Origin of the sequence: Massilia sp. TWP1-3-3, assembly GCF_049897805.1 — a bacterium.
In the GTDB taxonomy this organism is placed as follows: Bacteria; Pseudomonadota; Gammaproteobacteria; order Burkholderiales; family Burkholderiaceae_D; genus Telluria_A.
This window is the reverse complement of record NZ_JAFCWX010000011.1, coordinates 1-114,487: the sequence shown is the minus strand read 5'-3', so window position 1 is coordinate 114,487 and position 114,487 is coordinate 1. Positions and strand designations below refer to the sequence as shown.

The window sequence follows — 114,487 nt, the reverse complement described above, 5'->3', positions numbered from 1 at the left end:
CTTCAGCGCTTGCTGCAAGCGTTCGCTGAAACTCTCACGTTCGTTAAATGAATTCATGGGTGGCACTATTTCACGCAACGTCATGAAAGTCAGTCTCTTGAAGGTTAGCGCCAATTGTGAAAAAACGCGGAACGAATGTCACAATGTGGCGAAAAAAAGTGGACGCGGAACACCTTATGGAGTTCGGTACTCGTTGCTCAGCAAATATATATGCCTGGTTTTCAGGCGCTGGCTCGCCCGTGGAAAGCCAAGGGCTCAGTGTAGAGAGAATCTGAAAACGGAGCGCCACGCACAAATCCACAGTTTGTCTTAGGTCAGATGGAATCGGATGATCCCATCGTCCCCGATTACGCGGCGCAACAAACCATCGAACCAGAGCTTGTGCAGGTGCGCCAGCGCCTCGCCCAGCGCAAAGGTCAGCGTGTGTGCGTCCAGCGGGCGGCGGAACATCAGCGGCACGATGTCGACGGCGCTCTGCGGCGTGCGGCAAGCCTGCATGACTTCAGCCAGGCGCGCACCATGGTGCTCGCGCAATTGCGCAATGCGTGTATGCAAGCCCTGGAACGGTCGCCCATGCGACGGCAATACCAGCGTGTCGGCCGGCAAATTCTTGAATTTGCCCAGCGAATCGAGATATTGCTGCAAGGGATTGCCTTCAGGCTCGATGGCGAATACCGAGACGTTGGTGGAAATACGCGGCAGTACCATGTCCCCTGAAATGAGCACGTTCAAGGCAGCGCAATACAGCGCCGCGTGCTCGGGCGAGTGGCCAAAGCCGGTGATCACGCGCCAGGAATGATCGCCAATGGCGAGCTGGTCGCCATCTTGCAAGCGCGTGTAGGCCAGCGGAACGGCAGGCACCAGGGACGGATAGTAATTGCGCCGCTCGGCCATCTGGTCGCGCAGCACCGTGTCCACCAGGCCGTGGCGCTCGAAGTGGGGGATGGCGGCGGTTCCGTCCACGCCGGGCAAGGCGGCTGACATCATGCGGGCAAAGGCATACTCGGCGGCAGTGGCCAGGAATGGGACGTTGAATTTTTTGCACAGCCAGTCCGACAGTCCCACGTGATCCGGATGGCAATGGGTGGCGATCACGCGCGACAAGCCTGCGCCACCGACTTTGATAGTAAGCACTTGCTCCCACGCATCGCGCGTGGCGTCAGTCGCCACCCCGCAATCCACAGCGCACCAGGGCGCTGCAGCGCTGTGGCCGTCGGCGATCAGCCACAGGTTGATATGGTCGAGCGCAAACGGCAGCGGCATGCGCAGCCAGTGCAACCCTGGTGCGATGGGGAGGACGGCGCCGATATCCGGCACGGTGTCGCCAAAGGGATAGGCGAGCTGGGATTCAAGATGGTTCATGGTCGATCTTTCGGTCGGACTGGCGGCGGGCGCGCTACAATGTGCTTGACGTTGACGTTAACGGAACCTAAACAAGAACCCCGACGGGAAGCGAAGCGCCAATTCTAAGCGATTTGCTTTCCAGCCCCCAACCGCTCCTATCCCGCTGCCCATGCGTACTTACACCATTGCCGAACTGTCACGCGAATTCGACATCACCGCGCGCGCCATCCGTTTTTACGAAGACCAGGGCTTGCTCTGCCCCAAGCGCGAAGGCGTGGGCGGGCGCAACCGGGTCTACACCCCGCGCGACCGCACCCATCTGAAGCTGACGCTGCGCGGCAAGCGCCTCGGGCTGACTTTGTCGGAGATCAAGAGTATCGTCGACATGTATGAGTCTCCCAAAGATACGGTTGCGCAGATGAACCGTTTTCTCGGTGTGCTCGCGGCTCAGCGCGCCACGCTCGAGCAGCAGCGGATCGATATCGAGATGGCGTTGGCCGAGATCGTCGCCCATGAGGATGAATGCAAGCGCATGCTGGCCGAGTCGGCCAAGAACGGCGAAACGGCGTAGGCCTGCTTTACGTTTACGTAAACGTCAAACATCGGTATGATTAACTTTTCCTTTTCCGAACCCCATCGAGGACGACAATGCTGCATCTTCCAGGCCTGACCTTTGACCACGGCGAAGACATCGCCGCACTGCGCGAAACCGTGCAACAGTTCGCCGCCGCCGAAATCGCGCCGCGCGCAGCCGAAATCGACCGCAGCGACCAGTTCCCGATGGACTTGTGGCGCAAGATGGGCGACCTGGGCGTGCTCGGCATCACGGTCGACGAACAGTACGGCGGCGCCCAGATGGGCTACTTGGCGCACATCATTGCCATGGAAGAAATTTCGCGCGCGTCCGCGTCGGTCGGCCTGTCGTACGGCGCCCACTCGAACCTGTGCGTGAACCAGATCAAGCGCAACGGCACCGAAGAACAGAAGCAGAAGTACTTGCCCAAGCTCATTTCCGGCGAGTACATTGGCGCGCTCGCCATGTCCGAGCCGAACGCCGGTTCCGATGTCGTGAGCATGAAATTGCGCGCCGACTTCAAGGGTGACCGCTGGGTGCTAAACGGCACCAAGATGTGGATCACCAACGGCCCGGACGCGGACGTGCTGGTGGTGTACGCCAAGAGCGACCTCGAAGCCGGCCCCAAGGGCATGACGGCATTCCTCATCGAAAAGGGTTTCAAGGGCTTTTCGATCGCGCAAAAGCTCGACAAGCTGGGCATGCGCGGCTCGCACACGGGCGAACTGGTATTCCAGGATTGCGAAGTGCCCGCCGAAAACGTACTCGGCGGACTGGGCAAGGGTGTCAATGTGCTGATGTCGGGCCTGGATTTCGAGCGCACCGTGCTGTCGGGCGGTCCGCTGGGCATCATGTCCGCGTGCATGGATGCCGTGGTCCCGTATATTCACGACCGCAAGCAGTTCGGCCAGCCGATCGGCGAATTCCAGCTGATGCAGGGAAAGCTGGCGGACATGTATTCCACCATGATGGCGTGCAAGGCGTATGTCTACGCGGTCGGCCAGGCGTGCGACCGGGCCAAGACGCCGGAAGCGATCCGCAACCTGCGCAAGGATGCCGCCGGCGCCATTTTGTACAGCGCCGAAAAGGCAACCTGGATGGCGGGCGAAGCGATTCAGGCGCTGGGCGGCAATGGCTATATCAATGAGTATCCTGTGGGACGCCTGTGGCGTGACGCGAAGCTCTACGAAATCGGCGCGGGCACGAGTGAGATTCGGCGCATGTTGATTGGCCGCGAGTTGTTTTCAGAGACCAAGTAAGGTGACGCATTGGCCGATTGCATCCGCCCCACGGAAGACTTTCGTAGGGCGGATGCAATCCGCCATAGCGCCGACGACGACCTCAACCACCCGTTGCATCAGCCCATCTTATAGAATAGCCGTTCCCTAGCCGTCCCTATCGAGAAGCCCGATGACACAAGTTGCGTTCCCCAAACTGCTGTCTTCCCAGATAGCGTTCGATATTGCCCGCACCATCCTCGACGGTTTCGACAAGCACTACCGCCTGTTCCGCCAGACCAGCCAGACCGCAAAGCGCCACTTTGAAACCGGTTCCTGGGTGGTCGCGCAACAGGCCGCGCGCGAGCGCATCGGCTTTTACGACCAGCGCGTACAGGAATGCGTGCAAGTGCTCGAAGACGAATACGACAATGGCGAGCTGACCGACGAAGTCTGGCGCGAACTCAAGCTGCACTATATCGGCATGCTCTCCGACCACAAGCAGCCCGAACTAGCCGAAACCTTCTTCAATTCAGTCTGCTGCAACATCTTGCACCGCACTTATTTCCACAACGATTTCATCTTCGTGCGTCCGGTCGTCTCCACCGAATACATTGAAACCGAGGAGTTGCTGCCGACCTACCGCGTGTATTACCCGTCCAAGGATGGCCTGCGCTTCGCGTTGAAACGGATCGTCACCAATTTCCAGCTGAACTGCCCGTTTGCCAACCTCGACCGCGACATCGGCCAGGTGGAAGCACGCCTGAAAGCGCTCTTCGGCAACGAAACCATCGAGCCCAACCACCAGATCCAGGTACTGTCCAGCCTGTTTTTCCGCAACAAGGGCGCTTACATCGTCGGCAAGGGCATCAACGGCAACCGGGAATACCCGTTCGTGGTGCCGATCCTGCACAACCGCCACGGCCAGTTGGTGCTCGATACGGTGCTGTTCGACCACGAACAAATCACCATCCTGTTTTCGTTTACGCGCGCTTACTTCCTGGTGGACATGGAAGTGCCCTCGGCCTATGTGCAATTTTTGCGCACGCTACTGCCGCGCAAGCCGCGCAGCGAAATCTACACCGTGCTCGGCCTGCAAAAGCAGGGCAAGACGCTGTTTTACCGCGATTACCTGCAGCACCTCAAGCACACTTCCGACCGCTTTGAAATCGCACCCGGCATTCGCGGCCTGGTGATGCTGGTGTTCGCGCTGCCATCGTTCCCGTACGTGTTCAAGGTCATCAAGGATTTTTTCCCGGCGCCCAAGGAAACCACGCGCGCCCAGATCAAGGAAAAATACTTGCTGGTCAAGAACCACGACCGCGTGGGCCGCATGGCCGACACGCTCGAGTATTCCAACGTCGCCTTTCCGCTCGAGCGCTTTTCCGAGGAATTGATTGCCGAACTGATGCACCACGCGCCATCGCTGGTCGAGTACGAGGAAGACCGCATCATCATCCGCCACCTGTACATCGAACGGCGCATGGTACCGCTGAACATGTTCCTGGCAAACGCGGAAAAAGATGGCAAGGAAGCGTTGATCGAACACGGCATCCTCGAGTACGGCAATGCCATCAAGGAATTGGTCGCCGCGAACATTTTCCCCGGCGATATGTTGTACAAAAACTTCGGCGTCACCCGCCATGGCCGCGTGGTCTTCTACGACTACGACGAGATCGAATACATCACCGACTGCATTTTCCGCGACATTCCCGAAGCGCGCACCGAGGAAGAAGAAATGTCGGCCGAGCCGTGGTACACGATCGGCAAGCACGATGTTTTCCCCGAACAGTTCGGCCGCTTTTTGCTGGGCAACGCCAAGATCCGCAAGTACTTCATGCTGCACCATGCCGACTTGCTGACGCGCGACTTCTGGCAGGCGCGCAAGCAGCGCATCGTGGACGGCCACGTCGACGACGTGTTCCCGTATCCGCAGCACATCCGCTTTAGTCACACGACAAGTCACACGACAAGTCACACGACAACCACCGTCACCCCGGCAGTCAATCTGCCAACCTATTTGGAGAACCTGAACAATGAATGATCCAGTCGTTATCGTCGGCGCAGCCCGCACGCCAATGGGCGCCTTTCAAGGCGATTTTTCATCCAAGTCCGCCAATGAGCTGGGCGCGGTCGCGATTGCCGCCGCGGTCGAGCGCGCCAAGCTCGACCCCAAGCTGGTCGAACACGTCTACATGGGCAACTGCCTGATGGCAGGCCAGGGCCAGGCGCCCGCGCGCCAGGCCGCGATCAAGGCCGGCCTGCCACTGTCGGCCGGCGCTGTGACGCTGTCCAAAATGTGCGGCGCCGCGATGCAAGCCACCATCTTCGCCCATGATGCCATCGTCGCCGGCAGCGCCGACATCATCGTCGCCGGCGGCATGGAGTCGATGACCAACGCGCCCTACCTGCTGCCCAAGGCCCGCGGTGGCCAGCGCATCGGGCACGGCATGATGTTCGACCACATGATGTACGACGGCCTGGAAGACGCCTATTCGCGCAACGAAAAGACCGGCGAAGGCCGCTCGATGGGCACCTTTGGCGAAGAGTGCGCGGCCAAGTATGCGTTCACGCGCGAAGCGCAAGATGCGTTCGCGATCGCGTCGGTGCAGCGCGCCCAGGCCGCCGCCAAGGACGGCAGCTTCAAGTGGGAAATGGCGCCGGTGACGGTGAGCAGCCGCGGCGGCGACACCGTCGTGGAAGCCGACGAAGGCCCGCTCAAGGCCAAGCTGGACAAGATCCCGACGCTGCGCGCGGCGTTCGCCAAGGATGGCACCATTACCGCTGCCTCGTCGTCGTCGATCAACGACGGCGCCGCGGCGCTGGTGCTGATGCGTGAATCGAAGGCCAAGGAATTGGGCCTGGAAGTAATCGCCAAGATCGTCGGCCACGCCACGTTTGCGCAGGCGCCCAATCTGTTCACGACCGCGCCGGTCGATGCGATGAAAAAGCTGTTTGCCAAGACCGGCTGGAAAGCGTCGGACGTTGACCTGTTCGAGATCAACGAAGCCTTTGCCGTGGTGCCGATGGCGGCCATGCATGACCTGGATATCCCGCACAGCAAGGTCAATATTCATGGCGGCGCGTGCGCGCTGGGCCATCCGATCGGCGCTTCCGGCGCGCGCATCATCGTCACCTTGCTGGGTGCCTTGAAAAAAACCGGCGGCAAGAAGGGCGTGGCGTCGCTGTGCATCGGGGGTGGTGAAGCAACCGCCATGGCCATCGAGATGGCGTAAGCCGCAGGCGGCTCATGGCGCAATGCGCTGGCGCTTTTCCGCCCTACGGGAATCTATTTTCGTAGGGCGAAAAAGCAAAGCGCATTGCGCCACGAGCCGTCGAAACGCTTTTTTTAACCGGGACACCCTATGCCAACAGCCCTCATCATCGGCGCCTCGCGCGGCATCGGCCTCGAACTGGCGCGCCAGTACAAGGCCGACGGCTGGCGCGTCATCGCCACCGCCCGCACTGAAAAAGACTGCAAGAAGCTCGTCGCCATGGAATGCCACGCCTACCAGCTCGACGTCACCAGCGCCGAATCGATCGCCGCCCTGGGCTGGAACCTGGACGGCGAAAAACTCGACGTCGCCTTCTTCAACGCCGGCGCCTTCGGCCCGCGCGCGAGCTTTCCGACGCAGGAAGAATTCGACCTCGTCATGCACACCAACGTGTTTGCCGCAATGCGCGTGCTGCCGGTCATCGCGCCGCTGGTGTGCAGCGCCAACGGCAAGCTGGCGGTCCTGTCATCCCACATGGGATCGATTGGCGATCGCAGCGCCTCGAATGCCACGCTGTACCGCGCCAGCAAGGCGGCGCTGAATTCGGTGCTGGCCGACACCGCCGTCGCCTTCGGCCCCCAGGGCGCGACCTGCATCGCCTTTCACCCCGGCTGGGTCAAGACCGACATGGGCGGCGCCGGCGCCGAACTCGAGGTCGACGTCAGCGTAACGGGCATGCGCAGCACGCTGGCCGGCGCGCTCCCTGCCGCCAACGGCACATTTTTGAACTACGACGGCACCCCAATACCCTGGTAAGCCACTGCCACAGCCACAGAAAACGAGACCCATGATACTGACCGACGAACACCAGATGATCCGCGACGCATTGCGTACCTTTTCGCAGGAGCGCCTGGCGCCCAACGCGGCCCGCTGGGACAAGGAACACTACTTCCCCAAGGACGAGCTCAAGGAACTGGCTGCCCTGGGCGCCTTTGGCGTGGCCGTGCCCGAGGAACTGGGCGGCGCGGGCCTGGACTATGTGTCGCTGGCGCTGGTGCTCGAGGAAATTGCGGCCGGCGACGGCGGCACCTCGACCATCATCTCGGTCAACAACTGCCCGGTGTGCTCGATCGCGATGATGTACGCGAACGACGCGCAGAAGGAAAAGTGGCTGCGTCCGCTGGCCCAGGGCCAGATGCTGGGGGCCTTTGCGCTCACCGAGCCGCACACCGGCAGCGATGCGTCGGCGCTGCGCACCACTGCCGTGCGCGACGGCGACGAGTACGTCATCAACGGCACCAAGCAGTTCATCACCAGCGGCAAATACGCCGATGTGGCGATTGTGTTGGCAGTGACCGACAAGGCGGCCGGCAAGAAAGGCATCAGCGCGTTCTGGGTGCCGACCTCCAACCCCGGCTATATCGTGGCAGGCCTGGAACAGAAGATGGGCCAGCACTCGTCGGACACCGCGCAGATCCTGTTCGAGAACTGCCGCATCCCGCTTGAAAATCTGATCGGCCTTGAAGGCCAGGGCTACAAGATCGCGCTGTCGGGCCTGGAAGGTGGACGCATCGGCATCGCCTCGCAGGCGGTCGGCATGGCGCGCGCGGCCTACGAGGCGGCGCTCACCTATGCCCGCGAGCGCGAGAGCTTTGGCAAGGCGATCTTCGAGCACCAGGCGGTGCAGTTCCGGCTGGCCGACATGGCCACCCAAATCGAAGCGGCGCGCCAGTTGATCGCCCATGCGGCATCAATGAAGGATGCCGGTCTGCCATGCCTGAAAGAGGCGGCGATGGCCAAGCTGTTCGCCTCCGAAATGGCCGAACGGGTCTGCTCGGACGCGATCCAGGTTCACGGCGGCTACGGGTATGTGAGCGACTTCCCGGTCGAGCGCATCTATCGCGATGTGCGCGTGTGCCAGATTTATGAAGGCACCAGCGACATCCAGAAAATCCTGATTGCGCGCGCGCTGTGACGTGCGAACGAGCCCGATGACGTACCCGATTCGCGCCGCCACCGGCGCCGATCTGCCGGCCTTTTTCGCGTACCTGAACGACCATTTGTCGGACAACGGCAGGGACGGCACCGCACTGTTCATGCCGATGCCGCGCAGCGCATCAGGCTTGCCGCCAGAGACGCAAGCGGGTATGCGCAATGGCATCGGCATCCCGGTGGGCCAGCCTGGCTGGCGCCGGCCGTGGCTGGCGTTTGCCACTGATGGCAGCATTGCCGGCCACGTGGACTTGCGCGCCCGTCCTGAGGCCGTATCCGCGCACCGCGCCCTGCTGGGCATGGGCGTGCACCGCGACCACCGCCAGCAAGGTCTGGGCGCGCAGCTGGTCGGCGTGGCCGCAGCATGGGCCCGGGACCAGAAGATCGCATGGATCGATCTGGACGTGCTGTCGGCGAACGCACCGGCCATCGCCCTTTATGCGCGCTGCGGTTTCACCCGCACCGGCGAGATGGCGGACCTGTTCCGCATCGACGGCACATCGCTCGCCCACACCTTCATGACGCGCAAGATCTGACTTAGCGCTTGCGCTCAAGGGCCACCGAGTAGGGATGCAAGGTGGCCGTCATCACGCCGGCCATGACCGCCGGGTCGCCTTCCATGAATGCCTTGGCGGCAGCTTCGCTGTCCGCTTCAAAGATCACCAGACCGAATGTCTTGTCGAGCGCTTCTGTGGTGCGCCCGGCGAGAATCACCTTGCCCTCGGCAGTAGCTTTTTTCAGCCGTTCGAAGTGCCTGGCCGCCGCGGCCTTTTCCTTGTCGCTCCATTTCGACTGGTCCTGCAGATGGGCGGCCACGCGCAGCATGTACAGGTATTGCTGCGGCTTGGCCGTCGCGTGCGGGGACGGGGGCTGGGCCTGGGCCAGCGGGGTAGTCAACAGCGCGGCGAACGCTGCCTGCAGCAGGAAACCTTTGATACTTGCCATGGGTGGTCCTTTTTTATTGGTCGGTAGTCCGATTGTGCCACATCAGTTTGGCGAAACGGGTACCCCAGAAACGAAAATAGCCCCGGCCAAGGCCGGAGCTATCTGAAACAAGGGCAGTGAAACAGGGGCCAGGATCGGCCCCTTCCCAACAAGAACTTAGTTCGTCAGCACGCTGACCTTGTCGACCACGAACGAGGTTTGCTGCGACGAGTCTTCCGTCATTGCAAACGACAGCGTGACGGTCTGACCTTTGTAGGCCAGCAGGCTGAACGAACGGGTCTGGTAGCCGGCAGCCTTGTTCAGGTTGCTATAGGTGCCCAGGGTGCCGAGCGTGGTGCCAGCCGAGTTTTTCACCGTCACTACCAGCTTGTCGTAAGCCGTGCTGGTGGTCGTTTCTGCCGTATCGATGTGCAACGAGAACGTCAGGTTGGCCGAAGCTGCGGTCGACGGAATCGAGAACGACTGGGTCAGCGTTTCGGTCGCGGTTGCACCGTTACCGCCAAGCCAGGCGAAGCGGGTGCCGTCGGCTGCGCTTTGGCCGGCGTACGCGCCGATCACACCGGTGGTGCCGGCCCAAGGAGCGGTACCGACTTCAAAGCCGCCGTTGACGATGCGTTCGCCGCCTGGAGGAGGCGTGGTGCCGACCGTCAGGGTGGCGTTCGAGCTCGTTGCCGTCGTTGGCGAGGTGGCCGAATCGGTCACCTTGACAGCGAACACGGCGCCGTTGTCGCTCGCTTGCGCGGTCAGGCTGTACGTGGCCGACGTTGCGCCGGCAATTGCTACGCCGCCGCGCGTCCACTGGTACTTGTACGGCGCGGTGCCGCCGGTCGCGGTGACCGAGAACGACGCGGCCGAACCGGCGGTGACGGTTTTGCTGGCTGGCTGCGACGAAATCGTCAATGCGCCGCCAATTGGGGTTTCAGGGACGTCGGCGCCGACGTTAATCGCAGCGTAGGCACGCTGGACGGCGATCGATTCCTTGCTGCCTGCGCCATACAGCGAGTTCGCAGCTGCCAGCACCTTGGTGCGTGCATCGGCGTAGTTGGTCGAGGCGGTAAACAGCGTGGTGTTGGCCTTGAACCAGATACGGAACGCCTTGTCGTTGCCGATACCGGTCATCGCCAGCGGCTGCTTGGTCAGGTACTGCGAGTAGTAGTTCGACGACGACGTCGCGTTCGAGCCTTGCGACAGGAAGTAGAACATGCGGTTGTTAGGACCGCTGCTCAGGTGGACGTCGATGCCGCTGATCGAGCTGCTCCAGGCGTTCGGGCTGCTGCCGTCAAGGCTTGGCTTGTACAGCCAGCGCAATGGCTGACCATCCTTGGCGATCTCTTTACCCATCATCCAGTCGTTGCCGGTGGCAGGAATGCTGGTGCCGGTGCCGCCTGCGCGTGCATAGGCTTCCACCATTTCGCCGGTGATGTCCGAGTTCGACTCGTTCAGGCCGCCCGATTCGCCATCGTAGATCAGGCCGGAAGTGGCATCGGTCACGCCGTGGCCCATTTCGTGGCCGATCACGTCGATCGAACCGAGGCTGTTGAAGCCGGTGCCGCCGTCGCCGATGAACATGCACTTGCAGGTGTCGCTGTAGTAGGCATTGTCGTAGGCGGTGTTGACGTGCGCGGCGATGTAGGTCGCGGTGTTGTTACCGTCAAGCGAAGACCAGCCGAGCACGTTTTTCAGCGTGTCGTAGGTGTTCATCAGGCCCCACATGGCGTTCACGGCCGCGGTCTGGCCGTTGGCATTGGTGGTGCTGCCGCCGGCAACGTACTGCAGGCCGTCACCCCAGGTGTTGGTGGTGTTGGTGTAGATCGAACCGGCGCTGGTGGTGTGGTTGGCGTTGGTGATGGCCATGCCGCCGTAGGTGCCGCCCGTGCCGCGCGATGCGTCTTTCATGCTGTAAGTCGTGCCCGACAGCGTGGTGTTGATTGGCACGGAACCGTTGTACTGGCTCTTGCCGGTGCCGACCACGGTTTGCAGCGAAGTCCACTGCTTGAGGATCTTGCCGGACTTGGCGCTGACGATGCTGTCATGGTAGATCGCCTTGTCGCCCTTGGTCATGCGCGTCTTGACGACGTAGGCCAGCTCGTAGCCGGTGACTTTTTCAACGACATCGACTGCATTGAGTTCGGCTTCGGTTTTGCCTTCGGCGCCGGCAACGCGCACTTGCGAGATGATCGGGAAGATGATCAGTTCAGCGCTCGGCGGCGCGTGGTGCGACGCGCCCGGTGCGACTTTGCGCACGACGGTGTCGATCGCGGCGGTGCCGGCGATGGCAGGCTTGACATCGAAGTCGCCGGTGCCAGCGCCCAGCGTGTTGGCCGAACCGTTACCCAGGCCTGCGCGGCGGTCCGACGAGGACTCGCTGACGATGTTGCCCGATGCGTCGGTGACGACTACCGACTCCGACTTCCATACGCGCACGCCCTTGTAGGTGTGTGCTGCGCGGGTGATCTTCTCGCCGGCCGCACCTGGGTGCTGGGCTGCCACGGCAAAGCCATGGTTCTGGTCGAGGCCGTGCGCGCCGCGGGTGGCGGCCAGTTTCGCAACCAGCGTAGCGTTTTCTTGTGGAGACGCTTGAGCTGCTGGTGCTGCCATCATCGGGCCGGCAGCGATCGCTGCATTGGCCATCAACAGTGGGACGACTGCGATCGATGCGGCAAGAATTGTTTTCCGAAAGTTCATTATTGCTCCAAGAATAATCATTGTTGTATGTGATTTTTATAGTGCCACTTGAGCGTGGCGGCTACCCGAGTGCGCCAGCTTTGTGATCCGGAGAACGCGAGGGATTTGATATTGTTCCCAACAATGGCGCAAGTCAACAAAACTAATCAATTGAGTCAGGTCAATACAATGTGTTCAGTTATAGACATTTTTACATTGCAACTAGATAGTAAAATTGGCAATTGCATTGCGAATGTTTTGTTGATCTAGATCAATATGACAATGTTTCATGACAATTAGTCTTTTCCGTAATGACAGCCAGCCGTGCGGAAATGAAACAATTCGATAGATTTGCACCATCAATTCGATTGCGTTTTTCCTAAGAAGCGGACTACACTCAAATCAAGTTGCCGCAATACATATGCAGGCGACATTGATAAAAAGCGCACGGGGCACACTCCGTAGACAGCGCACTTTAGTTAACGGGAAAAACATGACGTCTTCATCAACTCGGTACGACTATTTATCACCACCTTCACCGATCGGCTTGCGACAGTATCCCTCGAACGTTTCCAGGTCCAGCTAGGGCGTAGCCGCCGGTACGCCGGCCTGCGCTTCCATCAATGCACCCACGGTAACCAGGCGCCACTCTCTGGCGGCATGCCACGTCCCAGTGACTTTGCACGCTGCGCGGACCAGCGGAGCCGTCTCCATTTGAGGACTGAAAAGACATGCTTTCGATCGCCACCAAAGTCGAGCAAATAGTGTCGGAATCTGCGTTTCTGACCGAGGGAATGTCGCTCGGACTGATTAACCTCTCGGAGCTGGCGCGCCAGCTGCGCCCCCAGCTGGAATCGGACTTGTGGAAGCCCGTCGGCCAGGCGGCCGTCGTGATGGCGCTGCGGCGCCTGTCCGAACGCATGCCGCAGCCGGGCGAAGTCAAGCCGATCATGCTCGCGCCGCGCATGGGCGAACTGACCACGCGCACCGAACTGACCCTGGTCACCTACCGCCTCTCGGACAACAGCAACGAGTGCCAGCGCAAGCTGCTGGCGCTCGCCGAACGCCATCCGGACCGGTTTGTCTCCGTCACCCGCGGCGTGCACGAAATGTTGGTAGTGTGCAGCCGTCCCTTGATGAACGTGGTGGAGTCGGCCTTTGTCACCGAGCGCCATATCGCGCGGGTCGACAACTTGACGGCGCTGACCTTGCGCCTGAATCCCGAAACGCTCAAGACACCGGGGATTTACCACGCGGTACTCAAGAAGCTGGCGTGGAATAAAATCAGCGTGGTGACGATGATGTGCACGTTCTCGGAGCTGACGGTATTGCTGGAACAGCCGCAGACCGGGCCGGCGTATTCCGTCCTGTCGCAGATCGTTTCGCATTGAAACCGTAGGGCGCAACGGCGCAATGCGCTGCGCTTTTGCGCCCTACGGTATGAGAATCTATATGGGTCAGGTCACGGCTGGTTCAAGCAGCGTCACCGTTTGTCTGAGCGTGTCCAGGCGCGCCATGATCCCCATCGGCAGCGTGAACTGGTGCCGGATATGCCCGAACGAATAACCGCTCACCGCCGGCACCACCAGCGCCTTGAGATGAATGTCGAGCGTCTCGGCGAGCGTGAGCGAGGTCTCGCCGTCATTAGGCACGCAGTTTTCGCAGATACCCACCATCACCGCCGCAGCACGGCGCAACCCGACTGCCAAATCGAGCTGCGTCATCCAGCGGTCGATCCGGTACGGCGCTTCGTTCACTTCCTCGAGAAACAGCAGCGCGCCCCTGAAGTCGGCCGCATACGGCGTTCCGGCCAGCGCGCGCACCGCGTTCTCAAGCGCCATCGGAATGGTATATGTTGGCTGCGGCTCCATCAGCACGGCCAGCATGTGCGTGTTGGTGTAGTCGGACGGCCCGGACCCGGCCACCGGGCCATGAAACGTCACCAGCGCCGCGTGCCGGTGGATCGCCAGGTGCAAGGCAGTGATGTCCGAGTAACCAATCAGGATCTTCGGGTGGGCCCGGATCAGCCGGTAGTTGAGCGAGGACAGCAGAGAGATGCAACCCGAGCCGCCCCGGATGCACCAGATGGCCTTGACGTCGGGGTCGCGAAACATGGCGTGCAGGTCGTCGCAGCGCTGCTGCACCGAGCCGGCATAATTGCCATGCACGGCGCGCAGGTGGGCGCCTTCGCGCACCCGAAAGCCAAGCTGCCCGATCTTGTGCACTGCACGCCGAATCGCCTCGTCATCGGTATGCCCGCCGGGGGCCACCAGCGCGATGGTGTCGCCAAAACGCAGGCGCGGCGGCTTGATGAGGCGTCTGTGCACGGCGCGCGAAGACGCATGCGCTGCGGCCGGCAGCGCCGAAGCCCCAGCCGCCGCTGCCGCCAGTGCGGCGAACGCGCGCCGTGTGATCTTCTCGCTGCTGGACATGGCTGCCTGCCGTAAAACGTCTGAAAAAAGACAAAAAAAAGCCCGGTGGCAGGCGCGTGCCTGCCACCGGGCCGACTATAGCACTCAAAGGAATTTATAGTTCGCCATCAGGGTGAAAGAACGTCCGCGCGGGTCGGCCACGCGCGGCTCCCACGAGCTGCCCGCGCCCGTATTGCTGTCGTAAGTGATCGCGAACGGCGGATCCTTGTCGAACAGGTTCTTGACGCCGACCGTGAGCGTCAGGTTCTTGATGGCGCTCCAGGTGGCGCTGGCGTGGAAGATCGAGTACGCATCCACCTTGGGATCGTAGTTTGCCGGGGTGACGCGCCCGCTGGCGACGCCGGGCAGCACCTGGTCCTGGTAGCCGCGCCGGTAGATGTTCTGGAACAGGCCGCTCCAGTTGCCCCGCTTGTAGCTGACGTAGGCGGTGTGCTTCCACTTCAACCCCAGGTCGCCGGTAAAGGTGAACACGCCCACCTCGCTGCCGCCGAAAGGCGCGTCGGGCACGGGCCGGTTCTTTTTGCGCAGCAGGTAGGAGCCGTCGATGCCCGCTCCCCACGCGCCTTCCCACAGCTTGCCGTTGGTGCGCGCGCCCGCTTCGATGCCGCGCGTGATGCTCGAACCGGTGTTGGCGAAACGCTGGTCGATGGAGACCAGCGTCCCGGCCGCGTCGCGCTCAAAACGCTCGGGGATCAAGGCGTAGTTGGCCAGCATGGTCGACAGCGGCAGCGCGCGAATGGTGTCGCTCTTGCGGATCTCCCACAGGTCCAGGCTGGCCGAGAAGGCCGGCATCGGCTCGAACACCACGCCGATCGATCCCTGCTTGGCCGTTTCCGGCGCCAGCGTGGCACGCCCGCCCGTGAGGATGACGGGGTTGACCGCTGCGCAGCCGGCCACGGTGCTGTCTACCTTGCCGCTGGCGCAGGTGGCCGGGTCGGCCAGGTCGCGCCCCACATACGCCGATTCGGTGCGGCCGCCGAACAGCTGGCTGAAGGATGGCGCGCGAAAGCCTTCGTTGTACGAGCCGCGAAACAGCAGCTGCTCGATCGGCTGGTAGCGAAACGAGACCTTGGGGTTGACGGTCACGCCAAAGTCCGAATAGTCGTCGCGCCGCACGGCGGCAGTCAGTTCCAGCGCGCGCGTAACGGGAATGAGGACTTCTGCATACAGGGCGCGGATGGTGCGGCTGACCTTGTCGAGGGCGTTGACGTCGTCGAAGGGCGCATTCAGAATCACCGGGCGCGTGGCCGCCGCGCGCAGGTCGCCATTGAATTTGTACGCTTCCTTGCGGATGTCCATGCCCACCGCCGCCATGACAGCGCCCGCCGGCAGCTTGTAAATGTCGCCCGACAGCGACGCGTCGAAGGTGGTGGTGGTGGTGCGCCCGCCATACAGCACCACGCCCGCCGCCGAGGTACTGTTGATCAAATCCAGTGCGGCTTGCGACTGCCGCTCGCCGGGCGCAAGAAAGGGGTTGATGGCGCCGGTGCCCAGCGCCGCGGCCAGCGCCGCCGTGTAGTTGTAGCCCTGGTCCAGGGTCGACTCTGACTCGCTGAAGGCGCGCCCCAGCCCCGCCTTGTAGTCGAAACGGCCGAGCTGGCCGTCGGCGCCCAGCTGCACGCGTCCCGCTCGGCTCTCGGTGACGATTTCGCGGTTGCCGCAATCCATGCAGCGCCAGCGGTAGGCAATCGGCAAGCCGCGGTTGGCGGCAATGGACGGGAACACGGCCACGAGCTGATTGAACACCCCGTTATAGGCAGCGCCAGTGGACGGGTAAAACGAGCTCGCCGGGAAGGTAAGCGCGCCCGGCGACACCTGGTTGGACGAAAAGCGCTTGGCCACATCGGTCTGCGAACCCACTACTTCGGCAAACAAGTTGTGGCCTTTGAGGTCAAAAGTGGCGCGCGCGACAAAATTGTCGTTCTTGACGGGTTGCTGCAGCACCGCCGCGCGGCCCGTGTCGTAGGCGCAGCCATAGGCGGCCGAGGCTGTGTCCCACAGCTTTTCATCGTACGGCCCCATGCCGTCAACCGAGGCGCAGCCGGCGCCGCCGGGCAAGTCGAGCAGGCTCACGCCCGAGTAGCCCTGGGTGCCGCCGGCCAGCGTGGGGCCGGTGTTGCTGCGGCGGCTGAAAATCGTGTCACCAAGCGTGGTGGCAAACACATTGGCAAACGGCGCGCCGCGGGTGTCGGGCGAGAGGCCGCGCTCGGGCTGGAAGGTGTTGACGAAGTCGCGCTGGTCGCCCCGCAAGGCCTTGTTTTTGCTGGTGGAAGCGGCCAGCAGAAAATTGTAGCCCTGCTCTTGCAGGTCGCCAAAACCGCCCGTGACCTGGTAGCGGGTGATGTTGCCGCCGCCCGCTTCGGTGACGTCGGTAAAGGCTTGCGCTTCGAGCCCCTTGTAGTTTTTCTTGAGAATGAAGTTGATGACGCCGCCAATCGCGTCGGTGCCGTAAATGGCCGAGGCACCATCCTTGAGCACCTCGACCCGCTCGACGGCCGCAAAGGGAATGGCATTGAGGTCGACCGCGGACGCTTTCATGCCGTGAGTCGCCACGCGCCGGCCATTGAGCAAAATCAAGGTATTGTCCGATCCCTGGCCGCGCAGATTGGCCGACGAGGCGCCGTTGTTGCCGCGCTGGGCGCCCGACGTCACGTCGGCATTGCTGGCCAGGTTGTCGGACCCGTTGCCATTCACGTTGAGGGTGGCGATCAATTGTTCGGCGTTGACAATGCCTTGCTCCTCAAGCTGGCGGCGCGAAATGATTTCCAGCGGCAGCGCACCCTCGCGGGCAATGCGCTTGATGCTGCTGCCGGTGATTTCAACGCGCTGCATGGGCGCCGCCTCCTGGGCGACGGCCGATCCGGCAATGCCGATCAGGGCGATCACGTGCGCGAGCTTGGTCAACTTCACGGCAGTCCTCCTTCAGTTTTGACAATACCGACAAATATGACATGCCGATTTCAGCAATGGCGCACGCCACAGGACGCTTTACTGGCGCTGGAGCGCGCGCTGGCGTTGGTCAACATCTATATCGAGATAGCGCCAGGTGGTCAATTCCACCGGGTGGCGAACGTAGTTTTTAAGCCACGGATGGCGGATATCGGCCGAGATAGGATGGGTTAGCGGCACCCATGGGTTGTAGGCATGGATCAGCTGATTCATCTCGCCATACAGGGCCTGGCGCGCCGGCGAATCGGGCAGCGCGCGTGCCTGCTCGTAGCGCTGGTTGTAGGCGGGAAGGTTGAAGCGCGCATAGTTGGCGCGTCCGCTGTTGGGTCCGTACAACAACTGGTAGAAATTGTCGCCATCGGGAAAATCCGCAATCCAGTTACTTTCGAACATTTGCACCTTGCCCAGCCGCGACGCCTTGATGATCTCCGGCTTCTTGTCGGTCTTGAACGCCACGCGCAAGCCGATGGCATTCAGGTTTTTGCGCCACAGTTCGTCGCGCAATCGCCCGCCGACCGTCGCTTCGCTGTGCATGTTCAAAGTGAGCGCTTCGCCTTGCGGGCCGCGCCGAAAGCCGTCCGCATCGCGCTGGCGGTAGCCGAAGCGCTCCAGCAAGGCCTGCGCCATTGCCTTGTGGTACGACACGGGGCTGCGGTAGGCCGGATCGTAGCCCAGCACATTGGGCGGCAGCGGCGACTCGGCGCGCAGCGCAAAGCCTTTTTTGAGCAGGCTGATATCTTCTTCGCTGTTGTAGCTGAGCGCAATGGCGCGCCGCAGCGCCACTTTTTCCTTGGTGTAGCCGCCGATGACGCTGTCTTCCATGTTCATCCACATGTAATAGGTCTGCAGCACGGGAAAGCGGGTCAGTTGCATGCCGCGCGCGGCCAGATCGCTCTTGAGCTTGCCGTTGCTGATCACCATGTCGGTCATCGATTCGGGCACCTGCTCGAGGTAGTCGTAATCGCCCTTGAGAAAGCCGAGCACGCGGCCCTGGAATTCTTCGGCAATCTTGATCTCCACCCGGTCCAGCAAAGGCTTCGGCGACGCCTGCGGGTTAGCCAGCAGCACGATCTTGTCGCTACGTTTCCACTCGCCCACCATGAAAGGGCCGGTGCCCACCGGATGGTTGCCGGCCTGGCCGGGATAGGCGTCAATCACTTCGCGCGCCACCACGCCGGCGGCGGGCGTGGCCAGGTAAAACAGGAAATTATTGTCCGGCTTGGACAGACGGATGCGCAGCGTGTAGCGGTCGATTGCCTGCAGGCCAGCGATCCGGGTGGCGTAGCTGAAGTTTTGTTTGAGTGCTTCATCGCCGGCGATCTTGCCCTCGAACAGCGACAGCCAGGGCGACTTGAGCGCCGGGTCGTACAGCCGCTGCAAGCTGTAAACATAGTCGGCTGCGGTCAACTCGCGCTGCTGGCCCTTGAAGGCGGGGTCGGCGGTGAAATAAATTCCCGGACGGAGCTTGAAGGTATACGTCAGGCCGTGCTCGCCGATCACAGGCAAGCCAGCGGCCGTATTGCCGCGCAGTGCGACAGGGCGCTGCAGATAGTCATAGCGCAGCAGCGGATCGAACAGGTTTTCAAGCACGCTCAGGCTGGCGAGGTCGGACGCCACGGCCGGGTCCAGTCCCGTTTCGCTGGTGGTCAGGTAGGTGTGCAAGACCTTGTCCGCGGCCTGCGACGGGGGCGCTGCGGCAAAGGCGGCGGCAGCGGTGGTGGCAGCTATGAGGAGGGCGGCAAAACGGCGGCTGATCGGCATGGTCGGTCCCTGAGGTAGTCGCCACATGATATGCGAGCCCGTGCCCCGTCTCAATTTTTTACATACCGAAACTGCATACATTCATCAATTACTGGCAAGCTACGCCTATACTCACGCTGCACCATTGGCACACTTACTTTATAGATAGTAGCGACATGGCACTTAATTACATCTGGTCTGGCTTTTTCCTGGTCGGCTTCGTGGCCGCGCTGCTGCAGTGGCTGTTTTTGGGCGACACCGAGATTTTCAAAAAAATTATCGACGGCACCTTCGAGTCCGCCAAGATGGGCGTCATGGACATTGCGCTGCCGCTGGCCGGCGTGATGACCTTGTGGCTGGGCATCATGAACATTGGCGAAAAGGCGGGCGCCGTGGGCTGGCTGGCGCGCGTGATCTCCCCGTTTTTCTCGCGCATCTTCCCCGACGTGCCGAAAGACCATCCGGCCACCGGCCACATGGTGATGAACTTTTCGGCCAACCTGCTCGGCCTGGACAACGCTGCCACGCCCTTCGGTTTGAAGGCGATGGAAAGCTTGCAGACGCTCAACCCCATCAAGGAAGAAGCGAGCAATGCCCAGATCATGTTTCTGGTGCTGCATACCTCGGGCCTGACCCTGATTCCACTGGCCATCATGGCGCAGCGCGCGATCCTGCACGCGGCCGATCCGTCCGACATTTTTATCCCGTGCATGATCGCCACCTATGTCGCCACCGTAACCGGCATCGTGGTGGTATCGATCAAGCAGCGCATCAACCTGCTCAATCGCGTCGTGCTGGGCTGGCTGGGCGGCATGACGGCTGCTATCTGCGCCCTTATTTTTTACTTTACGCAATACCTGACCAAGCCGCAGATCGAGTTGGTGTCCAAGGTATCGAGCAACCTGATCCTGTTCTCGATCATCATCATTTTCATCGTCGGCTGCATGCGCAAGGGCGAGAACGTGTATGACGCCTTTATCGAAGGGGCCAAGGGCGGCATCCAGACCTCGCTGACCATCATTCCCTACCTGGTCGGCATGCTGGTGGCGATCAGCGTCATCCGCAATTCGGGCGTGCTGGGCTTTATTGTCGGCTTCCTGGACACCTTGTTTGTGAACCTGGGTTTGCGCACCGAATTCATCCCGGCCCTGCCGACCGCGCTGATGAAACCGCTGTCGGGCAGTGGCTCGAAAGCGATGATGATCGACGCCATGAAAACCTACGGCGTCGACTCCTTTGTCGGCCGCCTGGCCTGCATTTTCCAGGGCTCGGCCGACACCACGTTTTATATCGTCGCGCTGTATTTCGGCTCGGTCGGCATCAAGCGCACGCGCTACGCGATCACGGCGGGCCTGATTGCCGACTTTGCCGGCATCTGCGCTGCAATTGGCGTCGCTTACCTGTTTTTTGGATGAACCGCATGCTGCGACCCCTGGTCCTTGCCGTCCTGCTTGCCTGCGCCGCTGCCGTCCGGGCGCAGTTGCCGCCACCCGTTGTCCAGCAACTGGCGGCGAGCAAGATCCCGGAAGACGCCATTGCCGTGCTGGTGCTGCGCGGCGATACGGCGCTGGTGTCGCACTTTGCCGAGCGCGCCATGCAGCCGGCCTCCACCATCAAGCTGCTCACCACGCTGGTGGGGCTGGAGCAGCTCGGCCCGGCATTTCGCGGCCGCACCGAGCTGCGTAGCGCGGCCCCCGTGGTGCAAGACACCCTGATGGGCGACCTGATTTTGCGAGGCGGGGCCGACGCCGACCTGACCGGCGAAGCGCTGACCGGCATGCTGCAAGCGCTGCGCAACCAGGGCGTGCGCAAGATCGATGGCCGCCTGGTGCAGGACCGCCAGCTGTTCAACCCGGCGCGCAGCGACCTTGGCGTGCCGCCGTTTGACGCGTCGCCCGACGCCTATTACAACGTGATTCCGGACGCGCTGCTGGTCAACAAGAACATGCTGCTGATCGACATGCGCTCGAGCGCCGCCGCGGTGCAAGTTGCGATGCAGCCACAGCTGGACCGGGTGACCATCGAATCGGGCTTCACGCTGATCGACGCCGACTGCGCCAAATGGGAAGACGGCTGGAAGCAGCCGCAGGTGGTGCGCGAGGCGGACGGCAAGATTCGCATCCGGCTTGTGGGCACCTTTCCAAAAAACTGCGCGCGCGGCAACAGCATTAACGTGCTGGACCGGCAGGATTATGTCGACCGCCTGGTACGCCAGGTGTGGAAGCAGCTGGGCGGCGAAGTCACCGGCCCGGGGCTGGACGCGGCCATGCCGGCCGACGCGCGCTTGCTGGCCGAGCACGTCTCGCGCAGCCTGCCCGAAGTAGTCCGCGACATCAACAAGCCGTCCGACAATACCTTGGCGCGCACCGTGTTCTTGAGCCTGGGGAGCCTGGAAGCCGATCTTGTGGCCGGCAGCCATCCGGCACCGGCGAGTCCGGCGCAACCCACTGTCAGCCGCACCGACCTGGCAATCCGCAACTGGATGCGCAAGCAGGGCATCAACGATGGCGGCCTGGTGCTGGAGAACGGCTCCGGGCTGTCGCGCACCGAAAAAATCAGCGCCTTGCAAATGGCTGGCGTGCTGCAAGCCGGGCTGCGCAGCAAATGGGCGCCGGAATTCCAGTCCAGCCTGCCCATTGCCGGTATCGACGGCACCATGCGGCGGCGTCTGAAAGACAGCCCCGCCTACGAGCGCGCGCGCATCAAGACGGGCGGCCTGAGCAACGTGATGGCGATTGCCGGCTACGTGCCGGACGCCAACGGCCAGCTGTGCATAGTGGTGGCGATGATCAACAGCGAGCGCGCCGGCAGCGGCCGCGCCGCCCTCGACGCCCTGATCGACTGGGTCTCCCGTTCCACCCAGTAAAACCCTCACCCGGGGGAGATTGCGCGCCATGTTGGCTGGGGCAGTGCCATAGTGGCGACTCCAAGTGCGCGGGAGTTCGCCATGCAGCTGTATGTCAACATCGATGTCGACGACGTCGACAAAGCGGTCGCTTTCTATACCAAGGGACTCGGGCTGCGTCTTTCCAGGCGCCGGTTCAACGGCGCGATAGCTGAACTGGCCGGCGCGTCATCGCCCATCCACCTGCTGCCCAAGGCGGCAGCGAGCGCGACGGCACAAGGCGCGGCCACGCGCACCTATGCGCGCCACTGGACACCGGTACACCTGGATTTTTGCGTGGAGGATCTGGACGCGGCACTGCAGCGCGCGCTGGACGCAGGCGCCAGGCTCGAAGGCGAGGTGCGCCAACATGCCTGGGGACGGATCGCCACCCTGGGCGACCCGTTCGGGCACGGACTGTGTCTGATACAGCTCGCGCCCGGCGGCTACGCGAACGTCGCCGGCTAACTACTGGCCGATGGTATAGGTCACCGACACCGGCGACGGCGTGAAGATCGACGGGCTATGTCCGCCCACGTCGTCATACGAAAAGCCATATGCCAGTCCATTGAAGCTGTGCCCATGCCAGAACTTCGTGAAAAAGTTCGCTGGCCTGCCCGCCGGGTAAAAATAATCGGCGTTGTACCAGCGATCGGACGGCTGTTCGGCCACATGCCGGTTGAGCGCCGCGCACAACTGCGCCTGCAGTTGCAGCTGCTTGTCGTGCTTGGGCGTGTTGGGCGTGGTGCCGGTGGCGTCGTCAAGCACGCCGTTACCCAGCATGACTTCGGTGGTGCTCGGCTTGCCGTAGATTTTGTACGTGTCCACCCCGTCGCTGAAGGTGAACACATCGTCCAGACCCACGCGGCCGGTAAAGGTTGGCCAGGCGCCTACCTTGAGCACCAGGTTTTCGTTGCGATACTTGTTCCAGATGTCGCTGATGTACGCGTCCAGGTAGGCTGCGTTGTCGCCGCGCGGCTTGTCCTGGGCGCCGGTGGTGACGTTCAGGCCATCGTTGAAGGTGCCGTGCGCCGGCGCCATGATGCGGTATGGCGCATAGGGCGCTTTTGCCAGGCCCGCAAATTCGGCCGGCGTCTCAAGGATGAAGCGGGCGAAGATCTGCTCGCGCGTCTCGAGCAAGGTCTCGCCGACGGTGGCGTCATAGCCGTCAAGACCGGTCACGCGCAGCTTGAGCGGAAAGCCGAAAATGTCGACCCGGCTGGTGTTGACAAAAATGCCGGGATAGTCGCTGGCCGGGCGCGCGCGGTTGATGTTGAATTCGCCGAAATCAAAGGTGGTGTTCAGATTCGGGTCGCTGCTGTTTTCCAGGTCCGGACCCGCGTAGCCGGTCTTGCCGTTGATGTCGCGGTTGATCTGCACCAGCACCGGTTTGCCAACGCTCATATAAATGCGCGCCGACTCGATCGCCGGGATCGTGACCGATTTCGCCTGCGCCAGGCTGACGCCGTAATTGGCGTAGCCCTTCTCGCGCCCGGGAATGGCAATCGTGTTGTCCGCTTCGCTGACCGGCACCAGTTTGCCGCCCTGGTCCGCGCGCACGTATTGGCCTGTCACCCAGTCCTTGCCGATGATGACCCAAAAGACTTTGTCGTCCGTGTACTTGCCGCCGGTGCCGTTGACAACGGTAAAAGTGGTCATGCCGTTCCATGCCGATTGCGCGTTGTTGGTAATGGTGTAGGTGCGCGACACCACGGCCGAATCCTTGCCGTCCCTGGTCGCGAGCGCCTTGAGCGTGAAGGTGTCGCCGAACTCGGGCGACTTGGCCAGCCACACGGCGCCGTTGAACTGCGGCGAGGTGCGCGTCGGCGTGGTGCCATCCCGGGTGAAGTGGATCGTCGCGCCCGGCGTTGCGGTGAGCATGTTGACGCCGATCTGGGTCGCGTAACTGCCCGACGCATGCGACAGCGTTGGCGCGGCCACCGTGCAGCCGGCCGGGGTCTGGCTGCAGGCCGGCGCGATGTCGTAGGTGGCGCTGGCGCGGCGCGACTGCTGCAAGTCGGGCCGCACGGCGATGGCGTTGATCGTCATGGCGCTGGCAACGAGGATGGGTGAACCTGCCACGAATAGGGACGAGGCGAGCGTTGGCGCGCTGCCGTCGCGGGTGTAGTAGATTTTCGTGTCTGCCACCGAGCCGGCCGGCAGCGCCAGGTTCACGCTCTGCTGCGTGGCATACACGCCGCCCGCCGGTGACAATACGGGCTTGGCCACCGGGCTCGGGCAAGTCGGCGAATCAGGCGCATCGTCGCCGCAAATGTTATAGCTGTACCAGGCGCTATCCTTGTTGCCGCCGGCCGGCGCGGAATAGGTGAACATATACGATATTTTTGCGCCGGTGGACAGCGGACTCAGGGCGCTTGCCTGCCAGCGCTTTTGGGCCGCGTCGTAGCTCATGTTTTCGTCGCGCTGGGCGCTCTGCACGCCGTCGCGCCCGGTGACGTAACTGTGCGCGATGAGCGTGGTCGGCCTCCAGGCGGGCGCGAACCAGACGCGCGCAGTGGCGCCATCTTCGGCCACGCCCTGCGTAAAGGTGTCGCCGCCGCCGGCAGTGATGGTGAAAACGGCGGCTGCGATTGCCGAATTGTTCATGCCGCTTTTGAGCGCAATCGCCCTGACCGTGGCGCCCGGCGCGGCCACGCTGAAGGCGCCGCCATACAGGGTGGACGCGGCGCTCGGCGTGCTGCCGTCGCGCGTGTAGCGGATCACCGCGCCGGCTGTGCTGGTGCTAAGGGTGACGCTTTGGGCCGCGCTGAACGTGCCGCCGCCCGGCGTAATGGCAGGCGTGGCGACGGTGCCGCCCGCAGCGCCGCGCGTCCAGCTAAAGCCGGTGGCGTCGCGCGCTCCGGTCGATGTCATGTAGGTAAAGCTGTAGGCCAGCGAAACCGCCGCGCCCGAGGCGACCGGCAGCGTTACTTCGTGGCGCGCGCCGCTGTAGGCCATGCTGACGTTCTGCTGGGCGCCGCCATTCAAGCTGGTGTGAATATCGACCCAGTCCGGCTTTGGCGAGCGCGCAAACCAGACGGTGAGCGTAGTGCCGCTGTCAACCACGCCCTGCGAAAAGCCGCTGTCGCTGCTGCCGATGGTGTAGGTGGCGCTGGCGCTGTCGGAATTGGCCATCCCGGCTTTGCTGGCAATGGCGGTGATGGTGGCCGTGGCCACGACCGTGATCGGGTTGGCGCACGCCGTCGGCGCTGCGCCGTTGACAGCGCACTGCAGCGTGGCCCCGCTGGTGGTGCTGCTGACGCTGACCTGTTGTGGGCCGCTATAGGAGCCGGACGGCAGCGAGAAAACCGGCGTGGCGACCTTGCTGGCCGCGCCGGGGACGGGCGACGAGGCCCACGGTGAATCGTAGGCCAGGCCCGCCTTGAAGTAGGTGAACTGGTAGTTGACGCTCTGGCCCACGCTGGCGCTCACGCCCAGCTCATAGCGCGCGCGGGTGGTGTTGTAGCCCATGCCGACGTTTTGCTGCGCGCCGCCGGCGACGTTGTAGTGGGCGATGGCCTGGGTCACCGAGGCGCCCTGCAGCCAGAGCGTGGCGGCGCCGTTGATGTTGTCGACGCCGGCGGTGTAGTCCGCAGCCTTGGCGGGCCGCCCGAGCCCGAGTCCGAGCCCGAGCAGCAGCATGGCAAGCAAGGCGAAGAAAAGCCTCCGGTAGTGGTCTGTATGATTGGTGAACATGCGATGTGTCTCCATTTTTAACTGTTTTTTTGGGTTGTGCTCCTGACTGACGGTGTTCGACGGCGCGTGAGGTCCTCCTTCGTCTGGATGGAACAAGGCGGCAAGCCAAGGCGCGGCCATGCCTGCCGTCATGGCATGCGAAAAAATGGGTATGGAAGGATGCGTGAGTGAAGTGGCGGGCAGTGACGATTGCCAGCAATGTCAATATACGTGCCTCGGGAAAGCGCTGTCAACAAAAAATTGGAAGCGTTTCCGTTTTTGTTTGAAAGCCTGCAAAGCGCAACGGCTGGATGTTAGTCGTCGCGCCAAGCCCGTAAGCCACATCGTCTTCAGGTCACCCGCTGAAACGTCCGACGCACCAGGTCGCGGTCGCCAAAATCGTAATGCCACCACTCGCTGGCAATCCCGGCGAATCCCGCATGCGCCATCGCATCGCGCAGCACCTGGCGGTTCGCGACCTGCGCCGGCGTGAGTTCGCCGCGCGCCAGCAGCAACGCTTCCAGGCCAGGCTGCGAGCGTTCTGTCAGGTCGTCAAAGCCGGTGCCCATGTCCACTTCGTCCCCCGCCGCGTCAAGCAGCGTGATGTCGAGCGCCATGCCGAACGAGTGGATCGAGCCGCGCGCGGGGTCGGCCAGGTACAGCTGCAGGCCGGTGCCGGCGAGCGCATCCCACAGCTGTTGTTGCACGCGCTGTGGGCGCACCGCGTCCAGGATCAGGGCAGTGTAGCCGGGATGGTTGGCAGCCAGCCAGGTCACGGCTGCTTCGAGGCCGGCGGCTGCCTCGCAATGCAGCCAGGCGCAGTCGAACGGGCCATACAGGTCGCGCCCGACGAAGTTGTACGGTGTTGCGTAGCGCAAGTCAATCGCGATGCCGGCCACGCTCGACAAGTGCCGAAACTGCGGACTGTTGGCGAGCGCGGAGATGAGCGGCATGTCAGGGTCGGGTGGGCGCCAGCATGGCCGGTTCGACAGGCACCGGCACCGGCTCGGCGGGCACTGGCGGCGCCGGATTGGCAGGGGCCGGGGCCGGAACCACCGGCGCAGGGATGGCCGGAACGACTGGGGCCGGAACAACTGGCGCCGGAACAACCGGGGCCGGCACGACTGGCGCGGGAACGACTGGCGCAGGAACGAACGGGGCCGGAACAACGGGTGCCGGAACGACTGGCGCTGGAACAACCGGGGCCGGAACAATCGGCGTTGGAACGACCGGCGGTCGCACCACTGGCGCCGGCAACAGCAGCACCGGCGGCGGCGCTGCCGGAACCGCAGACAGCGGCGTAGGATTCATCGCCTCGAGCAGCGCTGCCGTCTCGGCGTCGGGAAACCCGCCGAAATCGGCGGGCCGGTACTTCATCTGGAACGCGCTGAGCACTACGCGCGTCTGCTCGTCGATCGCGCCGGTGCGCAGCACCGCATAGCCGTGCGCGGCCAGCTTTTGCTGGAACCAGCGGATATCCGGCAGCTGCTGCGCGTACAGCGCGCGGCCCGCCGCCACCCTAACCGCATCGGGCCACTGCACCAGGCCGGCCCTGGCCAGCTGTGCCCAGGGGAACATGGGACCGGGATCCTGCTTGCGTTGCGGTGCTATGTCGCTGTGGCCCAGGATGTTCTCGGGCGGGATCTGATGGCGCGCGGCGATGTCCCGTATCAGCAAGATCAGCTTGTCGATCTGGGCCTGCGGGAACGGGTAGTACACCCGCCCGTTCGGCCCTTCGGTAAAGCCCGGGTTGACGATCTCGATGCCGATCGAGCTGCCATTGAGCAGCGTGTAGTTCTTCCAGGACGACACGCCCGCATGGTTGGCCTGGCGCGCTTCGTCCACCAAGCCATACACCACCGGCTCGCGCTCGTCGGTGACCAGGTAATGGCTGCTCACCTCGTCGCGGGTCAGGGTCTTGAGCGAGCGTGGCGCGTCGCTCACCGTGTAGTGCACGATGATGAACTTGACACGGCTGCTCTGCCCCCTGGACGAGTAGCTGCGGTCTATTTCGAGTATGACGGGTGCCGGCGCCTTGGGCGGCGCCTTGCGGGGAACTGGCCGCGGACGGGAAACCGCTGCCGGTAGCGGCGGCGGCGGTGCGCTGGCGCAGCCGGCGAGCAGGGCGATCAGCAGGGGGACGAGCAGTTTTTTCATCGGTGGCATGGGTCGGTATGCGGTATGCGGTATGCGGTTCAGGGAGCTGCGGCGACGGCCATGCGGGCCGCTGCATGGTGCGCCTGGGCGCCGGATTGCATCAAGCTTATCGCATCGGGCAAAGCCGTGCGCATGGAAGCGAAAATCGATGCGTGCAGGCCGGCGGCGCGCCCGGCCAAAGCCACCGGTCGCGGTCCCAAGCGGGCGCACAGGGCGCTTGCCAGGCGCGCCAGTTCGCGCCCCGCCTGCGTCAAAATGGCCGCCGCCACCGGGTCGCAGGCGGCGCTGGCGGCAACGGCCAGCGCCAGCTTGCCGACGGCGCCGCGTTCCTGGCCGTAGATGAACTGGCGCGACAGCGCCCAGTCGTCGCCGCCGATGTGCGCGAATACTGCCTGCGCCATGGGCGAGGCGCGCCAGCGGCCGGGCTGCTCGTCTTCGCCGCGCCAGATGTGGCGCAGCGCTTCGCGCGCGATCCAGTAGCCGCCGCCGCCGTCGTCCAGGCACACGCCGCGCCCGCCGGCCCGATGGAACTGGCCCGCGTGGTCGATAAAGGCGCCAATCGACCCGGTGCCTGCGTACACCAGGTAGCCCTGGCCGGGAGCAAAGCTGGCCAGGTAGGCGCTTTCGATGTCGCTGCAGACCGTGACGGCCGCCGGCGCCAGGCCAAACAGGCCGGCCAGCATGCGCTGCAACGCGCCGCCGTCGCCGCCAAAACCGGTCACGCCCGCGCGCACGGCGCGCGGGAGCGCGTGCACGTTCACCTGCCGCGCCAGCAGCGCCAGCGTGGCTTGCACGCTGTCGCGCCCCTCCGCGCTGCCCATCTGCAATGCCGACCAGCCGGCCGCTTCGCCTTCGGCCACGATGGCGCCGTCAACGCTCGCCAACGCCCAGCAAGTGCGCGTGCCGCCGGCGTCAATGCCCAGACCATACGGTGAAATGGTGTTGTCCATGAAGCTTGCCCTGCTATTTGGCTTTGGCGGCCGGCGCCTCGGCCACAGCGGCCAACGAAACGCGCGCGCTCTCGTTGCCAAGCCGGTCGACCGCGCTGACGACAAAGGCGTCGGCGTCGGCCGGCGCATTCCACTCGGTCTGGGATGCGGGGGCCGCGGCAAAACGCCACGTGCCGCCCTGGCGCGACCAGATCGCGTAGTGCGCCGTCCCCTTGCCCGCGGCCAGCCTGAGGCTGACCGCGGCGCCGGCGCGCCTGACGAGCACCCCCGGTACTGTGGCCGGCTCGGTGCGCAGCCATGGCGTGGCCGGCACCAGCGCCTGGCCGGCGTACTGGCCGGCCTTGAGCTGGTCGCCGATGCCCTGGCGGTTGTCCATCAGCGCGGCCATGCTGAAGTGAACGTGGCCGGTCGCGTTCGGACGGCTGCGCGTGACGCCGATCTGCCTGACGATTTCGTCGGCCGTAAAGGCTTTGCTCGAGGCGCCAATGCGGCTGGTGAACAGGCCCGGCCAGACATGGCGGGCGTGCCGGTTTTGCGCCAGCCAGTAGTCGAGCAGCGTGCCGTAGGCCTGCGCCGTCTGGCTGACGGGCCAGTACAGCTGCGGCGAAAAATAATCGAGCCAGCCGTTTTCAAGCCACAGCTCGGCGTCCGCATACAGCCGGTCGTACTGGCTAAAGCCGACGATCCCGCTCGGACGGCGCTCCGGCTTGCCGATGCCGAACGGGCTGATGCCAAAGCGCACCCAGCTTTTTTCGGCGTGGATGCCCTTGTACAGCGCTTCGATCAGCTGGTTGACGTTCTGGCGCCGCCAATCGGCGCGTGCCAGCGTGCCGCCGCCGCCGATGTAGCGCTGCCACGCCGGCTGGTCCGGAAAATCGAGTTCGCCCTTGCCGCCGCCGCCTTCCAGCGCGCCTTCGGAGCCCTGCTCGATCGGGTAGGGGTAAAAATAATCGTCGATGTGCACGCCGTCGATGTCGTAGCGCTTGACGACGTCGAGAATCACGGCCAGCGTCTGCTTCGACGCCGCTTCTTCGGCCGGATCCATCCATAAAAAGCGTCCGTACGACTTGACCGCCTGCGGGCTGGTTCTGGAAATGTGGTTGGGCGCCACCGGCGACTTGGCCGTGGCGTGGCGCGCCCGGTAGGGATTGAACCAGGCGTGCAGTTCCAGCCCGCGCGCGTGTGCCTGGGCGACCCAGAACTTGAGCGGGTCGTACCAGGGCTGCGGCGCCTTGCCTTGCGCGCCGCTCAGGTATTCGCTCCACGGCTCGATGTCGGACGCATAGATGGCGTCGGCGCCGGGGCGCACCTGCAGCACGATGGCGTTCAGGTTCAATGCCTTGGCACGGTCGAGAATGGCGATGGCTTCGGCCTGCTGCTGCAAGGCCGACAAATTCGACTTGCTGGGCCAGTCGATATTGGCCACGGTGGACACCCAGGCGGCGCGAAACTCGCGCGGCGCCGGCGGAGCGTTCAGGTCGGCCGATGGCGGCACGGGGGTGGGCGCGCCCGGACTCTTGAGCGGCTTGGCCGGTGCGGGCGGCGTCGGCTTGACGGCCGGGGTGGTCGTGGTACAGCTGGTAACCAGGCCGCCGAGCGTCAGCGCGCCCGCCATGCCTGCCAGCGCGAAAGCGCGTTTCTTCAAATTAGGCTGCAAAACCGGTCCTCAATATGGTTGTCGCCGGCGCGCGCATTGGCTGCATCGTGGGCAAGATGGCGAAGCATAAAGCAAACTGGCTTTCGCTGGAGTTCGGTCCGGCGCATGCGCCGCCATCGACGACATGTAAAACTAGGCCGACGAGGCCGGCGCCTTTTTCCCGAACTCCGGATCGATCTTGACCAGCGCGGCCATCAGGAACGCCGGCAGCGTCATCGCGCAAATGTAGATGAAGAACTGGTGATAGCCCAGGTACTCCTGGACGCGGCCGCTGTACATACCCGGAATCATCATCCCCATCGCCATCAGGCCGGTGCAGATCGCATAATGGGCCGTCTTGTGCACGCCGTCGGCCACCATGATCATGTACAGCAGCAGCGCAGCGAAGCCGAAGCCGTAGCCGAATTGCTCGAGCGCGATGCCGGCCGAGATGACAACGATATCTTGCGACATGTAGGCAGACAGGGCGACAAACATCAGGTCCGGCACGTGGACCGCGAACACCATCGGCCAGAGCGCGCGCTTGAGCCCCACTCGGGATATGAAGTAGCCTCCCAGCAAGCCTCCCAGCGTCAGGAACAGCACGCCGACGGTGCCATACACCAAGCCTACCTGCGCGGTCGACAATCCCAGGCCGCCCTTGGCCAGGGGATCCCGCAAAAACGGCACCACCATCTTGATCAGCTGCGATTCCCCTAGCCGGAATGTCAAGATGAAACCGAGCACCAGCAAAATGTCCTTGCGTGCGAAAAAGGCGCCGAAGGTGGCAAAATATTCCTTGATGTAATGGTCACCCTGGATCACCTTGCGGTCGCTCTCCGGGCGCGGCAGGATAAAACTGTGATACACCCACAGCGACAAAAAGATGAGTGCGAGGATGGACAGCGAGATGGTCCAGGCAAAGGCTTTGTCGCCCGTGCGCTCGGTGATTTTCCCGGCCAGATACACCAGTCCACCCTGGCCGGCAATATTTGCCAGCCGGTAAAAGGTGCTGCGCACCCCCACGAATGAGGCTTGCTGGTCTTGCGGCAGGGCCAGCATGTAAAAGCCGTCGGCCGCGATGTCATGGGTTGCCGAGCTAAATGCCATCAGCCACAAAATGGCCAGGCTGATTTGGAAAAAACCCGGCAAAGGCGTGGTCAGCGCCACCGAAGCCAGCGCCGCGCCAATGATGAACTGCATGCTCACCGTCCACCAGCGCTTGGTGCGGAACATGTCGATGAAGGGAGACCACAGCGGCTTGATGACCCAAGGCAAATACAGCCAGCTGGTGTAGAAGGCGATGTCGTCGTTGCTGACCCCGAAGTCCTTGTAAATGATGACCGACAGTGCCATCACGACGACGTAGGGAATTGCTTGGCCAAAATAGAGCGAAGGAATCCAGCTCCAGGGATTGTTCACGGACGCTTTTTGCATGGTTCTTTCGTGATCGGCCGGTCCCAAGCTGCTAGCGCTTAGCTGCTAGGCAGCAAGCGCCTGGCGCACGCTGCCTCGCGCCGCCTCAAGCAGCACCCGGGCCTGGTCGATACTGGTTTTTTTGCTCAGGGCCACAATGGCCACCTTGACATGGAAATCGCATTCTTCCAGCACCTCGCGGGCGGCGCGTTCATCGGCGCCCGTGGCGTACATCGTCAGGGCAACCGCGCGCAGCACCAGCTTGGCGTTGGTCGGCTTCAAGTCTACCATCAGGTTGCCATAAACCTTGTTCAAACGCACCATTAAAGCGCTCGAAAAAGTATTCAGGGCGATTTTCTGCGAGGTACCGGCCTTCAGGCGCGTGCTGCCGGAAATGACTTCGGAACCGGTGTCGAGCGTGATGCCGATCTGCGCTTCGGTGGCGACGGGGGCGTTTAGGTTGTTGGCAAAGCCGATCGTCAGCGCGCCCAATTCGCGCGCCACGCGCAAGGCACCCAGTACGTACGGCGTGGCGCCGGAAGCGGCCAGCAAGAGCACCACGTCGTTGACGCCGGGATTGGCGTCGCGCAGGTCCGCCGCGCCCTGGGCGCTGTCGTCTTCAGCGCCTTCGACGGCGACGAACATGGCGTCGAGGCCGCCGGCGATCAGCGCCAGCGCGCGCTCATGCGGCCAGGAAAAAGTGGGGTAGAGCTCGACGCTGTCGAGCACGCCCAGGCGGCCGGAGGTGCCGGCGCCCACGTAGATCAGGCGCCCGCCCGCTGCGATGCGCGGTACGGCGGCGGCCACCGCGCGCGCAATCGCTGGCGCTGCCGCGCGCGCCGCATTGACGGCATTGGCCTGGTCGTCAATCAATACGGCGACCAGTTCATCGGTCGGGTACAGGTCGAGATCGGCATGACGCGAATCGGGGGTTTCGGTCTTTAACATGCGCAGTGGGCTTGGTGGCGATGATTCAAGTGTAATCCCAAAACGGCAGAGCTTCCCCGGGATGTGTAACAAAGTAGCGCGGCATTTCCACAGTTAGCGTGCATACTCGGCCATCAAGGCAACGGAAGGATTGCAGATTCTTATGCAGCAAGTAATTGTCATTGGCGGCGGCGTGATCGGCTTGACTTCGGCCTGGTGGCTGCTCGAGGCCGGGTTTGGCGTCACGCTGCTTGAGCAAGAACCGGTGGTGGCGGCGGGAGCAAGCCACAGCAATGGCGGGCAACTGAGCTACCGCTATGTGGCGCCGTTTGCCGGCCAAGGCGTGCCGCTCAAGGCCATGCAGTGGCTGTTCCAGCAAGACGGCCCGCTGCGCTTTCGGCCCGAAGCTGACCGGCGCCAGTGGCGCTGGCTGGCGCAGTTCCTCGCTCATTGCCGCGCCGACATCAGCCGCCGGACCACTGCCCGTTTGCTGGCCTTGGGTGAACTGAGCCGCCAGTCGCTGGTCCAACTGGAGATCGCGCTGCCGAGGGCGCAATTTGCATGGCGCGAGGCGGGCAAGCTGGTGGTGTACCGCTCGCCCCGCCAGTTTGCTGCGGCGGTCGCAGGCGCGGCCGGCGTCGGCCAGACGAGCACCGCCCAGGCGGACGCTGGCCAAGTACTGACGCCATCGCAATGCGTGGCGCTCGAGCCCGCGCTTGGTCCTGCCCTGGCGGGGGCGCCGGGCCTGCTGGCGGGCGGCATTTACAACAGCGGCGAAGCGGTGGCGGACTGCCAGGCGTTTTGCCACGCCTTGCTTGCGCGCTTGCAGGTGCATCCGCGCTTTGGCGGTATGGTCCATGCGCGGGCGCGCGGGTTCGTGCTAGCGAACGGAAACATTGCGGGCATCGATACAGACACCGGCTTGCTGTCGGCGGACGCCTTTGTATTAGCGGCAGGCATTCGCAGCCGCGATCTGGCAGCGACGGCGGGTATCTACTTGCCCTTGTATCCCATCAAGGGTTACAGCCTGACGGCGCCGATTCGCGCCGGCGACCTGGCGCCGCAGGTCAGCGTCACCGATTTCGAGCGCAAAGTGCTGTATGCGCGCATCGGCGACCGGCTGCGCGTGGCGGCGATGGCCGATATCGTTGGCGACAGCGCGCATATCGACCCGCGCCGCGTCGCCGGGTTGATCGCCCAGGTGCGCACGATGATGCCGCATGCGGCCGATTACGGCACTCTGACCGCCTGGGCGGGACTGCGCCCGGCGACGCCCGGCGGCGCGCCCCTGATCGGCGCCACCCCGTACAAGAACCTGTGGCTGAACGTGGGCCACGGCGGCCTGGGCTTCACATTCGCCTGCGGTTCGGCCCATATTCTTGCCGACCTCATGCGCGGGAAGGCGCCGCCTATTCCCATGGATGGGCTGACGCTGGCGTGAGCCGTTCCAGCCGGGCATGGGCGAGCTGCGGCAGACGCGATCCGCCCTTCCTGTCGAATATGGCGGATAATTGCACGGTTTTCATATTGCCAAGCGCCATGCCTGCACCATCTACCTGTCCTTGCGGCGGCCCCTCACTGGCCGCCTGCTGCGGTCCCTACCTTGCCGGCGACGCAATCGCGCTCAGCGCCGAGGCACTGATGCGCTCGCGCTACACGGCCTACACCCTGCGCGACGAGCCCTACCTGCGCGCCACCTGGCACCCCGACACCTTACCGGCCGGGCCCATCATCGATGAAAACGAACGCGTCCAATGGCTGGGGCTGGCGATAGAATCCACTTTACGTTTACGTAAACGTAAAGTAGACTCACCCGCATCACCAAACGCCGATACCGTAGAATTCGTGGCGCGCTACAAGATCAATGGCCGGGCTCACCGCCTGCATGAAGTGAGCCGCTTCGTGCGCGAAGAGGCCGGCGGCGCAGCACGCTGGTTTTACCTGGACGGCAGTTTCCCGGACAAATAAGGATCGCAATGCCCCACATCGACAGCAAACTCAATCCGCGCAGCGACGACTTCAAGGCCAACGCGGCAGCCATGCAAAGCATCGTCGACGACCTGCGCGCCAAGGTCTCGGCCATGGCTGCGGGCGGTGGCGCCGCCGCCAGCGCCAAGCATGTCGCGCGCGGCAAGCTGCTGCCGCGCGACCGCGTCCAGATGCTGCTCGATCCGGGCACGCCCTTCCTCGAGTTTTCCCAGCTGGCCGCCTACGGCATGTATGAAGGCGCGGCGCCAGCGGCCGGCATCATCACCGGCATCGGGCGCGTGTCCGGCCAGGAATGCGTGATCGTCTGTAACGACGCCACCGTCAAGGGCGGCACCTACTACCCGATGACGGTCAAGAAGCACCTGCGCGCGCAAGAGATCGCCGACCAGAACAACCTGCCGTGCATTTACCTGGTCGACTCGGGCGGCGCCAACCTGCCCAACCAGGATGACGTGTTCCCCGACCGCGACCATTTCGGCCGCATCTTTTTTAACCAGGCCAATCTGTCGGCCAAGGGCATTCCGCAAATTGCCGTGGTGATGGGTTCGTGCACCGCCGGCGGCGCCTACGTGCCGGCGATGAGCGACGAATCGATCATCGTCAAGGACCAGGGCACCATCTTCCTGGGCGGCCCGCCGCTGGTAAAAGCGGCCACCGGCGAAGTGGTCACGGCCGAAGACCTGGGCGGGGGCGACGTGCACACGCGCCTGTCCGGCGTGGTCGACCATTTGGCGCAAAACGATCTGCACGCGCTGTCGCTGGCGCGCACCATCGTCTCGAACCTGAACCGCACCAAGGTGCAGCAAATGGCCTTGCGCACCGCCAGCGAACCGACATACGCGCCGGAAGAACTGTATGGCGTGATCCCGGTGGACACCCGCAAGCCGTTCGACGTGCGCGAAGTCATCGCCCGCATCGTCGACGGCAGCGAGTTTGATGAATTCAAAGCGCGCTACGGCACCACGCTGATCTGCGGCTTTGCCCATATCTACGGCGTCAAGGTCGGCATCATCGCCAACAACGGCATTTTGTTTTCCGAGTCGGCGCTCAAGGGCACCCACTTCATCGAGCTGTGCTGCCAGCGCAAGATCCCCCTGGTCTTTTTACAGAACATCACCGGCTTCATGGTCGGTCGCAAATACGAAAACGAAGGCATCGCGCGTAACGGCGCCAAGATGGTCACCGCCGTCGCTACCGCCGCCGTCCCCAAGTTCACCGTCATCATCGGCGGCAGCTTTGGGGCGGGCAACTACGGCATGTGCGGGCGCGCGTTCTCGCCGCGCTTTCTGTGGATGTGGCCTAACGCGCGCATTTCCGTCATGGGCGGCGACCAGGCCGCGTCGGTGCTGGCCACCGTCAAGCGCGACGGCATCGAGGGCAAAGGCGGACAATGGACGGCCGAGGAGGAAGCCGCCTTCAAGCAGCCGATCAAGGAGCAGTACGAACACCAGGGCCACCCCTACTACGCCACCGCGCGCCTGTGGGACGATGGCGTGATCGACCCGGCCGACACCCGCATGGTGCTGGGCCTGGGCTTGTCCGCCGCGCTGAACGCGCCAATTGAAGACACCAAGTTCGGTGTCTTCCGCATGTAAGGAAAGCCGAACATGGAATACGAAACTCTCACCGTCGCCGTCAAGGACATGGTCGCCACCGTCACGCTGAATCGTCCCGACGTGCGCAATGCGTTCAACGAATTCACCATCGCCGAACTGTCGCTGGCCTATAGCGAACTGGGACGCCACGACGGCGTGCGCGCCATCGTGCTGGCCGCAAACGGCCCCGCATTTTGCGCCGGCGCGGACTTGAACTGGATGAAAAAAATGGCGCTCTATTCGCACGCCGAAAACGCCGAAGACGCGGAAAAGCTGGCCGACATGCTGCGCACCATCTACCTGTGTCCCAAGCCGGTGGTCGCCAAGGTGCAGGGCGACTGCTACGCCGGCGGCATGGGCCTGGTCGCGGCATGCGATATTGCGGTCGCCTCCAACGGCGCCTTTTTCTGCCTGTCGGAAGTCAAGCTCGGCCTGATCCCGGCCACCATCTCGCCCTACGTGATCAAGGCCATGGGCGAGAACGCGGCGCGGCGCTACTTCCTGACGGCTGAAAAATTTACCGCCCAGGAAGCGCACCGGATCGGTTTCGTGCACGACATCGTGGCCGCCGAGGCGCTCGACGAGCACGTCGCGAGCATCGTCAAGGCGCTCGTCACCAGCAGCCCGAACGCAGTGCGCGAGGCCAAGGTGCTGGTGCGTGAAGTGAGCGGCAAGGCGGTCGACAGCGCGCTCGTGGTCGACACCGCAGAACGCATCGCCAACATCCGCTCGTCCGACGAAGGACGCGAAGGCGTTGCCTCGTTCCTCGAAAAACGCAAGCCGTCGTGGCTGAACTGATGCCACAAGACTTGGTCAACCGCAGCCTGCGCAGCGTATGGCACCCCTGCACGCAGATGCAGCACCACGAAACCGTGCCCTTGATCGCCGTCAGCCATGGCCGCGGCGTCTGGCTATACGACCATGAGGGCAAGCGCTACCTGGACGCCATCAGTTCATGGTGGGTCAACCTGTTTGGGCACGCCAACCCGGTCATCAACGCGGCCCTGAAGGACCAGCTCGACCGGCTCGAGCACGCCATGCTGGCCGGCTTCACGCATGAACCCGTGGTGCGCTTGTCCGAGCAGCTCTCGAACATGACCGGGCGCGTTTTGGGCCACGCGTTTTATGCCTCGGACGGCGCGTCGGCGGTGGAAATCGCGCTGAAAATGAGTTTCCATGCGTGGCGCAATGCGGGCCGCTCAGGCAAGCAGGAATTCGTGTGCCTGAAGGGCAGCTATCACGGCGAGACCATCGGGGCGCTGGCCGTGACCGACGTGGCGCTGTTCAAGGATGCCTACGGCCCGCTGCTGCGTTCGGCGCGCGTGGTCGCCTCCCCGGACGCGCGCGGCGCGCTGCCTGGCGAAAGCGCGCAGGATGTGGCGCGCCGCGCCGCGCAGGATGTCGAAAACCTGTTCCTGGAACGGGCCGACCAGATCGCCGCGATCATCATCGAGCCGCTGGTGCAGTGCGCCACCGGCATGGCCATGCACGACCCGCTGTACCTGTCGCTGGTGCGCGAACTGTGCGACCGCCATTCGGTGCACATGATCCTCGACGAGATCGCGGTCGGGTGCGGGCGCACCGGTACGTTTTTTGCCTGCGAGCAGGCCGCCATCTGGCCCGACTTTTTGTGCCTGTCCAAGGGCATCAGCGGCGGCTACCTGCCGCTCTCGCTGGTGCTCACGCGCGATGAAGTGTATGAGGCGTTCTACAGCGCCGACGTCACGCGCGGCTTTTTGCATTCCCACTCGTACACCGGCAATCCGCTGGCCTGCCGCGCCGCCCTGGCGACGCTGCAGATTTTCGAGGACGACGATGTGCTAAACAATAACAAGCTGCGCGCCGCCAGCTTGAGCGCGGCGCTGGCGCCCTTGGTCAATCACGAGCGGGTGCGCCACTTCCGCCAGCGCGGCATGATCTGGGCCTTTGATGCGGTGGAGGCGGACGCCGCGCGCGCGGCCACATTCTCGCGCCGCTTTTTTACCAGCGCGCTGGAACACGAACTGCTGCTGCGCCCGATCGGGCGCACCGTCTACCTGATGCCGCCGTATATTTTGAACGATGAGGAAACCAGCGCCCTGGCCGAACGCACGCGACTGGTATTTGAATCGGTGATTGGTCCGTAATGAAAATGATAGAAGAAATCGAGCGCACGCTGGCCCAGTTGGAGGCGCAAGGATTGACGCGCCGGCGCCGGGTGGTGCAAACGCCTTGCGCGGCGCGCGTGAGGGTGGGCGTGGACGAACAGGCACTGCTCTCGTTTGGCAGCAATGACTATCTGGGCCTGGCGTCGCATCCGCGCGTGGTCGCGGCGCTGCGCGAAGGGGCGCAACTGTACGGCGCCGGCAGCGGCGCCTCGCACCTGATCAGCGGGCATGGCCAGGCGCACGAGCAACTGGAAGAGCGGCTCGCGCAATTTATGGCGCCCCATCTTGAATCGGCACGCGCGCTCTCGTTTTGCACGGGATACATGGCCAACCTTGCGGTCTTGACCACCCTGGGCGAGAACCCCGATGCCGAGATATTTTCCGATGCCTGGAACCACGCATCGATCATCGACGGCGCCCGCCTGGCGCGCGCACAGGTCAAAGTGTTCGCCCATTGCGAGCTCAATGCCCTGGGCGCCCTGCTGGACGCCAGCAATGCCACCAGCAAGGTGGTGGTCACCGACAGCGTGTTCAGCATGGACGGCGATATTGCGCCGCTGGCCGGCATGCTGGCGCTGTGCGAACGGCACGGCGCCTGGCTGGTCGTGGACGACGCGCATGGCTTTGGCATCCTGGGCGACCATGGCCGCGGCGCGTTCGAGCACTTTGGCCTGCGCTCGGCCAACCTGGTCTACATGGGCACTTTGGGCAAAGCTGCCGGCGTGGGCGGGGCGTTCGTCGCCGCGCACGCGAGCGTGATCGAACTGATGATCCAGCGCGCGCGCGCTTACATCTACACGACCGCGGCGCCGCCGGCGCTGGCGCATGCGCTGCTCGCCAGTATCGACATCATTGATGGCGACGAGGGCACGGCACGCCGCAAGCACCTGGCCGCGCTGATCGCCCAGTATGACCGCGAGGTCGTGCTCAAGCGCTGGCAGCGTGTGCCGTCCAACACGGCAATCCAGCCCATCCTCATTGGCAGCAATGAGGAAGCGCTGCGCGCGGGCGCAGCCTTGTATGAACGCGGCCTTTGGGTTCCCGCCATCCGCCCGCCCACGGTAGCACCCGGAACGGAACGGTTGCGTGTGACGCTGTCCGCCGCGCACACCCACGATGAAGTCGCCCAGCTTGCCGCTGCGCTCAATGAACTGGAGGAGTAGCCATGAGCCTCAATGAACCCGTAGTCCCCGTAGTCCCCATGGTCGACGCCGAACCGGCAGTCATGCAAGAACCCGTGGTGGAAACTGAACCGGCGCTCGGCGTCGAAGGCTTGCCGTCGCGCTTTAGCTGCTTTGTGACCGGCACCGACACCGAGATCGGCAAGACGCTGGTCTCGTGCGCGATTCTGCACAAGCTGGTCGCCGGCGGCGTGCGCGCCTGCGGCATGAAGCCGGTGGCAGCCGGCGCGGCGATGGTCGACGGCGAACTGCACAACGAAGACGCCGACCTGCTGGTCGCCGCCGGCAACGTGAACCTGCCGCGCAACCTGACCACGCCCTACATGCTGCGCGAGGCGTGCGCACCGCACATCGCCGCAGCCATGGATGGCGTGGCGATCGAAGCGGTGCCCATCATTGCCGCCTACGCCGAAGTGGCGGCCGCCTCCGACGCGGTCGTGGTCGAAGGCGTGGGCGGATTCCGGGTGCCGTTTTCGGACGACTTTGACAGCGCCCAGATGGCCGAACAACTGAACCTGCCGGTGATCCTGGTGGTGGGCCTGCGCCTTGGCTGCCTGAGCCACGCGCTGCTGACGATTGAAGCGATCGTGCGGCGCGACCTGGTGCTGGCCGGCTGGGTGGTCAACGAGATCGACCCCGACATGTGCTTTGCCGACGAAAACATCGCCGCGCTGGCCGCGCGCATCCCGGCCCCGATGCTGGGACGCGTGCCTTACCTGAACAACGCGACGGCTGCAGAAGCGGCCAAATTTATTGATCTCGCGGGACTGCCCGGCTTTCCCTCCAAGCGAGACTGAACGACTGAACCCTGAAGGAACCAATATGACCCAAACCACCGCCGTCTCTTTCCACGCGCCTGCGCCCGCCATCACCTTGCCCGACGCCGCCACCTGGCCGCTGGCCGACGTGCTGGCGCTGTTCGACCTGCCGTTCGCCGACCTGATGTTCAAGGCGCAAAACGTGCACCGCGCGCATTTCCCGGCGGGCGACGTGGAACTGGCGACGCTGTTGTCGATCAAGACCGGCGGCTGCGAGGAAGACTGCAGCTACTGCCCGCAGGCGGCGCGTTACGACACCGGTGTGGAAGCGAAGAAGATCCTCGGCATCGACACCGTGCTCGACGCCGCGCGCCAGGCCAAGGCCAACGGCGCCACGCGCTTTTGCATGGGCGCGGCCTGGCGCAGCCCGAAAGAGCGCGACATGGAAAAGGTCGAAGAGATGGTGCGCGAAGTAAAGGCACTGGGCCTGGAAACCTGCGCCACGCTGGGCATGCTCGAGGAAGGCCAGGCTGACCGCCTGAAGAACGCCGGCCTGGACTACTACAACCACAACCTCGACACCGCGCCTGAGTTCTACAGCAACGTGATCTCGACCCGCGAATACCAGGACCGCCTGGACACGCTGGGCCGGGTGCGCAGCGCCGGCCTGAAGGTGTGCTGCGGCGGCATCGTCGGCATGGGCGAATCGCGCCTGCAGCGCGCCGGGCTGATCGCCCAGCTGGCCAACCTCAATCCTTATCCGGAATCGGTGCCGGTCAACCACCTGGTGCAGGTCGAAGGCACGCCGCTGCATGGCCTGGACCCGCTCGACCCGTTCGAATTCGTGCGCACCATCGCCGTGGCGCGCATCACCATGCCGCAGGCGCGCGTGCGCTTGTCGGCCGGCCGGCGCCAGATGGGCGAAGCGGTGCAGGCGATGTGCTTTTTGGCGGGCGCCAATTCGATTTTCTACGGCGACAAGCTGCTCACCACCGACAATCCGGAAGCCGAAGACGACCGCGTCCTGCTGGCCAAGCTGGGCCTGGTGACGCGCGCATCCACGCTCGACAAGGCGCCAAAAGCATCTTGCGGCGGCTGATCGAACCACTCCAAACACAAAACGGAAACGCATAATGTTCACTAAAATCCTCATCGCCAACCGTGGCGAAATCGCATGCCGGGTCGCCGCCACCGCGCGCCGCATGGGCATCAAGACCGTGGCCGTGTATTCGGATGCGGATGCGAATTCAAAACACGTGGCGGTGTGCGATGAAGCGGTGAACATCGGTCCTGCCGCGGCCAAGGAGAGTTACCTGTGCGGCGACAGGATCATCGCCGTGGCGCTGGCCACCGGCGCCCAGGCGGTGCACCCGGGTTATGGATTTTTATCCGAGAACGCCGACTTTGCCGACGCCTGCGTCGAAGCAGGCCTGGTGTTTATCGGGCCGCCCGGCGCAAGCATGCGGGCCATGGGTTCCAAGTCGGCCGCCAAGTCGCTGATGGAAAAGGCCGATGTGCCGCTGGTGCCGGGCTACCACGGCGAGAACCAGGATCCGGATTTCCTGCGCGAGCAGGGCGACCGGATCGGCTACCCGGTGCTGCTCAAAGCCTCGGCGGGCGGGGGCGGCAAGGGCATGCGCGTGGTCGAGCGCTCGGAAGACTTTGTCGCGGCGCTGGCCTCGTGCAAGCGCGAAGCGATCAGTTCCTTTGGCGACGACAAGGTACTGGCCGAAAAATACCTGCAGCGTCCGCGCCACATCGAGATCCAGGTGTTTGCCGACCAGCTGGGCAACTGCGTCTACCTGCACGAGCGCGACTGCTCGGTGCAGCGCCGCCACCAAAAGGTGCTGGAAGAAGCGCCGGCGCCGGGCATGCCGCCGGAGCGGCGCGCCGCGATGGGAGAAGCTGCCGTGGCGGCCGCGCGCGCGGTTGGTTACGTGGGCGCCGGCACGGTTGAATTCATCGCCAACCAGGACGGTTCGTTCTACTTCATGGAGATGAACACGCGATTGCAGGTCGAGCACCCGGTGACCGAAATGATCACCGGTACCGACCTGGTGGAGTGGCAGCTGCGCGTGGCGGCCGGCCAGCCGCTGCCAAAAATGCAGTCCGAACTGGCCATTCATGGCCACGCGATCGAAGCGCGCATCTATGCGGAAAACCCTGAAAAGGGCTTCCTGCCGTCGATCGGCACGCTGCGCAACATGGATACCCCGGACGCGGTCAATTTTGAACTGGGCGGCACGCCCGGCGGATCACCCGCAGCAGTGCGCATCGACTCCGGCGTGCGCGAAGGCGACGCCATTTCGCCGTTCTACGATCCGATGATCGCCAAGCTGATCGTATGGGGCGCGGACCGCAAGCAGGCGCTCGCGCGCATGTCGCAGGCGCTGGCCGAATTCCAGCTGGTGGGGCTGGCCAGTAACATCGCCTTTCTCAAGCGGCTGGTGGAAGGCGCCGCGTTCTCCAGCGCGGACCTGGACACCGGCCTGATCGAGCGTAACGGCGACACGCTGTTTCCAGCGCCGAAGTCCGCTCCCGTCGGTGCGCTGGCGCTGGCCGCCGTCGCGCTGATCGAAGCGGAGAAGGATGCGTCGGCGGCGCAGTCGGCCAACCCGGCCGACCCGTGGGGCAATGCCCTTGGCTGGCGCCTGAACAGCGCCTACCAGCGCCAGCTCTCGTTCGCCGACGAGTACACCGCCAGCCGGGACGTGAAAGCCTATACCGTGGCGCTCACTTACCATGCGCACGGCTGGGACTTGATCGTCAACGGCATCGATGCGGCGCTGTCGGTGACGGCGCGCGAAGGCGCGAACTTGTCGGTCAAGCTGGGCGCCACGTCGATCCACGGCACGGTGCGCCGCGATGGCGAGGTGTTCCATGTTTTCACCGGTGGGCGACACTTCCAGCTGACCTACAACGACCCGATGGCGCATGCCGGCGAAGTAGAAGCGGCGGGCGGGCGGCTGACGGCGCCGATGCCGGGCAAGGTGGTGGCGGTACTGGCCAGCAAAGGGCAGCAGGTGAAAAAGGGCGATCCCCTGGTGATCATGGAAGCGATGAAGATGGAGCACACCATCGCCGCGCCGAGCGATGGGCTGGTGGAGGAAATCTTGTACCAGGTGGGCGACCAGGTGGCCGATGGGGCCCCGCTGCTGGCGTTCAAGACCGCAGCGTAAGCACACAACAACCTCAAACCTACATCGTCCTCGCGAAAGAAGCAGTTGCAAAAGGGTAGGTCGGAAAAGCGCAGCGCATTCCGACGGCGTCGCCGGGGCGCGAGCATGTCGGAATGCGCCTTCGCTTTTCCGATCTACGACTTTTGCAACTGCTTCTTTCGCGAGGACGATGTGGTCAAGCCGACTGGAAAATATGCGCATCCTCCTCCACCGCGCCGACGGCGTCACCGAACCCTGGCTGCGCGGCTTTGCCGCCGCGCTCCCGCAAGCGGACGTCATCGTCTGGCAAGAAGGCGCGGCCATCGCTGCGTGCGACTACGCGGTGACCTGGGCCCCGCCTGCGGCCATGCTCGAGCACCTGGCCCACGTCAAGGCGATCTTCGTCACCGGCGCGGGCGTTGACGGCATCATGAAATTTGCCGACCAGCTGCCGCAAGTGCCCATCATCCGCCTGGGCGACGCCGGCATGGCCGCACAGATGGCCGAATACGTGGCCTACGCGGTGCTGCGCTACTTTCGCCGCTTTGACGAATACGAAGCGCAGGCGCGGCGCGGCATCTGGCAGCCATTGCCCCAGTTTGAAAAAGCGGATTTTTCAATCGGCGTGATGGGCGCGGGCGTACTGGGACGGCGCGTACTGGCGGCACTGGCCGCCTTTGATTTTCCACTGCGCGGCTGGAGCCGCAGCGCCAAACAGATCGACGGCGTCCAATGCTTCCACGGCGCCGACGGCCTGGACGATTTTTTGCGCGGCACCCGCGTGCTGGTGTGCATGCTGCCGCTCACGCCCGACACCGCCAACCTGCTCGAGCGCCGGCGTCTATCGCTGCTGCCCCAAGGCGCCTACCTGATCAACGTGGGCCGCGGCGCCCACGTGGCCGAAACGGACTTGCTGGCGCTGGTGCGCAAAGGCCATATTGCCGGCGCCACGCTGGATGTATTTCGCAGCGAGCCGCTGCCGGCGCCCCATCCGTTCTGGGACGAGCCCCGTATCAGCTTGACACCGCACGTGGCGGCGCTGACACTACCTGACGTGAGCGCGGCCCAGATTGCAGAAAAAATCGTTGCGCTCGAACGTGGCGAAGCGGTGGCGGACCTGGTGGATCGTCACGCTGGATATTGATCCAAAAAAATCGAACAAGAGGCTCCCATCATGACACTCCCATCGTTACCAACCCACGTCAAGATCGTTGAAGTCGGTCCCCGCGACGGCTTGCAGAACGAAAAGCAGTCGGTGCCGGCCAGCGTGAAAATCGACCTGGTGGATCGCCTGTCGCGGGCCGGTTTTGCCAACATCGAGGCCGCCTCCTTCGTGTCGCCCAAGTGGGTGCCGCAAATGGCCACCAGCGCCGAAGTAATGGCCGGCATTGCGCGCCGTCCCGGGACGCTGTACTCCGCGCTCACGCCGAACATGCAAGGGTTCGACGCTGCGCTCGCGGCGCGCGCCGATGAAGTGGTGATCTTCGGCTCGGCCTCGGAGGCATTTTCGCAAAAGAACATCAACTGCTCGATCGCCGAATCGATCGCCCGTTTCGAAGGCGTGGCCAAGGCCGCCAAGGAACGGGGCCTGCGCCTGCGCGGCAGCATCAGTTGCGCCTTTGGCTGCCCGTACCAGGGCGAGGTGCCGCTCGACGCGGTGGCCGACGTGGTGGGCCGCATGCGCGAACTGGGGTGCGACGAGATCGACATTGCCGACACCATCGGCGTAGGCACGCCGCGCAAGACGCAGGCCGTCATGCTGCGCGCCGCCGGAGAATTTCACATCGATCGCATTTCCGGGCACTTTCACGATACCTACGGGCAAGCGCTGGCCAACATTTACGCCAGCCTGGAAGTGGGCGTGTCGATTTTCCATTCGTCGGTGTCGGGCCTGGGCGGCTGCCCGTACGCCAAGGGCGCGACCGGCAATGTGGCCACCGAAGACGTGCTGTACATGCTGCACGGGCTGGGGATTGCGACCGGCATCGATTTGGACATGGTGGTCGACGCCGGGCAGTTCATCGCGCAGCACCTGGGGCGCAAGGGTTCCAGCCGCGCGGGCAATGCGCTGGCGGCCAAGCTGGCCGGCTGACGATCACACCATCCACATAACAATCAAGGCCTCATGCACGACTCCGTCTACGCACCACCGAAAGCTGACCTGAGCAAGCGAAGCGATGCAGGCAGCGATGGCGACAACGCCTTCTATGTCGTTTCTACGCGCAAGCTCGCATTGCTTTTCTTCCTGACACTGGGACTGTATCAAATCTATTGGTTTTACAAGAACTGGAGCAGCTACAAGGACCGATGCCGCTACGCCAGCTCGCAGGACCAGAATATCTGGCCGATTCCGCGCGCGCTCTTTTCAGTTTTTTTCGTCCATTCGCTGTTTCGCAAGGTCGAAGAATATGCGATTGAAAAGATGCGCCCGCTAAATTGGAATATCAGCTCGGACGCGACGCTCCTGGTGGCTCTGCTGATCTTGTCGAACGTCATGGGCAGGCTGGCGGGGAAAAACATCGGCTCCCCCTATACAGACTACATCTCGCTGTTGTTGCTGGTGCCGCTGTACTTCAGCTTCCACCGTGCCCAGCAGTTCATCAACATCAGCTGCGGCGATCCGCAAGGCATTAGCAACAGCAAGCTAACGGGTGCCAATTGGGCCTGGATGTTTACCGGCGCCGTTTTTTGCCTGCTCGCTGCGGTGGGCCTCTTCATGCCCGAGCTGGGAAAGTAAGCGCAACCGTCCTTGCGAGGCCGCATCCTTAATTATTTTGCAACACAGGCTTGCGATTGCGGTAAGATTGCCACTCCTTACAGAGCCGAGGCAAGCCATGTTCCTGCGTCACATTCTCCGCCATGCGGCGACCATCCTGCTGGTGCTCGGCGCGCCCTTGGTGCACGCCACAACAGCGCCGGACGCCGCGGTCAAAGTGAACGTGACCCACGTCGCCAAAGATAGCTGGCGGGTTGACTATCAGTTCCCGCAAGCTGTCACCGCGATTAAACTTGCCAAGGTTGGCGAATACCGCGCGACCGCGTGGAACATTCTCACCCCGCGCATGCGCATGACCACTGACGCGGAGCTCGACGTGATTTCCCTCGGCGGCAAGCCATTTCGCACGCTGAGCGTGGAGATCGGCAGGTACAACGGCAAGTTGCAAAAATTCTACGCGCCCTTCAACGGCTTTACCGACGGCGGCGTGGCCCTGTTCCTGGGGCACTTGCAGGGCGACGTGCAGCGCGGCAAACAAAGCGCGGCCATGTCAACCGATATTCGCCTGACCGGACTGGGGCAGGAAAACGTGATTGCACCGCCCCTCAACAAGCTGGCCCCGGGTGGTGAACGCGGGTATGCCTATTTTGGCCCGGCAAAGCCGTACCGCTCCGGCACCACCGTATTCCTGATCGACCCGCAAACCCCGGACTGGGCGCGCGAAACGGTGCTCGACACCGGCGCGGCGATGGGCCGGTATTATGAAAAAGCTTACCAGCGCCGATTGCAGGACGAGATGTTCGTCATGGTGGGAATCGTCGGCTTTGACGCGCCCGGCCTATCCTTGAATGGCGGCGCGGTGCTCGGACAACTTGCGTACCGCTTCGAAGGCAAGCAATTGATTGGCGACCATCCTAAAAAGCGCGAGCTACTGACCAAGATCGTCGCGCACGAGATGGCGCATCTGTGGCAAATGAATGTCGAGCGCGGGGGCGTCGGCGGGGACAACCCCTGGATCCACGAAGGTGGCGCCGAAGCCATGGCGTTGGAAGCCTTGCAGCAAACCGGTTTGTGGAGCACGGAACAAATCACGGCCTATCGGGCTGCGCAGAGGGCAAGCTGTGACAAGCTGGGCGATACGGTAACGTCGTATGAGGGCATTTATGCTTGCGGCTTGACCCGCTTCGACAAGCTGGGCGTTGATATCGTGGCGCTATGGCGGGCCATGATCGTTGCCACGGAGGTGAAGGGCGACCCGTATTCGCAAGAAATGATCGAAGCCATCGTTGCCAGCCAGGGCAGCAGCCTTGCCACGTCATTGACATGACGATTGCCGGCTTGTGCCGAACAAGGGGAAAGCTGAGGGGATGGTACTGAAAGAAACAGCTATAAAGCAGGGATATGACAGGCTGACGAGAACCACAATGTCAGCCTGCATAAGAAATACTGGTCGGAGTACAAGGATTCGAACCTTGGACCCCCTGGTCCCAAACCAGGTGCGCTACCGGACTGCGCCACACTCCGAGGACCAGAATCATAACGGCTGGCGCGGGTATGGTCAAGGGCCGTCGGCGAATTTTGTTGAGGAGCGGTGAAAAAGGTGCGCGAGCCGCCCCGGCACCGCTGGCCCGCTGCTCATAGTCCCCCGACATGCCTCGCGCGACGAGGTCGGCACTGACAGCGGCCCGCGCCAACGGTTTGACCGCAATGGGCGCGCAGAGTGCGGATTAGTTACATTCTGCGGATTAGTGACATTCGCGCACTGGCGGGGAGCCAAAGACGGGGCCCTACGCCTGGCCCTTGATGACGAGGGCGCGGTCGTACAGCGCGTTCTTCTTGCGGCCCGTAATTTGCGCCGTCAGGTTGGCCGCCTGCTTGACCGAACATTCGGCCAGCAAAATATTCAAGATCCGCTCGGCCTCGGCCTCCTGCGCATCGCTGCCGCCGGCGGCGCCTTCGAGCAGCACCACATATTCCCCTTTTTCGCGGTGCGGGTCGGCCTTGACCCACGCCAGCGCGTCCGACAGCGGGCAGCGGTGGATCTCTTCAAACAGCTTGGTCAGTTCGCGCGCAAACACCACTTGGCGTTCCGGCTGGAACACGAGCGCCAGTGCTTCGACGCAATCGAGGATCCGGTGCGGCGCCTCGTAAAACACCAGTGTTGCGCTGACGGTAAGTAATTGCAGCAACGCCGTTTCGCGCTGCTTGGCCTTGGCCGGCAAAAAACCAACGAAGTAAAACTGGTCGTTGACCAAGCCGCTGGCCGACAGCGCCGTCACCGCCGCCGACGCGCCCGGCACCGGCACCACGCGCAGGCCGGCCGCGCGTACCGCGTCCACAATGCGCGCGCCGGGGTCAGACACGCCGGGGGTGCCGGCGTCGGACACCAGGGCGATGCGTTCACCGGCCAACAGCCGGTGCACGATCTTGTCGGCCACTTCGCGCTCATTGTGCTGGTGGGCGGCAAGCATGGGGCGCGACAAGCCAAAACGGCTGAGCAGGTTGCCGGTGTTGCGGGTGTCTTCGCAGGCGACGGCGTCGACCATGCCCAGCACGTGCAAGGCGCGCACGCTGATATCGGTGACGTTGCCGATGGGGGTGGCTACAATGTACAGGGTTGCGGTAGGATAGGACTGCTGTGCAGCTTCGGCCATGACGGGCAATTGGACGATCGGACTGGACTGTTCTTCTGTCATTTGAGGATGTGATGCTTATGAAAATGTTGAAAGGCGTATTTGCCACCGCTGGTGTTGCCCTGCTGGGGGCGTGCAGCACGCCAATGCCCTGCGATCCGACGGGGGGATTGTGCGCGCCAATGCAGGCAAACACAAGTGGAGCACCGCCGGGTTCGCGCGCGGCCGACGCCACGGCGCCGCGCGCTGTGCCGAATGCACTGCCGAATGCGTTGCCCCCGCTGGCCGCAGCGCCCGGCGCCAGCGTCCAGACCATGCCCGTCGAAACGCCCGACAGTGCGTTTTCCGGCACCTCCTCCACCACGCCCACCGGCCGCGCGCCGGTGCGCATCGCACTGCTGCTGCCCACCCGCGCCGAAGCGCTGCGCCTGCCGGCCGAAGCGCTGCGCGCCGGCTTCATGGCCGCCTACGAGCACGAACGCGAAGGCGTCGTCGTCAACGTTATCGAAACCAGCGACGACACCGACGAAACACTGAACGCCTACATGGCGGCCAAGAAAGACAACGACATCATCGTCGGCCCGCTGTCGCGCGCAGGCGTTGGCGCCGTGGCCGCCAGCGGCACCGTCAGCAAGCCGACCATCGCCCTGAACCACCCGGACGGGCGCGGTATCGACAACCCGATTCCGCCCAACATGCTGGTGATCGGCCTGTCGATCGAGGATGAAGCGCGCCAGGTCGCCCAGTGGGCCGCGGCCGAGCATCCCGGCACCAGTGCGCTGGTCGTATCTGGCAACAGCCCGTGGCAACGGCGCCTGGCCGCCGCGTTCGCGGCGCAATGGAAGCAGCTGGGCAACCAGGTCCAGCTGGCCGAACTGACGGCCTCGAACGGTTACCTGAGCGATGCTGCCATTGTCCAGCTCAAGGCGCGGGTCGATACCGAGATGCCGGCCATCATGTTCGCCGCGCTCGACGCCGAGCAGGCGCGCCAGGTACGCGCCATTTTGGGCAGCGAGCTGCCGGCTTACGGCGCCTCCTCGGTCAATCCGGGCCTGACGGCCGGCGGCTCGATGCCTGAACTCGATGGCTTGCGCCTGCTCGACATGCCGTGGCAGATCCAGGGCGACAATCCGGCTGTGATGGTCTATCCGCGCTTTCTGGGCGCCGGCCGCACCCCGGATCTGGACCGCCTGTATGCGCTGGGCATCGATGCCTTCCGCGTCACGCTACAAATTGCCAAGAAGCCCGTGTCAGCATTTCGCATCGATGGCGTGACGGGCCGCCTGGCGGTCAATTTCGGCAACGGCGTTGCCCGTTTTGAGCGCGTCGAGCCGGGCGCGGTGTACCAGAGCGGCAGTTTCAAGCTGGTCGACAAGAAGCAGTGACATGTGGCCCATCCGGCAGAGCGCCAAACAGCGCCAGGGCGAGGGATGGGAGCAGCACGCGCTGGCACACCTGCAGCGGCATGGCTTGCGCCTGGTGGAGAGCAACTTTCGCTGCAAGTGCGGTGAAATCGACTTGATTGTGCGCGATGGCGAAACACTGGTGTTCGTCGAAGTGCGCCAGCGCGCAGGCACCACCCATGGCGGCGCGGCGGCCAGCATCACCCCGGCCAAGATCCGGCGCCTGGTGCGCGCCGCCGAAACCTACCTGCAGCGCTTTCCCCGCGTGCCGCCCTGCCGTTTTGACGTGGTGGCGATCGACGGCGACCAGCTCGACTGGCTGCGCGACGCCATTCAGGTGTAAGCCCAGGGTGCAAGATCACGTGTAAGCAAATTTAACCGCGCTTGCCCGGCCGTGCCAGCCATTGCACTATAATCCCCACATGAATAATCAACGCATCCTCGCCCACTTTCACGAGAGCGCCGAACTGAAGCTTCAGTGCGCCGCCTCCCTGGTCCAACCCATTTCGCAAGCTGTCGAGCTGATGTTCGGCGCGCTATCGAACGGCAACAAGATCCTGGCCTGCGGGAATGGCGGTTCCGCCGCCGACTGCCAGCATTTTGCCGCCGAGCTGGTCGGCCGCTTCGAGCGCGAGCGCTTTCCGCTGCCCGCGCTGGCGCTGACCACCGACACCTCGATCCTGACGGCGGTTGGCAACGACTACAGCTACCGCGAGATTTTTTCCAAGCAGGTCCAGGCCTTTGGCCAGGCCGGCGACATTTTGCTGGCCATTTCCACGTCGGGCAATTCGGCCAACGTGATTGCCGCCGTTGAAGCGGCGCTGGAGCGCGAAATGCGCGTGGTGCTGCTGACCGGCAAAGACGGCGGCGCGCTCGCCAAGTTGTTGACGGACGCGGACGTCAACATTTGCGTTCCCCATTCGCGCACCGCGCGCATCCAGGAAGTCCATCTGGTCACCATACACTGCATATGCGACGGTATCGACGTCGCCTTGTTCGGAGGAGATGCAAATGAATAAATCTGGGAAACCATTCGCGAAATACGGCCGGCCGCTGGCGCAAGCCACCCTGTGCCTTGCCTTGCTGAGCAGCCTGACCGGCTGCGTGGCGCTGGTGGTGGGCGGCGTTGCCGGCGCCGCCGCCGCTACCGCCGACCGCCGCACGCTGGGCGCCCAGGCAGACGACAAATCCATCTCCGTCAAGGCCGACATGCGCTTGCCGAAAATTACCGGCCCTGACGTGCACATCAATGCCAACAGCTTCAACCGCCAGGTGCTGCTGACGGGCGAGGTGAAAGATGAAGCCATGAAGGCGGCCGTCGAACGCGAAGTCAAAGCCATCGACGGCGTGGCATCGGTTGCCAACGAGCTGACCATTGCCGGTCCCGCCACCTACACGGCGCGCGCCAACGATTCGCTGATCACCACCAAGGTCAAAGCCAGCCTGGTGGACATGAAGACGATTTCGGCTACCTCGTTCAAGGTCATTACCGAGCGCGGCGTGGTGTACCTGATGGGCCGCGTCACCCAGCGCGAAGGGCAAGTTGCCGCCGACGTGGCGCGCGGCGTGTCCGGCGTGAACAAGGTGGTCAAGATTTTCGAGTACATCACCGAAGACGAGATGCGCGCCTTGTCGCCACAAAAGGGCGTGCAGCTCTGACATCATGACAGCCGAAAACACGCCCCGTTCGCACTGGATCAAGCCGGCCATTATCGGGGTGCTGGTGGGCGCGATCGCGCTGGGCGCCTACCTGACGATCGGCCGCACGCCGGTGGCGCCGCAAGTGACGTTTATCGATCTGGCCGGGAAAAAAATCAGCACGGACAGCTTGCGCGGCAAGGTCGTGATGGTCAATTTCTGGGCCACGTCGTGCACGACCTGCGTTAAAGAAATGCCCCAGATGGTCGACACCTATAACAAGTTCAAGGGCCAGGGCCTGGAGTTTGTCGCGGTGGCGATGAAGTACGACCCGCCGAACTACGTGATCAATTTCACCGAAACGCGCAAGCTGCCCTTTACCGTGGCGCTCGACAGCGGCGGCGATATCGCCAAGGCGTTCAACGAAGTGCAGCTCACGCCAACTACCTTCGTGATCGACAAGCAGGGCAGGATTATCAAGCGCTACGTGGGCGAGCCGGATTTTGCGGCGCTGCATGCGCTGCTGAAAGATGCGCTGGCAGGTTGAATCGATGCGGCGGCTTAAAACCCCGTCTGCACCGACACATACATGCCGCGCTGGCGCCGGGGATTGAACACCGTCACATCGCCCAGCCCCACGTACGCTGCCGTTACCGACACATGCTTGGTCGGAAACCACGCGACAAACACATCGTAATACGCCTTTTCATCATCCACGCCCAGGTTATGCGGTTTTTGGCGGTACTCCACGCCAACGACGAGCTTGCGCGTGAACATGTACGCGGCTGAGCCTTCCAGCATCGCCTGGTAGCTGTCATGGCGGTCCCCGCCGAAGCCCAGCAAGCCCATCTGGTTGGCCTTGGTCGCGCGCAGCGTGCCGTTCAGCAGCAGGCTGGAATCGAGCAACACCTTGGTCGCCGCCACGTAATAGTCGGTGCCGCTGTCATCCTTGGCCCCCAGTTGCGTGACATTGCTCACCCCCAGGGCACCCAGCCCGCCGACGCCCCGGTTGCGCTTGAACAGCGCGCCGACGGCAATTTGCGGCATTGCCCGGTCCTGGTCGTAGACCGCATCCCCAGCCAGCTTGACCTTGATGCCGACAATATCTTGCCGGATGCTGAGCTGGTCCAGCGGCGCCAGGCTACCCTTGAAATGCTGCTGCGCCAGCGACAGCTCGACCCGGTCGGCAAACCCGACCGCCACGCCCGCGCTGGAGAGCGAATAATCCTGCGTGCGCAGCGCCGTGACGTGCGCGTTGGCGCCCCAGCTGTCACGCGTGCCGTAACCGGTGATCAGCGCCCACGGCACCAGACCACCGCCGCCCGCGCCTTCAACCTGGCTCACGCCGCCCGTCGCCGTCAGCTTGCCGACATCTGGCCGGTTTTGCGCCAGCGTGCCTGTACTGAGCAGCAGCAAGGCGCCTGCGGCGATGCAGGTGAAAGTGCGAGTGCGAGTGCCAGTGCGAGTGCGAGGTCTTTTTCCCATAAGCTTTATATTGCCATAAATTAATAATGATTTAGTGTCTACGTCAACGGCGTCGGATTGGATTCAACTATTTTGCGGTATTTCGCAAATTTTTATGTTGTATTTCCGTATGTAGATGAGATAACCTCAGCCAGCGCGGCCGCGCACGAGCGCGGCTATCCCGACCCAATTCCAAAGGCTTGCAGTGTCCATCGACGTCAAACCGCTCGACCCGCAGCAACTGAAAACCTGGCTCGCCGCTGCCGCCAAGCGCGATGCTACCGCCTTCCGATTTTTATACGATGCAACTTCTTCGAAACTGTTTGGCTTCGCGCTGCGTATATTGAACAAGCGCGAACTTGCGGAAGAGGTGTTGCAAGAGAGTTTCGTTGCGATCTGGAACAATGCCGCCAGCTATCAGAGCCATCTTGCCGCCCCGATGACCTGGATGGCGACCATTGTCCGGAACAAGGCTTTCGACCACCTCCGGCGCAGCGACGTCTCGGTCGAAATCGACGCGGAACAGTTTGATAGTGAAATCATGAATGCTCTACAGGATCCGCAAAGAACCCCGATCGAGGCGCTGCAGATGAGTGGCGACGCCAAGGCGCTGGCCTGGTGCATGTCCGCGCTCGAGGGATTGCAGCGCCAGACGGTGGCGCTGGCGTTTTACCACGACCTGTCGCACAGCGAAGTTGCAGAGCACATGAAGCTACCAGTTGGAACCGTCAAAACCTGGATCAGGCGCAGCCTCGAAAAGCTGCGTACCTGCCTGGCGAAACGGGAGCAAGCATGAACATTCGTCACAACTTGGCGCTGCGGCAAAAGCTGGCGGCGGAGTACGTGCTGGGCACGCTCAAGGGTGGGGCAAGGCGCCGCTACGAAGGCTGGATGCACAATGACGCCGACCTGCGCAACATCACCGCCGAGTGGCAGCAGCGCCTGGCCCCCATGGCCGAGTTTGCGGGTGATGTGCAGGCGCCCAAGTCGGTCTGGCGCGGCATCGAGCGCAGGCTGAACCTGAAAGCGGCGCCGGGGTCCGGCTGGCAGGCGTGGATCAGCGACAACCTGTCGTTCTGGCGCGGCCTGGGCGTGGTGTCCACCGGGCTGGCGGCGGTCTTGATGGTGCTGGTGCTGAGCAAGACGGGCGTGGAGCCGCCAAGCATCAATTATGTTGCCACGCTGACCGATGAGAAGGCGCAAAACGCGCTGGTGGTCACGGCCGACACGCGCAATCATGCGCTTGATGTGCGAGTGATCAACAGTGCGCACGTGGCGGCCGACAAGAGCTTGCACCTGTGGGCTGTGCCCAAGTCGGGCAATCCGCGTTCGCTGGGCGTGCTGGCGGACAAGCGTGGCCATTTCGTGCTGGCGGAAAACGCGATCAGTGCGGATGTGGCGGTTCTGGCCGTGACGCTCGAGCCAAAGGGTGGCTCGCCGGATCCGAATGGACCGACGGGGCCGATACTGTACAAGGGTAACTGGGTTCGGCTCTGAGCTACATCGTCGCCGCGTGCGCCAGGATGATGTTGGTTTGCTTCTCGAGTGCACTAAAGTTGCGACTTGTGCGCTGAGCTGCGCGCGCCGTGTAGGTGAGGAAAGTTATTTCGTCACAATCGCGCGCTGCATCGGCGCCAGCTTTGCCACCAGCTTGTTCTGATAGCGCGACGGCACGCCCACGCGTTCCATCGCCATCTGCAAATCCTCGGCCAGCGCGTTGAACTGCGCGCGCGTGATGTTGAGTCCATCGTGGATCTCGACCATATCCTTGCCCTGGTAGGTGCACGGCCCGCCGCTGAGGGCGCAAAACTGCTCCTCGAGGCGCATGGCCAGATGCTTCATGTCGCTATCGGCGAACGATTCCTTGATCCTCGGGTCGGCCAATACCAGCGGAATCAAGGCATCCACAATCTTTTTGATTCCGCTCTTGCCACCAAGCCCATGGAAAGTGGCGGCGTCCGGCGCAGGCGTTTGGGCCATGCCGGCAGAAGCCAGGCAAAGCAGGGCGCTGCAAGCCCATCGTGCGGTGATGATTTTCATGGTTACTCGATAACGCGAAACAATGCGTTCAATTTAGCATTACTTTGGATACAAAATCATTTGCGTGCAACGGAACAGGGCAATTGTCTTGCCGTTGACCTCATTGGTAACGATTACATCCCACACTTGCGTTGTCTTGCCCAAGTGCGCCGCCTTGGCCACGCAAGCGATCGCTCCATCGCGCGCGGTGCCGAGGTGGTTCGACTTCAGTTCGATGGTCGTGAAGCTGTTGGCGCCTTCGGGCAGGCTGGCAATGCAGGCATAGCCGGCGGCCGTGTCGGCCAGCGTGATGACTGTGCCCGCATGCAGATAGCCGTTGGGCGCCAGGTGATGCGGCTTGATCTCCAGCCGGGCTGACGCTTCGCCGTCGGCAATGCCCACGATTTCGATGCCCAGATAGCCGGGCAAGCTTGCCGCGCCAAATTTGTTCAGCGCTTCGGGGGTATAGGATTTTTCGTTGCTCATAACAGTCTCGCTTCAAAGGGTCACAAGATTGTACGATTTATTCAAGCGGCGAGTGCATGGACGGCCAGAAGCATGACAAGATTGCAGTTCCGACTACAACCTGCGATTCCCATGCCTAAACTGCTGCCCATCCTGCTGTTCGCCCTGCTGCCCGCGTTCACACAAGCCCGGCCGGCGATCAGCCTGGTCGACGCTGCGCGCAGCCAGGTTGGCGTCACGCTGTACTATGATCCCGCTTACAAGAAGCTGGCCTACCCGGGGGGTGACGTTGCGCTCGAGCGCGGCGTGTGCACCGACGTTGTCGTGCGTGCCTACCGCAAGCTTGGCGTCGACCTGCAGCAACTGGTGCACCAGGATATGGTCAAGGCATGGGGTGCGTATCCCCACGCACAAAAGTGGCAGCTCAAAAAGCCGGACACGAATATCGACCATCGGCGGGTTCCCAACCTGGCAACCTTTTTCGCGCGCCATGGAACAACCGTGCCACCCAGCAAGGCCGGCCGCGATTACTTGCCTGGCGACGTAGTCACCTGGCGCTTGCCGGGCAACCTGACGCATATCGGCATCGTCGGCGACAAGCCGTCACAGGCCGGCGTACCGCAGATGATTCACAATATTGGCGGCGGCGCCCAGGAAGAAGACATGCTCTTCAAATATGAGATTACGGGGCACTACCGCTGGCAGCCCCCAATGCCCTGATCGCGGTCAGCGCACGCCGCCGGGGTTCAGCGTGCCCTGGTTTGGCGAGTTGACGGTGCCGGAACCCTGGCCGGGATTGGTGCCATCGCCCAGGCCGGAACGGTTGCCTTTGTCGTTGGCCACGACGTTGCTGCTGGTCGGTGCTACGGGCTTGGCGCCGGCAGTGGTGGTACTGGTCGCTGGTTTTGGCGCCGTAGCTGCCGTAGTTGATGCAGTTGTTGCCGCCGCCGGTTTGGCCGCCACCGGCACCACGGTCGTAGTCGCCGGTTTCGCCGCCGGCGCAGGCGCCACGGCCGGTATGGTCGGCTGGAGCGCCACATCCTTGTTCGCAACCGGCGCCGGCGTTGCCGGCTTCACGGCAGTATTCGTGACAGCGGGCGTTGCTGGTACTGTCGTTGCCGGCTTGAGGGGAGCGTCTTTGACTGCGGCGGGCGTGAGGACAGGCTTTGCCGTGTCCGGCTTGGCAACGACCGGCGCGGCGGCTGGCCTGGGCGGAACAAGCGCAGTCGGATTGCCCGATACCGGGGCGAACGCGGGCGCGGACGCGGACACGGGCGGCGCGGCTGCGGGCACGCTGCGTACCTTGATGATGGCATCGTTGAAATCGCGGTCGCCGCCGCCGCGCAAGTCTTCGAAGCCAACCCGCACGCCGCCATCGGCCAGCTTGCTGACCTGCGTATGGTCGACCTGGTCTGCATTGGCGGATTTGCCGCCGGTAGTGAAAAAATCACCTTGGCCGTTGTCGATGCCGAACTGGATTGTCGTTCCCGGCTTGAAGGTGCCCAGGTCAACGGTGCCGGTCTGGTTATCGATGCCGACGTATTGCCTGGTCTTGAAATTGTCGGTGGAATAGTAAATCTTGTTGGCGTAGCCCGAATCGGACGCTTCGATGTCAAGCACCACCCGGCCAGTCCCGGCCACAACGCCCTTTTCATTCGTCTCGAGCGCTTCCGGTGTGCCCGCTACAGCCGCAGGCACGGCCTTGGCCGCCGTGTACAAGCCCAGGTCCTCTTTCGGCTTGCCGACAGCGACGATGCTGGACGGCTTGGCAGGCGGGGCAGACGGTGGCGGTGGCGCCTTTGGCTTGGCAGCAATAACGGGGGGCAGTTTGATTTGCGACTGCGTTGCTATGCCGGGACTAAGGGTGGATGCCATCGCCGCTGCTCCAAAAGTGTGAGGGACATTTTAAATGTATCACTAGTATTGCGACGTGGCAATATTTTTAAGCCGGTGAAGGTGGATCCGGCCACGCAGGCACTGCCGCCTAGCGCAGTCCTACCATGGCGCCATCCTTGGGAAAATTGATGCTGTAAGCGACCTTGAACTTCGCTGTGTCGCCTGCCGCCAACTTCGTGGTCCAGGCCACCACGCCGCGCCGCTCCTCCCAGGCCAGGACGCCCGGCTGCGGCTCGAAAGTCGCCTGCACCTTGATTTCTTCGGCGGTGGCTACGGGCGATGCTTCGATCACGATCACGTCTATCGCCTTTTTGTGGCGGTTGACCAGGGTGAACACATCGGCGATGTTGCGCGCGGCGCGTCCGTTAAAGATGCCCTTGCTGCCCGACATGCCTTCGACCGCCGCCACCGATACCGTCAACAGTTCATCGCGGCCGAATGAAAACAGCGCTTTCTCGCCATCTTGCAAGGCCCACTGGGTGGCGCCGATATAGCTGCCGTCGCGGAACAACTGGATGGTACCGGCTGGCCACACACCGTCCGGACGGGCGGCTTCCGCCATGACAATGGCAAATTTTTCCAGCCGCGGCGTCACGCGCAGATGCTGCTTGACCGCCAGCGTCTGGCTCGACAGCGACACCGTCACCTCGCGCCCGTCGGAGGCCAGCGTGACATAACCGGGCACGTCGAATTGCGTTGCAAAGGTGGTTTGCGACTCGGCCGTAAAGCTGGTGTCGAGTTCGTCGACGGCAACACGGTTCCTGTTCCCCGATACGGACACGGTGACCGGTGCCGGCGCCGCTGCAAAATTGAACGACGTCGGCTTGGCCGGTTGCGGCGCGCGCCATGACAGCAGCCACGGCTGCGCCTGCGCGCCCACCGGCGACTGGCCCGGCTTGGCGGTCGACAAGGTCATCTTCACCTTGCTCCAGTCTTCGCCGGTGTTCTGGATGATGGTTGCCTGGCGTTCCAGGTCGACCGTCGAACCATGCGAATCGAGGCTGGCGCGATAGAGCGCCTTCCAGCCGGCGTTGGCCAGTTGGTAGCTCACCATCAGCGTACCCGCGTTCGCGGCGGTCAGCCGAACCGTGACCTGGCGTGTATCCTTGGTGCCCGATTGCGCGGTGGCCAGGTCGCGCTGCAGCGCCTCGATCTTGCCGGTGATGGCGCGTTGCTGGACGGTGAGTTTTTCGATCTTGAGCAGGGACTCGCTGGCCCCATGGCCCAGGGTGCCGATAATGGCCGCCAAGCCCTTGGCATCGATGCCGGCCGTTGATTTCTGGCCAGCGCCGGCGCCGGCGTCAAAGTGTTCAATGTAATTTTTGACGATGGTTGCCGACTTGATTTCGGCGCCCAATAGCGCATGCTCTTGCGTGAGCGCTTCGATCTTCGCTGCCAGCGCTGCCTCGGCCGGGTTGACTGGCGTGCTGCTTGCCGCTTCCTGCGTCACCACGGCAGCGATGCGAATGCCCGGCGCGCTCTTGACGCGCAGCGTTTGCAGGTCGACATTGGCGGGCAAGCCGGGCAACACGACTTCGGTAGCGCCTGCGCTGACCTGCGCCGTGCGCGTGACGGTGGCGCTGCCTGGATACAGCGTCACGGAAGTGACGGGCGCGCTGACGCCGGCCAGGCATTGCGTGCTCAGCAGGCCGAGGGCACAGGCGGCGATCATGGGGTGGCGCATGGAAAATCCTTTGAAAATGGATGCCGGGACGGCGGGCGGGTCAATCGAAAACAGTTCTGTTATCGAATGAAACGGACCAGGCGCAGAAACGGGGTCAAATTTTCAAGGACTTGCTATTTCCGACATAGGGACCATCTGACAAAAACCGTCATTGACCAGGATTGCCCATGTTTTGGTTCCATCATCCGAAACCGTTCAACCAAAAGGCTGTTGTCATGCAGATCGTGCAGCGCAAGGCGGCAGCTGTGGGCGATACCAGCCTGATTATTCTGGAGAGCGCACCCCAAGGGCCAGATGCAGCGGCGCAATCACCGCCGCTGCTGGTACCAAAAAAACCTTAGCGCGCCGGCTTCTGGAAAGCTTTGGTCAAGGCGTCGGCAGCAAACTGCTCCGCATCCTTGGCTGCCGGAACCACGGCGCCCATGCCAAAGAATTCATGCGCCACGCCGGGGTAGCTTTTATATACGACTGCAACGCCATCTTTCTTCAAGCGGTCCGCGTAAGCTTTCCCTTCCGACAGCAGCGGGTCGATTTCGGCGGCAATCACGGTTGCCGACGGCAAGCCTTTGAGCGTCGTTGCTTTCATTGGCAGCGCGTATGCATTCTTAGGGTCGCCACCGTAATGCTTGAAGAACCACGCCATCATCGGCTTGTTGAGCGGCTTGGCGGCTGCATTTTTCTTGTAGGACGGCGTTTCCATGTCGTCATTGACGACCGGATAAACCAGCAGCTGGTGCACCGGCATGGGCTCCTTTTTGTCGCGCGCCATCATCGACACCACAGTGGCCAGGTTGCCCCCGGCGCTCTCGCCGCCCACCGCCACGCGGGTAGCGTCGCCATTGATGCTTTGTGCATTTTTCAGTACCCAGGTGTAGGCGGCATATGCATCGTTGGGTGCGGCAGGGAACTTGTGCTCGGGCGCCTGGTGGTAGTCCACCGCGACAATGACGGCTTTTGCCATTTTCGCCAGCGCGCGCGGCGACGCTTCATAGACCTTGGTGTCGGCAATGACAAAGCCGCCGCCGTGATAGTAGACCATGACCGGGAACGGTCCCTTGCCTTCGGGCGTAAAGATATGGATGGGGAAATCGCCCAGCGGACCGGCGATCATCATGTCCTTGACGGTGACGCCAGCTTCCGGCGCTGTGCTTTTGCCCATATCGGTCAGCACTTTTTTGACCGCGTCGGCAGGAGTTGGCTGCTTGCGGGCTTCTTGCGGGGTGAGCGTTTCGATCGGCTTGCCCCCGAGCGAACCCAATGCGTCGAGCACCTTTTGCATGTGCGGTTCAGCTTTTGGCGCCGTTGCAGGCGCGGCCTGCGCTGTGCAGCACAGTACGGTGGTGGCGGCGGCGGCGGCGATTGATGACATCATCATCTTGGTAGACATGGTATTTTCCTTTGATTGAGCGGCTCTGCACCGCAGTTCGTATTTGTTGAACATCAACTTATACGGTGCATCGGCGCCTTCGTATGTAGTGCAGCTCACATATGAAAGAGAGCCATCAAAGTAGGCAATCCAGTAGGAAATAGAGGTGCGGCTTGTTCAGCCAGTTGCCAGGGAAGTGATGAAACGCCGAACCGCGAGCGCCGCAGTAACGGGAGCGGCTTGCAGCAGCAGGTGCGGTCCAGCGATCGGGACGATGTGCAGCTGCGGTTGAAGCGTGGCGAGATAGCGCGCGGCGCCGGCGGCCACTACCCGATCCTGCGCTGCCTGCAAATAGAGCACCGGCACGACGACGGCGCGCATCAGCGTTGAATAATCGCAGTCGAGTACCGCGCGCAAGCGGGCGCGCATGACCGCCGCACTGACTTTCCCGATCGCTGCACGCAAGGCTTCGCGCAGCAAGGGCGTGGAAGCGGAACCGAGCAAAAGCGGCGCAATCAAACCAGTCAGCGAGGCGGACATGGGCAGCGCACCCAGCACATGCTTGAACAGGGTGAGCGCGGGCGCGGGATTGCGCGCGAAGCTACAGCACAAAATAAGTGCCACCAGGCCGGGCGGCGACGCCGCCAGCGCAATGGCAACAGGACCTGAGAATGATTCGCCCAGCAGCACGAAAGGCTGGTCCGGCGGCAAGCGGGAGCGCGCAAATGCCGTCAAGAGCGCGTAATCGAGCGGCTCGCCCGGCGGATACGACACGACCAGCGGCACGACCGCGTCGCCCAGCGCCGCGATAAATGCTGCAAACAGCTCGCCGCTCCCGTCCATCCCGGGCAGCAGCACCAGCGTCAATGCTGGCCGCGTCACGCTGCGTGCAGCCGGTCTGCCGTCGGTTTGCCGTCGGTGCGCGATCAGGCGCTGATCTGCACGCCGGCGCCATGCGCCTGCTCGTCCGCATGGTACGAACTGCGCACCATCGCGCCCACGGCCGCGTGCACGAAGCCCATCTTGTACGCTTCGGCCTCGAACATTTTAAAGACGTCAGGGTGCACGTAGCGGCGCACCGGCAAATGGTCGCCCGAGGGCGCCAGATACTGGCCGATGGTCAGCATGTCGACATTGTAGGTGCGCAGGTCGCGCATCACTTGCAGGATTTCTTCGTCGGTCTCGCCAAGGCCGACCATGATGCCGGACTTGGTGACCGCGTTCGGGTACAGCGCCTTGAAGTCGCGCAGCAGTTCGAGCGAGTGCGTGTAGTCCGAACCGGGGCGCGCTTCCTTGTACAGGCGCGGCACGGTTTCGAGGTTGTGGTTCATGACGTCGGGCAGGCCGTCGGCAAAGATCGCCAGCGCCTTGGCCAGGCGCCCGCGGAAGTCGGGCACCAGCACTTCGATGCGGGTCTTGGGCGAGAGCGCGCGCGTCTGCTTGATGCATTCGACAAAGTGGCCGGCGCCGCCGTCGCGCAAGTCGTCGCGGTCGACCGAGGTGATCACGACGTACGACAGGCGCAGTTCGGCGATGGTTCGGGACAGGTTATGCGGCTCGTCGGCGTCGAGCGGATCCGGGCGGCCGTGGCCGACGTCGCAGAACGGGCAGCGGCGGGTGCACTTGTCGCCCATGATCATGAAGGTGGCGGTGCCCTTGCCGAAGCATTCGCCGATGTTTGGGCAGCTCGCCTCTTCGCACACCGTCACCAGCTTGTTGGCGCGCAGGATGTCCTTGATCTCGTAGAAACGGGTCGAGGCCGACGCGGCCTTGACGCGAATCCAGTCGGGCTTTTTGAGGCGCTCGATCTGGGCGATCGGCACGATCTTGATCGGGATGCGCGACGTTTTGCTGGCGCCTTTTTGCTTGTCGCTGGCGTTGTAGGCGGGGGCGGTGCTGGTATCGGTCTCGGAGGTCATGTCGCTGCGTGCTCGGTTGTATTGTTCGGTTCGGGCTGCGCGCCCACAGTTGCCAATTGCTCTAGCAGTTCGTCGGCCAGCCTGCGCTGCACCTCGGCCAGCGGGGCATTGACGCCCATGCTGCGCATGTCGACCGTTTTCAGGCCCGCATAACCGCACGGGTTGATCCAGGAAAAAGGCGCCAAATCCATCGCCACATTGAGCGACACGCCATGGTAGGTGCAGCCGTTGCCGCGCACTTTCAGGCCAAGCGCGGCAATCTTGGCGCCTTTGCACGCCCCATCGGCGATATAAATGCCGGGGGCGCCCGCGATGCGCTCGCCACCAAGATTATACGCCGCCAGCACATTGATGATCGCCTCCTCGATTTTTGCCACGAACTGGCGCGCGTACAGCTTGCCGCCCGGCTTGTTGCGGCGCAGGTCCATCAGCAGGTAAATCACCACCTGGCCTGGGCCGTGGAAAGTCACTTCGCCCCCGCGATCGGTCTGGATGACGGGGATCGCATTGGCTGGAATGCCGGGCCCGGCCAGGACGTGGCCACGATCGGCGCCCAGGCCAAGCGTAAATACGGGCGGGTGTTCGACGATCCACAGTTCGTCCGGCGTGTCGGGCACGCGCGCGTCGGTAAAGGCGCGCATGGCGGCGAAGGTGGTCTCGTAGTCGGCGCGGCCGAGGTCGCGCACGCGCGCGGCGCTGTGGGGTGGCATGGTCAGCGGCGACAACGGTTACATGACGATCTTGACCATCGGATGGGCCGACAGGGCGCGATACAGGTCGTCTAGCTGTCCGCGGCTAATCGCGCGCACCGTGACGGTCAGGCCGGTGTAATTGCCCTGTGCCGAAGGGCGCACTTCCATGCGACCGATATGAAATGTCGGGTCGAATCCGAGCACGACGTCGATGACCGTCGCGGCGAAATCTTCGTGCGTGGGGCCCATCACCTTGATCGGAAAGTCGCTGGGATACTCGATAAGGGAGTCTTCTGGGGAGATCATACAAAATCCAGTTCTAGAATAAACACAAGGCGCGGCCCGCACAACGGGCCGGCAGGTTCACATTGTAGCCAAAAAGAAGGCCAGCACTTGGCTGGCCTTGCATTTTTACCCGTTTCTGGCGCTAGCGCAGGTCCGTGGCGTCTTCCTTGGCGCGACGGGCTCGTTCCCGCACAGGTCGCTCCGGAGCCGCGTTTTGCTGCTCCGGTTGAGGACGAGCTTGCTGGACTTGCTGAACCGGTTGTTGCGGGGCCGGCTGCGCCTGCTGGACCTGCTGGGCTCTCATTTGCTGCATCTGCTGTTGCTGGATCTGCTGTTGCTGGATCTGTTGCTGTTGCATCTGTTGCATGCGTTGCTGCTGAGCCTGCTGCTGGGCCTGCTGTTGCTGTTGCTGTTGTTGTTGTTGTTGTTGTTGTTGCTGTTGTTGTTGCTGTTGTTGCTGTTGTTGCTGTTGTTGCTGTTGTTGCTGTTGTTGCTGCTGAATGCGCGCCTGCTGCTGGAACGACTCGGCGCCGCGCGCGCGGCGTTCGCGCTCCACGTCGGGATCGCGTTCCTCATCCGAGCGCCTGTAGCGGCTGATGCGCTCGTCGCGGGTCGGCTGCGCCACCACTGGCTGCGATGGCAAGCTTAGGATGACCGCCGGCGCCGGCATAATTGCGGCCGGCGCCGGCGCAACCTGAACTTGCTCCGGCGTGCGCTGGCGGCGGGCGTCGTTGCCAAAGTTGCTCACGCGGCGCGCATCCGGCCCGGCCAGCGGCGACGGCTGTACCTGCACGGCGCCAGCTGAGCTCATGTTGCGCGCAGCCTCCACCTGCTCGCCACGTTCGCGCTCGAACCGCCGCCCGTCGCCTCTGCGTTCGCGTTCCGTCATTTGCGGCGCCGGCGGCATCACCGGCGTGTTGCTGCCGGTGAACAATTGCGCTGGCGACACGGAGCCACGCGGCGCCGTTGGCACCACAACCGTGCCGCGCTGGCGGAACTGTTCGTGCGGCACCACGGTCAAGCCGGCGCGCGGGTGGTCGTCGCGGTACTGCGGTGCGCGGCTGCGGATATCCGGCTGGGCGCTGCCTGCATTGCGGTTCAGGTAGCGCAGATTGTCATGCGCCATGCGGTAGTTCGGTACATAAGCATCGCGCGGGGCCAGCGGATACCAGCCGGTGGCCGGCGCGGCGTGGCGGGTGCTGCCACTGCCAAAATTTGCGTTCCAGTTGTTGCCGCCCACCCAGCCCACCAGTGCCGGCGACCAGATCACGCGCGAAATATTGCGCCCCGGCGCCCAGCACCAGCGCTGATCGACCATGAGCCAGCGGCCATAGTGGAACGGCGCGTAACCCCAGGGCGCATTGTCGACCCAGGTCCAGCCCCATGGCTGCAGGTAGGTCCAGCGGCCGTCACGGTACGGCGCCCAGCCGTAAGGCACATTGCGGGGCGACCATAGCGGGCCGTATTCATTGTCGTTGCGCCAGGCGCCGTTGTAATCCAGGTCTTCGTAGCCGGTCATTTCGGTGGTGACATAGCGGGCCGACTCGGAGCGCTCATCGCGCTGGTCGCGCAACAGGGCCCATTCGTCAAACCTGTCGCGCACGGCAAAGCCGGTGCGCACGTCGTCCTGGCCGATTTCAGCGCGCTTGCCGGCGCGCACCGTCAGGCGCGAGCCGCCGCCGTCCACTTGCGCCACGCCGCTAAATACGGTGACCTCGGTGCTGTCCTGGCGCCGGCCTGCATCGACCCGAAACTGGCCCGTTTCAAGGAGGCGGATTTCGCCTTGCGGGGTGGTCAGGGTAAAGCCACGCAGCACGTCGGCGTTGCGCACGCGGATGCTGGCGCTGCCGTAGTGCAGATGCAGGCGCAGGCTGTCGTCGTCCAGTTCGGTGATGTCGAGCGCGGAATCGGCGTCCAGGCGCACGGCCGTGGAACCGATCCGGATTTCGGTGCGCCCGTCGCGCCCGGTGGTGACCTGGTTATGCGAGGTAACTGGCCAGTTGACCAACGCGGCGCTGGTTTCGTCGCCCTGCTCGCCGCTGATGCCGACCTGTCCCTGGGACATGGCGATGCGGCCGACCCGGCTTGGGGTGTCGGCCAGTGCCAGCGCGGAACAGGCGGCAAGCACGGCCAGCGTCACGGTGCGAAGGAATCGAGTACTCATCAATGGCTCCAGGAGGATGGTAAAAAGGCGGACGCATGCCGACACTTCATTACAACGTATGAGCGACCAGGCGGACAACAGTAATTACAAAGGGTTGCATATCGGCTTGCATGGCGCCGCTACACACCACGTTGGAGCAGGTTCAGTTGGCGCCGCGCTTGACGAAAAACAGGGCGCTTCCCATCAGCACCAGGATGCCGCCGAAGAAACGGTTTTGCTTTTTGACCGCGCCGGCGTCGCGAAAGTAGCGCTGCATCGACGAGGCCAGGAACGCGTAGCCATGCATGACGATGGTGTCGATCGTGACCATGGTGGCGCCCAGAATGAGCAACTGCGGCAGTAGCGGGGTGCCACGCGAAATGAACTGGGGCAGCACGGCAACCATGAAGATGATGCCCTTGGGATTGGTCGCATTGGTCAGGAAACCGGTCGCCACGCGCCGCCGCAGCGACGGATGCGCCTCGGGGGCGTCGCTGTCGGCAGTGGCGGCAGCCTTGGCGCGCCACTGGTTCACGCCCAGGTAAATCAGGTACAGCGCGCCGACGATCTTGACGATGTTGAACGCGACTTCGGAAGCCAGCAGCAGCGACCCCACGCCGGCGCCGGCAATCGTGAACACCAGCAGCAGGCCAAGTTGCAGGCCGAGCACAGTGGCGCTGGCCTTGCGCACGCCGTACGCCAGCCCGTGCGCCATGGACAATACCGCGCCCGAGCCGGGCGAGACGGCAATGATGGCGCCGGCGATGACGAAGGTGATCCAGGTGGAAAGCAGCATGCGCGGGACGGGAAGAGGGAAAAAAGACGGAAAAAAAGACGGAAAAAAAAGACTGAAAACGTCATGCTGCAAAGCGCAAGCGCGCGGCCCGGGAGACGCAGCCCCGAAGCGAAGAAACCGGTCAGGGACCGGCGTCGTCGCTTCGGGCCGCGCGGGTAGCGATTACTTCTTCTTTGGATTGACCGCAGCCTTCAGGGTCGCGCCTGCCGAGAACTTTGGCGACTTCGATGCAGCGATCTTGATCGGTGCGCCGGTCGATGGATTGCGGCCCTTGCGTGCAGCGCGCTTGGCAACGGAGAAGGTACCGAAACCGGTGATACCAACCGTATCGCCCTTTTTCAGGCGCTCGGTGATGATTTCGAGCATGGTGTTTACTGCGCTGTTAGCTGCCACGCCGGACATTTCCGTACGCTTTGCAAATTCTGCAATCAGTTCGCCTTTTTTCATACAATCCTCCCGAGTTAAAAGAGCGGGAAGATTAGCATAATTATTGCCACGTGTAACAAATTCCGAAAGCCATCCTTAAAAGCAGGCCCCGCTGTGACTGGATCACGACGTTTCGGGGTACGCTTTTTGCGCCATTTACTGGCCTGCTTCGATGCGCCGCCGCGTTTACTCGGCCAGCGCAGCTTCCATGCGGGGCACGGCCAGGCGCGTGCGCAATGCCGCATTGATCAGCGTCTGGTATCCCTTGCCGCTTTGCTCGGACAAGGAACGGAACGTTTCGAGCACTTCGTCGTCCAGATAAATGGTGATGCGCGTCTTGCGTTTGACGGGGCGCGCAGGGCGCGCGGCAACGGGATGCTGGATGGCTGGGTGCGGCTGGTTCAGGTCGGTATTCATGTCGATTCCTCGTTGAGCATCAATGGAGTGAAGCTTTTCCGGTGTAACAGCTGGATGCGGGGCCGGTGGCGCTGCATGGTTCAAACTATACGTATGCACGCGCCAGGCGGTGTTGAAAAGCGACGAGTTGCAGGAATCGGGGGATGAAATGCGAAAAAACGCGCTGGCCCGCACCACGGCTGGCCTGCCCGAGTCGGGTAAAATGTGATTTTTCGACCAGAGCGGGGCATTACACATGGCAAGCAGCTTGCTGGCATTGATCGACGACATCGCCTCCATCCTCGACGACGTCGCGGTACTGAGCAAGGTGGCGGCCCAGAAAACGGCGGGAGTGCTGGGCGACGACCTGGCGCTCAACGCGCAGCAAGTGTCGGGCGTCAACCCGGACCGCGAAATTCCGGTCGTGTGGGCGGTGGCCAAGGGTTCGTTCATCAACAAAGCGATCCTGGTGCCGTCGGCGCTGGGCATCAGCGTGTTTGCGCCCTGGGCGATCACGCCGCTGCTGATGGTGGGCGGCGCCTATCTGTGTTTCGAGGGCTGCGAAAAGCTGGCGCACAAATTCTTGCACAGCAAGGAAGAAGACGCCAAACACCACGATGAGCTGGTCAAGGCGCTGTCGGACCCGTCGGTTGACTTGTGCGCGCTGGAAAAGGACAAGATCAAAGGCGCCGTGCGCACCGACTTCATCCTGTCGGCCGAGATCATTGTCATTTCGCTCGACACGGTGGCTAACGCGACGCTGCTGACCAAGCTTGGCGTGCTGGTCGCCATCGCCATCGTGATGACCGTCGGCGTCTATGGCCTGGTGGCGGGCATCGTCAAGATCGACGACCTCGGCTTGCATCTGAAGGAAACGAGCAGCAAGCTGATGCAACGCATCGGCAACTTTTTGCTGATGGCAGCACCAAAACTGATGCGTCTGCTGACCATCGTCGGCACGGCGGCCATGTTCATGGTCGGCGGCGGAATCCTGGTGCACGGGGTGGCGGCCTTGGGTCACATGTCGGAGGCAGCCTCGGCGTGGGCTGGCGCGGCGCCTGCCGTGGGCCGCGTGCTGGGGCCGGTTGTGTCGACCCTGTTCTCGGCCGCCGTAGGTCTGGTCGCCGGCGCGCTGGTGTTGCTGGCCGTGACCGGCGCCACGCGCCTGTTCAAGCGCAAGGCTTGAATATTGGGCAGGACGCAACGCGTCCTGCCATTCTGACGTAAATAAATAACACTGTTGTTAATTGGAGATCAAATCTGCGCGGGATTTGACTTTGGATGGCGCACGCTCCAGTATCGCCGTAGGGTTATTGGCAACTTATTGGCAACTTATTGACAAATAGGATGTACCACTCCATGAGGGAACTCCATGCATGTACGCTTGACGCCTGAAAAACACATCCTCGCTGTCGCCATCGGCGCCCTGTGCGCCAGTTCCGGGGCGCTGGCCCAGATGCCCCCGCCCACGGCGGTGGCCGATGCGGCCACGGTAATCGTCACCGGCACCCGCGTTGCCAACCGCACCGCGTTCGACACCACGTCCCCGGTCGACATCATCTCGGCCGAGTCGCTCAAGATCAGCGGCGTGACCGAAATTAACCAGGCGCTGTCGGTCGCGCTGCCCTCGCTCAATTTTCCCCGTCCCGGCCTGGCCGACGGCACCGACACGATCCGCCCGGCCACGTTGCGCGGCATGGGCCCGGACCAGACGCTGGTGCTGGTCAACTCCAAGCGGCGCCACGCGTCGGCGCTGATCAACGTGAACGGCACGATCGGGCGTGGCGCCTCCTCGGTTGACCTCAATACCATTCCAACGGCCATCGTCAAGACCATCGAAGTGCTGCGCGACGGCGCCGCGGCCCAGTACGGCTCGGACGCCATTTCCGGCGTTGTCAACGTGCGCCTGCGAACCAACCGCGACGGCGGCGAAGCGAGCGTCACCTATGGCGCGCGCGTGACCGAGTACGATTTCCTCGCCGATGTAGCGAGCGCCGGCGGCAGCTGGACCAACCAGACCTCGCGCAAGCGCACCGACGGCCAGAGCACCACCGTCAGCGCCTGGAAGGGGTTGCCGTGGGGCGAGAGCGGCCACATCACGCTGGCGGCCGAATTCAAGGACCAAAAGCACACCGAGCGCAGCGGCTACGACATGCGCCAGCAATACCCCAAGATCGGCACCGCTTTCGACCCGCGCGAAAACACCATCAACCGCTTCAACGCCTACTACGGCGAGCCGGAAATGCAGCAGGCCACGCTGTTCGCGAATGCCGGCAATACGCTGGGCAATGGCGTGAAAGTCTACGGCTGGTCCAGCTACCAGAAGCGTGAAGCGAAGTCGGCCGGGCAGTTCCGGCGCGCGCTGGACGACCGCAACATCCTGTCCATTTATCCGGACGGTTTTTTGCCGGTGATCGCCCCCACGGTGGACGACTTTGCCGTTACCGGCGGGCTGACCTGGATGACGGGCGAGTGGAACATGGATGCGTCGCTCGGCTACGGCAAGAACAAGATGTCGTTCCAGATTGAAAATACGCTGAACCGCTCGATCGGGCCCACCAGCAAGACCGAGTTTGACGCCGGCGGTTTTTCATACGACCAGACTGTGTTTAACCTGACGGGCGTGCGCGCGCTGACGATGGCGGGCCTCGCCTCGCCGCTGAACGTGGCGCTGGGCATGGAAGCGCGGCGCGAAGGCTACGCTCTGTTCGCCGGCGAACCGGACTCCTACCGCCAGGGTGGCGCGCTGCTGGCCAATGGCGGCGTGTCGGCCCCGGGCGCACAAGTGTTTCCCGGCTTTCAGCCAGCTAACGAATCTGACACCAGCCGCACGGCGGTGGGCGCGTTTGTCGATGTCGAGGCGAACCTGACGGAAAAACTGTTGGCGTCGGTCGCCGTGCGCGGCGAGCATTATTCCGACTACGGCAATAGCCTGGCCGGCAAGCTGTCGAGCCGCTACGACTTTACCAAGCAGTTCGCGGTGCGCGGCTCGGTGCAAAACGGCTTCAGGGCGCCGTCGCCGCAGCAGCAAAACTTTACGACCACGTCGACCAACTTCATCAATGGCGTGCCGTTCGAGATCACCACCTTCAAGCCGACGGACCCGATTGCCGTTGCTTTTGGCGCCAAGCCGCTGGAGGCGGAAAAGTCGGTCAACCTGTCGCTGGGCGCCGTGGCGCGCTTTGGTAGCGCCAATTTAACGATCGACGCGTACCGTATCGAGGTCGACAATCGCATCGTGCTGTCGGAAAACCTGACCCAGGCCAACGTGCGCGCCTACCTGGTGCAGCGCGGCTTTGCCGGCGGCGGCGGCCGCTTCTTCATCAATGGCGTCGACACCACCACCAAGGGCGTCGATGTGGTGCTGGGCTGGCCGCTGAACGCCGGTACAGCGGGCAAATTCGACTTCACGCTGGCGGCCAACTTCACCAAGACCGAAGTGACCCGGGTTCCGGAGACGGCCGAACTGTCGGCGCTCAACCCGGCGCCGCCGCTGTTTGCGCGCGTAAATATTCTGTCGTTCGAGCGCGGCCAGCCGAAAAACAAGCGCAACGCCAGCGTCAACTGGAAGCTCGGCAAGCTTGGCGCAACGCTGCGCGCCACGCGCTACGGCGAAGTGTTTTCGCCCAGCGTGGCCCCGGCGCCGGACGTGACGATGAAGCCGAAAACCGTGGTCGACATGGAAGCGCGCTACGCCGTCACGAGCAAGGTGAACTTGGCGCTCGGTGCGGACAATGTGTTTGACGCCTATCCGGAATCAGTTTCACTGCTGATCAATACTACCGGCAATACGCCGTTTTCCAATTACGCGCCGTATGGCCGCAGCGGGCGCTTTGTGTATGCGCGCGCTTCGTACGCGTTTTAAAAAACCGCCGCCCATCCTTGCCGCAGCAGGATGATGCGGCCACAAACAGCAGCGCGAAGATCAGCTCGCGCGCGCTGTGCAGCCGTTCCTCGGGGCCGGCGCCCGCTTGCGCCGGGATGCGGGCGATCAGCTCGTGGTTGACGATCACGTCCGCCCCGCCGATCAAGCCATGCGCGGCCAAGGCGAGCACAAACGGTTCCATGGCCGGCGCTTAATGCATATGGTCGCGCCGGACGGCAACCGCGCCGGCCGCCAGCCCAAGCGCAAAGGCGCCGTAGACCAGCGCCAGCGCTGGTGTCGAGAGCCGCTTTTCATAGCCGGGATGCAAGCGCTGCGGGGTTAGCTGATAATCGGTAAAGCAGGCTACCGCCGACGCCGCGGTCGACGCCGCCAGCGTGGCGGGAAAGTCGCTCTTGTCGAGCCTGGCGCCGAGGAAGCGTTCGAGCAGCACGGCCCAGAACGTGGCGCTGGCGTGGTGGATGACGTAGCCGACCAGCGTATGGCGCACCGACGTTTCATTGTGCCGGGCCGCTTCGTCGCCCCAGATCCAATGGCTCACCGCATTGGTGGGCGCGGCCATGCTGCCGGTTTCGCGCTGTCCCATGGCGGCCAGCGCCACTGTCGAGAGCACGCTGGCAGAGCTGCCGGACACGAGAGCTCGTTGCATGGCTTTTTCCCAAGATTGCATATATCCTCCTGGTCTAATTCGGGTTGAACTCGGCGTCGAAACATGTATCTATCATCAAAACCCGAGCGGGAGAACGCATGCGCATCTTGCTGACAGGAGCAAGTGGATTTATTGGAAAACACGTGCAGGCCACCTTGCTCGCCCAAGGGCATCACGTGCTCTGCGCCATGCGCTCGCCGCCCAAGGGCGCCAATGCCCGCCTGACGTACATCCATGCCGACTTCACGCAGGATACCGACAAATCGCTCTGGCTGGCGCGCCTTCGCGACGTCGATGTGGTGATCAATGCGGTCGGGATTTTTCGCGAGCAAGGGCGCCAAAGCTTCGCCGCACTGCATACCGATACGCCGTGCGCGCTGTTTGCCGCCTGCGCGGAATCGGACAGCGTGCAGCTGGTGATTCAGCTGTCTGCGCTGGGGGCCGACAACAATGCCGATACGCCCTATCACCTGAGCAAAAAGGCGGCCGACGATTACCTGGCGCGCTTGCCGCTGCGCGCCTTTATCGTCCAGCCGTCGCTGGTCTACGGCAGGAGCGGCGCCAACGCGCGCATCTTCAAGACGCTGGCGAGCATGCCGTTTAGCGTGCGCTTCGGCAAAAGCGCGCAGCTGGTGCAGCCCATCCACGTGGACGATGTGGCCGACGCCGTGGCCAGCCTGGTGCGCCAGCCGTTGCCGGTGGGGCCAGACGGCGGCACGGCGCGCCGCGTGGCGCTGGTGGGGCCGCGGGCGCTGCCCTTTTCCGACTACCTCGCGCTGCTGCGCGCGGGCATGGGGCTCGGGCGCCTACGTGTGCTGCGCCTGCCCGGCGCGCTGGCGCGGCTGATTGCGCGCTTGCGGATCGGCATGCTCGACCCGGACGCCTTGCGCATGCTCGAGCGCGGCAACAGCGCCGACCCGGCGCCTACGGCGCGCCTGCTGGCGCGCGCGCCGCGCGCACCGGCCAGCTTTATCGACGACCCGGACGCGGAACGGGTGCGGGCCAAGCTGGGCTGGCTGCTGCCCGTGCTGCGCATGTCGGTGGCTCTGGTCTGGCTGGCGACGGCGCTGGTATCGGCAGGGCTGTATCCTGCCGAGCAAAGCTACCAGTTGCTTGAGCGCACTGGCGTGCCGCCCGAACTCGCGCCGCTGATGCTGTACGGCGCGGCCGGCCTGGACTTGTTGCTGGGGCTGGCCTGCCTGCTGATGAAGCGCCGGCGGTCATTGTGGCTGGCGCAACTGGGGCTGATCGGCTTTTACAGCGTTGTCATCGCGATCAAACTGCCGGAGTTTTTGCTGCATCCGTATGGGCCGCTGACCAAAAACCTGCCCATGCTCGCCGCCATCTGGCTGCTTTACGAACTCGAGGAAAAATAAGATGGAATACATGGTTGTCAAATGGCTGCATATCCTGTCGTCGACTTTTTTGTTTGGCACCGGCATTGGATCGGCTTACTACATGCTGTTCACCAGTATCAGCCGCGACGTGCGCGCCATTGCCGTGGTCAGCCGCTTTGTGGTGCTGGCCGACTGGATTTTTACCACCAGCACCATCGTGATCCAGCCGCTGACGGGGTTTTACATGATCTACGTGGCCGGCTATCCGCTCAGCAGCCGCTGGATCATGTACTCGATCGGCCTGTATTTTCTGGCCGGGGCGTGTTGGCTCCCCGTGGTGTGGATTCAGCTCAAGATGCGCGACATGGCGCAGCTTGCCGCGCGCGACGGCACGGAACTGCCGGCCCAATACTGGCGCTACCTGCGCCTTTGGGTGGTGTTGGGAATTCCCGCGTTCGTTGCGCTGGTGATCGTGTTCTGGCTGATGGTGGCCAAGCCGGTGTAAGGCAGGTGCCAATAATGGCGCCCTTGCGCAGACATAAGCGCGCGCTATTGCCCACTTCGCATGTTTCGACTATCATGGAAATATAGAACATGGAGTAGCCAATGCAAACCAAACCCGTACTCGCCGCCCTGGCCGCCCTCGCACAGGAGTCTCGCCTGGCCGTCTTTCGGCTGCTGGTGCAGGCCGGACCCGCGGGCATGTCTCCCGGCAAAATCAGCGAACAGCTGGCCATCCCACCGTCGTCGCTATCGTTTCACCTCAAGGAACTGACCCACGCCCAGTTGCTCACCCCTTCCCAGGAAGGGCGCTACATCATCTACGCAGCCAATTTCGCCACCATGAACGGCGTGATCGGCTTTTTGACCGAGAATTGCTGCGGCGGCAATCCGTGCCTGCCCGTTTGCAACCCTGCCCTACAGGCAGGCGCATGACGTTCGCGCGCCGCCTGCTGGCCGAAGGCCTGGGCACGGCCCTGTTGCTGGCCATTGTGGTCGGGTCCGGCATCATGGGCGAGCGGCTGGCCGGGGGCAACGCCGCCATCGCACTGCTGGCCAACGCGCTGGCCACCGGCGCCGGGCTGGTCGCGCTGATTTTGATGTTTGGCACCATCTCGGGCGCCCACTTCAACCCGGTCGTGACCTTGTCGGAGGCCTGGCAAGAGAACATGCCGCGCCGGGAAGTGCTGCCCTATATTGCGGTCCAGGTGGCCGGCGCCTTTGCCGGCGTGATGGCCGCACACGCCATGTTCGACCTGGCGCTGTTGTCCGCATCGGCGCACGCGCGCACGGGAGGCGGACAATGGTTCAGTGAGTTCGTCGCCACCTTCGGCCTGCTGGCGGTGATCATCGGCTGCTCGCGCAGCCGCCCGGCGATGACGCCGTTCGCCGTGGCGACCTATATCACCGCGGCCTACTGGTTCACCGCATCCACCTCGTTCGCCAATCCTGCGGTGACGCTGGCGCGCGCGGCCACCAACACTTTTGCCGGCATCCGTGCGGGCGATACCCCGGCCTTCATCGGCGCCCAACTGGCGGGCGCGGCCGCGGCCACGCTGGTCATGGGCTGGCTGCATCCGGCCGCGCCGCGCGACGCCACCGTCGCCGGCACAGTGGCGCCGGGCGACTTTCGCGACGCGCCGCCCCGTACCGGCGCCACGCATACCTGACTGCGGCGCGGCTCATACCTGCGCCCCGCCCGGCGCCGGGAAAACAGGCGGGTGGTCAATATTGCTATAATTGCCAGTTGAAGCAAACATAGCGGAAGGATATTGATCGTGAAAAATTTACTACTGGCTGGATTGTTGGTGCCCGTGTTGGCGCTGGCAAGCGAAGGGATGAACGGCGTCCCGGTGGGTGGCATCGTGCTCAATAACACTGATCGCATCGCGCTCAAGAAACAAGTGATCGGCATCAGCCGCACGCTCGTCAGCGCCGACTATGAACTGCTCAACGAATCGGCCAGCGAACTGGAAGAGACGATTACCTTTCCATTGCCGGAATACCCGGCCCGGCAAGAAGGCAGCACCTATTACGGCGAACCGAGCAACCTGATGATCACCGTCGACGGCAAGCCGGCCAAGTTCAAGACCGTGATGACGGCCAAGTACAAGGACGCGAGCGTCACGGCGCAACTGCGCAAACTGGGCTTGACCGATGCGCAGATCGCCTACAACCCGGCCTTTGGCGTGGAGCTTGCGTTCAATCCGCTCACGCCGAACCAGGAACTCATGCTGGGCAAACAGAACCTGTGGACCAAAAACGCGGCCGGCGTTGCGGGGCCCGCCTGGACCGTGCAGATCAGCTATGTATGGAAGCAAAAATTTGCGCCCAAAAATATCGTGCGCGTGCACCATGTGTATCGCCCGTTCGTTTCCACGGGGCCGGCGACGTGGGATGTGCAAGGCGATTTCACCACCAAATATTGCGCCGACAAGGCTTTCATGGGCGCCTGGAAAAAGGCCAAAGCCAAGGCGGGCAACAATTACGTCGAAGGCAAGCAAGTCCATTACCTGCTCAAGAACGGCAATGCATGGAAAAACGGCATTGAGGACTTTACGCTGAACGTTACCAAGCTCGAAGCGGGCGAGTTGGTCAGTCTGTGCTTCCCGGGCAACGTGCGCAAGCCTGAAGCCAAGACCTTCCAGTTCCACCAAACCAATTTCCGGCCCAAGCAGGATCTGGACGTCTATTTTGGCAACATGGGCGAAGCCAAGATCAAGAACAACAGCGGCGTTATGCCATCCCTGATCCGCTAGGAGCGGGTGAAGCGCTGGCGGAATGCAGGCCTTGCCCTTTTCCGCCCTACGTTTTCCACGGACCGTAGCGCGAAAAAAGCGCAACGCATTGCGCCACGGATTACGCTGCTTGCTTCTCGTCGCGCAACTCGCGCCGCAAGATCTTGCCGACGTTGGTTTTCGGGAGCTCGTCGCGGAACTCGATGTACTTCGGCTTTTTGTAAGCGGTAAATTGCGCCTTGCAAAATTCCATCAACTGTTCGGCGGTCAGCGACGCATTCCTGCGTACCACGAACAGTTTGATTGCCTCGCCGGAATGGTCATCGGTCACGCCGATGCAGGCGCACTCGAGCACGTCCGGATGGGCGGCGATGACGCCTTCGATTTCGTTCGGATACACATTAAAGCCCGACACCAAAATCATGTCTTTCTTGCGATCGACAATGCGGGTGTAACCGCGCTCGTCCATGATGCCGACGTCGCCCGACTTGAAGAAGCCGTCGGCCGTCATGACCTTGGCCGTTTCGCCGGGATTGTTCCAGTAGCCGGCCATGACTTGCGGCCCGCGAATGGCGATTTCGCCGGGCTGGCCCAGCGCCACGGGTTGGCCGTCGTCGTCCAGGATGGCCACTTCGGTAGAGGGAATCGGCAAGCCGATAGTCCCGGTGTAGGCCAAGGCGTCAGCGGGATTGCTGGTCGCGCCGGGCGAGGTTTCGGACAGGCCGTAGGCTTCCAGGATCGGGCACCCGGTCATCTTGACCCAGCGCTCGGCCACGGCCTTCTGCACCGCCATGCCGCCGCCCAGTGAAATCTTGAGTCCCGAAAAATCGAGCTTGGCAAATTGCGGATTGTTCATCAGGCCGTTGTACAAGGTATTCACGGCCGGGAACATGTTGAACTTGTACTTCTGCAGCTCCTCGATGAAGCCCGGGATGTCGCGCGGGTTAGGAATGAGCACGTTCATCGCCCCCCAGCGCGTTCCCATCAGGCTGCACGCCGTGAGCGCGAAAATGTGGTACAGCGGCAGAGCACAGACGATGGTCATGGCGTCGACCTGGGGCGGCTTGGCCAGCGCAGGCTGGATCCAGGCATCGTTTTGCAGCACGTTGGCGATCACGTTGCGATGGGTCAGCGTCGCCCCTTTCGAGACCCCGGTAGTGCCGCCCGTGTACTGCAGAAAGGCGACGTCAGCGTGAGTGAGGGTGACTGCCGACAAGGGCATGCGCGCGCCTTGCGCGAGCGCCTGCTTGAAGGTAACGGTGTTGGGCAGCGAAAACTCCGGCACCATTTTCTTGACGGTGCGCACCACAAAATTGACGAGCATGCCTTTCAGCGTGCCCAGCATGTCGCCCATGCTGGCCACCACGACATGCCTGACGGCGGTTTTCGCGATGACCCGTTCGAGCGTGGTGGCAAAATTTTCCAGCACGATAATCGCTTCCGCCCCCGAATCCTTGAGCTGGTGTTCAAGTTCGCGCGGGGTGTACAGGGGATTGACGTTGACGACGGCAAAACCGGCGCGCAAGATGGCGGCCACGGCGACCGGATACTGCAGCACGTTGGGCATCATCACGGCCACGCGCGCGCCTTGTTTCATGCCGCGGCTTTGGAGCCAGGCGGCCAGTTTCTTCGATTGCGCATCGAGCTCGCCGTAGGTGAGGTAGGCATCCATGCACACGTAGGCATTACGCGAAGCAAACTTCTGGAACGACTCTTCCAGCAAATGCACCAGTGAGGTGTACTGCGCGGTATCAATTTCCGCAGGAACGCCCTGGGGATAGGACGCCAACCAGATTTTATCCATTGTCTGCCTCTACGCTGTGATGGTGCCGGGATAAACGAACGCTTGCTCTATAGCGAAAGAATATCTTAGCGACAACCCTTATAGTTAGCACGTTTTCAATAGTCCCAAAAAAGCAACAAAAACAGCAAATCTCCCCCAGTGTGGAATGCAGGGAGGATTTAAGGCCGGGTGTGTTCGTAGAGGATCAGGCAGCCGATGCCGATCAGGATCAGGCCGCCGGCCAGCTCGGCGCGCTTGCCGGCGATCAGGCCCAGCACCCGCCCCAGCATGACGCCCATCGTGACCATGATGAAGGTCGATACGCCGATCGCCAGCGCGGTCAGCATGATGTCGGCGCCCATGATGGCCAGCCCGACACCCACCACCATGGCGTCGATGCTGGTGGCAAAACCGGTCAGCGCAAGCAGCCAGAAGCTGTGGCTTTGCGGTTTCTCTTCTTCGGGCGCATCGTCCGACAGCCCGGCCCGGATCATCATGGCGCCAATAGCGCTCAGCAGAACAAACGCAATCCAGTGGTCCCACGCAGCCACATACGGGGCGGCAACGCGTCCCACCAGCCAGCCGACAATCGGCGTGAGTCCTTCGATGACACCAAAGATCAATCCGGTGCGTAAGGCTTCGCGCCATTGCGGCTTGTGCAGGGCCGCGCCTTTGCAGACGGCGGCCGCAAAGGCATCGGTGGACATGGCGAGCGAGAGGGCGGCGGTGGCGGCGAAATTCATGGGGCAGGTACGGGTAATGGAATTGCCCGGGAGAATAGCACCGATTCACCCCCGGCAGCGGCGCGCCCTGACGCCACCGCGCCACAGGGCGCACCTTTTTCCATCATGGGCTGGGCTTGCTGCGTGCCGCATCATCGGTTGCTGTGTCGATGACAATAAAGTAGTAATACTACGTAAACAGTTTGACGAAATTCCATTAACTGGGGTACATTTTGAAATGCCGGCATGCTTCAAACCGGTGCTCTTCGCTTAAGTTCTTAAGTAGTATTAATACGCATTCGCTACCTATGACCCCGATAACGGGGCACCTTTGAGACGCACTACACATTTCCTGTCCTTTGCATTCTGGCCTCGCCAGGCGATTTTTCACGCCTGTGCGGTTGTTCAACGCTGGATCGCCTGGCAGGGGCTATTCAACGTTCGACCATCGAGGACCAAAACATGCATTTCAAGAAGAAACCACTGATTCTGTGGCTTGCCGCAGCGCTGGCAAGCCCGGGCGCATTCGCGGCCACCAGCATGGTCTATTACAAGAGCGCCACGTCGTGGACCAGTTCATACATTCACTACGGCATCAACGGCAGCTGGACAGCCGTTCCCGGGGTGGCGATGGACAGTGCCAGCTGCGCCGGGTGGAAGGTGAAGACTGTCGAGCTGGGCAGCGCGAGCAGTTTTACGGTCGCCTTCAACAATGGCGCCAGCGCCTGGGACAGCAAAAACGGCGCGAACTATGCCATCGCAACGGGTACCTTCCAGGTAAGCGGTGGCGCTGTCACCAGCGGCAACCCATGTCCCGTTGACCTGACCCTCCCCACCGTGCCGACAAATGTGGCGAAAAGCAATGTGACCAGCACTGGCGTGACGCTGACCTGGACTGCGTCGACCGATAACACTGGCGTGGCCGGTTATGAGGTCTATCGCAACGGCGTGCGTGTCGGTATTCCGACGGGCACCATCTTTACCGACAGCACGCTGACCGCAGCGACCGATTATGCGTACACGGTGCGCGCGCGCGACACTTCAGGCAACTTCTCGGCCTACAGCAGCGCTGTCGCCGTCCGCACCGCCAACGGCGGAACCAACACGGCGCTTGTCTACTACTACACCAAGACGCGCGGCTGGCCCGCCGCCTTCATCCACTATCAGATGAATGGCACCTGGACTGCCCCCCCGGCACCGCCATGAGCGAAACGGCATGCACCGGCTGGGCCAAAAAAACCATCGCCCTGGGCAGCGCTGCCAGCATCACGGCTGCGTTCAACAACGGCAGTGGCAGCTGGGACAGCAACAATGGCGCCAACTACAGCATCGGCGTGGGAGCCACAACGGTGAAGGATGGCGTGGTATCCGCAGCGGCAAGCGATCCATGCCCGCCGCTGGACAACGAAAAGCCCACGGTGCCGCAAAGCGCGGCGGCCACGGCGCAAGGCACGGCCGTCACGCTGAAGTGGACCGCGTCGACCGACAACGTGGCCGTCAGCGGCTACGAGATCACCCGCAGCGGCGGCGCGGGCACGGTGGTTTTGGTGAGCAGCACCAACATGCTGACCGATTCGGGCCTGCTGCCGCGCGCCGCCTACACTTATACCATCAAGGCGCGCGATGCAGCGGGCAACGTATCGGCGGCCAGCGCTGCGGCATCGGTCACGACGGGCGATGCCGTGGTGGTCGCGCCGGGCACGCCACTTGGCACCGACATGCGCGAAGAGTCGATTTATTTTGTAATGACGGCGCGTTTCTTCGACGGCGACAGCAGCAACAACCGGGGCGGCAGCCAGCACGTCAATTCGGGCAATGTGGCCCACGACGACCCCATGTTTCGCGGCGACTTCAAGGGCCTGATCGACAAGCTCGACTACGTCAAGGCGCTCGGTTTTTCCGCCATCTGGATCACGCCGGTCACGCTGAACCGCTCGGACTACGATTATCACGGCTACCATACGTACGACTTTTATCAGGTCGATGCCCGGCTCGAATCGCCCGGCGCCAGCTACCAGGATCTGATTAACGCGGCCCATGCCAAGGGGATCAAGATCATCCAGGACATCGTGATCAACCACAGCTCGCGCTGGGGCGCCAAGGGCTTGTTTACCCCCAAGGTGTTTGGCATCCGCGACACCAAATGGTCGAGCTTTTACGACCTGCCCAATCCAGATTTCACCTATAACGGCCTGGCGATCGAACCGACCTCCGGCAAAAGTTATTACAACGGCGACCTGTGGTCCACGCCGGAGCCGGCCGGAAATACGTGCCGCTCCTGGGGCGTGCCGACAGCCACCGGCTACAACTGCCAGTGGCCGAGCGCGACCTCGGGCATGTTCCCGACCAAGTACTACCATGCGTGCTGGATCGGCAATTGGGAAGGCGAAGATTCGCGCAGTTGCTGGCTGCACGAGGACCTGGCGGACTTCAACACCGAAAACGCGGAAGTGCAGCAGTACCTGCTGGGCGCCTATCAGCGCTTCATCGACATGGGTGTGGACGGCTTCAGAATCGATACCGCGGTGCACGTGCCACGGGTGACCTGGAACCGCCGTTTCCTGCCGCAATTACAGGCGCGGGCACAGGCGCGCTTTGGCGAAAAAGGCAAAAACTTCTACATGGCAGGTGAAGTGGGTGCCTTCGTCAATGACAAGTGGAACCGCGGTTCGGTGAACCATTCGGCGCAGTTCTTCACCTGGAAGGAACGCAAGGACTATGTTGCCGACGATGTGCAGGCCGCGCTGGACCAGTTCAACTATGAGAACAACCTGGGCACCGCTGGCCAGCCGACATCGACCAATGCAATTTTGTCCGGCAACTCCTACCATGCGCCTGACCGCAGCAAATTCTCAGGCATGAACATCATCGACATGCGCATGCACATGAACTTTGGCGACGCCAACAACGCCTTCTGGAACGGCAAGGACTCGGACGACAGCGTCAACGACGCCACCTACAATATGGTGTACGTGGACTCGCATGACTTTGGGCCGAACAAATCCTCGACGGCCTACGCAGGCGGCACTGCGGCGTGGGCGGAGAACATGAGCCTGATGTGGACGTTCCGCGGTATCCCGACCTTGTACCAGGGTTCGGAAATCGAGTTCCAGGCCGGCAAGCAGATCGATTGCGGCCCAACCTGCGCTCTGGAGACCACACGGCGCGCCTACTTCGGCAAGCATATCGAGGGTAGCGTCACGGCCAGCGACTTTGGGGTTGCAGCGTCAGCTTCCGGCGCCGTGGCGACAACCTTGAGCACTCCGCTGGTGCAGCACGTACAGCGCCTGAACCAGATTCGCCGGAAAATTCCTGCGTTGCAGAAGGGCCAGTACTCGACGGAAGACGTTTCGGGGAACATGGCCTACAAACGGCGCTATACGCTCGGCGCGGTGGACAGCTTTGTACTCGTGTCGGTCAGCGGCGGTGCGACGTTCAATGCCATCCCTAACGGCACCTACAAGGATGCGGTCACCGGCGATGTGAAGGTCGTCACTGGCGGCAGCTTGACCACGTCCGTGTCCGGCCAGGGTAACGCGCGCATCTATGTGCTGGACTTGCCGGGCAACCCGGCGCCCGGTAAGATTGGCGTCAACGGTCCCTTCCTCAAGTAAGGCCGGCGGCGGGAGTGCTGTGGACCATGACAGCACTTCCGCCCGCAGACCTGTTGCTTAAACCTACGCTTGCGAACGGAGCCAAGCGTGAAACAGGCGCATAATCGCCTGACAGATACAGCAATTCGGAAGGTTCATCATGAACATCCCCCTGGTTTCCTCCGCGCCAATGGGCGCTGCCGCCCTCATCACTCCTATTACCGCAACGCAAGTGTCAGCCGCCGAGCAAACGCAGGCCGCCGCCGCGCTCGTGGCGCAGACAACGGTCGACCTGTCGCCGCTGGGGCGTTTCCTGTCGGCGGTAACGCTGTTCCAGAAGCGCTTGCTCGAACTGCAGGCCAACCCGGCTGCCGGCGAAGCGCAAGCAGCCTCGGAAGAGTCGATCGCCGCGCTCGCCAGCTCTGCCGTCGCGCTATCCGCAAGCGCCAACGATTTGCAGGCCAGCCTGATCACGGGAACTTCCGACGACCCATCGCTGGCCACGCTGTTCAGCCAGCAATTTAACGCGCAGGGCGCCGACGACAGTGCCGACCTTGCCGCCATCGGGCTGACCTTGACATCCGATCCGGGGCAGGCCGCGGTGTTGAAAGTGGACACTGCCGTGCTGCAGGCCGCGCTCGGTACCGACCCCGCCGGCGCCACGGCCCTGCTCGAACGTACCGCTGCCGCGTTCGGCGTGCTGACCAGGGTTGCCGCCGAGGCAGGCGTGGACCCCACGGTGCTGTTGGCGGACGACAGTGCCGTTGCGGGCCTGCCGACGCCGGCCGCCAATCAGGATGCTCAGGCACTGCCGGAATTTGCCGCCCCCATTCCTGCACAAGGCACCGACGACGCATTTCTGCAAGAATTATTAGCTGAAACACCCAAGCCTGTGCTGGCGCTGTCACAGGCGCCGCCGCCGGCGGTGGCCGAAGCCAACGCCAGTTTTGCAGCCGAGCGTGCCGCGGACAACGCAGTGTCGACGTTGCCACCGACTTTGCCACCGACTTTGCCACCGACTTTGCCACCGACTTTGCCACCGACTTTGCCACCGACTTTGCCATCAACTGCACCCGCCATTGCCTCCGACGCGGCGGCGGTAGCATCGGCAGTGGACGATGCTGCACAGACCAACGCCGGCGCCCCGCGCCCCGTCGCCGAAGCAGACAAACCCACGCTGCCGCTACAGGCAAGCGCGCAGACGGCGCGCATGCTCGACGAACAGGCCGTGGAGAACAACGCGGCGCAACGCGGCGCGAACAACCTGATCGCCGATAGTATCGAAGCCGAACGCGACGCCAACGAACGCATTGCCAACGCCATCGCGGCGGGACGTGCCACGCAAGCGGGGGCCGCGCAGACCAGGGAGAGCGCAGAGGCGGCCGCCATGCGCGCTACCGACAATGCGCTCGAGCAACGTCGCCTGGACGAGGAGGGCGCGCAAACCCGGCTTGGCCAAGCCCTGGAAGGGCGCCGGTTTGCCAAAGCACCGGAACTTGCCGAACCGGCCGAACTCGGGGCGCCGCTGCGCGATCGCCTTGTTGCCGCAGTTGTCCAGCCCGTGCCGGCGACCATGCGGAGCGACGCCGTTGCGGCGCCGCTGGCGCAGCCGCTGCCTGTCAACAATGCGCAGCAACTGGCGCGCGATCCGGCCATTGCCGCCGCCATCGCAGCCTACAACCTGAACGCCGGTCCGTTCGCCTCGCTCAACGCCAGGCCTGAAATAGCGGCGCAGCGACCCAAGATCGTCCCCGCCGTTGATAGCGTGACAGCCGTCGCCGCGATCGAGACCGACGCGGCCACGAGCGACTCGGCGCGCCCGTTCAGGTAGGCCGGGCGTAGCTGACGGTGAGCATTTCCCACTGGTGCCCGTCCGGCTCGTTCCAGTAGACGACCTTGCCGCCGAACTGGGTGTCAACCTCATGGTCGACGGGGCCCGCCACCTTGCTGCGGTAGGCAATGCCGGCTGCTTGCAGGCGCGCCAAAATGGCGTCGAATTCCTGCGGCGGCACCCGGAAGCAGAAGTGCTCAACCGGGAACGGCTGGTCGGTATCGACGAAGTCGAGCGTCAGGCCGTCGTTCAGGTACACCGCCATGAACGGGCCGAAGCGAGCCTCGCCCCACGCCACGCCGAGCAGCCCGGCCAGTTGCCCGGCGGAAGCTGCCTTGTCGCGTGACGATACGATAAAGTGATCGAGTTCTATCACGAGCGTCTCCTTTTCTTCTTTGACCATCGACGCGGCCGCAAGATCCCCGCTTCAGAGGCCGTCGCGAAAAGTGGCAACGGTGCGGCAGCACCACATCGCCCCGCGTTTGAGGGTCTAGTTAAACGCGTTGAGATCAGTCGGCCTAACAGAACCGGCGCAGTTTGCGAACTCGAAAACAAGAACAACATCGTCTTCGCAAACGCGGGGACGATGTAACGCTGCTGCGATGCGATGCTCAGCGCTTCATCAACGCAATGATCTCGTCGAGCTTGCGTTCGATACCGCGCATCGCTTCAAGCTGCGCGTTCGCCGCCGCCGTCTCCTGCGCGCCGCCGCGCTGCTGCTGTTTGAGCGCATCGCGCGCGGCCAGGATCCGGTTGCGAAACTCGTGGGCGTCGACGATGCCTGTCAAGTGCATGTCGCTGGCCTGGCCGGCGCTGCTGCCCGCCGTTTCAAACTTGAGCGTGCTCAGGTGAAAGTAACGCAGGATGGGGCCTTCGACGAACGTCACATCCTGGATATTTTCAAGCGGAATGGTCTTCTCGACCTGGACCAGGATACCCTTGCGGTAGCGCAGCGTTCGGTCGCTGAGGTGACATTCGAGCTTGTCGTAATAATGCCGCGCCCACCACCTGCCCACGCCCAGAAACCAGATCAGCGCGAACGGTATGCCGATCACGGTCATGCACATCACAAAGCCAATCTGCACCACTAGAAATGGCTTGATCAGCGGGTTGATTGTTGCGTGAAAGGTGTCGTCGGGCGTGGTCATCGGCTCACTCGGTATGTGGAAGGCAAGCATAGTGTAGCCAAATGCCACGCCACGTCAAAACTCCGCCCGGCTCATTGCAACGTCGGTCTTCATGCAAAAGCGCGCTAAACTGGAATCTTCCCCAAGGAGACACCATGAAAACTTACTTGAGCGCACTTGCCCTATTGTCCGTGGCCACCTTGCTGCCGCCGCCAGCGCTGGCCCAGGATTTCAAACCCGGCCTGTATCAGGTCAGCAGCAAAGTCAGCGGCAACAACCAGATCGGCGACATGTTGAAGCAGCAAAAGGAAGTGATGGCCAAGATGACGCCGGAACAACGCCAGCAGATGGCGGACCTGCCCAGCATGATGGAAAAAATGATGGACGGCATGTCGCCCGCGCAGCGCGACAACATGAAGGCGGCAATGGGCAAGCAGGCCGGGGCCATGGAGGCGATGCAAAGCATGCAGATGACCACTAATGCCGACGGCTCGACGTCGATGAAAATGTGCCTTACCCAGGACATGATCAAGCAGCAAAAACAAACCGGCAACTTTAGCGGACAGCAGGGCGCCTGCACGCACAGCAATGGCAAGATGAGCGGCGGGGTGATGAAAATTAGCTACACCTGCACCCAGCCGCCGTCCAAAGGCGAGGGCGAGCTGCGCATGACCGGGCCCAATTCCTACACCACCCGCATGCGGATGGTCTCCACTGATCCGGCCAACAAGCAGACGATGGCAGTAGAGGCCAGCTCGGTATGGCTGGGCGCCAGTTGCGGCAGCGTCAAACCGATGGACGCCAGGGCCTTCAAGCAGTAAGCGCGGACCGGCGGTAAATGGGCGCCCATTTAACCTTCGACTTTTCGCCAAAAAATCCCTATTCTGCTCAGGAATGCACCGTTGCGCGAGCGTAAGGTCGCGAAATTCGCCAAAAGGCGAATTAATTGCTAATGTATCAAACTGTAATACTGACAACGCCTTGAACCGGGAGACAGAGTGGACAATTTAGGTAGCAACGCACAAACCGAAGCGGCTGAACAAAAGCGCGTGTGGACCGTACGCATCATTGCAGCGCTTTGCTGCATCGGCGTGCTGGCGGTCTTGGCGCCTGTCATTTGGGGCGCCGTCAACGGCGGCCTGGGGTTGCTGGCGCTGGGAGCGATCGGCGCCGTCGGCGTGGGTCTGTTCCAGGCACTGCCGCTGATGGGGCAAAAGCTGGAAAACCGCTTGCTAGCCGCACGCAAGGCGGAGGCGCGCGCCAATCCGATCGAGCAGCTGCAAAACTTTTTGATGCAAAAGCGCCAGCGCGTGGCGTCCTTCAAGGAAGCCGTGGTACGCATTGGCGCCCAGATCAAGAGCATGTCCGACATGATCGAAGATCGCAAGCGCCAAAAGCCGGGCTACGATGCCACCAAGCAGGAAAATGCGGTGCGCGCGATGAAAGAAGCGCACCAGATCCTGGTCGGCAAATACAAGAATGCCGAGCTGGCCCTCGAGCAGTTAAGCGACGTTATTGAAGATAAAAAGTTCGAATGGAAATTCGGGCAGGCCGGGCAAGCTGCGATCCAGAACCTGAACGCCACCAGCGGCCAGGAATTGCTGGACCAAATGCTGGCCGACGAAGCTTTCGACAGCGTGCGCGACAACTTCAACCAGGTCTTCTCCGAACTGGAAATGGAAGCGTCGAAATTGAGCAATTCGAAAGAATTGTCGTTCGACGACGGCATGACGATCGACCTGACGTCGATCAACCTGGCAGCTGCCGATAAAGTAGGGAGATAAGCGATGTTTTGGACAGTCATTCGCTGGGGCGGCTCGGCACTCATTATTGTGCTGGTGCTCGCCGCAGCATTCTTATCGAGCCAGTCCTCCAAGGGCGGCGCCATCGACGGCGCGCGGCCGGCCGTCGAGCAGGGTGAAGCAGCGCCGGTCGAAGCGGCACCTGCCGACTCGGCGCCGCCGCAAAACAAGAATTTTAATCTTTAAAATCAGACAATGAGGACAACAATGAACAACAAACTGCTGCTCGCCCTGGTGTTTGGCATGAGCGTCACGGCGGCCCAGGCCGCCAAGGTCGACGGCGCACCTGCAGCTGCCTGCGATGGCCTGAAAGTGGCGACCGGGCCGGCGGGCAAGGGGTACTCGAAACTGTTTTCGGACATGACGCGCGTATCGAAAAATGCGCTGTCGCTGTGCGAAGTGAACACCGAAGGCGGCCTGGACAACCTGACGACGCTGTCGATCAAAAAAGCCGACGTTGGCATTGTCTCGCTGGACGCACTCAAGAAGATGGCCGAAGGCGACCAGAACATCAAGAACCTGCTGGTGGTCGCGGCCTTGAACAGCAATTACTTGCACATCGTCACCTCGGCCAACGGCTATACGTTTGAAGGCCCGAAGAAATACGGCGTGCTCAAGGGCGAGTCTAAATCCGTTCGTATCAGCAAGATGTCGGAGCTGCGCAATGCGCCGGTGGCGCTGGTCGGTTCGGCCCAGTTGCTGGTGCGCCAGCTCGACAAGTCGCTCGGCTACAACATGCGCTACATCGACGTTGACAGCGACGACGCCGCGTTCAAGAAAGTCATCAAGGGCGAAGCGTATGCCGCCTTTACCGTGGCCGGCTGGCCGCACGGGCAGATCACGCGCCTGGCGCAAAACAGCGGCCTGACGCTGGCCGGCTTCGACGTTCCTGCTCCAAGTACCTACAATGTGCGCCCGTTCAGCTACAAGAATATCGGCGTGTACAACGTGCAGGCGCTGTCGGTGCAAAACGTGCTGGTCACGCGGCCTTTCAGCGGCAGCAAGACGGCCGACGTGGCTGCGCTCAAGCAAATGTTGCAGCGCGAATTGCCGGAACTGAAGGATGGCGACTACGAGCCGGGCTGGAACGAAATCAAGTCGCTGGACGCCAAGGTTGACTGGGCCAGCTTTACGGGTGGCGCCGCGGCGGCGGCGGCAGTCGACGATGCGCCGGCCGCACCGATGCCAAAGAAGAAGAAGTAACAAGCATAAGTGACAAGCAGAAGTAACAAGCAGAGGTAAATGCAAGGTCCCCAGCACCGGGACTTGACATCACACTGCGGGAAAGCGAAGCGCCTTCCACCATGAGCCGACGAGGGCGCAGGGTGGAAGGCGCTTTGCTTTTCCGCCTAACATTTTATTCAGGCTTGAGTTTTTTCTTTGCCGCCAGGGCGCGGCTTTCTTTTTTGAGCCCGTGCGATACCGGGCACACCGCCTGCAGGAAAGCGGCCAGCGTATTGGCCAGGTTATCTCCCTGCAGCCGGTAAAACACAAACTGTCCCCGTTTGTCGCTCGCGATCAGCCCGGCTGACTCCAGGATCTTCAAATGCTTCGACAGCGATGGCTTGGTCATGTCGAAGCGGGCAGCGATGTCGCCGGCTGACAGTTCCGTCTCGGACAGGTAAGCGAGAATCTTACGGCGCGGCGTGGATGCAAGGGCGGCAAAAATTTGATCCATGGCAGCGTTTCAAAGTGGGGTCTTCCTTCATCATACACCACACTGTCCTGTTTAGTTAATTAGCTATTTAGCTAAATAGCGTGTATATTCATCTGCATGGTTACCTCACCCACCACCGTCTACTACAACAGCGCCTGTCCGGTGTGCGACGCCGGCATCTGCTTCCAGAAAAAACAAATGCACGGCTGCGCGGTGGAGTTCGTTGACGTTCACACGCACCCGGAAGTGGCCGATCAACTGGGCATTGACCTGGAACTGCTGCGCGAGCGCCTGCATGTGCTTGATGCCGCCGGCCACATGCAGGTGGGCGATCGCGCCTTTACCACCCTCTGGGCACAAACCCGAGGCCAGCGCTGGCTGGCCCGTCTGGCGCCACCTTTCTACTGGCTGACCGGGCCGCTGTACCGCGTGCTCGCCCGCCTTCTGTACCGCTGGAATCGCCACCGCGCCAACTGGTAATTTTTTATTCGACTTTCTGGGAAAAACAGCATGGATACCAACGCCACCAGCATCGCACCACTCAATGCCGACCCGGCCGAACTGGCACGCTTCAACAGCCTGGCCGCACGGTGGTGGGACGAACATTCCGAGTTCAAGCCGATGCACCGCATCAATCCGCACCGGCTGGCATGGATCGATCGTCTTAGCAGCCTGGCCGGCAAGGCGGTGCTCGACGTGGGCTGCGGCGGCGGCATTCTGGCCGAAGCCATGGCCCATCGCAGTGCGCGCGTGACCGGCATCGACCTGGCGGAAAAGCCGCTGCAGATCGCGCAGTCGCACGCGCTGGGACAAGCCATCGATGTCGGCTACCGCAAGAGCAGCGCCGAAGACTGGGCCGCTGCCCATGCGGCGCACTACGACGTCATCACTTGCATGGAAATGCTCGAACACGTGCCCGACCCGCAAGCGGTGATCGCCGCCTGCGCCGCCATGGTCAAGCCGGGCGGCTGGGTGTTCTTTTCCACGATCAACCGCAATGCGCTAAGCTACCTGGCGGCCATCGTGGGTGTGGAATACGTGCTGCGCATTCTGCCGCGCGGGACCCACCAATACCGCCGTTTCATCAAGCCGCGCGAACTGCTGGCCATGGCATCCGGCGCCGGCCTGACACTGAAGGACCGGCGCGGGCTCGGCTACAATCCGCTGACCCAGCGCTTTCGCCTGCACGGTTTTGAAGGCATCGGCTATCTCCTGGCGATGCAAAAAGGGTGATATGGTGACCCAGGACGAGTCAGCGGCACGAGGAACCAGCATGAGCAAGGAATTTGACCTGATCGTCTTTGGCGCGACCGGCTTCACGGGCAGGCTCGTGGCCGAGTATCTGGCCACACACTACGGCGCCGGCAGCGACATCAAGTGGGCAATGGCGGGCCGCAGCAGAGCCAAGCTGGAGCAGGTGCGCGCGCTGGTCAAGGCACCCGGGCACACCGCCCTGATCACCGCCGACGCCATCGACGGCGCGGCCTTGGCCGCCCTGGTGGCGCGCGCCAAGGTGGTCATCACCACGGTCGGCCCCTACCAGCTGCACGGCGAGGCGCTGGTCATGGCGTGCGCACAGGCCGGCACCGATTACGTGGACCTGTGCGGCGAGCCCGGCTGGATGGCGCAGATGATCCCCCGGCTCGACGCCCCGGCCAAGGCCAGCGGGGCGCGCATTGTCTTTTCGTGCGGCTTCGATTCGATTCCCTTTGACCTGGGCCTGGTCTACCTGCAGGACCAGGCCCAGCAACGTTTCGGCGAGCCGCTGACGCAAGTGCGCGGCCGCGTGCGCGTGATCAAGGGCGGCATTTCAGGCGGCACGCTGGCCAGCGGCCTGGCCACCATTGAACGCATGGGCCGCGACCCGGCACTGGCGCGAACCATGGCCGACCCGTTCGCGCTCACGCCCGGCTTTACCGGGGCGCCCCAGCCCGAGGGCGACTCGGCTGCCTATGACGACTGGGCCCAGGCCTGGACCGGGCCGTTCATGATGGCCACCATCAACACCAAGAACGTCCACCGCACCAATGCACTGCTGGGCCACCCGTGGGGCAAAGATTTTACTTACGACGAGCGCATGCTGACCGGCGACGGCGTGCGCGGTGAACGGCGCGCAAAAAACATGGCTCACCTGGCGCGCTTGCAGCATGCCTTGCTCGGCTTTGGCCCGGCGCGGGCGCTGCTGCGCCGCTTTGCCTTGCCCAAGCCGGGTGAAGGCCCGGACCAGAAGGCGCGCGAAAACGGGCGTTACGACCTGCAATTTACGGGCGAGTCGCGAAGCGGCAACCGCTTGTGCGTCAGCGTGCGGGGCGACCGCGATCCTGGCTACGGCTCGACCGCCAAAATGCTTGCCGAAAGCGCCCTGTGCCTGGTGGGTGACCCGCAACGCAGGCTGGCTGGCGGCGGCGTCTGGACCGCCGGCAGTGCGATGGGGCTAACGCTGGTGCAGCGCCTGGTCCAGTATGCGGGGCTGCGCTTTTCAATCGAACAATAGCTGCTTAAGTGCCGAGAAGCCGGCGGAGAAGCCGGCGGAGATGCCGGTGCACACCGCTCTGGCGCGACTGCCTGCGACCGTCTTTTTTCGGCATTGCTCAAACCGCGGGGACGCCTTGGCCCTGGTGTTCGCAGCTGAGCTGGCCGGGTTCGATTTCGCGCACCATCAGCACTGTGTCGTAAAACACGCCGTCGACCAGCATGGCGCGCGGCTCGCGGCCATACTCCCGAAAACCGAACGACTCATACAGCCGGAGCGCTGGTGCATTGCCGGCGGTGACATCAAGCGTCACCTGGCGCACGTCATCCATTGCCGCAGCGGCGGCCAGCGCGTGGTCGACCAGTTGCCTGGCCGCGCCCTTGCCCCGGTGTGCCGGCGCCACGACCATCGCGCGCAGGTAAGCCTTGTGGCGCAACTTGGGAGAATTGTCGCGCCCGACGGCAATGATGCCGATCAGCTCCACACCTTCAAATGCGCCAAAGAGCGTGCCTGCTGCGAGCTTGCTTTCGATTGCCGCGAGCGGCGTTGCGCACTCGGCCGCGTAGGTGGAACCGAAGGCTGACGGACTGTCGTGCAGGCCTGCCAAGCGCAGCGCCTGGAATGGCGCGGCATCGGTTGCAACTAGACGGCGGATGAGCATGCGTGCAATCAGAAAAAGTGAACGTGGATATTACCAACAGAGAGCATACTGGAAGCGCTGGCCCAATGCAGCAAAGAGCGTCGGCCGGGCAAGCGCCTCCACGCGTTCGAGCTCCACTTCTTCGGCCCAGCGATAGGCCCGCAAGCCTTGCCTGATGCGTTCATCTTGCGACGCAAAATTTTCAAATTGCATGTGGAAGGCATGTTTAAAATAGGCGAAATTGACGCGTGGACGCAGCGCCAGGGAAGCAACGGCTGGCCAGTCCAGCGCGTGAAAGGCTTCGGTGACGGCACGCGCGACGATCGTTTCCTGTTCCCACGCAATAAAGGCGGTGAACAGCTTTTCGCGCTGCGCTTGCGTGAACGCTACATCGAACTGGTTCGCCAAATGGCACTCGCACAGGATGTCGGCGAAGTCATTGCCGATCACGCGCCGGATAAAAGGGGTGCCGCCGTAACGCTTCGTGTAGTGATACAGCGCGTACGCTTCGGCGCATACGCGTCGATTGATGTCGCGAAATGTATCGGCAAAGGCGGCCAGCGAGCGCAGCTTGGCGCGGCGCGTGGATGGCTCCAACAAATAGGCGAGCGACAACAGCCAGCCCCCCAGCGCACCTTTCCTGAAAAAGCCTGACGCCCACAAGGTGCCATGTGCGGCAATCAGCGGGAACACATTGCGCTTGCCGGAATCCTGGTACAGGTCTTGGTAAAGGCGCACCCGCTGGTGCAAGTCGCCCGGTGCCCCGGCAAGAAGCTTGCCTTGGGTCCTGAAATACGCATATGCTTCGAATGTCATCGCTGCCTCTGGATGGTGAACTGGTCACCTTTCCATACGCAAGCGCCATGCCACGCGCCGTCGTCAGCCAACTCCTTGATTTAGCAGGGATTGCAGCCTCAGGCGCCGGGCGCGCTGTACGGGTGCTGTACAGCCAATCCACGGCAGCTGTACAGCACGCTTACAAAATCACCGGCTCACTCAGAACTTGGCAGCCACGCTCATGCCGATACTGCGCGGCGCCAGGCGGTAGCCCTGCACAATCGACGCCACCTGCGGATGCTGGATCACGGTGTCGGTATCGAAGGCATTCTTGATGAACACGCTCAGCTGGTAGCGGTCGAGCGACACGCCGGCGCTGAAGTCAGCGGTGTGGTACGCCGGACGGTTGTGGTCGGTCTGTTCCGGGTCGAGCGAACCCTTGCTCGAACCTACCCATTGCATGCCGCCCATGACGAAGGCGCTCTTGTCGCCAAAGACGGAAAAGTTGTATTGCGCGCTGATGGCGCCGTTGTAGTTGGGCACGCCCTGGATGCGCGCGCCTTCGACCGCACCGACGATGCCGTTTTCGACGCCTTTATTGTTCGACAGTTCGGCCTTGACGTAGCCGCCCGTTGCGCTCAGCGTCAAGCCGGCCATTGGCTTGGCCTTGAATTCGAATTCCACACCCTTGCTGGTCGCTTCCCCGGCGTTGGCATTGTAGGTGTAGGCGCAGGTTGGCAGGTAGACGCCTTGCTGAATGTTCTTCCACTTGACGTAGAACGCCGCAGCGTTGAACGTCACGCGGTTATTCATGAAGCGCGATTTGCTGCCGGCCTCGTAACTCCACAGGCTGTCCGGCGCGTACGTCGGCGGGCCGTTTTCAAGGCCGTTCGCTTCCAGATCCGGGCCGCAGGTGGTTGGCGGCACAAAGACATTGGAGCCGCCCAGGCGGAAGCCCTTGGCGACACTGGTATAGATCGTGTTGGTCGGGTTCAGTTCCCACGTCATCGCGAACTTGGGCGTAAAGGCCTTGGACGACAGGCTTGTCGTGCTGTTGTTGCCGGCGCCTGCCAGGTACAGGGCATTTTTCTGGTCGAGCGTGGTGTGGCCCTTCAGGTAGCGCGCGCCCACGGTCGCATGCAAGGCTGGCGAAAAGTAGTAATTCGCTTCGCCAAAAATCGAGGATTGCTTTTCCCGGTAGTGAAAGTTGCCCGCATACGAATTGTCGCCCGGGAAAGCGCCGACGAAGGAGCCGGGCAAAATGCTCGGATCTTCCGCGTTAAAACCGAACTGGGCAAACGTGGCCTTGACGCCGAAAATCGGATCGTTCTCGACAATGTTGGTGTGCTGCGTGGAGAAGTACAGGCCGCCCAGCCAGGTCCACGGGGACACTGCCGCATCGTAAGGCTTGGAGGCGAGGCGCAGTTCCTGCGACACCTGGCGCACGTGGTTGTTCAGGTAGACGGCCGACGGCAGGCCGGCAATGGCGTCGATCAGCGCTGGCGGGGCGTTGCCGCCGTCGTCCGTCGAAGTCAGGAAAGTCGACAGCGAGTAACTATTGTAGGCCGAACCGTTCTGGGTGCGGTCGAAGGTACGCTCGAAATAGTTGGTGGACGAGGTCAGGTCGGCGCTGCCCAGGTCCCAGTTGACGGTCACGCTCGGGCTGAGCAGCGTATCCTTGGACGGTTCGCGCACCTGCTTTTGCGCCTGGTAGTTCGGCAGTTCCAGGTTGAAGGCGGCAATATCGCGCGCATCCACGCGCTGCAGATACAGCGATGGCGTGATGGTCAGCGCGCGCGTCAGCCTCCACTTCAGCGCGGCGCGGAATTCCTGGTCGTAGATCTTGTTGATATTTTCGGCCAGCACCGCCCCGGCGCCATCGACCTGCTTGATGAAGCCGCCCGCGCGCTGGGCTTGCACGCCGATGCGCAGCGCCATGTCTTCGTTCAGGGGAAAGTTGCCGACCACATTGGTCGAGTAAGCGGTGCTGCCGCCCTTGAGCTTGGAAAACTCGGCATAGGTATTGAACTCGCGCGTTTTCAAGTCCGGCTCGTTGGGGACGAACTTGATGGTGCCGCCCATGGAGCTGGCGCCATACAGCGTCGCTTGCGGTCCGCGCAGCACTTCGACACGGTCGATGTCGAAAAACTTCGGCTCGACATTGCCCATCGTGTACACGTTGCCGACCGTGATGGAAACGTCGCCCAGATACACGCCCACCGTGGCCGCACCGGCGGCCGAACTGATGCCGCGAATTTCAATGTTGGAAGTGCCCGGGCCGGCGCCGCCATTGCCGCTGGCGGCGGTAAACGAGATATTCGGGACGATCCGGGTCAGGTCGGTGACGTCGATGACGTGCTGCGCCTGCAACTGTTCGCCACTGACGGCCGAGATGCTCATTGCCACCTTGGCCAGGTCTTCCTGGCGCTTTTGCGCGGTAACCCGCACCACTTCAATCTGGTCCGAGCGGGCCGCCGGCTTGGCGGCGGGGGCGCTGTCGGCGCTCGCCTGCGCGAAGGTCGCGGTGGAAAAAACCGCCGTAGCCGCTGCAATGGAATAGGTGAATGCTGCGGTTGAGCGAAGTTTCATGCGTGTTTTTTCCTTGATCTGGTGCTCGGTTTTGGGTGGGGACGGGTCGCGGCCAGTGTGAAAACGCCGCGTCGCTGTGCGGTAACTATTTTATCATCTTGTTTTTTTGGTAAAGTGAAAAACTTGCCATCCTGGGCCAAGTTGCAGGCGCCCGACCCGCATTCGATAAAAAGCGTTGTACTTTGTCATCAATAGGGCCGATGCTTGCGCGCGATGCCTTGGCGCCGAGGTGATCCATAATGCCCCTTGCGAGGCCAGCAGCAAAACAATCGACAAGGATTTGACCATGCCGTTCCTGATTCTGACCCGCGCCGGCTTTGACGACATCGTCGCGCGCGTAGCGCCGGCCGGCGCCGTATTCCATCTCAATCCCGGGGTAGCAACGGAAGAGGAAATGGCGCGCCTGCGCGACGCCGGCACGGCGGTCCACGTGCTGGCGCCGGCGGCCGATCCACGCAAGGCGCAGGAAGTGGACTATGCGCTGCAGATGGCGCTCGCTGCAGGCGAGACGGTGTGGGTGGAGCGCGGCCCGGCAAAGGCGGCGCCGGCCACACCGGTCAAGGAGCGCGCCAGCGCGGCCGAGGCGCGCGAACACCAGGCGCTGCATCAACGGCTGGCGCGCACGGCCGGCGTGTTCGCCAAGTCGGCGCTGCGCACCTTGCGCAAGGGCGGCGCCGGCGGGCATTTGATGGTCGTGCCCTACCTGGGTTTTGGCAATGCGGGCAAGCTGTGGATCAAGGGCCGCGTGCTCGACGAGCCGATCTTCAAGGTGCAAGCCAGCGCCGACAGCCGCTGGAGCAACCTGTTGGCGCTGTACCAGCGGCTGGAGTCCGACCAAGTGGCAGGCGAGCGGGTGCGCGCGCATTTCCAGGGACAAAGCCTGGAAACCGTCACGGACCAGGGCGGGTATTTTGCTTTCGAAATCACCCCGGCCGGGCCGGTGGGCGACGGCTGGCAGACGGTGGCGCTGGAGTTGCCCGACAGCCTGGCGGACGATGGCCAGCCAGTGCGGGTGCATGCCGACGTGATGGTGCCGCCGCGCACGGCGCGCTTTGGCATCATCAGCGACATCGACGACACGGTGCTGTGGACCAATGTCACCAACAAGCTGAACATGGCCTTGATGCTGGCGCGCTCTAATTCGCACACGCGCAAACCCTTCAAGGGTGTAGCTGCCTTTTACCGGGCGCTCACGCAAGGCGCCGGCGGGAATGAGGACAATCCCGTGTTTTACGTCTCGAGCAGCCCGTGGCATCTGTTCGGGCCGCTGGTGGAATTTTTGCGCCTGCAAGGCATTCCCGTCGGCCCGCTGCTGCTGCGCGAGCTGGGCATGCGCGAAGTATTCAAGCTGACCAGCCACGGCAACCACAAGCTGGGCAAGATCGAACTCATTCTTAGTTTCTATCCGGACATGCAGTTCGTGCTGATTGGCGACAGCGGCGAGCAAGACCCGGAAATTTACGCGGAAGTGGTGCGCCGTCATCCGAAATCGGTACGCGTGATTTACATTCGCAACGTCAATCCGGACCCGGCCCGCATCGAGGCGCTCGACCGCTTGATCGAGGAAGTGAGCGCGACCGGCACCCAGCTCATTTTGGCGCCGGACAGCGTGTTTGCCGCCGCGCACGCCGCGGCCGAGGGCTTGATTCATATCGACCGGCTGGCCTCGGTAAGGTCCGACAAGCGCGAAGATGACACCAGCTTGCCGGCCGTGTGATCGTACAGTCAAATCACGTCACGTCAAGGCACGCAGCTTGCGAGCATGGCTGAGCACTTCGGCAGCGGGGAGCGGGCCGCCGTGGCCCATGTAAAAGTGCTCGGCCCCGGCGTCGAGCAGTTGCTGCAGGGCCGCTGCGGTGGCGGCGGGATCGTCTTCGAACGGCGGGCGTTTGGCGTGGCCGGTTCGCACCAGGCCGCCAAGAAAGATACCGGACGCGATCAGGTCGCCGACCATGGCCGCCTTGCTCGCCAGCCGGATCGAGATCGAGCCTGCCGTATGGCCTGGCGTGGGCAGCACCACGCCGTCGATGCCGAACGGGGCCAGGCCGCGCTGCTCGTCGCCGGTCAGCAATATGTCGGGAACAAATGGCGCGTAGGGCTGCAGAATCAAGCCCGTCTTGAGGAACAGGCGGCAGAACCAGCCGGTGGCGCAAAACGTCATGGCGTCTTCTTGCGTGTAATGGCGCAGGTCGGCGGCGTGGGCAAGGATGGGCGCGCCAGACAGGGCCCGCAGGCGCGCAGCGTTGCCGGCATGGTCCACGTGCGCATGCGTGATGACGATCAGCTTGATGGCGCCAAACGCCAGGCCATGGCGCTTGAGCACCTTGCCGATGCGCGCCTCGGTGCCGGGCAAGCCGGTATCGACCAGGATGCAGCCGAGCGGCCCGATAATCAGGTGGCAATTGATCATGCCGAACGGTAGGATGGGAACGCGGACAATCTGAAGCGAGGGCGGCACGGGAGCTCCTTGGCGAGGGTGAACTGCAATGCGCCTGATTGTCAACAAGTGGGGCGGAACCCACAAGTAGGCACTTTTTAGTGCCTGTCACTCTACAAAGGAAGGTGCGATGAAAAAGCAGTGGCATCTCGAAAATACGATCGATTGCCCGCTGGTGGCAGCGATCAATATCGTCGGCGGCAAATGGAAGCCGATCATCCTGCACATGCTGGCCGAAGAGACGATGCGTTTTGGCGAACTGCAGCGCAATATTCCGCCGGTGAGTCAGAAGATGCTCACCCAACAGTTGCGCGAACTGGAGGCTGACGGTATCGTGCACCGCGCGCTGCATCCCGAAAAGCCGCCGCGCACCGAGTATTCGCTCACCGCCCGCGGGGCAAGCCTGCGTCCCATTTTGCAGTCGCTGTATGAGTGGGGCCGTGAGAACGGCAGGGCCAGTGCTTGACCAGCTCCCTGCGGCACATAATGCAACAATCCAATGCCATCACAAGGAAAACCATTTTGAACTGTAAGCGACCAATCGCCACCCGCTTCGCCATCGCCCTGTCGGCTTGCTGCGTCCCCCTTGCCAGCCATGGCGCCGGCGACCCGGCCAGACTGCGCGCGGCCGTCGATGGCGCGATCCGCCCACTGATGGCGCAGTACGACGTGCCGGGCACGGCGGTGGCAGTGACGATCGACGGCAAGGCATTCTTTTTCAATTACGGCGTCGCCTCGCGCGAGCAAAAGACGCTTGTTAGCGAGTCGACGCTGTTCGAGATCGGCTCCATCAGCAAGACCTTGACGGGAACGCTGGCTTCCTACGCGCAAGTGCTGGGCAAGCTGGCGCTGGACGACCATCCCGGCAAATTCATCCCCCAGTTAAAGGGCAAAGCCATCGACAAGGCCAGCCTGCTCAACCTGGGAACCTATACCGCCGGCGGCTTGCCGCTGCAGTTTCCCGACGAAGTCGTCAATGCACGGATGGTTGACTACTTCGGCCAGTGGACCCCGGACGCCGCGCCGGGCACCCAGCGCCGCTATTCCAACCCCAGCATCGGCTTGCTCGGGCACATTTCTGCGATGGCAATGGGCAGCAGTTTTGCTGACGCCATGGAGCAGCAGCTGTTCCCGCAACTAGGCCTTTCCCACACCCATATCAGGATGCCGGCGCCGGCCGAGGCGGACTATGCATGGGGGTACGCCAAAGAAAACAAGCCGATCCGGATGAATCCCGGCGTACTGGCCTTTGAAGCTTATGGCGTCAAATCGACGGCGGCCGACATGATCCGCTACGTGCAGTTGAATATCGATCCGGGCAGTCTGGAAAAGCCGATGCAGCGCGCCATCGAAGGCACGCACATTCCTTATTTCAAAGTGGGCAACATGGCGCAAGGGCTGGGCTGGGAACAATATGCTTACCCCGTCACGCTGGAACATCTGCAAGCTGGCAACGCCAGCGGGATGCTCTTGGATGCCAACCCGGCGCAGAAAATCGCCGCGCCACGCTTGCCGTCGGGGCCGACCTGGTTCAACAAGAGCGGCTCGACCGCAGGATTCTGCGCTTACGCTGCCTTTGTTCCCGACAGGAAGATTGGGATTGTGATGCTGGCAAATCGCAGCTATCCAATTGCGCAGCGTATCAAGGCCGCGCATGCGATATTGACGCAGCTTGCGCACGCACCCCATTAAAAGAGCGGGAGCCGGCCGTTTTTCGCTGCGGTTTTCTCCTCCTTGTGCCTGTGTAAAAAATCAACTCTTGCCGTAAGAGAGCAGACCGCATACAGTCTGTCGGGCCAATTGGCGAGCCCTTGATTTTTCCCCCACACGACACGTACGCGCTCCAGCGCGCAGCCGGCATTGCCCATGACTACATCTTCCAGCCACGCCACCCCTCCCCGCATTCGTCGCGGCCAAACACTGTCACTGGTGCTGCTGGTGGTGTGCGGCGTCATCAACTACATGGACCGCGCCACCCTGTCGGTGGCCAACGAATTCATTCGCGCCGACCTCGGCCTGTCGCAGCTGGAAATGGGCGTACTGCTGTCGGCGTTTTCGTGGAGCTATGCGCTGTGCCAGCTCCCGGTGGGCGCGCTGGTGGACAGGATCGGGCCGCGCTGGCTGCTCGGTACTGGCCTGGTGGTCTGGTCGCTGGCCCAGGCCGCAGGTGGACTGGCGGCCACGTTTGGCTACTTCGTCATTGCCCGCATCGCGCTCGGCATTGGCGAGGCGCCGCAATTCCCGTCGGCGGCGCGCGTGGTGAGCAATTGGTTTCCCCCGCTGGCGCGCGGCACGCCGACGGGCATCTACAATTCGGCGTCGCCGCTGGGCATTGCGCTGGCGCCCTTGCTGCTGGCGCCCTTGATTGCTGCAAGCAGCTGGCATTGGGCGTTTTTCGCCACCGGCGCGCTCGGGCTGCTCATGGCCGTGGTCTGGCTGGTCCTGTATCGCGACCCCGTGCGCGCGCAATTGAACGCCGCCGAGCGCGCCTATCTGCAGCTCGACCAGGCAAGCGAGGGCGCGCCGGGCAGCAGCTTTGCCGCCTGGCGCGCCTTGTTCCGGCACCGCGCCACATGGGGCATGATGCTCGGCTTTTTTGGCTCGGTGTACCTCAATTGGGTGTATCTGACCTGGCTGCCAGGCTACCTGCGCACCGCGCGCCACATGGACTTGAAGTCCGCCGGCCTGGTGGCCTCGATCCCCTTTTTATGCGGCTTTGCCGGCGCGCTGATCGCCGGCTGGGCGTCGGACCGCGTGGCCCGTAGTGCGGCCTCGCCGCTCGCCGGGCGCCGCAACGCGGTGGTGGCGGGCATGCTGGGCATGGTGGCGTTCACGATCCCGGCGGCACTGGTCGAGAGCAACGTCGCGGCCGTCGCCTGCATTTCGGTGGTCATCTTTCTGGCCAACGCGTCGTCGGCCTGCGCCTGGTCGCTGGCCACCGTGGCGGCGCCGCCGAGCCGCATCGCGTCGCTGGGTGCGATCCAGAATTTTGGCGGCTTTCTGGGCGGCGCGCTGGCGCCCGTGTTGACCGGCTACATCGCCCAGACCTGGTCCTTCGTGCCCGCTTTGCTGACCGGCGCCGCGATCGCGTTCCTGGGCGCCATGTCGTATCTGTTTTTGGTGGTCCGGCCTATCCCGGAAGATCATTGAGCCCGAAAAACTTCATGCTCGCCATATAGGCATCGGCGCGCACCTGCTCGAGCGGCACGCCGCGCGCGATGGCCAGCAGTTCAGCCACGCGCGGTAGGGCTGCCGGTTCGTTGCGCCCTGCCACGCTGGGTTTGTAGCCGGGGGGCGTAAGGTAGGGCGCGTCGGTTTCCAGCATCATGCGTTCAGGGGGAATGGCTGTCAAAGCTTGCAACAGGTCTTGGTTGCGGTTTTTCTGTCCCACCCAGCCGGTGATGCCGAGATAAAAGCCGCGTTCGATGTACTGCCGCGCGATCGCCTCGCTGCCGGTAAAGCAATGCACCACGCATCTTGGCAAACGACTCTTGAAGTTATCGAGGATGGCCAGCAAATCCTGCGCCGCATCGCGTTCATGCAAAAACAGTGGCTTGCCGAGCGTACAGGCCAGCGCGACCTGTGCCTCGAGCGCCGCGCGCTGCACATGGCGCGGTGACAGGTCGCCGTTGTAGTCCAGGCCGGTTTCACCCACGGCCACGGCGTTTGGATGGGACAAGAGTTCGCGCAGTTCCCCGAGCCCTTCGGCACCAAGTTCGCTGGCGTAATGGGGATGCACGCCCGCAGTAAAGTAGGCGGTGCCCGCCGCCATTTTTTCCGTCAGCCGCGCCACTTCCCGAGAGACCTTGAGCGAGGTGCCCGTCAGAATAAAGCGCGCCACGCCGGCGGCGTGGGCGCGCGCGACGACTGGCTCCCAGTCGGCCGTAAAGCGGCGGTTGGCGAGGTTCAGTCCAATGTCAATCAGGGGAGAAGGCGTCATGGTCGCCATTGTAAAGCGGGCGCAGGCGCACAGGTGGCGGCGTCCTCCCGCGTTTTGTTGACCAAAATAAATATTGCTCTTAACATAATGTGATCGCCATGCTATTCTCCGCCCGCGCATTCCCCCATCATTTTATTGCGAGACGTATGAAGATGAATAAATCAGGCCCCGTCCTCATGGTGTTCATCGCTGCGGCGATGCTTTTGATGGTCGACAAATGGCGCACGGAGTCCGCAAACGATGCGTTGAAAAAAAACATTCTGTCAGCGCTGCAAGGAATCAAGCACTGCCCGGGAGGGAAATTGGACTTGGCGGCGGTGGTGCCGGACCGCTACGCCGACCTCTGCCTGCAGTCGGCTTACATGTCGCGCAAGGATTTTGAAAAGCAGACCGGGAAGCGCGCGAAGGGCTACGACGTCTTGCTGCACGACGGTGGAAGCACGTGGTGGCTGTTCGAGAAAAACGGGCGCGCAACAACGCTGGACATGTCCGGTACGGCCATGGTGAAAGCTCCCAGCCTTGAAGCAGGGAAGTGTTTTTCACGAGAAAAATCAATCATTGTATTTGCGTGTCACGCCAATCAAGCAAGCTATCAAATCGAGGAAAAATAATGGATTACTACTATTCCGGCGGTACATTTGTCGACTATGCCCACAACCAGGCAGACGCGAATGGCGGCTATCCAGGCGGCTGGGGTAATGGTGGCGACAATATGTACGACGCGTACCGGCACGCGCTGTTGCAGGCGAAACTGACCGATCACCTGGGCACCGATCTGGCCAAATCGATCGGCGACCAGCATGAAGTTGAGGGCGTGGCGACGACGCCCGATCCGCGCTCGACCAATATGGATTACTACAACAACGATGTGGGCAGAAACGAGTACTGGAACTGGCGTACGGCAAGGGAAAATGGCAGTACCGTCTCGCTTGAAAAATGGATTTACGATGTTGTTGCGTCCGGCAAGACGATCAACAGCCTGGACGATCCGCGCCAGTGGGTCGAGCATCCGCCCGCGCCCGATTCGATCCCGCCTGCGCCGTGGAGCAATCCGATGGGAGATATGCCGAACGGCATCTCACCGAACATCGGCACCAACCCCGACCCCAAGGTCAAGACCAAGGTGGTGCGCTACGTCGACCCTTTGATTCTCGACCTCGATGGCGACGGCCTGGAAATCACGCCGCTGTCCAAGGGCGTGCTGTTCGACGCCAACGGCGACACCATCAAGACCGGCACGGCCTGGGCCGCAGCCGACGACGGCATGCTGGTATGGGACCGCAACGGCAACGGACTGATCGATTCCGGCGCCGAACTGTTCGGCGATGAAACCGTGCTGACGAGCGGCCCGAACGCCGGCAAGAAAGCGGCGAATGGATTCGTAGCGCTGGCTGAACTCGATAGCAATGCCGACGGCAAATTCGACCTGAGCGATGCCCAGTACGCGACGCTGCGCGTGTGGCGCGATTTGAACCAGGATGGCATCAGCCAGGCCGGCGAACTGAAAAGCCTGGCCGACACCGGGGTCAAGAGCATCAACCTGACCAGCGCCGCCAGCAATGCCAGCTATCCGGACGCGATCCTGGCCCAAAGCGGCAGCTATACGCGCGCCGATGACAGCAGCGGGCAAGCGGGCAGTTTTATCCTTGCGCAAAACAACTTCGTGCGCCAGTTTGCGCCGATCGCCATCAGCGCGCAGGCCAAGGCGGTGGCCAACATTGGCGGCAGCGGCTGGGTGCGCGATTTGCGGGCTGCGGCAACCCAGAGCCCGGAACTGATTGGCTTGTTCAACCAGGTAAAGCATGCCACCACGCGCGACGGCTACCAGCACGCGGTGGGTGCCTTGATGCAAGCGTGGGGCAATGACTCAGGGTACAACAGCGCCAGTAAACAAGCGTTGGCGGAAGGGTATGGCCTGATTCTCAGCGACCCGCTCGACGACCAGGAACGCGGCTGGATGGACGTGGCGATCAAGGCCGGCGTGGCCGAGCGCAGTGTCTTCAGAACTACCCTGTCGGGCACCGAGCTGAGCAAGTTCGATGCCATGCGCGAGCGTATGGTGGGCGGACTGGAGCGCGTTCAGGCATACGAAGCGTTTACCGGCTACACCTTCCTCGACTGGGCCCAGGTCAAGGGCGATGCGCTGAACTGGGATCAATTCCAGCGGCTCTTCAACTCCGGCGGCGGGCGCATTCCGGTGATTGTGGAGATCGAAATGTCACTGCGCGAGATCATGTTTCAAAACCGCAACGCGACGGTATCTTCGCAGGGCGGCTACATCCGGGTCACGATTCCCGTGCCCACCAACGGCACGCCGCAAGTCGATTCGCTGTGGGCCCGTCTGCTCGACGATGCGCAGGCCAATTTGTTGCCTGTGATGCGTTTGAACAGCTATGTAGATCAGATCGACTTGCGCATTTCCGAAGCCGGCACCACGTTCGACTTTACCCGCATGAATGCCAGCCTGGCAGCGCTCGCCAGCACCAATGCCTACGAGGGCGCCGCTTTATTGTTGGACTTTAACAAGGCATTCGGCGCGTCGTTCGCGCCGCTGGGCTGGAACGGGGCCGATCAGATCGTAGCCCTGGCCCTGCGCGCGGCCACCGAACCGGCCGTGGCGCAAGCCTTCGCCGACGTCGGCTACAACGTGATGACCGGCGCGGCCAGCGCAGGCACGGCCGGGCGCGACATCTATGCGGGCGACAGTGCCGGCAATACCTTCCAGGCCGACCTTGGCGCCGATATCCTGGACGGCAAGGGGGGCAACGACACCTTGTACGGGGGCGCCGGCGACGACCTGCTGATCGGCGGGACGGGCAATGACGTGCTCAATGGCGGTTCGGGCAACAACGTGTATGTGTTCGGCGCGGGCGACGGCCAGGATATGATCGAGGCGAGCTATGACACGGCCGCCGCCAAGGCAAGCATTGTGCAGTTCCGCGCCGGTATCAGTGCGTCCAGCGTGGCGGTGAAGCGCTCCGGTTCGGACCTGATATTGTCGGTGGCGGGCAGCAGCGACACCATCACCGTCCAGTATTTCTTCTATTCCGACAGCCCCAGCAATACTTACAATCCGGTGCAGGAAGTGCGTTTTGCCGATGGCACCAGGTGGTCGGCGCAAGAGCTGACACGCCAGGCCATGGTGGGCACGGGCGCGGCCGATCAGTTGCGCGGTGCGGTGGGCGCAGACCTGCTACTGGGCGGCGCCGGCGCCGACACCTTGTATGGCATGGCAGGCAATGACGTGCTCGACGGGGGCGCAGGCAATGACTATCTGCAGGGCGACGCGGGCGCGGACATCTATCGTTTCACGCGCGGCTGCGGCCAGGATGTGATCAACAACTACGAAGCCATCGAAGGCAACGGCAACGGTGCCAAGCCGGTCGATGCGATCGTCTTTGGCCCGGGCATCGCGCCAGGCGACATTGTGCTGACGCGCAATTGGTATGGGGACTTGACCTTGTCGATTGCCGGCGGCAGCGATTCGGTGACGATCAGCAATTACTTCAGCAATGACGGCGCGACCAGCTATGCCGTCGATGAAATACGCTTTGCCGACAATACCGTATGGCGCGTGGCGGAGGTGAAGGCGCGTGCGCTGCTGGCCAATGAAGCGGGCTCCACCTTGTTTGGTTTCGAGTCCGATGACGTGATCGCCGGCGCCGTGGGCAACGACGTTGTGTATGCCCGCAGCGGCAACGACAGCGTCGACGGGAATGGCGGCAACGACGGCCTGTACGGCGAGGCTGGCAATGATGTATTGCGCGGCAGCGCCGGGCGCGATTATCTCGATGGCGGGGCCGGCAACGATAACCTCGACGGCGGGGCCGACGACGACCAGCTGACCGGTGGCGACGGCGCCGACACGTATCGCTTTGGCCGCGGCTATGGCAAAGACAGCATCAACAATTACGACGCCGATGCGTCGATTGACAGCCTGGTCTTGGGCGCGGGCATCACCCAGGCCGACATCGAGGTGCGGCGCAGTGCCTGGAACGAGCTGGTCTTGAGCATCAAAGGCACGCCGGACGTGCTCACGGTGGCGCAGTTTTTCTCCGCCGATGGCACGACGCCGTATGCACTGGACCGGATTGTGTTTGCTGACAATAGCGTATGGGACATCGCGGCCATCAAGGCCCGGGTGCTGGCGCCGACGGCGGGAAGCGACAGCCTGGTCGGTTACGCGGGCGCGGACAGTATCAGCGGCGGCGATGGCGCCGACGCGCTGCGCGGTGCGGCGGGCAATGACGTGCTGGACGGCGACGCGGGCAATGACACCCTGTATGGCGAGGCCGGCAACGACACGCTGCGCGGCGGCAGCGGTGCCGACTACCTGAACGGTGGCGACAGCGACGATGTATTGCAAGGCGGTGCCGACGACGACGTGCTGGTCGGTGGCGTGGGCAATGACAATCTGGAAGGTGGTCTCGGCAACGACAGCCTGCATGGCGGCGAGGGCGATGACACCTACCTGTTCGGCGTAGGCGACGGGCAAGACATCGTCGACGAGGCTGGCTACTCGGGCAGCGCGGGCGGCGCCGACACCTTGCGCTTGCGCGCGGGCGTGAGCGCCACTAAGGTGGGGCTTGTGCGCTCCGGTAACGACATTCTGTTGACGCTGCCAAGCCGCCTGGAAAATGGCGTGCCGGTCACCGATTCCGTGCGTTTGCAAAACGCCCTGCAGAACGATGGCGACAACGTGCAAAAGATCGAATACGTGGTGTTCGACGACGGCACCACGTGGACGCTGGAGCAGCTCAAGCTGCGCTTGCTGACCGGTGGCGCCGGCGGCGACACCCTCACCGGCTACGCGCTCGCCGACACGCTCAACGGCCTGGCCGGCAACGACTGGCTTGACGGCCTGGCGGGCGCGGACACCTTGCTGGGCGGCGACGGCGACGACCGCCTCGATGGTGGCGCGGGCGACGACGTTCTCGACGGCGGCGCCGGAGCCGACCTGTTACTGGGCGGCGCGGACAACAATACCTACCTCCTGAAAGCCGGGTCCGGCCAGGATGTGCTGGTCAGAAATTTCCTTGATACGGCTGCAGCGACCGACACAATTTTGGTGTCCGCCGAGATTGGTCTCGCGGGAGTGGAACTGCTGCGCGACAACAACGACGTGGTGGTACGAATCCGCGCTACCCAGGATGCGATTCGCCTGCGCGACGTGATGCTCAATGACGGTGTGTTCGAGCACTACAGTTTCCGCTTGAAAAGCGCCGATGGCAGCACCCTGGAAGGCGCCGCGCTGCGGCAAGCCTTGCTCAACGGCGGCACGGGCGATGACGTGCTGACCGGTTACGCCAGCGACGACGCCTTGAGCGGGGGCGCCGGCAACGATACGCTGAGCGGCCTGGCCGGCGTCGACCGCCTGTACGGCAATGATGGCAATGACCAGCTCTTCGGTGGCGCCGGCGCCGACAGCCTGGAGGGCGGCCTGGGCGACGATCAGCTCGATGGCGGCGAAGGCGCCGACACGCTGGCCGGCGGGGCGGGCAACGACACCTACGTGCTGGACGATGCGGGCGACCGCTTCACCGAACTGAGCAATGAGGGGGTCGATACGGTCGTCAGCAGCGTCAGCGTGACCTTGGGTAACAATTTTGAAAACGGAACGATGACCGGCGACCTGAATCTGGCGCTGACCGGCAACGCACTGGCCAATATCCTGACCGGCAATGCAGGCGACAACGTGATTGCCGGCGGCGCAGGCAACGACGTGATCGACGGCGGCGCGGGGCTGGACGCCTTAAGCGGCGGCGCCGGTGACGACCTGTACTACGTGGACCAAACGGGCGACGTGGTGCTGGAAGCGGCCAACGAAGGCGTAGACACGGTCCACGCTACGGCCAGCACGACGCTCTCGGCCAACGTGGAAAACCTGGTCTTGGCGTCAAGCGGCGGCGCGATCGACGGCAGCGGCAATGCACTGGCCAACCGCATGACTGGCAATGACTATGCCAATCGCCTCGACGGCGGCGCCGGCGCGGACGTGCTGGAAGGGCTGATGGGGGACGACACCTTTGTGGTCGACACTCTGGCCGACCAGGTGATTGAAGCGGCCGACGCGGGCTTCGATACGGTGGAAACAGGCCTGAGCTACACGCTGGGCGCCAACCTGGAGGGCTTGCTGCTGACCGGCAATAGCGCGGTGAATGGCACGGGCAACGAGGGCGACAATACCCTGATCGGCAACGCGGCGAACAACATTTTGTCCGGCGGCATTGGCAACGATGAGCTGCAAGGCGCGGGCGGAAACGACATCCTGGACGGCGGGCAGGGTAGTGACGACATGGCCGGCGGCGCCGGCAACGACACGTATTACGCCGACAGCCAATCGGACCGAATTTTTGAGTCCTTCGGGGAAGGGATCGACACCGAAATACGCAGCTTCGAGACATCCTATCTGCTGGCCAACGCGGTGGACAACCTGACGCTGACGGGCACCGTCTACCGCGGCAATGGCAACGGGCTCGACAACGTTATCACCGGCAACGATGCAGACAACAATCTGTTGGGGCTGGGCGGTAACGACATGCTGATCGGCGGCGCCGGCAACGATGCGCTGTTTGGCAGCGTCGGGCAAGATACCCTGCTCGGCGGGCTGGGCGACGACTATTATGAAATCGACGACGCGGGCGATGCCATCGTCGAGCAAGCCAACGAAGGCGACGATTTCGTGCGCGCCACCGTCAGCTGGACCTTGGGCGCCAACCTGGAACGCCTGGCAGTGGACGGCACGGCCGCGCTGTCGGTGACGGGCAACGCCCTGAACAACGGCCTGTGGGGCAATCAGGGCAACAATATCCTCACTGGTGGCTTGGGCAACGACTTCCTGTCGGGCGACCAGGGCAATGACGTCTACCTGTTCAGCCGCGGCGACGGCCAGGATTCGATCGACAACACCGACCTGCTTGGCGCCACCGATACCTTGCGCCTGGGCAGCGGCATTGCTGAGACGGACGTCCAGGCATTCCAGTCCGGCGCCAACCTGTTCTTCAAAATCAAGGGGACCAACGACCAGATCGGCTTGATCAACTACTACGGGGCGAACACGACCGTGGCAGGCCAGGCGGCCGACCACAAGATCGACCGCATCGAGTTTGCCAGCGGCGCATCCTGGGACCAGGCCATGATTCAGACGGTAGTGGATCGCGCCAAGAACAACCATGCGCCAGTCATCAACAGTTATTTGCCGGCCCTGCAAGCGAAAGCCGGCAGCGTCTTTAGCTACACGGTTGCGGCCAACACCATTACGGACCCGGATGCCTGGGATTCGATCACCTACAGCATCAAGATGGCAGATGGCTCGGCGGTGCCGGCGTGGCTGAGCTTTGATGCCGCGACCCGGACCATGTCGGGAACGCCCGGCGCGGGCAATGTCGGCGCGCTGCAGTTCATCCTGTGGGGGACCGACGGCTACAACTCGTCGGCCGGCGAATACGTCAACATGACCATCGGCGCGCTGAACCGGGCGCCGGTGCTGTCCGCAGCGCTGGCGGACCAGGCTGCGTCGCTGGGCGCCGCCTTCAGTTACACCGTTGCGGCCAATGCGTTTACCGACCCGGACAGCGGCGACACCTTGGGCTACAGCGCCACGCTGGCCGATGGCAGCGCACTGCCATCGTGGCTGAGCTTTAACGCGGCGACCCGCGTGTTCAGCGGCACCCCGCCAAGCACGGGAACGGTCAGCGTCAAAGTGACGTCCAAGGATAGCGGCAACCTGACGGCCTCGGATGTGTTTGACATTGTGGTCAGTCTGACCAACCAGACCTTGAACGGCACGGCCGGCGCCGACACGCTGGTGGGCGGCGCGGGCAATGACACGCTCAATGGGTTGGCGGGCAACGACACGCTCAACGGCGGCGCCGGAAACGACTTGCTCAATGGCGGCACCGGCAATGACGCAATGGCCGGCGGCACCGGCGACGACACCTATGTCGTCGACAGCGCGACCGATGTGACGACTGAAGCGGCCGGGGCGGGAACGGACCTGGTGCAGTCGAGCGTCAGTTACACCCTGGCGGCCAATCTGGAAAACCTCACCTTGACGGGCGTGGCGGCGGTCAATGCAGGCGGCAACGCAGGGGACAACTACTTGACCGGCAACAGCGCCATCAATACCTTGACTGGCGCGGCGGGCGACGACACGCTCGATGGCGGCGCCGGCGCGGACCTGCTGCTGGGCGGCCTGGGCAACGACACCTATGTGGTGGAGAACACGGGCGACGTGATCACGGAGAATTTGAACGAAGGTACAGACCTGGTTCAGTCCAGTGTCAGCTACACACTGGCCGCCAACGTCGACAATCTTACCCTGACGGGAAGCAGTGCCCTGAACGGCACCGGCAATGCCTTGAACAATGTGCTGACAGGTAACAGCGCCGCCAATACCCTCAATGGCGGCGCCGGCGCCGACAGCATGGCGGGCGCCGCAGGCGACGATGTCTACGTTGTCGACAACGGCCTGGACGTGATTGCGGAGAACGCGGGACAGGGCATGGATCTGGTGCAGTCCAGCGTCAGCTACAGCCTGGCGGCCAACGTCGAGCACCTCACCCTGACGGGCACCGGCGCGATCAACGGCACCGGGAACGGGTCAGACAACATCATGATGGGCAATGCGGCTGCCAACGTCCTGGCCGGCGGCGCCGGCAATGACACGCTGAACGGCGGAGCGGGCATCGACACCATGCAAGGCGGCACCGGCAATGATAGTTATGTGGTGGACAACAGCGCCACTATCGTGACCGAAAACTTGAACGAAGGCACCGACCTGGTGCAATCGAGCGTGGCCTTCACGCTGGGGGCGAACGTGGAAAACCTCACGTTGACTGGTGCGACGGCCATCAATGGAACAGGCAACGCCGCTGCTAACATCCTGATCGGTAATAGCGCCATCAATACGCTGGTCGGTGCCGCAGGCAACGACAGCCTTGACGGTGGCGCGGGGGCGGACAAACTGCTCGGTGGTCTGGGCGACGACGTCTACGTGGTGGACAACGCTGGCGACCTGATTACCGAAAACGTGAACGAAGGAACCGACCTGGTGCAGTCGGGTGTGACGTATACCCTTGCCGGCAACGTTGAAAACCTGACCTTGACAGGAGCGACGGCCATCAATGGCATCGGCAACACGCTCAACAACGTCCTTGTCGGAAACAGTGGAATCAATACACTGACCGGGAATGCGGGTGCTGACACGCTCGACGGCGGCGCCGGCGCCGACATCCTGCAGGGCGGTGCGGGCAATGACACTTACCTGCTGGGGCGCGGTTACGGCATCGACACCATCATGGAAAACGATGCAACGGCGGGCAACATCGATCTGGCGCAGTTTGGGTCGGGCATCACGACCGATCAGCTCTGGTTCCAGCGGGTGGGCAACAATTTGCAAGTGGACATCATTGGTACGGCGGACAGGTTTGTTCTAAATAGCTGGTATCTGGGAAACCAATACCACGTGGAACAGTTCAAGACCAGTGACGGCAAAGTCTTGCTGGACAGCCAGGTCCAAAACCTCGTCAATGCGATGGCCGGTTTTGCGCCACCGGCAGCGGGACAGACGACGCTGAGTACCGCCTATCAGACGACGCTGATTCCGACCATCACTGCAAACTGGCATTGATGCGGTACGCGTGATGCCATGGCCTTGCGCGCCTGGACAACGAGATTTCTTCGTTCTGGCGCGCGGGTTAACCCGAACGGCAAGATGGGCCGGTGGTAAGCTACGATAGTTGTCACTTTCAACCTGAAGGGATTTTATGAAACCGCTGTTTTCCTCCGACGAAGAAGCGCAGGCAGGATCGGTGCCGCCTGTGGCGAGCGCGCCGACTTTGGCGCCGCTGCTGACCCCTGCCGTCACTTCAGGCATGCTTCCGGCCTCGCTTCCTGAGGTAAGCGCGGCGCCACTGGTCCGGGTTGACATTTCCGGCATCGACGACAAAGCCATCGAGTCGCTGGGCGGCTCCACCGGCACCGGCGTGGCCAAGATCTCGGCCAAATTGCTCGGCACGGTGCGGGCCTCGGACGCGGACGTCTTCGGCGCGCAGTTGAACGAACTGATTGCCACCTCCAAGGGCCTGGACCCGTCCAAGCTGCGTTCGGGCGGGCTGTTGTCGCGCGTGTCGAACATGTTCGGCTCGGTCAAGGAAAAGATGCTGTCGCAGTACCAGGTGGTCGAATCGCGCATGGACACTCTGGTTAGCGAAATGACGCGCCACGCCAACGTCCACAAGGGTCGCATCCACGATTTCGATGAAATGTACAAGGGCCTGGAAATTTATTATCAAGGGCTGGACGCGGACGTGAAAAAGGGCGAGGGCTGGGCGCACACGCTGGCGCAAGCGATTGCGCAGCAACCGGTGGCGGCCAACGCTTTCGAGGCGCAGCAGGCTACCGAGCTTAAACGTCGTCACGAGCGTCTCGAAAAGCGCATCGACGACCTGCGCCGTGCCATGCTGATGGCCACCCAGATGGTGCCGCAGATCCGCCTGTCCCAGGACAATGCGCGCTCCCTGACGGACACGTTTACCGATATCGTCAACGTTTCAGTGCCCGCCTGGCGCAATGTATTCTCGCTGTATTTGCTGCAGCTCGAGGCCAAGCAGAGCGCCGCCGTCGCCAATGCCGCGTACGACGCCACCGATGCCGCCTTCCGCGCCCAGGCTGACATGTTGCTGGAAAACACCGAGACGGTGGCGCGGGTGAAACAGCGTTCCCTGGTCAGCCTCGAAACCGCGCAGCATGTGCAAACGCAGCTCATTACCGCGTTCGACAAGCTCGAGCAAATTTCGAAAGAAGGCCAGCAGCGCCGCAAGGACGAGCTGCCGAAACTGCAGGAACTCGAACGCGAGTTGATTGCGCGCTTCTCGCCCACGGCGGGGTAAGCCGGGAAGCCTCCTATTGCTCCCGGTCCTCATTCCAACGAAAATACACGTTTTACAAAAAAAGGAAAAGTCCATGTCGACGACTCTCGAAACCGGCCATCGCATCAACCTCGAAAAAACCTCCCCAGGCCTGAAGCGCGTTCGTATCGGCCTCGGGTGGAAGGTGAATGCGGCCGACGGCCAGGCATTCGACCTGGATTCGTCAGTGTTCCTGTGCAAGAAGAACGCAGCGGACGAACCCGTCATGCTCAGCAACGCGCACTTCGTCTATTACAACCAGACCACGTCGCCGGACGGCGCGGTGGTGCACTCCGGTGACAACCGCACCGGCGACAGGGATGGTGACGACGAAGTCATCACCGTCGACCTGGCCAAGGTACAGGCTGAAGTGGTGGAGCTGCCGATCGTGGTCACCATCCACGACGCCGAAGCACGCAAGCAGAACTTTGGCCGGGTGAATGGCGCCTACGTCAAGGTGTACAACGACGAGACCGGCGAAGAGCTCGCGTCTTACGACCTGAACGAAGACTACTCGGACAAGACCGCGCTGCAGTTCGGCTCGCTTTACCGCAAGGATGGCGATTGGCGCTTCCAGGCTGTGGGTGCCGGCTTCAAGCTCAATCTGGCGACCTTCATCCGCAAGCTCGGCGGCACCATCTGAGACGCCCGGGGCTCCGCCAACCGCTCCCGACGCCGGCTACTTGATGACAAATCACCCGCCCAAGGCATTCGACTTCGCCGAGGAGCCGGCGCTGCCCCCGGACAGCGCCGCGCGCCCGGTGACGCCCAAGGCGTTCGACTTTGGCGACGAACAGCTTGCCTCGCCGGCGCCGCAACCTGCCGCCCCGGTCGGCGCGACCACGCCGCCCAAGGTGCTGTCCTTTGATGATGTACCGGCCGCCGCGATGACGGCTCGCATGCCGCCCAAAGCCGCGCCTAAAGCGCTGTTTGACAGCGAGGATCACGGCGCGGTGCGCGATGCCCTGGCTTCCGTCCGGACCGACTATCCGGTGTTGTTCCAGAACTCGGAGCAGCGTCTGGCCGCCTTGTTCCGCCGCATCCTGCCGGTCAAATTGTCACTGGTCACCGAGTGGGCGGAGGCGCCCTTGATGGAGCAGGCAGCCCTGCTTCAGCCCGTGACAGAACTGGTGCGCAAGTTCGCGGGTATGGAAGTGCCCGCGCTACTTGAAGCGGCGCTCGGCAGCACCAGGGCGCCGACTGGCGTATTTAGCAAGCTCTTTAGCCGTGCGACGTCGCCCGCGCAATACAAGCCAGAGCTGATCGCCGCCCGGGCGCGGCTGCAGCAACTGATGTCGGACAGCGAGCTGGCAACGCGCAACCTGGACGAGTCGGCCAAGAACCTGACCTTGCACTGGGTGGCGCTGGCCGTGGTGTCGGAACTGGCCGGGCGCGCGCCGGATGCGACGCTGCTCGATGTTCTGGTGCAGCGGCGCACGCTGATCCAGCAGGCAGTGCGCCAGGCGGAGCTGTCGATATTGCAGATGGGGCAGGTGCGTCAGCAAGCCGCGGAGCTGATCGGCCAGGTGTCGTCCTTTCTGACCGTTACTTTGCCGGCGCTGGAGATGGCGCAGGCGCAGGGTGGTGGGTAATGGCGGCGGTGGACCGACTGGTACACCACTCGACCATCTTCGAGTTAAACGTGGAAAGCTATCGACGACGAGCAGCATCGGCGGGCAACACCACCGCCAAGCAAAAAACGAAGGAAAAGAAGGATTAACAACACTTCGCTTCACCGGCCAAGATAATTGACGCCAACCGGCCAAGATAGTTGACGCCAACCAGCCGAAGCCATGAACGCCCGGCTGGCGCGGGTACTCAAGAAGCTCGTCTAGGTCTGATGCCGTCGCGTACAATCGACAGGAACCGGCCATAAGCAGTCGTTTGCAACGCACTTTTAGCTACTTCGTCGATGAAACTAATAAGGAGTCTGCTACGAGGCAGACCCCGACCCGAGGCGTGGCCGACATTTAATTCCCGATGTGTGAAAAATATAACGAATAAGGTTAGATCGAGCGAGCGTAGCGACGCCTCGATCTGAACCGTTTGTTGGACAAGCCCGGCCCGTGAGCCGCGTTGCGGGCCTATAGGAAATATGTCTTTGGAAGTTTGG

General features: G+C 62.9%; 100 protein-coding genes, 1 tRNA gene and 2 pseudogenes (1 of these 103 cut by a window edge). 60 read left to right on the top strand and 43 right to left on the bottom strand.

Features of this window, described 5'->3' with window-relative positions:
• Both ACP7D4_RS13450 and ACP7D4_RS13445 read right to left on the bottom strand, forming a co-directional pair.
• A protein-coding gene (locus tag ACP7D4_RS13450) for a hypothetical protein (protein ID WP_426209544.1) crosses the window boundary here: on the bottom strand, positions 1 to 57 show its 5' end (the start). It extends 351 nt beyond the left edge of the window; 57 of the gene's 408 nt are visible here — the first part of the coding sequence; it begins with the start codon at positions 55 to 57; its stop codon lies off the left edge, out of view.
• Positions 58 to 309: 252 nt separating this feature from the next.
• The gene (locus tag ACP7D4_RS13445; protein ID WP_426209543.1) at positions 310 to 1,362 is read right to left on the bottom strand and encodes an MBL fold metallo-hydrolase; all 1,053 of its coding nucleotides are present in this window, start codon (positions 1,360 to 1,362) and stop codon (positions 310 to 312) included.
• Positions 1,363 to 1,513: 151 nt separating this feature from the next.
• On the opposite strand from ACP7D4_RS13445, the gene ACP7D4_RS13440 reads away from it, so the two are divergent.
• The 7 genes from ACP7D4_RS13440 (at position 1,514) to ACP7D4_RS13410 (ending at position 8,878) form a co-directional block, all read left to right on the top strand.
• Complete coding sequence (locus ACP7D4_RS13440) at positions 1,514 to 1,915, top strand: MerR family transcriptional regulator (RefSeq protein ID WP_426103728.1); 402 nt, start codon at positions 1,514 to 1,516, stop codon at positions 1,913 to 1,915.
• A 77-nt stretch (positions 1,916 to 1,992) separates the two neighbouring features.
• A complete protein-coding gene (locus tag ACP7D4_RS13435) occupies positions 1,993 to 3,177 on the top strand; it encodes an isovaleryl-CoA dehydrogenase (protein WP_426103729.1) in 1,185 nt (394 codons plus the stop codon).
• 151 nt (positions 3,178 to 3,328) lie between these two features.
• Complete coding sequence (gene aceK, locus ACP7D4_RS13430; protein ID WP_426209542.1) at positions 3,329 to 5,179, top strand: bifunctional isocitrate dehydrogenase kinase/phosphatase; 1,851 nt, start codon at positions 3,329 to 3,331, stop codon at positions 5,177 to 5,179.
• Complete coding sequence (locus ACP7D4_RS13425) at positions 5,172 to 6,371, top strand: acetyl-CoA C-acyltransferase (RefSeq protein WP_426103731.1); 1,200 nt, start codon at positions 5,172 to 5,174, stop codon at positions 6,369 to 6,371. Before aceK ends, ACP7D4_RS13425 begins: the two co-directional genes overlap by 8 nt.
• A gap of 129 nt (positions 6,372 to 6,500) precedes the next feature.
• Complete coding sequence (locus ACP7D4_RS13420) at positions 6,501 to 7,166, top strand: SDR family oxidoreductase (protein WP_426103732.1); 666 nt, start codon at positions 6,501 to 6,503, stop codon at positions 7,164 to 7,166.
• 31 nt (positions 7,167 to 7,197) lie between these two features.
• Complete coding sequence (locus ACP7D4_RS13415) at positions 7,198 to 8,325, top strand: acyl-CoA dehydrogenase family protein (protein WP_426103733.1); 1,128 nt, start codon at positions 7,198 to 7,200, stop codon at positions 8,323 to 8,325.
• Positions 8,326 to 8,341: 16 nt separating this feature from the next.
• A complete protein-coding gene (locus ACP7D4_RS13410; protein ID WP_426103734.1) occupies positions 8,342 to 8,878 on the top strand; it encodes a GNAT family N-acetyltransferase in 537 nt (178 codons plus the stop codon).
• A 1-nt stretch (position 8,879) separates the two neighbouring features.
• Here the strand turns inward: ACP7D4_RS13410 and ACP7D4_RS13405 are convergent, their stop codons facing one another.
• Together ACP7D4_RS13405 and ACP7D4_RS13400 are read right to left on the bottom strand one after the other, a co-directional pair.
• Positions 8,880 to 9,287 (bottom strand): YciI family protein, encoded by a 408-nt coding sequence (locus ACP7D4_RS13405; RefSeq protein ID WP_426103735.1) that lies wholly within the window; start codon positions 9,285 to 9,287, stop codon positions 8,880 to 8,882.
• A 156-nt stretch (positions 9,288 to 9,443) separates the two neighbouring features.
• Complete coding sequence (locus ACP7D4_RS13400) at positions 9,444 to 11,972, bottom strand: M4 family metallopeptidase (protein WP_426209541.1); 2,529 nt, start codon at positions 11,970 to 11,972, stop codon at positions 9,444 to 9,446.
• 710 nt (positions 11,973 to 12,682) lie between these two features.
• Here ACP7D4_RS13400 and ACP7D4_RS13395 point away from each other — a divergent pair.
• Positions 12,683 to 13,342, top strand: a complete 660-nt coding sequence (locus tag ACP7D4_RS13395; RefSeq protein WP_426103737.1) for a hypothetical protein — start codon at positions 12,683 to 12,685, stop codon at positions 13,340 to 13,342.
• 66 nt (positions 13,343 to 13,408) lie between these two features.
• Here the strand turns inward: ACP7D4_RS13395 and ACP7D4_RS13390 are convergent, their stop codons facing one another.
• The 3 genes from ACP7D4_RS13390 to ACP7D4_RS13380 all read right to left on the bottom strand — a co-directional run bounded on the left by ACP7D4_RS13390 (position 13,409) and on the right by ACP7D4_RS13380 (position 19,093).
• Entirely contained in the window at positions 13,409 to 14,383 is a 975-nt protein-coding gene (locus ACP7D4_RS13390) for a S66 peptidase family protein (protein ID WP_426209540.1), read from the bottom strand.
• 84 nt (positions 14,384 to 14,467) lie between these two features.
• On the bottom strand, positions 14,468 to 17,293 hold the full coding sequence (locus ACP7D4_RS13385; RefSeq protein WP_426209539.1) for a TonB-dependent receptor domain-containing protein: 2,826 nt from the start codon (positions 17,291 to 17,293) through the stop codon (positions 14,468 to 14,470).
• A gap of 78 nt (positions 17,294 to 17,371) precedes the next feature.
• Positions 17,372 to 19,093: an ABC transporter substrate-binding protein gene (locus ACP7D4_RS13380; protein ID WP_426209538.1), complete on the bottom strand. Its 1,722-nt coding sequence runs from the start codon at positions 19,091 to 19,093 to the stop codon at positions 17,372 to 17,374.
• Between the two features lie 155 nt (positions 19,094 to 19,248).
• On the opposite strand from ACP7D4_RS13380, the gene ACP7D4_RS13375 reads away from it, so the two are divergent.
• The 3 genes from ACP7D4_RS13375 (at position 19,249) to ACP7D4_RS13365 (ending at position 22,424) form a co-directional block, all read left to right on the top strand.
• Positions 19,249 to 20,487 (top strand): nucleoside recognition domain-containing protein, encoded by a 1,239-nt coding sequence (locus ACP7D4_RS13375; RefSeq protein WP_426103741.1) that lies wholly within the window; start codon positions 19,249 to 19,251, stop codon positions 20,485 to 20,487.
• Positions 20,488 to 20,492: 5 nt separating this feature from the next.
• Positions 20,493 to 21,938 carry a D-alanyl-D-alanine carboxypeptidase/D-alanyl-D-alanine endopeptidase gene (gene dacB, locus ACP7D4_RS13370; protein WP_426209537.1) on the top strand — a complete coding sequence of 482 codons (1,446 nt, stop codon included), beginning with the start codon at positions 20,493 to 20,495 and terminating at the stop codon, positions 21,936 to 21,938.
• Positions 21,939 to 22,019: 81 nt separating this feature from the next.
• A complete protein-coding gene (locus tag ACP7D4_RS13365) occupies positions 22,020 to 22,424 on the top strand; it encodes a VOC family protein (RefSeq protein WP_426209535.1) in 405 nt (134 codons plus the stop codon).
• Here the strand turns inward: ACP7D4_RS13365 and ACP7D4_RS13360 are convergent, their stop codons facing one another.
• From ACP7D4_RS13360 to ACP7D4_RS13330, 7 genes and pseudogenes are all read right to left on the bottom strand, one after another.
• Positions 22,425 to 25,652 carry a beta-1,3-glucanase family protein gene (locus tag ACP7D4_RS13360; RefSeq protein ID WP_426209533.1) on the bottom strand — a complete coding sequence of 1,076 codons (3,228 nt, stop codon included), beginning with the start codon at positions 25,650 to 25,652 and terminating at the stop codon, positions 22,425 to 22,427.
• Positions 25,653 to 25,981: 329 nt separating this feature from the next.
• Positions 25,982 to 26,584 (bottom strand): M15 family metallopeptidase, encoded by a 603-nt coding sequence (locus ACP7D4_RS13355; protein WP_426103745.1) that lies wholly within the window; start codon positions 26,582 to 26,584, stop codon positions 25,982 to 25,984.
• 352 nt (positions 26,585 to 26,936) lie between these two features.
• Positions 26,937 to 27,788 (bottom strand): annotated as a pseudogene (locus ACP7D4_RS13350) (N-acetylmuramoyl-L-alanine amidase); the annotation flags it as partial.
• 38 nt (positions 27,789 to 27,826) lie between these two features.
• Entirely contained in the window at positions 27,827 to 28,738 is a 912-nt protein-coding gene (locus tag ACP7D4_RS13345) for an N-acetylglucosamine kinase (protein ID WP_426209531.1), read from the bottom strand.
• A gap of 13 nt (positions 28,739 to 28,751) precedes the next feature.
• Positions 28,752 to 30,395: a glycoside hydrolase family 10 protein gene (locus ACP7D4_RS13340; RefSeq protein WP_426209529.1), complete on the bottom strand. Its 1,644-nt coding sequence runs from the start codon at positions 30,393 to 30,395 to the stop codon at positions 28,752 to 28,754.
• A gap of 132 nt (positions 30,396 to 30,527) precedes the next feature.
• The gene (locus tag ACP7D4_RS13335; protein ID WP_426209528.1) at positions 30,528 to 31,811 is read right to left on the bottom strand and encodes an MFS transporter; all 1,284 of its coding nucleotides are present in this window, start codon (positions 31,809 to 31,811) and stop codon (positions 30,528 to 30,530) included.
• A gap of 45 nt (positions 31,812 to 31,856) precedes the next feature.
• Positions 31,857 to 32,738, bottom strand: a complete 882-nt coding sequence (locus ACP7D4_RS13330; protein WP_426209527.1) for an N-acetylmuramic acid 6-phosphate etherase — start codon at positions 32,736 to 32,738, stop codon at positions 31,857 to 31,859.
• Positions 32,739 to 32,880: 142 nt separating this feature from the next.
• Between ACP7D4_RS13330 and ACP7D4_RS13325 the strand changes: the two genes are divergently transcribed.
• The 13 genes from ACP7D4_RS13325 (at position 32,881) to ACP7D4_RS13265 (ending at position 47,588) form a co-directional block, all read left to right on the top strand.
• Positions 32,881 to 34,158, top strand: a complete 1,278-nt coding sequence (locus ACP7D4_RS13325) for a D-amino acid dehydrogenase (protein WP_426209525.1) — start codon at positions 32,881 to 32,883, stop codon at positions 34,156 to 34,158.
• Positions 34,159 to 34,256: 98 nt separating this feature from the next.
• Entirely contained in the window at positions 34,257 to 34,685 is a 429-nt protein-coding gene (locus ACP7D4_RS13320) for a YchJ family protein (protein WP_426103750.1), read from the top strand.
• An 8-nt stretch (positions 34,686 to 34,693) separates the two neighbouring features.
• The gene (locus ACP7D4_RS13315) at positions 34,694 to 36,301 is read left to right on the top strand and encodes a carboxyl transferase domain-containing protein (protein ID WP_426209523.1); all 1,608 of its coding nucleotides are present in this window, start codon (positions 34,694 to 34,696) and stop codon (positions 36,299 to 36,301) included.
• Positions 36,302 to 36,313: 12 nt separating this feature from the next.
• The gene (locus ACP7D4_RS13310; protein ID WP_426209522.1) at positions 36,314 to 37,099 is read left to right on the top strand and encodes an enoyl-CoA hydratase/isomerase family protein; all 786 of its coding nucleotides are present in this window, start codon (positions 36,314 to 36,316) and stop codon (positions 37,097 to 37,099) included.
• Positions 37,099 to 38,427 (top strand): adenosylmethionine--8-amino-7-oxononanoate transaminase, encoded by a 1,329-nt coding sequence (gene bioA, locus ACP7D4_RS13305; RefSeq protein WP_426209520.1) that lies wholly within the window; start codon positions 37,099 to 37,101, stop codon positions 38,425 to 38,427. Before ACP7D4_RS13310 ends, bioA begins: the two co-directional genes overlap by 1 nt.
• The gene (gene bioF, locus ACP7D4_RS13300; protein ID WP_426209518.1) at positions 38,427 to 39,611 is read left to right on the top strand and encodes an 8-amino-7-oxononanoate synthase; all 1,185 of its coding nucleotides are present in this window, start codon (positions 38,427 to 38,429) and stop codon (positions 39,609 to 39,611) included. Before bioA ends, bioF begins: the two co-directional genes overlap by 1 nt.
• A gap of 2 nt (positions 39,612 to 39,613) precedes the next feature.
• Positions 39,614 to 40,426, top strand: a complete 813-nt coding sequence (gene bioD, locus ACP7D4_RS13295; protein WP_426209517.1) for a dethiobiotin synthase — start codon at positions 39,614 to 39,616, stop codon at positions 40,424 to 40,426.
• 25 nt (positions 40,427 to 40,451) lie between these two features.
• The gene (bioB, locus tag ACP7D4_RS13290) at positions 40,452 to 41,486 is read left to right on the top strand and encodes a biotin synthase BioB (protein ID WP_426103756.1); all 1,035 of its coding nucleotides are present in this window, start codon (positions 40,452 to 40,454) and stop codon (positions 41,484 to 41,486) included.
• Between the two features lie 34 nt (positions 41,487 to 41,520).
• Positions 41,521 to 43,566, top strand: a complete 2,046-nt coding sequence (locus ACP7D4_RS13285; protein ID WP_426209516.1) for an acetyl/propionyl/methylcrotonyl-CoA carboxylase subunit alpha — start codon at positions 41,521 to 41,523, stop codon at positions 43,564 to 43,566.
• Positions 43,567 to 43,759: 193 nt separating this feature from the next.
• Positions 43,760 to 44,689: a 2-hydroxyacid dehydrogenase gene (locus ACP7D4_RS13280; RefSeq protein ID WP_426209515.1), complete on the top strand. Its 930-nt coding sequence runs from the start codon at positions 43,760 to 43,762 to the stop codon at positions 44,687 to 44,689.
• A gap of 30 nt (positions 44,690 to 44,719) precedes the next feature.
• On the top strand, positions 44,720 to 45,637 hold the full coding sequence (locus tag ACP7D4_RS13275) for a hydroxymethylglutaryl-CoA lyase (RefSeq protein ID WP_426209513.1): 918 nt from the start codon (positions 44,720 to 44,722) through the stop codon (positions 45,635 to 45,637).
• Positions 45,638 to 45,670: 33 nt separating this feature from the next.
• Positions 45,671 to 46,282 (top strand): hypothetical protein, encoded by a 612-nt coding sequence (locus ACP7D4_RS13270; RefSeq protein ID WP_426209512.1) that lies wholly within the window; start codon positions 45,671 to 45,673, stop codon positions 46,280 to 46,282.
• 97 nt (positions 46,283 to 46,379) lie between these two features.
• On the top strand, positions 46,380 to 47,588 hold the full coding sequence (locus ACP7D4_RS13265; RefSeq protein WP_426209510.1) for a hypothetical protein: 1,209 nt from the start codon (positions 46,380 to 46,382) through the stop codon (positions 47,586 to 47,588).
• A gap of 120 nt (positions 47,589 to 47,708) precedes the next feature.
• On the opposite strand, the gene ACP7D4_RS13260 is transcribed toward ACP7D4_RS13265, so the two are convergent.
• Both ACP7D4_RS13260 and rsmI read right to left on the bottom strand, forming a co-directional pair.
• A tRNA-Pro gene (locus ACP7D4_RS13260) sits at positions 47,709 to 47,785 on the bottom strand.
• Between the two features lie 263 nt (positions 47,786 to 48,048).
• Positions 48,049 to 48,957 (bottom strand): 16S rRNA (cytidine(1402)-2'-O)-methyltransferase, encoded by a 909-nt coding sequence (rsmI, locus tag ACP7D4_RS13255; protein WP_426209508.1) that lies wholly within the window; start codon positions 48,955 to 48,957, stop codon positions 48,049 to 48,051.
• Positions 48,958 to 48,974: 17 nt separating this feature from the next.
• Here rsmI and ACP7D4_RS13250 point away from each other — a divergent pair, with 17 nt between their 5' ends.
• From ACP7D4_RS13250 to ACP7D4_RS13230, 5 genes are all read left to right on the top strand, one after another.
• Positions 48,975 to 50,279 (top strand): penicillin-binding protein activator, encoded by a 1,305-nt coding sequence (locus tag ACP7D4_RS13250; protein WP_426209506.1) that lies wholly within the window; start codon positions 48,975 to 48,977, stop codon positions 50,277 to 50,279.
• A 1-nt stretch (position 50,280) separates the two neighbouring features.
• The gene (locus ACP7D4_RS13245; RefSeq protein ID WP_426106834.1) at positions 50,281 to 50,640 is read left to right on the top strand and encodes a YraN family protein; all 360 of its coding nucleotides are present in this window, start codon (positions 50,281 to 50,283) and stop codon (positions 50,638 to 50,640) included.
• Positions 50,641 to 50,719: 79 nt separating this feature from the next.
• Positions 50,720 to 51,316, top strand: a complete 597-nt coding sequence (locus tag ACP7D4_RS13240) for a phosphoheptose isomerase (protein ID WP_426106833.1) — start codon at positions 50,720 to 50,722, stop codon at positions 51,314 to 51,316.
• Complete coding sequence (locus ACP7D4_RS13235; protein WP_426209504.1) at positions 51,309 to 51,956, top strand: BON domain-containing protein; 648 nt, start codon at positions 51,309 to 51,311, stop codon at positions 51,954 to 51,956. Before ACP7D4_RS13240 ends, ACP7D4_RS13235 begins: the two co-directional genes overlap by 8 nt.
• Positions 51,957 to 51,960: 4 nt before the next feature.
• Positions 51,961 to 52,482 carry a peroxiredoxin family protein gene (locus ACP7D4_RS13230; RefSeq protein ID WP_426106831.1) on the top strand — a complete coding sequence of 174 codons (522 nt, stop codon included), beginning with the start codon at positions 51,961 to 51,963 and terminating at the stop codon, positions 52,480 to 52,482.
• Between the two features lie 14 nt (positions 52,483 to 52,496).
• On the opposite strand, the gene ACP7D4_RS13225 is transcribed toward ACP7D4_RS13230, so the two are convergent.
• Positions 52,497 to 53,351 (bottom strand): DUF3034 family protein, encoded by an 855-nt coding sequence (locus tag ACP7D4_RS13225; RefSeq protein WP_426106830.1) that lies wholly within the window; start codon positions 53,349 to 53,351, stop codon positions 52,497 to 52,499.
• Positions 53,352 to 53,604: 253 nt separating this feature from the next.
• Here ACP7D4_RS13225 and ACP7D4_RS13220 point away from each other — a divergent pair, with 253 nt between their 5' ends.
• On the top strand, positions 53,605 to 54,195 hold the full coding sequence (locus ACP7D4_RS13220; RefSeq protein WP_426106828.1) for a sigma-70 family RNA polymerase sigma factor: 591 nt from the start codon (positions 53,605 to 53,607) through the stop codon (positions 54,193 to 54,195).
• Complete coding sequence (locus ACP7D4_RS13215; RefSeq protein ID WP_426209503.1) at positions 54,192 to 54,896, top strand: anti-sigma factor; 705 nt, start codon at positions 54,192 to 54,194, stop codon at positions 54,894 to 54,896. Before ACP7D4_RS13220 ends, ACP7D4_RS13215 begins: the two co-directional genes overlap by 4 nt.
• 105 nt (positions 54,897 to 55,001) lie before the next feature.
• Here the strand turns inward: ACP7D4_RS13215 and ACP7D4_RS13210 are convergent, their stop codons facing one another.
• Positions 55,002 to 55,439 (bottom strand): group I truncated hemoglobin, encoded by a 438-nt coding sequence (locus ACP7D4_RS13210; RefSeq protein ID WP_426106826.1) that lies wholly within the window; start codon positions 55,437 to 55,439, stop codon positions 55,002 to 55,004.
• A gap of 39 nt (positions 55,440 to 55,478) precedes the next feature.
• Positions 55,479 to 55,904 carry a PaaI family thioesterase gene (locus ACP7D4_RS13205; RefSeq protein ID WP_426106824.1) on the bottom strand — a complete coding sequence of 142 codons (426 nt, stop codon included), beginning with the start codon at positions 55,902 to 55,904 and terminating at the stop codon, positions 55,479 to 55,481.
• 111 nt (positions 55,905 to 56,015) lie between these two features.
• Here ACP7D4_RS13205 and ACP7D4_RS13200 point away from each other — a divergent pair, with 111 nt between their 5' ends.
• The gene (locus ACP7D4_RS13200; RefSeq protein ID WP_426209501.1) at positions 56,016 to 56,603 is read left to right on the top strand and encodes a DUF1287 domain-containing protein; all 588 of its coding nucleotides are present in this window, start codon (positions 56,016 to 56,018) and stop codon (positions 56,601 to 56,603) included.
• Positions 56,604 to 56,609: 6 nt separating this feature from the next.
• On the opposite strand, the gene ACP7D4_RS13195 is transcribed toward ACP7D4_RS13200, so the two are convergent.
• Entirely contained in the window at positions 56,610 to 57,758 is a 1,149-nt protein-coding gene (locus tag ACP7D4_RS13195) for a DUF4114 domain-containing protein (RefSeq protein ID WP_426209499.1), read from the bottom strand.
• Between the two features lie 109 nt (positions 57,759 to 57,867).
• Complete coding sequence (locus ACP7D4_RS13190) at positions 57,868 to 59,463, bottom strand: mucoidy inhibitor MuiA family protein (protein WP_426209498.1); 1,596 nt, start codon at positions 59,461 to 59,463, stop codon at positions 57,868 to 57,870.
• A gap of 167 nt (positions 59,464 to 59,630) precedes the next feature.
• On the opposite strand from ACP7D4_RS13190, the gene ACP7D4_RS13185 reads away from it, so the two are divergent.
• Positions 59,631 to 59,804 (top strand): hypothetical protein, encoded by a 174-nt coding sequence (locus ACP7D4_RS13185; RefSeq protein WP_426209496.1) that lies wholly within the window; start codon positions 59,631 to 59,633, stop codon positions 59,802 to 59,804.
• On the opposite strand, the gene ACP7D4_RS13180 is transcribed toward ACP7D4_RS13185, so the two are convergent.
• The 9 genes from ACP7D4_RS13180 to ACP7D4_RS13140 all read right to left on the bottom strand — a co-directional run bounded on the left by ACP7D4_RS13180 (position 59,801) and on the right by ACP7D4_RS13140 (position 67,507).
• Positions 59,801 to 60,850, bottom strand: coding sequence for an alpha/beta hydrolase (locus tag ACP7D4_RS13180; RefSeq protein ID WP_426209494.1), 1,050 nt, complete (start codon positions 60,848 to 60,850; stop codon positions 59,801 to 59,803). The genes ACP7D4_RS13185 and ACP7D4_RS13180 overlap by 4 nt on opposite strands.
• A 156-nt stretch (positions 60,851 to 61,006) precedes the next feature.
• Entirely contained in the window at positions 61,007 to 61,711 is a 705-nt protein-coding gene (locus tag ACP7D4_RS13175) for an alpha/beta fold hydrolase (RefSeq protein WP_426209492.1), read from the bottom strand.
• Between the two features lie 44 nt (positions 61,712 to 61,755).
• Positions 61,756 to 62,748 carry a lipoyl synthase gene (gene lipA / locus ACP7D4_RS13170; protein WP_426106815.1) on the bottom strand — a complete coding sequence of 331 codons (993 nt, stop codon included), beginning with the start codon at positions 62,746 to 62,748 and terminating at the stop codon, positions 61,756 to 61,758.
• Positions 62,745 to 63,458 (bottom strand): lipoyl(octanoyl) transferase LipB, encoded by a 714-nt coding sequence (gene lipB / locus ACP7D4_RS13165; protein ID WP_426209490.1) that lies wholly within the window; start codon positions 63,456 to 63,458, stop codon positions 62,745 to 62,747. Before lipB ends, lipA begins: the two co-directional genes overlap by 4 nt.
• 18 nt (positions 63,459 to 63,476) lie before the next feature.
• Positions 63,477 to 63,746, bottom strand: coding sequence for a DUF493 family protein (locus ACP7D4_RS13160; protein WP_426106813.1), 270 nt, complete (start codon positions 63,744 to 63,746; stop codon positions 63,477 to 63,479).
• A 121-nt stretch (positions 63,747 to 63,867) separates the two neighbouring features.
• Complete coding sequence (locus ACP7D4_RS13155; RefSeq protein WP_426209489.1) at positions 63,868 to 65,889, bottom strand: DUF6600 domain-containing protein; 2,022 nt, start codon at positions 65,887 to 65,889, stop codon at positions 63,868 to 63,870.
• A 142-nt stretch (positions 65,890 to 66,031) separates the two neighbouring features.
• The gene (locus ACP7D4_RS13150) at positions 66,032 to 66,664 is read right to left on the bottom strand and encodes a LysE family transporter (protein ID WP_426209487.1); all 633 of its coding nucleotides are present in this window, start codon (positions 66,662 to 66,664) and stop codon (positions 66,032 to 66,034) included.
• A gap of 162 nt (positions 66,665 to 66,826) precedes the next feature.
• Complete coding sequence (locus ACP7D4_RS13145; RefSeq protein ID WP_426106810.1) at positions 66,827 to 67,111, bottom strand: HU family DNA-binding protein; 285 nt, start codon at positions 67,109 to 67,111, stop codon at positions 66,827 to 66,829.
• Between the two features lie 165 nt (positions 67,112 to 67,276).
• On the bottom strand, positions 67,277 to 67,507 hold the full coding sequence (locus tag ACP7D4_RS13140; RefSeq protein WP_426106808.1) for a BrnA antitoxin family protein: 231 nt from the start codon (positions 67,505 to 67,507) through the stop codon (positions 67,277 to 67,279).
• Between the two features lie 235 nt (positions 67,508 to 67,742).
• Here ACP7D4_RS13140 and ACP7D4_RS13135 point away from each other — a divergent pair, with 235 nt between their 5' ends.
• Both ACP7D4_RS13135 and ACP7D4_RS13130 read left to right on the top strand, forming a co-directional pair.
• Positions 67,743 to 68,672 (top strand): DUF808 domain-containing protein, encoded by a 930-nt coding sequence (locus ACP7D4_RS13135; RefSeq protein ID WP_426209485.1) that lies wholly within the window; start codon positions 67,743 to 67,745, stop codon positions 68,670 to 68,672.
• A gap of 186 nt (positions 68,673 to 68,858) precedes the next feature.
• Complete coding sequence (locus ACP7D4_RS13130; RefSeq protein WP_426209483.1) at positions 68,859 to 71,351, top strand: TonB-dependent receptor plug domain-containing protein; 2,493 nt, start codon at positions 68,859 to 68,861, stop codon at positions 71,349 to 71,351.
• On the opposite strand, the gene ACP7D4_RS13125 is transcribed toward ACP7D4_RS13130, so the two are convergent.
• The gene (locus tag ACP7D4_RS13125; RefSeq protein ID WP_426209481.1) at positions 71,266 to 71,553 is read right to left on the bottom strand and encodes a hypothetical protein; all 288 of its coding nucleotides are present in this window, start codon (positions 71,551 to 71,553) and stop codon (positions 71,266 to 71,268) included. The genes ACP7D4_RS13130 and ACP7D4_RS13125 overlap by 86 nt on opposite strands.
• A 9-nt stretch (positions 71,554 to 71,562) precedes the next feature.
• Positions 71,563 to 72,018 carry a hypothetical protein gene (locus tag ACP7D4_RS13120; protein ID WP_426106804.1) on the bottom strand — a complete coding sequence of 152 codons (456 nt, stop codon included), beginning with the start codon at positions 72,016 to 72,018 and terminating at the stop codon, positions 71,563 to 71,565.
• Positions 72,019 to 72,116: 98 nt separating this feature from the next.
• On the opposite strand from ACP7D4_RS13120, the gene ACP7D4_RS13115 reads away from it, so the two are divergent.
• The 5 genes from ACP7D4_RS13115 (at position 72,117) to ACP7D4_RS13095 (ending at position 76,114) form a co-directional block, all read left to right on the top strand.
• A complete protein-coding gene (locus tag ACP7D4_RS13115) occupies positions 72,117 to 73,394 on the top strand; it encodes an SDR family oxidoreductase (protein ID WP_426209479.1) in 1,278 nt (425 codons plus the stop codon).
• 1 nt (position 73,395) lies between these two features.
• Entirely contained in the window at positions 73,396 to 73,860 is a 465-nt protein-coding gene (locus tag ACP7D4_RS13110) for a DUF2269 family protein (RefSeq protein ID WP_426106800.1), read from the top strand.
• A 101-nt stretch (positions 73,861 to 73,961) separates the two neighbouring features.
• The gene (locus tag ACP7D4_RS13105) at positions 73,962 to 74,291 is read left to right on the top strand and encodes an ArsR/SmtB family transcription factor (RefSeq protein WP_426106798.1); all 330 of its coding nucleotides are present in this window, start codon (positions 73,962 to 73,964) and stop codon (positions 74,289 to 74,291) included.
• Complete coding sequence (locus tag ACP7D4_RS13100) at positions 74,288 to 75,025, top strand: aquaporin (protein ID WP_426106797.1); 738 nt, start codon at positions 74,288 to 74,290, stop codon at positions 75,023 to 75,025. The genes ACP7D4_RS13105 and ACP7D4_RS13100 overlap by 4 nt, the downstream gene beginning before the upstream one ends.
• A 108-nt stretch (positions 75,026 to 75,133) precedes the next feature.
• Positions 75,134 to 76,114: a DUF4424 family protein gene (locus ACP7D4_RS13095; RefSeq protein ID WP_426209477.1), complete on the top strand. Its 981-nt coding sequence runs from the start codon at positions 75,134 to 75,136 to the stop codon at positions 76,112 to 76,114.
• A gap of 100 nt (positions 76,115 to 76,214) precedes the next feature.
• On the opposite strand, the gene ACP7D4_RS13090 is transcribed toward ACP7D4_RS13095, so the two are convergent.
• Together ACP7D4_RS13090 and mntP are read right to left on the bottom strand one after the other, a co-directional pair.
• A complete protein-coding gene (locus tag ACP7D4_RS13090) occupies positions 76,215 to 77,897 on the bottom strand; it encodes a long-chain fatty acid--CoA ligase (RefSeq protein ID WP_426209476.1) in 1,683 nt (560 codons plus the stop codon).
• A gap of 158 nt (positions 77,898 to 78,055) precedes the next feature.
• Entirely contained in the window at positions 78,056 to 78,619 is a 564-nt protein-coding gene (gene mntP, locus ACP7D4_RS13085) for a manganese efflux pump MntP (protein WP_426209475.1), read from the bottom strand.
• A 441-nt stretch (positions 78,620 to 79,060) separates the two neighbouring features.
• Here mntP and ACP7D4_RS13080 point away from each other — a divergent pair, with 441 nt between their 5' ends.
• The 3 genes from ACP7D4_RS13080 (at position 79,061) to ACP7D4_RS13070 (ending at position 84,022) form a co-directional block, all read left to right on the top strand.
• The gene (locus ACP7D4_RS13080; protein ID WP_426209474.1) at positions 79,061 to 79,804 is read left to right on the top strand and encodes a carbohydrate binding domain-containing protein; all 744 of its coding nucleotides are present in this window, start codon (positions 79,061 to 79,063) and stop codon (positions 79,802 to 79,804) included.
• Positions 79,801 to 82,212: an alpha-amylase family glycosyl hydrolase gene (locus ACP7D4_RS13075; protein WP_426209473.1), complete on the top strand. Its 2,412-nt coding sequence runs from the start codon at positions 79,801 to 79,803 to the stop codon at positions 82,210 to 82,212. Before ACP7D4_RS13080 ends, ACP7D4_RS13075 begins: the two co-directional genes overlap by 4 nt.
• A 139-nt stretch (positions 82,213 to 82,351) precedes the next feature.
• Positions 82,352 to 84,022: a hypothetical protein gene (locus ACP7D4_RS13070; RefSeq protein ID WP_426209472.1), complete on the top strand. Its 1,671-nt coding sequence runs from the start codon at positions 82,352 to 82,354 to the stop codon at positions 84,020 to 84,022.
• Here the strand turns inward: ACP7D4_RS13070 and ACP7D4_RS13065 are convergent.
• Positions 84,015 to 84,398, bottom strand: coding sequence for a VOC family protein (locus tag ACP7D4_RS13065; protein WP_426209470.1), 384 nt, complete (start codon positions 84,396 to 84,398; stop codon positions 84,015 to 84,017). The genes ACP7D4_RS13070 and ACP7D4_RS13065 overlap by 8 nt on opposite strands.
• A gap of 235 nt (positions 84,399 to 84,633) precedes the next feature.
• Positions 84,634 to 85,170 (bottom strand): PH domain-containing protein, encoded by a 537-nt coding sequence (locus tag ACP7D4_RS13060; protein WP_426106788.1) that lies wholly within the window; start codon positions 85,168 to 85,170, stop codon positions 84,634 to 84,636.
• Between the two features lie 134 nt (positions 85,171 to 85,304).
• Here ACP7D4_RS13060 and ACP7D4_RS13055 point away from each other — a divergent pair, with 134 nt between their 5' ends.
• The 4 genes from ACP7D4_RS13055 to ACP7D4_RS13040 all read left to right on the top strand — a co-directional run bounded on the left by ACP7D4_RS13055 (position 85,305) and on the right by ACP7D4_RS13040 (position 88,154).
• Positions 85,305 to 85,970: a DUF3617 domain-containing protein gene (locus ACP7D4_RS13055; protein ID WP_426209468.1), complete on the top strand. Its 666-nt coding sequence runs from the start codon at positions 85,305 to 85,307 to the stop codon at positions 85,968 to 85,970.
• Between the two features lie 177 nt (positions 85,971 to 86,147).
• Positions 86,148 to 86,933, top strand: a complete 786-nt coding sequence (locus ACP7D4_RS13050; RefSeq protein WP_426106785.1) for a hypothetical protein — start codon at positions 86,148 to 86,150, stop codon at positions 86,931 to 86,933.
• Positions 86,934 to 86,936: 3 nt separating this feature from the next.
• Positions 86,937 to 87,137 carry a hypothetical protein gene (locus tag ACP7D4_RS13045; RefSeq protein WP_426106784.1) on the top strand — a complete coding sequence of 67 codons (201 nt, stop codon included), beginning with the start codon at positions 86,937 to 86,939 and terminating at the stop codon, positions 87,135 to 87,137.
• A gap of 21 nt (positions 87,138 to 87,158) precedes the next feature.
• Entirely contained in the window at positions 87,159 to 88,154 is a 996-nt protein-coding gene (locus ACP7D4_RS13040; RefSeq protein ID WP_426209466.1) for a TAXI family TRAP transporter solute-binding subunit, read from the top strand.
• A 154-nt stretch (positions 88,155 to 88,308) separates the two neighbouring features.
• Here ACP7D4_RS13040 and ACP7D4_RS13035 read toward each other — a convergent pair whose 3' ends face one another.
• Positions 88,309 to 88,629, bottom strand: a complete 321-nt coding sequence (locus ACP7D4_RS13035; protein WP_426106780.1) for a metalloregulator ArsR/SmtB family transcription factor — start codon at positions 88,627 to 88,629, stop codon at positions 88,309 to 88,311.
• Positions 88,630 to 88,725: 96 nt separating this feature from the next.
• Here ACP7D4_RS13035 and ACP7D4_RS13030 point away from each other — a divergent pair, with 96 nt between their 5' ends.
• The 3 genes from ACP7D4_RS13030 to ACP7D4_RS13020 are packed head-to-tail and all read left to right on the top strand — an operon-like array spanning position 88,726 to position 91,102.
• Positions 88,726 to 89,088, top strand: a complete 363-nt coding sequence (locus ACP7D4_RS13030; protein ID WP_426209464.1) for a thiol-disulfide oxidoreductase DCC family protein — start codon at positions 88,726 to 88,728, stop codon at positions 89,086 to 89,088.
• A 30-nt stretch (positions 89,089 to 89,118) separates the two neighbouring features.
• Entirely contained in the window at positions 89,119 to 89,841 is a 723-nt protein-coding gene (ubiG, locus tag ACP7D4_RS13025; protein ID WP_426209462.1) for a bifunctional 2-polyprenyl-6-hydroxyphenol methylase/3-demethylubiquinol 3-O-methyltransferase UbiG, read from the top strand.
• 40 nt (positions 89,842 to 89,881) lie between these two features.
• Positions 89,882 to 91,102, top strand: a complete 1,221-nt coding sequence (locus ACP7D4_RS13020; protein ID WP_426209460.1) for a saccharopine dehydrogenase family protein — start codon at positions 89,882 to 89,884, stop codon at positions 91,100 to 91,102.
• A gap of 97 nt (positions 91,103 to 91,199) precedes the next feature.
• Here ACP7D4_RS13020 and ACP7D4_RS13015 read toward each other — a convergent pair whose 3' ends face one another.
• The 4 genes from ACP7D4_RS13015 to ACP7D4_RS13000 all read right to left on the bottom strand — a co-directional run bounded on the left by ACP7D4_RS13015 (position 91,200) and on the right by ACP7D4_RS13000 (position 95,375).
• Entirely contained in the window at positions 91,200 to 91,742 is a 543-nt protein-coding gene (locus ACP7D4_RS13015) for a GNAT family N-acetyltransferase (protein WP_426209458.1), read from the bottom strand.
• Between the two features lie 30 nt (positions 91,743 to 91,772).
• Positions 91,773 to 92,537, bottom strand: a complete 765-nt coding sequence (locus tag ACP7D4_RS13010; RefSeq protein ID WP_426209456.1) for a hypothetical protein — start codon at positions 92,535 to 92,537, stop codon at positions 91,773 to 91,775.
• Positions 92,538 to 92,717: 180 nt separating this feature from the next.
• Positions 92,718 to 95,087, bottom strand: coding sequence for a TonB-dependent receptor (locus ACP7D4_RS13005; RefSeq protein WP_426209454.1), 2,370 nt, complete (start codon positions 95,085 to 95,087; stop codon positions 92,718 to 92,720).
• 93 nt (positions 95,088 to 95,180) lie between these two features.
• Complete coding sequence (locus tag ACP7D4_RS13000; RefSeq protein WP_426209453.1) at positions 95,181 to 95,375, bottom strand: hypothetical protein; 195 nt, start codon at positions 95,373 to 95,375, stop codon at positions 95,181 to 95,183.
• On the opposite strand from ACP7D4_RS13000, the gene ACP7D4_RS12995 reads away from it, so the two are divergent.
• On the top strand, positions 95,374 to 96,804 hold the full coding sequence (locus ACP7D4_RS12995; protein ID WP_426209452.1) for an App1 family protein: 1,431 nt from the start codon (positions 95,374 to 95,376) through the stop codon (positions 96,802 to 96,804). The genes ACP7D4_RS13000 and ACP7D4_RS12995 overlap by 2 nt on opposite strands.
• A gap of 18 nt (positions 96,805 to 96,822) precedes the next feature.
• Here ACP7D4_RS12995 and ACP7D4_RS12990 read toward each other — a convergent pair whose 3' ends face one another.
• Positions 96,823 to 97,545, bottom strand: coding sequence for an MBL fold metallo-hydrolase (locus ACP7D4_RS12990; RefSeq protein ID WP_426209451.1), 723 nt, complete (start codon positions 97,543 to 97,545; stop codon positions 96,823 to 96,825).
• A gap of 109 nt (positions 97,546 to 97,654) precedes the next feature.
• Between ACP7D4_RS12990 and ACP7D4_RS12985 the strand changes: the two genes are divergently transcribed.
• The 3 genes from ACP7D4_RS12985 (at position 97,655) to ACP7D4_RS12975 (ending at position 100,674) form a co-directional block, all read left to right on the top strand.
• Positions 97,655 to 97,990 carry a winged helix-turn-helix transcriptional regulator gene (locus tag ACP7D4_RS12985; RefSeq protein ID WP_426106763.1) on the top strand — a complete coding sequence of 112 codons (336 nt, stop codon included), beginning with the start codon at positions 97,655 to 97,657 and terminating at the stop codon, positions 97,988 to 97,990.
• Between the two features lie 74 nt (positions 97,991 to 98,064).
• The gene (gene ampC / locus ACP7D4_RS12980; protein WP_426209609.1) at positions 98,065 to 99,216 is read left to right on the top strand and encodes a class C beta-lactamase; all 1,152 of its coding nucleotides are present in this window, start codon (positions 98,065 to 98,067) and stop codon (positions 99,214 to 99,216) included.
• A 174-nt stretch (positions 99,217 to 99,390) separates the two neighbouring features.
• Positions 99,391 to 100,674 (top strand): MFS transporter, encoded by a 1,284-nt coding sequence (locus ACP7D4_RS12975; protein ID WP_426209449.1) that lies wholly within the window; start codon positions 99,391 to 99,393, stop codon positions 100,672 to 100,674.
• Here ACP7D4_RS12975 and ACP7D4_RS12970 read toward each other — a convergent pair.
• Complete coding sequence (locus ACP7D4_RS12970) at positions 100,655 to 101,464, bottom strand: TatD family hydrolase (protein WP_426209447.1); 810 nt, start codon at positions 101,462 to 101,464, stop codon at positions 100,655 to 100,657. The genes ACP7D4_RS12975 and ACP7D4_RS12970 overlap by 20 nt on opposite strands.
• Positions 101,465 to 101,562: 98 nt before the next feature.
• Between ACP7D4_RS12970 and ACP7D4_RS12965 the strand changes: the two genes are divergently transcribed.
• The 6 genes and pseudogenes from ACP7D4_RS12965 to ACP7D4_RS12940 form a co-directional block, all read left to right on the top strand.
• Positions 101,563 to 102,075 (top strand): hypothetical protein, encoded by a 513-nt coding sequence (locus ACP7D4_RS12965; RefSeq protein WP_426209446.1) that lies wholly within the window; start codon positions 101,563 to 101,565, stop codon positions 102,073 to 102,075.
• A complete protein-coding gene (locus tag ACP7D4_RS12960; protein WP_426209445.1) occupies positions 102,075 to 111,095 on the top strand; it encodes a calcium-binding protein in 9,021 nt (3,006 codons plus the stop codon). The genes ACP7D4_RS12965 and ACP7D4_RS12960 overlap by 1 nt, the downstream gene beginning before the upstream one ends.
• Before the next feature lie 136 nt (positions 111,096 to 111,231).
• Entirely contained in the window at positions 111,232 to 112,356 is a 1,125-nt protein-coding gene (locus ACP7D4_RS12955) for a toxic anion resistance protein (RefSeq protein ID WP_426209443.1), read from the top strand.
• A 73-nt stretch (positions 112,357 to 112,429) separates the two neighbouring features.
• Entirely contained in the window at positions 112,430 to 113,017 is a 588-nt protein-coding gene (locus ACP7D4_RS12950; protein WP_426106754.1) for a TerD family protein, read from the top strand.
• A 43-nt stretch (positions 113,018 to 113,060) separates the two neighbouring features.
• The gene (locus ACP7D4_RS12945) at positions 113,061 to 113,966 is read left to right on the top strand and encodes a hypothetical protein (RefSeq protein WP_426209441.1); all 906 of its coding nucleotides are present in this window, start codon (positions 113,061 to 113,063) and stop codon (positions 113,964 to 113,966) included.
• Positions 113,966 to 114,094 (top strand): annotated as a pseudogene (locus ACP7D4_RS12940) (IS21-like element helper ATPase IstB); the annotation flags it as partial. The gene ACP7D4_RS12945 and the pseudogene ACP7D4_RS12940, both read left to right, overlap by 1 nt.
• Positions 114,095 to 114,487: the final 393 nt, after the last annotated feature.

Coding starts and splice junctions, on each gene's coding strand:
- ACP7D4_RS13445 (WP_426209543.1), bottom strand. CDS start 1,362: ATGAACCATCTTGAATCCCAGCTCGCCTATCCCTTTGGCGACACCGTG.
- ACP7D4_RS13440 (WP_426103728.1), top strand. CDS start 1,514: ATGCGTACTTACACCATTGCCGAACTGTCACGCGAATTCGACATCACC.
- ACP7D4_RS13435 (WP_426103729.1), top strand. CDS start 1,993: ATGCTGCATCTTCCAGGCCTGACCTTTGACCACGGCGAAGACATCGCC.
- aceK (WP_426209542.1), top strand. CDS start 3,329: ATGACACAAGTTGCGTTCCCCAAACTGCTGTCTTCCCAGATAGCGTTC.
- ACP7D4_RS13425 (WP_426103731.1), top strand. CDS start 5,172: ATGAATGATCCAGTCGTTATCGTCGGCGCAGCCCGCACGCCAATGGGC.
- ACP7D4_RS13420 (WP_426103732.1), top strand. CDS start 6,501: ATGCCAACAGCCCTCATCATCGGCGCCTCGCGCGGCATCGGCCTCGAA.
- ACP7D4_RS13415 (WP_426103733.1), top strand. CDS start 7,198: ATGATACTGACCGACGAACACCAGATGATCCGCGACGCATTGCGTACC.
- ACP7D4_RS13410 (WP_426103734.1), top strand. CDS start 8,342: ATGACGTACCCGATTCGCGCCGCCACCGGCGCCGATCTGCCGGCCTTT.
- ACP7D4_RS13405 (WP_426103735.1), bottom strand. CDS start 9,287: ATGGCAAGTATCAAAGGTTTCCTGCTGCAGGCAGCGTTCGCCGCGCTG.
- ACP7D4_RS13400 (WP_426209541.1), bottom strand. CDS start 11,972: ATGAACTTTCGGAAAACAATTCTTGCCGCATCGATCGCAGTCGTCCCA.
- ACP7D4_RS13395 (WP_426103737.1), top strand. CDS start 12,683: ATGCTTTCGATCGCCACCAAAGTCGAGCAAATAGTGTCGGAATCTGCG.
- ACP7D4_RS13390 (WP_426209540.1), bottom strand. CDS start 14,383: ATGTCCAGCAGCGAGAAGATCACACGGCGCGCGTTCGCCGCACTGGCG.
- ACP7D4_RS13380 (WP_426209538.1), bottom strand. CDS start 19,093: ATGCCGATCAGCCGCCGTTTTGCCGCCCTCCTCATAGCTGCCACCACC.
- ACP7D4_RS13375 (WP_426103741.1), top strand. CDS start 19,249: ATGGCACTTAATTACATCTGGTCTGGCTTTTTCCTGGTCGGCTTCGTG.
- dacB (WP_426209537.1), top strand. CDS start 20,493: ATGCTGCGACCCCTGGTCCTTGCCGTCCTGCTTGCCTGCGCCGCTGCC.
- ACP7D4_RS13365 (WP_426209535.1), top strand. CDS start 22,020: ATGCAGCTGTATGTCAACATCGATGTCGACGACGTCGACAAAGCGGTC.
- ACP7D4_RS13360 (WP_426209533.1), bottom strand. CDS start 25,652: ATGTTCACCAATCATACAGACCACTACCGGAGGCTTTTCTTCGCCTTG.
- ACP7D4_RS13355 (WP_426103745.1), bottom strand. CDS start 26,584: ATGCCGCTCATCTCCGCGCTCGCCAACAGTCCGCAGTTTCGGCACTTG.
- ACP7D4_RS13345 (WP_426209531.1), bottom strand. CDS start 28,738: ATGGACAACACCATTTCACCGTATGGTCTGGGCATTGACGCCGGCGGC.
- ACP7D4_RS13335 (WP_426209528.1), bottom strand. CDS start 31,811: ATGCAAAAAGCGTCCGTGAACAATCCCTGGAGCTGGATTCCTTCGCTC.
- ACP7D4_RS13330 (WP_426209527.1), bottom strand. CDS start 32,738: ATGTTAAAGACCGAAACCCCCGATTCGCGTCATGCCGATCTCGACCTG.
- ACP7D4_RS13325 (WP_426209525.1), top strand. CDS start 32,881: ATGCAGCAAGTAATTGTCATTGGCGGCGGCGTGATCGGCTTGACTTCG.
- ACP7D4_RS13320 (WP_426103750.1), top strand. CDS start 34,257: ATGCCTGCACCATCTACCTGTCCTTGCGGCGGCCCCTCACTGGCCGCC.
- ACP7D4_RS13315 (WP_426209523.1), top strand. CDS start 34,694: ATGCCCCACATCGACAGCAAACTCAATCCGCGCAGCGACGACTTCAAG.
- ACP7D4_RS13310 (WP_426209522.1), top strand. CDS start 36,314: ATGGAATACGAAACTCTCACCGTCGCCGTCAAGGACATGGTCGCCACC.
- bioA (WP_426209520.1), top strand. CDS start 37,099: ATGCCACAAGACTTGGTCAACCGCAGCCTGCGCAGCGTATGGCACCCC.
- bioF (WP_426209518.1), top strand. CDS start 38,427: ATGAAAATGATAGAAGAAATCGAGCGCACGCTGGCCCAGTTGGAGGCG.
- bioD (WP_426209517.1), top strand. CDS start 39,614: ATGAGCCTCAATGAACCCGTAGTCCCCGTAGTCCCCATGGTCGACGCC.
- bioB (WP_426103756.1), top strand. CDS start 40,452: ATGACCCAAACCACCGCCGTCTCTTTCCACGCGCCTGCGCCCGCCATC.
- ACP7D4_RS13285 (WP_426209516.1), top strand. CDS start 41,521: ATGTTCACTAAAATCCTCATCGCCAACCGTGGCGAAATCGCATGCCGG.
- ACP7D4_RS13280 (WP_426209515.1), top strand. CDS start 43,760: ATGCGCATCCTCCTCCACCGCGCCGACGGCGTCACCGAACCCTGGCTG.
- ACP7D4_RS13275 (WP_426209513.1), top strand. CDS start 44,720: ATGACACTCCCATCGTTACCAACCCACGTCAAGATCGTTGAAGTCGGT.
- ACP7D4_RS13270 (WP_426209512.1), top strand. CDS start 45,671: ATGCACGACTCCGTCTACGCACCACCGAAAGCTGACCTGAGCAAGCGA.
- ACP7D4_RS13265 (WP_426209510.1), top strand. CDS start 46,380: ATGTTCCTGCGTCACATTCTCCGCCATGCGGCGACCATCCTGCTGGTG.
- rsmI (WP_426209508.1), bottom strand. CDS start 48,957: ATGACAGAAGAACAGTCCAGTCCGATCGTCCAATTGCCCGTCATGGCC.
- ACP7D4_RS13250 (WP_426209506.1), top strand. CDS start 48,975: ATGAAAATGTTGAAAGGCGTATTTGCCACCGCTGGTGTTGCCCTGCTG.
- ACP7D4_RS13245 (WP_426106834.1), top strand. CDS start 50,281: ATGTGGCCCATCCGGCAGAGCGCCAAACAGCGCCAGGGCGAGGGATGG.
- ACP7D4_RS13240 (WP_426106833.1), top strand. CDS start 50,720: ATGAATAATCAACGCATCCTCGCCCACTTTCACGAGAGCGCCGAACTG.
- ACP7D4_RS13235 (WP_426209504.1), top strand. CDS start 51,309: ATGAATAAATCTGGGAAACCATTCGCGAAATACGGCCGGCCGCTGGCG.
- ACP7D4_RS13230 (WP_426106831.1), top strand. CDS start 51,961: ATGACAGCCGAAAACACGCCCCGTTCGCACTGGATCAAGCCGGCCATT.
- ACP7D4_RS13215 (WP_426209503.1), top strand. CDS start 54,192: ATGAACATTCGTCACAACTTGGCGCTGCGGCAAAAGCTGGCGGCGGAG.
- ACP7D4_RS13210 (WP_426106826.1), bottom strand. CDS start 55,439: ATGAAAATCATCACCGCACGATGGGCTTGCAGCGCCCTGCTTTGCCTG.
- ACP7D4_RS13205 (WP_426106824.1), bottom strand. CDS start 55,904: ATGAGCAACGAAAAATCCTATACCCCCGAAGCGCTGAACAAATTTGGC.
- ACP7D4_RS13200 (WP_426209501.1), top strand. CDS start 56,016: ATGCCTAAACTGCTGCCCATCCTGCTGTTCGCCCTGCTGCCCGCGTTC.
- ACP7D4_RS13195 (WP_426209499.1), bottom strand. CDS start 57,758: ATGGCATCCACCCTTAGTCCCGGCATAGCAACGCAGTCGCAAATCAAA.
- ACP7D4_RS13190 (WP_426209498.1), bottom strand. CDS start 59,463: ATGCGCCACCCCATGATCGCCGCCTGTGCCCTCGGCCTGCTGAGCACG.
- ACP7D4_RS13185 (WP_426209496.1), top strand. CDS start 59,631: ATGTTTTGGTTCCATCATCCGAAACCGTTCAACCAAAAGGCTGTTGTC.
- ACP7D4_RS13180 (WP_426209494.1), bottom strand. CDS start 60,850: ATGTCTACCAAGATGATGATGTCATCAATCGCCGCCGCCGCCGCCACC.
- lipA (WP_426106815.1), bottom strand. CDS start 62,748: ATGACCTCCGAGACCGATACCAGCACCGCCCCCGCCTACAACGCCAGC.
- lipB (WP_426209490.1), bottom strand. CDS start 63,458: ATGCCACCCCACAGCGCCGCGCGCGTGCGCGACCTCGGCCGCGCCGAC.
- ACP7D4_RS13160 (WP_426106813.1), bottom strand. CDS start 63,746: ATGATCTCCCCAGAAGACTCCCTTATCGAGTATCCCAGCGACTTTCCG.
- ACP7D4_RS13155 (WP_426209489.1), bottom strand. CDS start 65,889: ATGAGTACTCGATTCCTTCGCACCGTGACGCTGGCCGTGCTTGCCGCC.
- ACP7D4_RS13150 (WP_426209487.1), bottom strand. CDS start 66,664: ATGCTGCTTTCCACCTGGATCACCTTCGTCATCGCCGGCGCCATCATT.
- ACP7D4_RS13145 (WP_426106810.1), bottom strand. CDS start 67,111: ATGAAAAAAGGCGAACTGATTGCAGAATTTGCAAAGCGTACGGAAATG.
- ACP7D4_RS13140 (WP_426106808.1), bottom strand. CDS start 67,507: ATGAATACCGACCTGAACCAGCCGCACCCAGCCATCCAGCATCCCGTT.
- ACP7D4_RS13135 (WP_426209485.1), top strand. CDS start 67,743: ATGGCAAGCAGCTTGCTGGCATTGATCGACGACATCGCCTCCATCCTC.
- ACP7D4_RS13130 (WP_426209483.1), top strand. CDS start 68,859: ATGCATGTACGCTTGACGCCTGAAAAACACATCCTCGCTGTCGCCATC.
- ACP7D4_RS13125 (WP_426209481.1), bottom strand. CDS start 71,553: ATGGAACCGTTTGTGCTCGCCTTGGCCGCGCATGGCTTGATCGGCGGG.
- ACP7D4_RS13120 (WP_426106804.1), bottom strand. CDS start 72,018: ATGCAACGAGCTCTCGTGTCCGGCAGCTCTGCCAGCGTGCTCTCGACA.
- ACP7D4_RS13115 (WP_426209479.1), top strand. CDS start 72,117: ATGCGCATCTTGCTGACAGGAGCAAGTGGATTTATTGGAAAACACGTG.
- ACP7D4_RS13110 (WP_426106800.1), top strand. CDS start 73,396: ATGGAATACATGGTTGTCAAATGGCTGCATATCCTGTCGTCGACTTTT.
- ACP7D4_RS13105 (WP_426106798.1), top strand. CDS start 73,962: ATGCAAACCAAACCCGTACTCGCCGCCCTGGCCGCCCTCGCACAGGAG.
- ACP7D4_RS13100 (WP_426106797.1), top strand. CDS start 74,288: ATGACGTTCGCGCGCCGCCTGCTGGCCGAAGGCCTGGGCACGGCCCTG.
- ACP7D4_RS13090 (WP_426209476.1), bottom strand. CDS start 77,897: ATGGATAAAATCTGGTTGGCGTCCTATCCCCAGGGCGTTCCTGCGGAA.
- mntP (WP_426209475.1), bottom strand. CDS start 78,619: ATGAATTTCGCCGCCACCGCCGCCCTCTCGCTCGCCATGTCCACCGAT.
- ACP7D4_RS13080 (WP_426209474.1), top strand. CDS start 79,061: ATGCATTTCAAGAAGAAACCACTGATTCTGTGGCTTGCCGCAGCGCTG.
- ACP7D4_RS13075 (WP_426209473.1), top strand. CDS start 79,801: ATGAGCGAAACGGCATGCACCGGCTGGGCCAAAAAAACCATCGCCCTG.
- ACP7D4_RS13070 (WP_426209472.1), top strand. CDS start 82,352: ATGAACATCCCCCTGGTTTCCTCCGCGCCAATGGGCGCTGCCGCCCTC.
- ACP7D4_RS13060 (WP_426106788.1), bottom strand. CDS start 85,170: ATGACCACGCCCGACGACACCTTTCACGCAACAATCAACCCGCTGATC.
- ACP7D4_RS13055 (WP_426209468.1), top strand. CDS start 85,305: ATGAAAACTTACTTGAGCGCACTTGCCCTATTGTCCGTGGCCACCTTG.
- ACP7D4_RS13045 (WP_426106784.1), top strand. CDS start 86,937: ATGTTTTGGACAGTCATTCGCTGGGGCGGCTCGGCACTCATTATTGTG.
- ACP7D4_RS13040 (WP_426209466.1), top strand. CDS start 87,159: ATGAACAACAAACTGCTGCTCGCCCTGGTGTTTGGCATGAGCGTCACG.
- ACP7D4_RS13035 (WP_426106780.1), bottom strand. CDS start 88,629: ATGGATCAAATTTTTGCCGCCCTTGCATCCACGCCGCGCCGTAAGATT.
- ACP7D4_RS13030 (WP_426209464.1), top strand. CDS start 88,726: ATGGTTACCTCACCCACCACCGTCTACTACAACAGCGCCTGTCCGGTG.
- ubiG (WP_426209462.1), top strand. CDS start 89,119: ATGGATACCAACGCCACCAGCATCGCACCACTCAATGCCGACCCGGCC.
- ACP7D4_RS13020 (WP_426209460.1), top strand. CDS start 89,882: ATGAGCAAGGAATTTGACCTGATCGTCTTTGGCGCGACCGGCTTCACG.
- ACP7D4_RS13015 (WP_426209458.1), bottom strand. CDS start 91,742: ATGCTCATCCGCCGTCTAGTTGCAACCGATGCCGCGCCATTCCAGGCG.
- ACP7D4_RS13010 (WP_426209456.1), bottom strand. CDS start 92,537: ATGACATTCGAAGCATATGCGTATTTCAGGACCCAAGGCAAGCTTCTT.
- ACP7D4_RS13005 (WP_426209454.1), bottom strand. CDS start 95,087: ATGAAACTTCGCTCAACCGCAGCATTCACCTATTCCATTGCAGCGGCT.
- ACP7D4_RS12995 (WP_426209452.1), top strand. CDS start 95,374: ATGCCGTTCCTGATTCTGACCCGCGCCGGCTTTGACGACATCGTCGCG.
- ACP7D4_RS13000 (WP_426209453.1), bottom strand. CDS start 95,375: ATGGTCAAATCCTTGTCGATTGTTTTGCTGCTGGCCTCGCAAGGGGCA.
- ACP7D4_RS12985 (WP_426106763.1), top strand. CDS start 97,655: ATGAAAAAGCAGTGGCATCTCGAAAATACGATCGATTGCCCGCTGGTG.
- ACP7D4_RS12975 (WP_426209449.1), top strand. CDS start 99,391: ATGACTACATCTTCCAGCCACGCCACCCCTCCCCGCATTCGTCGCGGC.
- ACP7D4_RS12970 (WP_426209447.1), bottom strand. CDS start 101,464: ATGACGCCTTCTCCCCTGATTGACATTGGACTGAACCTCGCCAACCGC.
- ACP7D4_RS12965 (WP_426209446.1), top strand. CDS start 101,563: ATGCTATTCTCCGCCCGCGCATTCCCCCATCATTTTATTGCGAGACGT.
- ACP7D4_RS12960 (WP_426209445.1), top strand. CDS start 102,075: ATGGATTACTACTATTCCGGCGGTACATTTGTCGACTATGCCCACAAC.
- ACP7D4_RS12955 (WP_426209443.1), top strand. CDS start 111,232: ATGAAACCGCTGTTTTCCTCCGACGAAGAAGCGCAGGCAGGATCGGTG.
- ACP7D4_RS12950 (WP_426106754.1), top strand. CDS start 112,430: ATGTCGACGACTCTCGAAACCGGCCATCGCATCAACCTCGAAAAAACC.
- ACP7D4_RS12945 (WP_426209441.1), top strand. CDS start 113,061: ATGACAAATCACCCGCCCAAGGCATTCGACTTCGCCGAGGAGCCGGCG.